This window comes from Rhodanobacter sp. Soil_C_14 (genome assembly GCF_057657335.1).
Window position 1 is genome coordinate 112618 of sequence record NZ_JBDGIQ010000006.1, and the last position, 111050, is coordinate 223667.

Consider the following 111050-nt stretch of genomic DNA (forward strand, 5'->3'; position numbering starts at 1 on the left):
CGCGGGCGACTGGCGTGGCCGCGTGGTGGTGGCCGACCTGCGCACGATCGCCGAACGCATCGTCGGCGAGCGCAGCAGCGCGCGCGCGTTCGAGGAGTACGGCCACCGCCTGGACAAGCCGCTGCTGCCCGGCGCCGCCGCGGATCGCGCGCTGATCCAGTTCACCGAACGCCTGCTCGCCTCGGCTGTCGGCGCGGCGAATGCGCGGCGCATCCTGATCAGCGCGCTCTCCGGCAGCGGGCTGGACCTGGCCGAGTCGATGGCGCTGCTGGACGAAGCCTCGCAGGAACTGCGCTTCAACCGCGAACTGCTGTCCACCACGCTGGAAAACGTTTCGCAGGGCATCAGCGTGGTCGACGCCAGCATGCGCCTGGTGGCATGGAACCGGCGCTACCTGGAGCTGTTCGACTATCCCGACGGCATGGTCCACGTCGGCGTGCCGGTGGCCGAGCTGATCCGCTGGAACGCCGAGCTGGGCGAGTGCGGTCCCGGCGAAGTGGACGGCCATGTGGCCAAACGCATCGACTACATGCGCGCCGGCTCCTCGCACCTGTTCCAGCGCATCCGGCCGGACGGCACGGTGATCGAGATGCACGGCCGCGCCCTGCCCGGCGGCGGCTACGTGACCACCTATACCGACGTGACCGCCTACAAGAACGCCGAGCAGGCGCTGATGGAAGCCAACGAGACGCTGGAGCTGCGCGTGGAGCAGCGCACCGCCGAACTGTCCGAAGCGCTGGTGGCCACCGCCCAGGCGCGTCGTGCGGCCGAGGCGGCGAACATTTCCAAGACGCGCTTCCTCGCCGCCGCCAGCCACGACCTGCTGCAGCCGTTGAACGCCGCGCGGTTGTTCACCTCGGCGCTGCGCCAGCATCCGGGGCTGGACAGCGAGGCCGAACAGCTGGCCGAACGCATCGATGCCTCGTTCCGCGCGGCCGAGGACCTGCTGGACGCACTGCTCGACACCTCGCGCCTGGACACCGGCAGCTATCGTCCCGACGTATCGGGCTTTGCGCTGGCCGACCTGTTCGATTCGCTGAAGGCGCAGTTCGCCGTGGTGGCCGAACAGCGTGACCTGCGCCTGCGCGTGGCGCCGACGCGACTGGCCGTGCGCAGCGATCCCCAGCTGTTGCGGCGGATCCTGCAGAACTTCCTGTCCAATGCCTTGCGCTACACGCGCCACGGCGGCGTGCTGCTGGGTGCGCGCCGGCTCGGCGACCAGGTGCGCATCGAGGTGTGGGACACCGGACCGGGGATTCCGCCGGAGCAGCGGGCGCGGATCTTCGACGAGTTCCAGCGCCTGGAGCAGCCGTCGCCGTGGGGCGAGAAGGGGCTGGGCCTGGGCCTGTCGATCTGCGACCGGCTGGCCGGCATTCTCGGCCATCGCCTGGACCTCGACTCACGCGTGCAGCATGGCAGCCGTTTCGCGGTGAGCGTGCCACGCAATGAAAGCGTGCCGATGCGGCGTCGGCGCGTGGCGCGCAGCGGCCCGGACACGCAGCTGCCGCTGACCGTGCTGTGCCTGGACAACGACGAGTCGATCCTCGACGGCATGCGCGCGTTGCTCGGGCGCTGGGGCATCGACTGCCGCACCGCGGTCGACGTGGACCAGGCGCGGGCGGAACTGCGGCGTGGTCCGATCGACCTGATCCTCGCCGACTACCACCTGGCCAACGATGTCGATGGCCTGCAGGCCCTGCAGCAACTGCGCGACGCGGTGGTGCAGATGCCGCCGGCGGCGATCATCACCGCCGACGGCAGCAGCGAGCTGAAGCAGCGGGCACGGGCGCTGGGTTACCCGCTGTTGCACAAGCCGGTGAAGCCGGCGGCCCTGCGCGCGCTGCTGGCTGCGCCGCTGCGCGGCCAGCACTAGCCCAGCCAGCACTAGCTCAGCCAGCACAGTTCAGCCAGCTCAGCGCGGCAGCAGCGAACTGCCCATCAGGTACTCGTCGACCGCACGAGCGCACTGGCGGCCTTCGCGAATCGCCCACACCACCAGCGACTGCCCGCGCCGCATGTCGCCGGCGGCGAACACCTGGTCGACGCTGGTGCGGTAGTCGTCGGTGCCGGCCCTGGCGTTGCCGCGGGCGTCCTTCTCCACGCCGAACGCGTCCAGCACATGCTGCAGCGGCGAGACGAAACCCATCGCCAGCAGCACCAGCCCGGCGGGCACCTCGAACTCGCTGCCGGCGATCTCGGTCATCCGGCCGTCCTTCCACTCCAGCCGCACCGCGGTGAGGCTGCGCACGTTGCCCGCGCCGTCGTCGTTGAAACACTTGGTGGCCACCGCCCAGTCGCGCTGGCAGCCTTCCTCGTGCGAGCTCGAAGTGCGCAGGCGAATCGGCCAGTACGGCCACACCAGCGGCTTGTTCTCCTGCACCGGCGGTTGCGGCAGCAGCTCGAACTGGGTCACCGACGCGGCACCGTGGCGATTGGAGGTACCCACGCAATCCGAGCCGGTGTCGCCGCCGCCGATCACCACCACGTTCTTCGCGGTGGCCAGGATCTGCCGGTCGAGCCGGTCGCCGGCGACCACCTTGTTCTGCTGCGGCAGGAAGTCCATCGCGAAATGCACGCCGTTCAGTTCGCGCCCGGGTACCGGCAGGTCGCGCGGCGTCTCGGCGCCGCCGGCGATCACCACCGCGTCGAAATCCTGCTTCAGCTGATCGGGCGTGATCGTCTCGCCGGCCCTTCCCGCGGCGGCATCGCCCACGAAAACGCCGGTGCGGAACTGTACGCCTTCGCCGCGCAACTGCTCCACGCGGCGATCGATCAGCATCTTGTCCAGCTTGAAATCCGGGATGCCATAGCGCAGCAGGCCGCCGATGCGGTCGTTCTTCTCGAACACCGTCACCGCATGTCCCGCCCGCGCCAGCTGCTGCGCGGCGGCGAGTCCGGCCGGACCGGAGCCGACCACGGCGACGCTCCTGCCGCTGGGCCGCGCCGCCGGTTGCGCGGTGACCCAGCCTTCTTCCCAGCCCTTGTCGATGATCTTGTGCTCGATCGACTTGATGCCCACCGCCTCGCTGTTGATGTTCAGCGTGCACGCCGACTCGCACGGCGCCGGGCAGATCCGCCCGGTGAACTCGGGGAAGTTGTTGGTCGAGTGCAGCACTTCGAGCGCGCGCCGCCAGTCCTGCTGGTGGACCAGCTCGTTGAAGTCGGGGATCAGGTTGTTGACGGGGCAGCCGTTGTGGCAGAACGGAATGCCGCAATCCATGCAGCGCGCGGCCTGGGTCGACGCGTCGGCGTCGCCCAGATGGCGGATGAACTCGCGCCAGTGCTTCTTGCGCTGTGCGGGCGCCTCGCTGGTTTCGCTGAGCCGCGGATAGTCGAGAAAGCCGGTGATCTTGCCCATCTGTCTTCCCCTGGTCTCAGGCCGTGGCCTTCGCGGTGGATGCCGTTGCGGGCGCGGCGTTCGCATCGCCCAGTGCGCGCCGGTATTCGTGTGGCATCACCTTGACGAAGCGCGCGCGGGCGCTTTGCCAGTCGTGCAGGATGTCCTTGGCGCGGAAGCTGCCGGTGTGGCGGAAATGCGCCTCGATCAACTGGCGCAAGATCGCCTCGTCGGTGGCGCGCGGCGCACCGCGCGAAACGGCATGCCATTGATGCGGCGGCACGCGGACCTCCTGCTCCACGCCGGCAAGCACCGGCTCCAGCGCCACCATGGCGAGGTTGCACTTGCGCTCGAACGCGCCGCGCGGGTCGTACACGTAGGCCACGCCGCCGGACATTCCCGCGGCGAAGTTGCGCCCGGTATCGCCCAGCACCACCACGGTGCCGCCGGTCATGTACTCGCAGCCGTGGTCGCCGACGCCTTCGACCACCGCGCTGGCGCCGGAATTGCGCACGGCGAAGCGTTCGCCGGCGACGCCGTTGAAATGCGCCTCGCCCTCGGTGGCGCCGTACAGCACGGTGTTGCCCGCGATGATGTGCTCCGGGCCGAAGCCGTGGAAGTCGTTCGGCGAGCGCACGATGATGCGGCCGCCGGACAGGCCCTTGCCCACGTAGTCGTTGCCTTCGCCGACCAGGTCGAGGGTGATGCCGCGGGCCAGGAACGCGCCGAAACTCTGCCCGGCGACGCCGGACAACTGCACGTGGATGGTGTCGTCGGGCAGGCCGGCGTGGCCGTAGCGCCGCGCCACTTCGCCGGACAGCATGGTGCCCACGGTGCGGTTCACGTTGCGCACGCCGAGCATGAAGCTGGTCTTCTCGCCCTGTTCCAGCGCGGCGCGGGCCTTCTCGATCAGCACGTGGTCGAGAGCCTTGCCGCCCTTCTCCAGGCCGTGGTCCTGCGATTCCACGTGGCGGCGGGCGACCTCGGCGGGCACCTCGGGGCGATGGAACACCCGCGAGAAATCCAGCCCGCGCGCCTTCCAGTGCGCGATGCCCTGGCGCACGTCGAGCAGGTCGGCGCGGCCGACCAGGTCGTCGAAGCGGCGGACGCCCAGCTGGGCCATGATCCGGCGCGCTTCCTCGGCGACGAAGAAGAAGAAATTCACCACGTGTTCCGGCTTGCCGGCAAACTTTCGGCGCAGCACCGGGTCCTGCGTGGCCACGCCGACCGGGCAGGTGTTGAGGTGGCATTTGCGCATCATGATGCAGCCTTCCACCACCAGTGGCGCGGTGGCGAAGCCGAACTCGTCGGCGCCCAGCAACGCACCGATCACCACGTCGCGGCCGGTCTTCATCTGGCCGTCCGCCTGCACCCGGATGCGTCCGCGCAACCGGTTCAGCACCAGGGTCTGCTGGGTCTCGGCCAGGCCCAATTCCCAGGGCGTGCCGGCGTGCCTGATCGACGACCATGGCGAGGCGCCGGTGCCGCCGTCGTGACCGGCGATCACCACGTGGTCGGCCTTGGACTTGGCCACGCCCGCGGCGACCGTGCCCACGCCGATCTCGGACACCAGCTTCACCGAGATCGAGGCCTGCGGATTGCAGTTCTTCAGGTCGTGGATCAGTTGGGCCAGATCCTCGATCGAATAGATGTCGTGGTGCGGCGGCGGCGAGATCAGGCCCACGCCGGGCACCGAAAAGCGCAGCCGCGCGATGTATTCGGACACCTTGTGGCCGGGTAGCTGGCCGCCCTCGCCGGGCTTGGCGCCCTGCGATACCTTGATCTGGATCTGGTCGGCCGAGACCAGGTACGCCGCGGTGACGCCGAAGCGGCCCGAGGCCACCTGCTTGATCCGCGAGCGCAGCGAATCGCCGGCTTCCAGCGCGATGTCGCTTTCGATGTGCTGCGCGCCGATCACGCTGGCCAGGGTGTCGCCGGACTGGATCGCGATGCCGCGCAATTCGTCGCGGTAGCGCGCCTCGTCCTCGCCGCCTTCGCCGGTGTTGGACTTGCCGCCGATCCGGTTCATCGCCACCGCCAGCGTGGCGTGCGCCTCGGTGGAGATCGAGCCCAGCGACATCGCGCCGGTGGCGAAGCGCTTGACGATTTCCTGCGCCGGTTCCACTTCCTCGATCGGAATGGCAGTCGCGGCGTCGAACCGGAATTCGAACAGCCCCCGCAGCGTCATGTGACGGCGCGTCTGGTCGTTGATCAGCTGGGCGTATTCCTTGTACGTGCCCGCGTTGTTGGCGCGCGTCGCGTGCTGCAGCTTGGCGATCGAGTCCGGCGTCCACATGTGTTCGTCGCCGCGCGTGCGCCAGGCGTACTCGCCGCCCACGTCGAGCGCGTCGGCCAGCAGCGGGTCGTCGCCCCAGGCCGCCCGGTGCTGGCGCAAGGCCTCCTCGGCCACCTCGAACAGGCCGATGCCCTCGATGTTCGAGGTGGTGCCGGTGAAGTAGCCATCGACCAGCTCGCGGCTGAGACCCACCGCCTCGAAGATCTGCGCGCCGGTGTAGGACATGTAGGTCGAGATGCCCATCTTGGACATCACCTTCTGCAAGCCCTTGTCGATCGCCTTGATGTAGTTGTGGATCGCCTTGTCGGCGCTGATCCCGCCCGGGCTGGCGGCGAACTGCTGCGCCAGCACCTCCATCGCCAGGTAGGGGTGGATCGCCTCGGCGCCGTAGCCGGCGAGCAGGGCGAAGTGATGCACCTCGCGCGCCGAGCCGGTCTCCACCACCAGGCCGGTGCTGGTGCGCAGGCCGCGGTTGACCAGGTGCAAATGGACGGCCGAGGTGGCCAGGAGGGCCGGGATCGCCACGCGCTCGCGGTCGGCGTGGCGGTCGGACACCACCAGGATGTTGTGGCCCTGGCCGATCGCATCCACCGCCTGCGCGCACAGCGAGGCCAGGCGCGCCTCGATGCCTTGCTTGCCCCACGCGGCGGGGTAGGTGATGTCCAGTTCGAAGCTGCGGAACTTGCCCTTGGAGTAGCGGCCGATCTTGCGGATCTTCGCCATCTCGGCGAAATCCAGCACCGGCTGCTGCACTTCCAGTCGCAGCGGCGGGTTGATGTTGTTGATGTCCAGCAGGTTCGGCTTGGGCCCGATGAAGGACACCAGCGACATCACCAGCTGTTCGCGGATCGGGTCGATCGAGGGGTTGGTGACCTGGGCGAACAACTGGCGGAAATAGCTGTACAGCGACTTGTCGCGATCGGACAGCACCGCCAGCGGTGCGTCGTTGCCCATCGCGCCGATCGCTTCCTGGCCGTCCAGCGCCATCGGCAGCAGCTGGAATTTCAGGTCTTCCTGGGTGTAGCCGAACGCCTGCTGGCGATCGAGCAGGTCGTCGCCCAGGCGCGCCTCGGCGCGGGGCTCGGGCAACGCGTCCAGCTTGATCCGGATGTGCTCGATCCACTGCTTGTACGGCTTGGCGTTGGCGAGCTGGTCCTTCAGTTCCTGGTCGTCGATGATCCGCCCGGCTTCCATGTCGATCAGCAGCATCTTGCCCGGCTGCAGCCGCCACTTCTTCACGATGCGCGACTCGGCCACCGGCAGCACGCCGGCCTCGGAGGCCAGGATCACCAGGTCGTCGTCGGTGATCAGGTAGCGCGCCGGGCGCAGGCCGTTGCGATCCAGCGTGGCGCCGACCTGGCGGCCGTCGGTGAAGGTGATCGCGGCCGGGCCATCCCACGGCTCCATCATCGCGGCGTGGTACTCGTAGAACGCGCGATGGTTGTCGTCCATCAGGGTGTGCCGTTCCCACGCCTCGGGAATCATCATCATCATCGCGTGCGACAGCGGGTAGCCGGCCATCGTCAGCAGTTCGAGGCAGTTGTCGAACGAGGCGGTGTCGGACTGGCCGGGGTAGATCAGCGGCCACAGCTTGGCCAGGTCGTCGCCGAGCACCGCCGAGGAGATCGCGCCGGTGCGCGCGTTGATCCAGTTGACGTTGCCCTTGACCGTGTTGATCTCGCCGTTGTGCGCGATCATCCGGTACGGATGGGCCAGCTCCCACGCCGGGAAGGTGTTGGTGGAGAAGCGCTGGTGCACCATCGCCAGCGCCGACACCGTGCGCGGGTCGGCCAGGTCGAGGTAATACTGGCCGACCTGGTCGGCCAGCAGCAGGCCCTTGTAGACCACGGTGCGGGTGGACATCGACGGCACGAAGTATTCCTTGCCGTACTTCAGGCCCAGCGCGCGGATCGCGTGGCTGGAGGTCTTGCGGATCACGTACAGCTTGCGCTCCAGCGCGTCGGGCACCATCACGTCCGGGCCGCGGCCGATGAAGATCTGCCGGATCACCGGCTCGCGTCCGCGCACGGTGGGCGACATCGGCATCGTGGCGTCCACCCGCACGTCGCGCCAGCCCAGCACCTGCTGGCCCTCGGCTCGCACCGCGCGTTCGAGTTCCTGCTGGCAGGCCAGTCGCGACGCCTGCTCGCGCGGCAGGAACACCATGCCCACGCCGTACTCGCCCGGTGGCGGCAGCACGACGTTATGGACGGCCATTTCCTCGCGATAGAACTGGTCGGGAATCTGGATCAGGATGCCGGCGCCATCGCCCATCAGCGCATCGGCGCCGACCGCGCCGCGATGATCGAGATTGCGCAGGATCAGCAGGCCCTGCTCGATGATTGCGTGGCTTTTGCGGCCCTTGATATGGGCGACAAAGCCCACGCCGCAGGCGTCGTGTTCGTTGCGCGGGTCGTACAGACCCTGGGCCTGCGGCTGATCCATTGACTCCCCTCCACGGGCATGGCTGCCTTTCGACTATAGTGCGATGCAGCAAAAGCGCAAGGGGTTTTTCGCAATTGGACGTCTATAGGGATGGACGGCCATTCACCACGACGTATCGACCAACGGGCGGCGGCTGTCCGCGGCCCGCTCAGTCTTCCTCGGGCGGCAGCACCGGCATCGCTTCCTGGTCCACCGCCAGCTGGCTGGCGGCCAGCGCGACCTGGGTGCGGTTGCTGACCCCGAGCTTGCGCATGATCGCGGTCATGTGGGCCTTCACGGTGGCCTCGGAGACGCCGAGCTCCCAGGCGATCTGCTTGTTCAGCAGGCCCTCGGCGATCATCGTCATCACCCGGAACTGCTGCGGAGTCAGCGTGGCGATCTGGGCTGCGGCGGCGGCTTCGTCGGGTCGCAGTTCGTCGGAACCGCCCAGCAGGGCGTGCGGCAGCCAGACATCGCCATCGAGCACGGCGCGGATCGCCGCCACGATGTCCTCGCCCGCGGTGGACTTGGGCACATAGGCCGACGCACCGTGGGCCAGCGCGCGCCGCGCCACCTGGGCCTCTTCATGGCCGGACACCACCATGATCGGCAGTCCCGGATACTGCCCGCGGATGTGCGCCAGCGCCGAATAGCCCCGCGCGCCGGGCATGTGCAGGTCGAGCAGCAGCAGCTCGGCGTCGGGGAATTGCTCGATCAGCCCGAGCAGCCCATGCACGCTGTCCGCACTGTGCACCCGCGCCTGCGGCACGGCCGCCAGCACCGCGCGCTGCAACGCGTCGCGGAACAGCGGATGGTCGTCGGCGATCAGGATGTCAGTCATAAGGCGAGTAGTGAGAGGTGAGGAGTGAGAAACGAGAGAGAACGTCGAGCTGGCCGGCCTTCTCTCACTTCTCGCTTCTCACCACTCACTCCTGCTTCACTTGATCAACCGCTCGTCGACCAGGTTCTTCACCACGCCCGGGTCGGCCAGCGTGGTGATGTCGCCGAGCTGGTCGGGCAGGTTCTCGCCGATCTTGCGCAGGATGCGACGCATGATCTTGCCCGAGCGGGTCTTCGGCAGGCCGGGCGCCCACTGCAGGTAGTCGGGCGTGGCGATCGGGCCGATCTCCTTGCGTACCCAGGCGATCAGCTCCTTGCGCAGTTCGTCGCTGCCGGTCTCGCCGGCGACCAGGGTGACGTAGGCGTAGATACCCTGGCCCTTGATCTCGTGCGGGCAACCGACCACGGCGGCTTCGGCCACCTTGGGGTGCGAGACCAGCGCGCTCTCCACCTCGGCGGTGCCCAGGCGATGGCCGGAGACGTTGATCACGTCGTCGACGCGGCCGGTGATCCAGTAGTAGCCGTCTTCGTCGCGGCGCGCGCCGTCGCCGGTGAAATAGTTGCCGGGATAGGCGCTGAAATAGGTTTCGATGAAGCGCTGGTGGTCGCCGTAGATGGTGCGCACCTGGCCGGGCCAGGAGTCGGTGATCAACAGGTTGCCTTCGGCCACGCCCTCTTTCACTTCGCCATCGGCGTTGACGATGGCCGGCTTGATGCCGAAGAACGGCAAGGTGGCGGAGCCCGGCTTGGTGGCGATCGCGCCGGGCAGCGGCGAGATCAGGATGCCGCCGGTCTCGGTCTGCCACCAGGTGTCGACGATCGGGCAGCGCTCGTCGCCGACCACGCGGTGGTACCACTCCCACGCTTCGGGATTGATCGGTTCGCCGACCGAGCCGAGCAGGCGCAAGGACGCGCGCGAGGTCTTTTTCACCGGCGCCTCGCCCTCGCGCATCAGCGCGCGGATCGCGGTGGGTGCGGTGTAGAACAGGGTGACCTGGTGCTTGTCGATCACCTGCCAGAAGCGGCTGAAGTCGGGGTAATTCGGCACGCCTTCGAACATCACCGTGGTGGCGCCGTTGCACAGCGGGCCGTACACCACGTAGCTGTGGCCGGTGACCCAGCCGACGTCGGCGGTGCACCAGTAGACGTCGTTCTCGCGCAGGTCGAACACCTGCTCGTGGGTGTAGCTGATGAATACCAGGTAGCCGCCGGTGCTGTGCTGCACGCCCTTCGGCTTGCCGGTGGAGCCGGAGGTGTACAGCACGAACAGCGGATGCTCGGCCTCGACCGGGGTGGCCGGGCAGTCGGCGCTCTGGCCTTCCATCAAGGTGTGCCAATAACGGTCACGCGGCGACTGCATGTGTACCGCGCTGCCGGTGTGGCGCACCACGATCACGGTTTCCACGCTGTTGGTGCCGGGGCGTTCGAGTGCGGCGTCCACGTTGACCTTGAGCGGAATGTGCTTGCCCGCGCGCAGGCCCTCGTCCGCGGTGATCACCACCTTGGCCTGCGAGTCCACGATGCGCCCGGCCAGCGAGTCGGGCGAGAAGCCGCCGAACACCACCGAGTGGATCGCGCCCAGCCGGGCACAGGCCAGCATCGCCACCGCGGCCTCGGGAATCATTGGCAGGTAGATCGCAATGCGGTCGCCCTTGACCACGCCAAGGTTCTTCAGCGTGTTGGCGAACTTGCACACTTCGGCGTGCAGCTCGCGGTAGGTGATCTTGCGCGAGTTGGCCGGATCGTCGCCCTCGAAGATGATTGCCACCTTGTCGCCGCGCTCGGCCAGGTGGCGGTCGAGGCAGTTCGCGCTGACGTTGAGCTCGCCGTCCTCGTACCAGCGGATGTGCAGATCCTTCGGATCGAACGACACATCCTTGATCTTCGTCGGCGGCTTGATCCAGTCCAGCCGCTGGCCGATGCGACCCCAGAAGCCCTCCGGGTCGCCGACCGACTCGGCATACAGCCTGGTGTAGTCGTCGTGGCGCAAACGCGCTGCGGCGGCAAACGACGGGTCGACCGGATAAAGCTTGGACATGGCTGGCTCCTGCTGGCGGCGTCACCAGTGGCGACGGGATTCGCGCGCCTGGCGTCAGCGCCCGGCGCAGCACGGACTTCGAGTGTAGCCCGATCAAGCCGGGGCCTGCGGCGCCGGGCGCGCTCGACTTTGGTCGAACTTCGACCAATGGCGAATAGTCGCGCGCGCTGCAGCATGGCCATGCTCGGCCTGTCATCGACCTGGGGAGACGCACGCATGACTACGCGACACACCAATCGCCGCAACGCGCTTGCCCTGAGCATGGCATGTGCGCTGATGCTTCCGCTCGCCGGCCACGCGCAAAGCGACACGCGCGAACAGCAACTCGAACAACGGGTGGCCCAGCTCGAACAACAGTTGAACGAACTCAAGGCGATGGTGCAGGCGCAGAAGGCCGCGCCTGCTCCCGCGCCCGCCCCGGTGCAGCAGGTCGCTGCCGCGCCGGCGACGCCGGTGTTCAGCAGCGCGCCCGGCGTGTCGGTGGCCCTGCATGGTTTCATCAGCGCCAGCGCCTTCAGCCAGAACAAGAGCTTTTCCTACGGCAACGGCCAGAACGCGCTGTATCCGACGCCGGGGTCGACCGGCTCGCTCAGTGGCGTCGACGTGCGCAACACGCGTTTCTGGCTCGACTTCAAGGGCGCCAAGTTCGCCGGCAACTGGAGCGGCGGCGGTCGCATCGAGATGGACTTCTTCGGCGGCTTCAACGGCACCGGTGCCTACAGCCAGCAGCAGCCGACGCCGCGCCTGCGCCAGGCCTACATGGACCTGACCAACCCCGAGAGTGGCACCACGGTGCGCATCGGCCAGCAATGGGACCTGATGTTCCCGATCGACAACTCGGCCACCTCGCTGGCGCATATCGCATTCCCGCTGGGCTATGGCTCGGGCGTGATCGGCTGGCGCTTCCCCGGGCTGGTGGTGATGCAGGACTTGAACCACGGCAGCACCGGTGCGCAGTGGCGGCTCGACGTGGGCGTGTTCGAGGGCAACTGGAGCGGCCCGGGCAACAACGTCAATTACCTGACCGCGGGCAGCGCCGGCTTCCGGCCGCAGCTCGAGGCGCGCCTGCACGTGCAGGACAAGAACTGGCTGGCCTACTTCGCGGCGCATTACAGCAAGGTCGACCTGCGCGGCGTGGGCGGCACCGCGCCGACGCCGGTGAAGTCCGAGGTCACCAGCGTGGGCTACGAGCTCGGCGGACAGTGGAAGCCCGGCCCGTGGACCTTCAAGGGCGCGGCGTACAGCGGCAAGGGCCTGGGCCAGATCTTCGGCGCGATGTCGCAGTTCGGCGACATCCAGGAAACCGGCGGCTATGCCCAGGCCGGTTACAGCTTCACGCCGAACTGGAGCCTGTACGCGTTCTACGCCTACAACAAGCCGGACCGGAACGACGTGGTCGACTGGATGGGCAACGGCGCCACCGGCCTGCTGCGCAATCGGCAGACCGCGTTGAGCCTGCAGTACGCGGCCGGTTCCTACGAGCTGGGCATGGAGTGGCTGCACGACAAGCTGGATTCGACCAGCAACGGCACCGACCACAAGACCACCAGCGGCAACCAGGTCAGCCTCAACGCGCTGTACCGCTTCTGATTTCACCGGCGATGCCTGGCATCGCCGCACAGCCTCCCGCCTTGCGGGGGGATGACGGGGTGCGGTCCGGGGCTTGCCGGGGGACCGCATCGGTCGACTTCTCTTCCACCCTGGCGGAGAGCGGCATCCCACTATCCTGAGAGGGGAAACATCCATGGCCACCACCGCGATCGACGGGCGCGCCGCGCTCGATGTCAGCCACAAGCGGGTCATCCTGGCGTCCAGCCTGGGTACCGTGTTCGAGTGGTACGACTTCTACCTGTACGGCTCGCTGGCCGTGATCATCGGCAAGCAGTTCTTCTCCGGGCTCAACGAGGCCAGCCAGCTGGTGTTCGCCCTGCTGGCGTTCGCCGCCGGCTTCGCCGTGCGCCCGTTCGGTGCGCTGGTGTTCGGCCGGGTCGGCGACCTGGTCGGGCGCAAATACACCTTCCTGATCACCATCGTGATCATGGGCCTGTCCACGTTCTTCGTGGGCCTGCTGCCCAGCTACGGCTCGATCGGCGTGGCGGCGCCGGTGATCCTGATCCTGCTGCGCATGCTGCAGGGCCTGGCGCTGGGCGGCGAGTACGGCGGCGCGGCCACCTACGTGGCCGAACATGCACCGCCGGGCAAGCGCGGCCTGTACACCAGCTTCATCCAGATCACCGCCACCTTCGGCCTGTTCCTGTCGCTGCTGGTGATCCTGGGCTGCAAATGGATGATGGGCGACAAGTTCGAGGACTGGGGCTGGCGCATCCCGTTCCTGATCTCCTCCCTGCTGCTGGCGGTGTCGGTGTACATCCGCCTGCAGCTGGCCGAGTCGCCGGTGTTCCAGCAGATGAAGGAAGAGGGCAAGACCTCGAAGGCGCCGCTGACCGAATCGTTCGCCCGCTGGGGCAACCTGAAGCTGGTGATCCTGGCCCTGCTGGGCGCCACCGCCGGCCAGGCCGTGGTGTGGTATTGCGGCCAGTTCTACGCGATGTATTTCCTCGGCAGCACGCTGAAGATCGATTCGACCACCACCCAGTTGCTGATCGCGGCCGCGCTGCTGATCGGCACGCCGTTCTTCGTGGTGTTCGGCTGGCTGTCGGACAAGATCGGCCGCAAGCCGGTGGTGCTCGCCGGCTGCCTGCTGGCCGCGCTGACCTACTTCCCGATCTTCAAGGCGATCACCCACTACGGCAATCCCGGCATCGAGGCGGCCCGCACCACGGCGCCGGTCACCGTGCATGCCGACCCGGCCAACTGCCACCTGCAGATCAACCTCACCGGCACCTCCACCTTCACCAGCTCCTGCGACATCGCCAAGAGCACGTTGGCCAAGCGCGGCGTGCCGTACGACAACCAGGCCGCCCCGGCGGGCGCGGTGGCAAAGGTCACGGTGGGCAGCGCCAGCATCGATGCGTTCGAGGGCAGCACGCTGGCCAAGGCCGACTTCGCGGCCCAGGGCAAGGCGTTCGCGGCCAGCCTCGGCGCGGCGCTGGACCAGGCCGGCTACCCGGCCAAGGCCGATCCGGCACGCAGCAATTACCCGATGCTGGTGTTCCTGCTGTTCCTGCTGGTGCTGTACGTGACCATGGTCTACGGCCCGATCGCGGCGTGGCTGGTGGAAATGTTCCCGACCAAGATCCGCTACACCTCGATGAGTCTGCCGTACCACATCGGCAACGGCTGGTTCGGCGGCTTCCTGCCCTCGGTGTCGTTCGGCATCGTGGCGCTCACCGGCAACATCTACGCGGGCCTGTGGTATCCGGTGGTGATCGCGCTGATGACCTTCGTGATCGGCATGCTGTTCGTGCGCGAAACCAAGGATGTCGACATCACCGCCTGAGCCATGCGGGCGCGGCACGAAGAACGCAGCGGCGGGAGCCGCTGCGTTCTTCGTTGCGAAGCGCGTCAGGCGCGCTTGATCAGTCCAATGATCACCAGCAGCACGATCGCACCGATCATCGCGTAGACGATGCTGGTGACGATCGGATTGCCCAGGCTGAAGCCGACACCGAGCGTCGGCAGCAGCCAGCCGGCCAGGAACGCGCCGATGATGCCGACCACGATGTTGCCAAGCAGGCCGAAGCCGAAACCGCGCACGATCAACCCGGCCAGCCAGCCGGCGATGGCACCTATCAACAAGAAGATGAGCAGGGCGGTAAGCGTCATCATGAACTCCTGGTTCGAGCGAAAGAGTCGACGGTGGCCGCATGCCGGGCCACGCCGCCGCAGCGTCTGCGCTCGCGTGTGCAGCGGTCGTGACGGCTGTGGGCCGGGGTATGCTGGCGCTCAGCATTCAGCGGTGACGCCACCGGGAACCAGCCGATGACCACAGCCACACCGAGTTACGTGCATGGCGCCAGCCTGCAGCCGCTGCTGGGCGAAACCGTCGGTGGCCTGCTCGATCGGGTGGCGGCGAAATACCCGCAGCGACCGGCGCTGGTCGCGCGCGCGCAGGACCTGCGCCTGGACTATCGGGCATTCCATGCCGAGGTGGAACGTGTCGCGGCGGGCCTGCTGGCGCTGGGCCTGGAGCGGGGCGAGCGCATCGGCATCTGGGCGCCGAACCGGGCCGAGTGGGTCGTGCTGCAGTTTGCCGCGCCGAAGGCCGGGCTGATCCTGGTCAACATCAATCCGGCGTACCGCGCGCACGAGCTGGAGTACTCGCTGAACAAGGTGGCCTGCCGCGCACTGGTGCTGCCGCGCCGCTTCAAGACCTCGCAATACCTGGCGATGCTCACCGAGCTGGCGCCGGAACTGGCGACGGCGGCACCGGGCCAGTTGCAGGCAGCCAGGTTGCCCGCGTTGCGCGAGGTGATCCTGCTGGACGAGCAGGACCAGCCCGGTACCCGCCGCTGGGCGCAGCTGGCCGCACTCGGCGACGAGGCGGCGCGTGCGCTGTTGCGCGTGCGCGAAGCGGCGCTCAACTTCGACGACGCGGTGAACATCCAGTTCACCTCCGGCACCACCGGCGCGCCCAAGGGCGCCACCCTGACCCACCACAACATCGTCAACAACGGCTGGTTCATCGGCGAGGCAATGCGCCTGACCGAGCAGGACCGGTTGTGCATCCCGGTGCCGTTCTATCACTGCTTCGGCATGGTGCTGGGCAACCTGGCCTGCGTCACCCATGGCGCCTGCATGGTGATCCCCGGCGAGGGCTTCGACGCGCTGACCACCTTGCAATGCGTGGCCGAGGAACGATGCACCGGCCTGCACGGCGTGCCCACCATGTTCATCGCCGAGCTGGAGCATCCGCGCTTTGGCGAATTCGACCTGAGCTCGCTGCGCACCGGCATCATGGCCGGCTCGCCCTGTCCCATCGAGGTGATGCGCCGGGTGGTCGGCGAGATGCACATGGCCGACGTCACCATCGCCTACGGCATGACCGAAACCAGCCCGGTGAGCTTCCAGACCGTGCCCGACGATCCGCTGGAACGCCGCGTCGACAGCGTGGGGCGAATCCATCCGCAGCTGGAAGTGAAACTGGTCGACGAGGCCGGCCAGGTGGTGCCGCGCGGCACCACCGGCGAGCTGTGCACGCGGGGCTATTCGGTGATGCTGGGTTACTGGGACGAGCCCGCGCGCACCGCCGAGGTGATCGACGAGGCGCGCTGGATGCATACCGGCGACCTGGCGGTGATCGACGCGGACGGCTATTGCAGCATCGTCGGCCGGCTCAAGGACATGATCATCCGGGGCGGCGAGAACGTGTACCCGCGCGAGATCGAGGAGTTCCTCTACGGCCATCCGAAGATCCGCGACGTGCAGGTGTTCGGCGTGCCCGACCCGAAATTCGGCGAGCAGGTGTGCGCGTGGATTATCCTGCGCGACGGCGTCAGCGCCAGCGTGGCGGAGATCCAGGACTACTGCCGCCATCACCTCGCCTATTACAAGGTGCCGCACTACGTGCGCTTCGTCGACACCTTCCCGATGACGGTGACCGGCAAGATCCAGAAATACCTGATGCGCGACGCGATGGCGGCCGAGCTGGGGCCCTGACCGGCGTCAAGGACGCTCATGCCGGAGTGGCGGCTTGCCCTCGCGCAGACGCTTGAGGTCGTACTCGGACAAGCTGGCTTCCCGTGTGTTGCCGGCGATGCGGGCGTGGACGAAGGCCAGCGTGCTGGCGAACACCCCGAGCAGTCCGACCAGCATCCAGAAACCCCACGCGCCGGCACTGTGGCGGGTGAAGCAGAGCACGAAGGCGAATACGGTGGAAATAAGCAGCAACCAGCGCATGGGCACGACCCGGCAAGTGGATGGAGCGTCGCTCCCACGGCGACGGACGGGCAGATCATAGCGCCGCCCATGCGCGCCGGGCGCGCGTGGAATCACAGCTTGACGCGGTGTCGCCACGATTGAGATTCCGGCACGCCACACTGCCCGGATGAGCTCGCCATCACCACCCGACTCACCCTGTGCCCCGCGTGCGCACAAGGGGCGCGGCGCCGCGTCGAATCCCGAAGGCCGCTTCGAACACGTCCGCCACCAGGCCGAGGATGACGGCTGGCAGGGTGCGCTGCTGGACGAGGATGCGCCGCGCCCGCGCACGGAAGTCACCGACGAGCGCGCGCGCAGCGTGATCAGCCGCAACGACTCGCCGGACATCGCCTTCAGTCAGGCGATCAATCCGTATCGCGGCTGCGAGCACGGCTGCATCTACTGCTTCGCGCGGCCCTCGCACAGCTATCTCAACCTGTCGCCGGGTCTCGACTTCGAGACGAAGATCCGCGCCAAGGGCAACCTGGCCGAGATGCTGCGGGCGGAACTGGGCAAGCCCGGCTACGCGATCAGCCCGATCAACATCGGCAGCAACACCGACCCCTACCAGCCGATCGAGAAGCGCTGGCGGTTGACCCGCGCCGCGCTGGAGCTGCTGGCCGAATGCCATCACCCGTGCACCATCGTGACCAAGAACGCGCTGGTCGAGCGCGACCTCGACATCCTGGCGCCGATGGCGCGCGAAGGACTGGTGCAGGTCCTCGTCTCGGTCAATTCGCTGGACAACCATCTCGCCGCGAAACTCGAACCGCGCGCCAGCGCGCCGCATCGGCGGATCAAGGCGATCCGCAACCTGGCCGAGGCCGGCGTGCCGGTCGGCGTGCTGGTGGCGCCGATCATCCCCGCGTTGAACGACAAGGACATGGAAGCGGTGCTGGCGCAGGCCTTTGATGCCGGCGCGCGCAGCGCCGGTTACACCACGCTGCGCCTGCCGCACGAACTGAAATCGCTGTTCCGCGAATGGCTGGCGCTGCATGCGCCGCAGCGCGCCGAACACGTGATGAGCCTGGTGCAGCAGATGAACGGCGGCCGCGACTACGACAGCGACTTCGCCACCCGCATGCGCGGGCAGGGCGTGTTCGCCGATCTGCTGCGCCGCCGCTTCGAGCTGGCCTGCCGCCGGCACGGCTTCGGCCGTGCCCGCGAGCTGCAACTCGATACCTCGCGCTTCGTGCCGCCGCGCAAGCCGTCGCCGCAGGGCGAACTGTTCTGACCCGCGCGCGGGGTCGCGGCGAACCTATTTCTGCTTCGGACGCGTGCCTTCCCATGCGGCACCGAGCGCGACGCCGATGGCGATGCCCAGGGCCAGCTTGTCCAGGGCAATGCCGATCGCCACGCCCAGCGCGATGCCGGTCGCCATGCCGACACCACGATGTCGTGGCGGTTTTGACGAATCTTTCTGGTCGCTCATGGAGGTTCTCCGGCAAGTGCTGGAAAGGTCAGGCAGTGCGTCAGCCCGCCAGGAAGGGATGCGGCCGACGCATCAGTCCGTGCCAGCCGCGTCGGCCCAGCCAGGCCATCGCCGCACCGAGCAGCAGCCAGCCCGCCACCAATAGCGGTAACCATGGCGCGATCCCGGCGACGGGATCGCGGCCCCAGGCCAGTGCGGGCAGCACCAGACTCAGCGCGGTCAGCACGAACGAGACGGCCAGCAGCAGCCCTGCGCTCCAGACGGTCAGGGCGCGGCCACCCAACAGGTTGAGCAAGGTGGCCGCGGTGACCGCCGTCGCGCCGAGCTGGGCCAGCAGCAGGAAGGACAGCATCGCGGCATGGCTGCTCCAGCACAGCATGACCACGCCGATCAGCAGCATCAGCAACGCATGCAGGCGCAGCGGCAGGCCCAAACCGGTGCGCACCAGCAGCTGCCTGGCGTGCCCGGCATCGCCCATGCCCGGCAACAGCGCCAGCAGGGAAAGCTCGCCGCTCGCCATTTGCCAGCGCTTGCGCAGCCACAACAGGCTCAACGCACAGATCATCGGCCCGGCGATCATGCAGAGCGAGGCAAGGCTGCCGATCAGGCTGCCTTTCACCAGGCCGGCGACCGCCTCGTCGTGCCGTCCCAGCTGGTTGAGCAGGATGATGGCCAGCAACGGCAGCGCGATGATGCCGAGCAACAGGCCGAGCTGCCTGGCGTAGCTGCGCGCGGTTTGCGGCAAGTACCAGCCGCCCAGCGCCACTCGCAGCGCCTTGCGCGGGGTCGCGGGGCCGGCGCCGTCGAGATCGACGGTCGGCTGCAGCCAGTCCGGCCGCTGGCGCAGCTGGCGCTGGTCGCCGATGTGGTTCCAGTAGCCCCAGCTGCCGCTGCGGAACTGCAGCACCATCGGCGAAGTCCAGCCTTGCGGCTGGCTGCTGCCGGCATGCAGCAGCTGTCGCCAGCGCCAGGCACAGACGAGCAGCAGGAACACGGCGAGCACCAGGGCAGCATCGGTGAAGCGCGGGTCATTCAGGCCGGGCAGGTCGAAGCGGCGCCACAGCGTATTGACCAGTGCGGGCGTCATGCCGATCAGCACCGCCAGGTAACGCGGCATCAGCGCGAACGCCAGTCCGCCGACGCCGAGCAGGGCCAGCAGCACCGTGGGTGCGAACACGGGCAGGCCCGACAAGGCCAGTGCGGCCACTGGCACGGCGATACCCAGCACGCCGTACGTCGCCAGGCTGGCAGCGATCTGCGGTTGCACACCGGGCACGCGCATCTGCCTGGCGTCGATCGCCAGCAACAGGCCGAGCGGCAGGAAAAAGGCCCACAAGTAGAACAGGCCGGCGCCATACAACGCCACCGCGCCGTCCCACTCGCCGGGTTTGCCGGCGAACAGGCCGACGGCAAGCGCGCCAGCGCTGCACAGCACGAACATCGCGACCGCCGACCAGCGCAACGAGCGATGCGCCGAACGCCAGGGGATCTGCAACAACAGCTGGATGTTCATTCGGCGATCTCCACGAACAAGTCCTCCAGACCCAGCGCATCGACGCGCGCGCCGGCCAGGCTGGCAGCTTCCGGCCAGTGGCCGTCGGTGTCGCGCTCGACCACCAGGCTGAGGCTGCCGTCGTCGTGGCGGCGGCGGCTGAGGCAATCGGCCGGTGCCGCCGCGCTCATCCGTGCCGGCAGCCACAAGCGGCCGTAGCGTTCCTTGGTCTCATCGACACTGCAGCGCATCAGCAACTTGCCCCGATGCAGGAACGCCACTTCCGAGGCCACGCGTTCCAGGTCCGACACGATATGGGTGGAGAACAGCACGGTGGTGCCGGACTCGCCGGCGCGCAGCGCCACCTCGCGCAGCAGTTCGCGGCGGGCGACCGGGTCGAGCGCCGCGGCCGGTTCGTCCAGCACCAGCAGTTCCGGTTGCGAAGCCAGCGCGCGGATCAGGTCGACACGCTGGCGTTCGCCCGGCGACAGCTTCGCCAGCAGCCGGTTCGGCTGGATCTGCCAGCGTTCCAGCGTGTTCCTGACGAAGGTCTTGTCCCAGCGCGGGTAGAAACGGCCGACGAAGTCGAGCATCTGTTCCGCGGTGAGCCAGGCCAGCGCCTCGGGCTGCTGCGGCACATAGGCGATGCGCGACTTGGCGTCGTCGCCGAGTGCCAGCGCCGGTTCGCCGAATACCGTCGCGACCCCGGCCATCGGTTCGAGCAGGCCCAGCATGATGCGGATCAGGGTCGACTTGCCGGCGCCGTTGCGGCCGATCAGGCCGAGCACGCTGCCCGGTTCCAGCGCCAGGTCGACGCCGTTCAGCGCATTGCTGCCTTCGTAGCTGTGGACCAGGCCGCACACCGCGAGCAGGGCGATGGTGGATTCCGTTTCACTCGGCATCGCGTTCATTTCATTCTCCCAGCAGTTTGGTCAGGCGCCGCAGCACCGGCGCGGCGGGCAGTTCGAGTTCGTGGGCATGGCGCGCCAATGCCTGCAATTGCGGTTCGAGCAGGGCCAGCCGTTGGCTTTCGCTTTGCGCGGCCTTGCGCGTGGCGATCACCGCCATGCCCTTGCCGCGCAGGCGCTCCACCAGGCCCTCGCTTTCGGCAATGCCGTAGGCGCGCGACACGGTCATCGGGTTGATCGCATGGAAGCCGGCGACGTCGCGCACCGACGGCAGCAGTTCACCATGGGCGAGCTGGCCCCCGGCAATCAGCCGGCGCAGCTGTTCGACGATCTGCCGATAGATCGGCTCGCTGGCGGTCGGTTGAACGGTGAGCAGGGAGGCATCCATGTGTATCAGTACAGCAATACACATGGAGCCTGTCAACAATGACTTCCGACCTGGTCGGCCGGTGGCCTGCCTCTTGCCGGGGAGCGCCTCAAGCCTTCTTCACGCGCCGATGAAGTCCGATCGGCTGCAATGCGGCCATTCGTCGAGGCGTGTACGCCGCGGCGACCTGCACCAGGGAGGCACCGATGTCCTCGTTCGCGCTCTACCTGATCGGCATGATCGTCGTCATCGGCGGTCTGGTCTACATCGCCACGCTGCTGCACGTGCCCAACCAGTGGATCATCGGCGGCGCGGTCGTGCTGGTCGGCGCGGGCATCCTGGGCGCAGTCACCAAGACCCGCAGCAAGGACCCGCCCGAGCATTGACGGCGAGGCGTGACAAAGAAAGAGCGGGCCGATCGGCCCGCTCTTTTCATGTCAGTCGGTTCATGCTGGTCGGCTCATGCCGTTCGGTTCAGCGGCTGGCCGGCAGGTACTTGTCGAACCAGCCCAGTGCCCGCTGCAGCACGTCGCGCTGGTGGGCGGGGTCGACGAAGTGGTGGCCTTCGTTCGGGTACACCACCAGTGAGGTCGGCACGTCCTGCGCGCGCAGCGCATGCCACATCTCGAACGATTGCGGCGCCGGGCATTCGGCGTCGCGGTCGCCGACCACGATCAGCATCGGCGTCTTCACCTGCTTGATGAAGTTGATCGCCGAGCTTTTCGCGTAGACGGCCGGGTCGTCGTAGACGCTGGCGCCGAAGAACGGCGGCATCCACTGGTCGATCAGGTTCTGGCCGTAATAGCTCTGCCAGTTCGAGATGCCGGCGCCGGCCACCACGGCGCGGAAGCGCTGGGTCTGGGTCGGCGCGAACATGCTCATGAAACCGCCGTAGCTCCAGCCGGTGAGGCCGAGCCGCTGGTCGTCCACCGGAAACTTCTTCTCCACTGCATCGACCCCGGCGAGGATGTCGCGCAGGTCGCCGTAACCGAAGTCCTTGCGGTTGGCCTGCACGTATTTTTCGCCCTGGCCGAAGCTGCCGCGCGGATTCGGCTGGAACACGAAATAACCCAGCGCGGACAGCGGGGCGGCACCGTAACCCACGCCGGGCCAGCGCGGGATCACCGCACTGGCCGGGCCGCCGTGCACCACCACCACCATCGGATAGGTCTTCTTAGGATCGTAGTGGGCCGGGTACAGCAGCCAGCCCTGCACGTGGAAGCCCTCGTTGTTCCACTCCACCGATTCGGCCTTGCCCCAGGCCGGTTTCAGCGCGGCGTTGAACGAGGTCACCGCCGGCGGCGCCGCCTTGCCCAGCGCGCCGGCGTGCACCTCGGTGGCGCGGGCGTACGAGCTCTGCAGGAAGGCGACGTGCTTGAGATCGGCGGACAGCGACATCGCCATTGAGGCGCTGCCGTCGCTGATGCTGGCCGGCACGGTGAAGTGCACGCGCTGCTGCTGCGCGCCCGTGGCGGATATCGCGTAGTCGGCCAGCTGGCTCTGGCCGTTGCTGACCTGGCTGACCAGCATCGACTGCGGCGAGGTCCAGAGCAGCCAGTTCGGCGTGACCTTGATGCCGGGCGTGAGGTTGACCAGCGCACCGCCGGCGGCGGGCACCGCGTAGATGTCGCCGCCGGTGGCGCCCTGGTCGCTCATCAGGCCGCCGATGAAGGCGATCCGCGAGGCATCCGGCGACCAGCACGGCAGCGCGATCTGAAGATGCTGCAGCGAGCCGCTGGCGGCGTCGGCCGGATCGACCAGCACGGTTGCGGTGGCGTCCACCTGAGCGGGTTGCACGTAGAGCTTCGCGATCCACCAGTTGTTGTCGCCCGGCGGCAGCGCGGCGGTATAGGCGATGCGCGAGCCGTCCGGTGACCAGTCGAACTCGTACGCGTACATGTTGGCCGGCGTCAGCTCGCGCAGCGTGCCGCTGGCCACGTCGAGGCTGGCCACGCGCTGCACTTCCACCCCGGTCACGCCGATCTCGCCGGCGGCCGGTTTGGCCGCGGCGGTGGCGCTGGCGTGGCGGGTGGCGCCAGCCACGTAGAGGAAGCCGAGCGACTTGCCGTCATCGGTCCACTGCAGCGCGCGCACGTAACCCTTCAGCTCGGCCAGCCGCGCCGGCGCGTCGTGGCCGGTGGTGTCGGCCAGGTAGATGGCGTTCTGCATCACCTTGGTGCTGGTGAGGTCGACGTTGCAGTTGGAGACGAAGGCGAGATGGTGCGAATCGGGCGCCCAGGCGATGCCGGATTCGGCGCAGCTGCCGGACCGCGCGGCGGCGGTCACCCGGCGCGCATGGCTGCCGTCGGCATTCGCCACCTCGATCGCCGGCTTGCCGTCGCGCTGGATCACCCAGGCGAGCTGCTTGCCATCCGGCGAGATCGCGGTGGCCTGGATCGACTGCGCCTTGCCCAGTTCGCTCAACACCTGCTCGATGCGCGGATCGACCTCGGCCGTGGCGGCGAAGGCTTGCGGTGCCAGCGCGAGAGTGAGCAGCGACAGCGGGACGATCAGGCGTGAGCGTTTCGGCATGGGAGGGATTCCGGCGTGGGGAATCCCGAAGCTACAACCCGGTGCCACGCACGCCAAGTGCAGGACGGCATGGCGACCGGATCAGTGCTGCGCAGCGTTGCTGCCGGCGGCCTGGCGCGCCGCGGCCATGGCGGCCAGCTTTGCCCGGATGTCGGGGATCGCCGCCAGCGCGGCCTTCTCGCCGGCCAGGATGGCCTGGTTCTTCTGCTCGAAATCGGTCGGGCCGATGCCGCGCAGGTCGGGCCGGATCACCACCTCGGCGCGCGCGCTTTCCTGCGCCGCCAGTTGCCGCCCCATGATGTCGATCGACTGGCCCACGATGCCCATCATGTCCTGCGGGTTGCTGCCGTCGGGCGCGGCGGAGATGTCCACCGCGATCACGAAATCGGCGCCGAGCTGGCGCGCCGCGTCGACCGGGATCGGGCTGACCACGCCGCCGTCGACGTAGTGCTTGCCGTGGATCTCCACCGGCTCGAACACGCCGGGAATGCTGGACGATGCGCGCACCGCGCGGCCGGTGTTGCCGCGCACGAACACCGTGCGCGTGCCCGTTTCCAGTTCGGTCGAAACAGCGGCGAACGGCATCTTCAACTGTTCGATCGGCTGCTTGTGCACCAGCTGGTTGACGTAATCCTGCAGCGCCTGGCCCTGCACCAGGCCGCCGGAGAACAGCCGCACGTCGCGGATCTTCGCCTCGTCGAGACCGAATGCGGTCTGCTGCAGCGCGAACGCGTCCATGCCGCTGGCGTACAGCGCGCCGACCACGCTGCCCGCACTGGTGCCGGCGACCACGTCCGGATGGATGCCGCTGGCCTCCAGCATCTTGATCACGCCGATGTGGGCGAAGCCCTTGGCCGCGCCACCGCCGAGCGCGAGGCCGATCTTCAGCTTCACCGGCGCCACCGGCGGGGCGACCACCGGCGCGGGTTTGCTGGCGTGCGTGCAGGCACCGAGCAGGAGCGTGGCGAACAGTGGCAGCAAACGGCGGAAGGGCATGGGCATCGGTGTCGGAAGATTCTGATCTGCTCCTCCCCCTGCTGGCGGGGGGAGGTTGGAGGTTGCCCCTCCCCTGCAAGCAGGGGAGGGAGCAAGAAGGTCAGCCTTGGGCGGCGTCGGCTTCCTGGTGGTAGCGCGTGGCCAGTTCGACTTCTTCCTTCGAACCGAGGAACACCGGCACGCGCTGGTGCAGGCCGGTGGGCTGGATCTCCATGATGCGCTGGCGACCAGTGGTCGCCGCGCCGCCGGCCTGCTCGATGATGAACGCCATCGGGTTGGCCTCGTACATGATGCGCAGCTTGCCGCCCTGCTTCTCGATCTTCGCGTCCAGCGGGTAATAGAACACGCCACCGCGGGTCACGATGCGGTGCACGTCGGCCACCATCGAGGCGACCCAGCGCATGTTGAAGTCCTTGCCGCGCGGCCCGGTCTTGCCGGCCAGCAGTTCGCCCACGTAACGCTGCATCGGCGGCTGCCAGTGGCGCTGGTTGGACATGTTGATGGCGAACTCGGTGGCCTGCTCCGGAATGCGGATGGCGCGCCGGCTGAGGACGAAGCTGCCCACCTCGCGATCCAGCGTGAATTCGTGGGTGCCGTGGCCGAAGGTCAGCACCAGCACGGTGGCCGGGCCGTACACCACGTAGCCGGCGGCGAGCTGGGTGGTGCCCGGCTGCAGGAAGTGCTCGGCCTTCGGCTCGGTCACGCCGTCCGGGCAGCGCAGCACCGAGAAGATCGTGCCGACCGAAATGTTCACGTCGATGTTCGACGAGCCATCCAGCGGATCGAACAGCAGCAGGTGCTGGCCCTTGGGATAGCCGTCCGGAATCTGCTGCGGGTCTTCCATCTCTTCCGAAGCGCAGGCGGCGAGATGGCCGCCCCAGGCATTGGCTTCCAGCAGGATCTCGTTGGAGATCACGTCCAGCTTCTTCTGCGCCTCGCCCTGGATGTTGCCCGTGCCGGCCTCGCCCAGCACGCCGCCCAGCGCGCCCTTGCCGGTGGCCACCGCGATGCGCTTGCAGGCGCGCGCGACCACTTCGATCAGCAGCGAAAGTTCGGCATTGATGTGGCCGGCGCGGCGTTCCTCGATCAGGAACTGGATCAGTGAGACAGGCTTCATGTCGGGTCCATGGCGTGGGGGACGGGCATTGTCGCATTTGTTTTGAGCGGGGAACGGGGAAACGGAGAAGAGCAGCGCCCGGGAGCGTGAAGCCTGGCGATCCCGCTTTTGTTCCCCGCCCTGCTGACAACACGTTGGCAGCAGCCCCCCGGCAAGCTGTCCCTCCAAGGCGGAGGACCAAGACATGCGCGATACGGTTTATTTCCTGGTGTTCGAGGGTTTTGCCGACTGGCAGGCGGCGCTGGCCCTGTGCGAAATCCGCCGCCCCGGCGACTGGGAGGTGCAGACGGTGGGCTTCAGCCGCGCCCAGGTCACCTCGATGGGTGGGCTGTGCGTGCAGCCGGAGCTGACGCTGGATCAGCTGGACGACGCGCGCGCCGCGATGCTGATCGTGCCCGGCGGCCATCTGTGGCAGCGTGGCGAGGGCGCGCCGGCGGTGGCGGCGATGCGCCAGTTGCACGCGGCCGGCGCGGTGGTGGCGGGCATCGACAGCGGCATGCTGGCGCTGGCCCGCGCCGGCCTGCTCGACGATTGCCGTCACACCGGCAACTGGTCGGGGCAGATCGCCGCGCAGGTGCCCACCTATGCTGGCGCGGAGCAATACGACGCCGAGGTGCTCGCGGTCAGCGACGGCGGCGTGATCAGTGCCAGCCACCTGGGCAGCGTGGAATTCGCCCGCGAGGTGATCCGCACGCTCGACCTGTACGGCCCCACCGATCGCGATCACTGGTATCGCCTGTTCAAGCACGCGCAGCTGCCGCCCTGGTGCGTCGGCGAAGCCATGGCGGCATGAGGAGGTCGCGATGAACAAGATCCTGCAACGCACCCTGATGGCCTATCGTCCGCTGTACCTCAATGGCCTGCTGCTGGACGGCCAATACCGCTTGCCGAAAGCGAACCCGACCGGAGCCAGTGGCGCGACGCCGCGGCGCCAACGCGCGCTGCTCGCCGCACTGACCCACACATTCCATCACCGGAGCAAATGATGATCAGGACTTATCACGGAAGTTGCCATTGCGGCGCGGTGCGCTATGAAGCCGACATCGATCTCGCCGCCGGCACCGGGCGTTGCAACTGCTCGATCTGCACCAAGACGCGGCAGTGGGGCGTGATCGTCAAGCCCGCGGCCTTCCGGTTGCTGAGCGGCGAGGACGCATTGTCGGACTATCAGTTCAACACCCGCAGCGCCCACCACCTGTTCTGCCGGCATTGCGGCGTGCGCTCGTTCGGCCGCGGCCATATCGCGGAAATCGGCGGCGACTACGTATCGATCAGCCTGGCCTGCCTCGATGACGTCGAACCGCAGGAGTTGATCGAGGCGCCGCTGCGCTTCTCCGACGGTCGCCACAACAACTGGATGTCCGCACCGGCCGAAACGCGGCATCTCTGAAACTTTCCACCCGTTCGCCAGGAAACCACGATGAGCGAGCCACGCGTCAGCTTCTTTCATTCGCCACAAAGCCGCTCCGCCGGTACCCGCGCCCTGCTCGAGGAACTGGCTGCCGACTACGAGTTGCACGTGCTCAGCCTGAAGGCCGGTGAACAGCGGCAGCCGGCGTATCTGGCGATCAACCCGATGGGCAAGGTGCCGGCGATCCATCACGACGGTGCCCTGGTCACCGAGCAGCCGGCGGTGTTCATCTACCTGGCCGACCTGTATGCCGAAGCCGGGCTGGCGCCGCCGATCGGTGATCCGCTGCGCGGCCCGTACCTGCGCTGGCTGGTGTTCTACGGTTCGTGCTTCGAACCGGCGGTGACCGACAGATCGCTGCAGCGCGAGCCGGCGTCGACGTCGACCTGCGGCTACGGCGACTACGACACCATGCTGAAGACCGTGGTCGACCAGCTGGAAAAGGGACCGTACCTGCTGGGCGAGCGCTTCAGTGCGGCGGACGTGTTGTGGGGCACCGCGTTGAACTGGACCACGATGTTCAAGCTGGTGCCCGAGCTGCCGGTGATCCGGGCCTACATCGACCGCTTGCTGGCACGGCCTGGCGTGCAGCGTGCCGCCGCGCTGGATGCCGAACTGGCGGCCGCCCAGGGCGCGTGATGCGATGAGTCGTGACGTTCGACGCTGTTCGCCGTCATCGTTCCCGGGGATGATGTGCGAATGCGTCGAGCGGACCGGCTATTCCTCATCATTCACGCGCTGCGCGGTCGACGTACCGCACTGCAGGCGCGATCGCTGGCGCAGACGCTGGGCGTGTCGCTGCGCACGGTCTATCGCGATGTCGCCGACTTGCAGTTGTCCGGCGTGCCGATCGAGGGCGAGGCCGGGGTCGGCTACGTCCTGCGCAAGGGTTCGGACATCCCGCCGCTGATGTTCAACGCCAGCGAACTCGAGGCTCTGGTGGTCGGCTCGCGCTTCGTGCGTGCATTCGCCGGCACCCGGCTGGCGGAAAACGCGCAGACGGCGCTGCTGAAGATCGAGGCGGTGCTGCCGCCGGAACTGCGCGAGCGCGCCAGTCGCACGCGCATCTTCGCCCCGGTGTGGCGCGACCAGTATCGCGACGATTTCGCCGCCCTGCTCGATCAGCTGCACGCGGCCATCGTCGGCAACCAGGTGCTGCGGATGGCCTATCGCGACGAAGGCGGCAACCCCAGCACCCGCGAGATCGAGCCGCTGTGCCTGTCGTTCTGGGGCGGCAAGTGGACCCTGGGTGCGTGGTGCCGCATGCGCGGCGATTTCCGCAATTTCCGCCCGGACCGGATCGCCGAGAGCGCGGCCAGCGGCGAGGTTTTCATTGAATCCGACCAGCGCAATCTGGCCGCCTATCTGCGCGCGGTCGGTGTCGGTGAGCCGGACCTGGGCTGAGCCATCCCGGGGCCTGATCTGGCGCAAACGATAGAAGACCAGGCGCAGGGCGGGCACTGCCCGCCCTGCGATGCTGATCGCCGCCGCCACCCACCTGCAAATTCCGTTCGCGCTGAGCGTAGCTTGCGACAGGCAAGCGGAGTCGAAGCGCACGCCATACCCGGAATCTGATCCGACGGAACGCCAGAAGTCCGAACGCAATACTGAATCCGGGACCGGATGCAGATGGCGGCGCATTGTGCTGATCTTTGCACTGCCTGTGCACGATTGCTTCAAGACAGCGCCCTGGGGCCAGCCCATGATCGCCACTATCATCGCGCCTTGGCAGTGGGGGGGGCCGCTTCCATCGCGCTGTACAACCAGCCAGAACGGGGAAACTCATGTCAGATCATTTTCGCAAAGTGACCGGAAAGGAGGTTGCCGGCTCGGCCTGGCGGCGCGCGGCGATACGGCCGCTTCGTCGTCACCTGCTGACGGCGGCGGTGATTCTGGCACTGGGTTGCGGCAGCCAGGTGCAGGCGCAGTCGATCACCGGCGGCCTGCATGGCAGCGCCCCCGCAGCAACCGGAGTCACGGTCGAGGTGACGCGCGCAGCGACCGGCTATGCCAACACTGTCACCGTCGATCAGGGCCGCTACAGCCTGGACTACCTCGCGCCCGGCGACTATGGGGTGCGCGTTTTGCAGAACGGTCAGACCTTGGGCGAATACACGGTGCGGGTCCAGCCCAATACGTCGGCCACCGTCCCGTCGGTTGCGGACGATGTCACCAACCTGCAGGGCGTGAGCGTCAATGCCCGGGCGTTGGCTACGGTCATCACGCCGATCGACGTCAGCACGCCACAGCTGTCGCAGATCTACAGTGCGGACCTGATGCATGACCTGCCGGTGTCGCAGACCAGCATCTACGCGATCGCCAACATCAGCTCAAGCGTCAACGCCGGCGTGCGCGGCTCGTCGTATCCGCAGGTCGGCGGCGCCAGCCCCACCGAGAACCGCTACTACTTCAACGAATTCGATACGTCTTACGACATCACCGGTGCCGGTGCCATCGTGTTTCCGCAAGAGGCGGTCGAGAGCACCCAGTTCGTGCCCGGCAGCAGCAGCCTCGAATGGACCAGCACCACCGGCGCGGTAACCTCGGCCACCTTGCGCCAGGGCAGCAACGACTTCCATGCCGGTTACACGCTGAATTTCACGCCGCCAAGCTCCAGTCTGCTGAACCCGGCAAGCAAGGACTCGTTCAATTCGGCAGGACAGCACTATCTGTACCAGTCCGACAACAGCTCGGGCGCGTCGGCGAGCCATTTCCTGTGGGCGTCGGGTGCGCTGGTCAAGGACCGTCTGTTTTACTTCGCCATGTTCGGCGACTCGCCGCCATCCCGGTCGACCACGTACAGCGCCACCGAGCGTTCAAGCAATTCGTCGCGTACCAAAAACCTGCTGTTGAACGTGACCTGGAACATCACCAACGACCAGTCGCTGAACGTGGCCGGTTACAAGACCCAGACCTTGTCCTCGTACAACGCCTACGCCATGGCCACGCCGTACGAGCCGTCGTCCGCGTACGGTGCGCCGGCCTGGTCGGGCCTGGATTCGCGCCAGAAGCTGCTGATCGGCAACTACCACTGGCGCATCAGCGACAACCTCAGCATGCGCCTGATGGCCGGCAGCATGCGCTTCAACTATGTGGGCAGCAGTGAGAACAGCGACAACCCGTACGTGTCGTTCTACGACGGCAGCACCGGCGTCACCACCCAGCTCAGCGGCGGCTCCAACGACCTCTACGCGCAGTACAACTATTACTACGCCAAACGCGGCTTCAAGGGCGACTTCGTGTGGACGCTGGGCGACCACGAATTGACCTTCGGCGGCGAAAAATACAAGAACATCTACCACTACCAGCCGGCGACCAATCCGAACGGCAACTGGTCATACGACTATGAACCCGATTACCCGGGCTACTACTACGGCAACGGCGTCTACGTGCCGGCCGACGGCAAGATGCTCTACACCACCGAATACGCCACCGGCGGTACCTTCGATTCGGTGCAGAAGGGCTATTACGTTTCCGATACCTGGCAGGCGACGAACAACCTGGTGGTGGCCGGCGGTGCGCGACTGGACCAGATGAGCAACATGGCCGCCGATGGCCAGTCCTTCCTGCGCATGAACGTGGTCTCGCCGCGGCTGGGCCTGGCCTGGGACGTACATGGCGACAGCTCGCTGAAAATCGGCGCGAATGCCGGCCGCTACACGCTGCCGATGCCGTCCAACCTGAACTACCTCATCGCCTCGCCGTATACCTACAAATACACCTATTACTCGTATACCGGCATCGACCCGCAAACCCACCAGCCGATCGGCGCGGTGCAATTGGGGCAGCCGTTCGACTACAGCCGCCCGGCGCCCTCGCTGGAAACCCTGGCCAGCCGCAATATCGAAAACACCAAGCAGAACGAGTTCCAGGTCTACGCGCAACAGCAGCTCGGGCCGTCATGGTCGGTGCTGGCGCGGGCGGATGCGCACATCCTGACCAATATCATCGATCAGACCTGCGATACCTCCGGCGTCATCACCGATTACGTGCGCGCGAACGGACATCCGAATTATCCGGGCCTGGCCGGCGGTTGCATCGAGTTCAATCCCGGCCGGTCGATCGTGTTGCGCGACGACCTGGACGGCACCGGCACCTCGTCCAACATCACCATTCCCGACAGCTATCTGCAGATGCCCAAGGCGCGGCGGACTTATTACGGCATGACGCTGGAACTCAACCATGCGAAGTCCGATGCCGAGCCGTACTTCCTCAGCGCCAGCTACAGCTGGGGCCACCTTTACGGCAACAACGACGGCTACACCAACCTCAGCCAGACCACCACGCCGCAACCGGGCACCAGTGGCAACTACATCTTCAAGGAATTCACCGACGGCTTCGGCGGCAACCTGGCGGCCGACATCCGCAACAACCTGGTGCTTTCCGGCGTCTATTACTGGAAAACCGGGCTGAACATGGGTGCGGTGTTCAGCGCCAACACCGGTGCCGCCTTCAGCTGCCTGGGCGTGTACCCGGACCAGAGCAATACGGTCGTGTCGGGCTATGGCGCGGTCACCCATTATTGCGGCGGCAAGCTGTCGCCGGTAGGCAGCACTTGGCGCGCGCCGACCTACATGCGGCTGGACCTGAATCTCGGCTACGACCTGGACCTGGGCCAGGCCGGCGAGCTCAGTCTCGACTTGCGTGTCACCAATGTCACCAATCGTCGCGTCGTCACCAGCCGTTACATGGTGGCGGACCAGGGATCGTTCGACAGCAGCGGCACGCCGGCGCCCAATACGTACTTCAGGGCGATCAACGGCTGGCAGGCACCGCGGGCGACCTTCCTGTACCTGCGTTACAAGTTCTGAAAGCCGACACGATGACGCCACGCGATGCATGGCAGAGCCTGCGGCGCGGTCGCCGGAGTTGCTGGCGGTTGACTCGCGCCGGCGTTTGCCGATACAACAAAACATGCACGTAAAAGCCATGGCGCGCGCGGTGAATTTCCCGTCCGCGCCATCCAGCCAGAAACGCCGCCAGCAGGCACCTCGGGGTGGCGTCATCACGCTCCCGCTCACGTCCGAGCTTCCGTCGAGCGTCGAGCCGGCTTGCCTGGAGGCGCTGTTCGACTCGGTCCCGGACGTCCTGTTTTTCATCAAGGACCGCGGCGGGCGATATACGCACGTCAACCTCACCATGTTGCGGCGGCTCGGCCTGAAGTTGCGCAGCGATGTCATCGGCAAGCGCGTGGGCGAGGTCTACCCCAGTGGCCTCAGTGCCGCCTATGGACGTCAGGACGACCGGGTTCTGGCCGGCGACGTGATCGAGAACCTGCTGGAAGTGCATATCTTTCCCGACCGCACGCCGGGCTGGTGCCTGACCTGCAAGCGACCGTTGATCATCGATGGCGAAATCGTCGGCGTGATCGGCATTTCGCGCGACCTCGGGCAGCCGGAGAGCCGAGGGCCGCGCTACGAGAAGCTGCGGCTGGCGTTGAACCATCTGAACCTGCATTACGCGGAAACCGTGCGCATGCAGACGCTGCTCGATATCACCGGCTATTCGTCATCGCAGCTGCACCGTTATTTTCGCAAGGTGTTCCAGCTGACGCCGCAACAGGTGCTGACCCGTCTGCGCATGCAGATGGCGATGCATCTGCTACGTGGCAACGAAAGCATCGCTCGCATTGGCCAGGCTTGCGGCTTCAGTGACCAGAGCGCCTTTACCCGGCAGTTCAGGGCCACGGCCGGCATGGCTCCGCGCGACTACCGCGTGTTGGCCAATGCCCAGATGCCCGGCCGACGGCACAAGGAAGAACCACTTGCCCTGGCTTGACGGCCACCCACGCCGCACGCCTTACCCGGGAGACGAATCGTGAAACACGTACTGGCCACCCTCTGTGTTGTTGTGTCGTTGCTGGCGCCGCTGGCGCACGCCGGGACCATGGACGACCAGTTTGCAGCCATCTACAAGGCGGAGTGGGCCTGGCGCACCGGGCAGGCCGGCATCAGCGCCTCGGGCGAGGCTCAGCCCAACAATGGACGGCTGGACACCGTGGACGCGGCCAGCCAACAACGACGACTGGATCATTGGCAGAGCGTGCTCAGGCAACTGGACGGCATTGACCCGACCGCACTGTCGCCCGCCGAGCAGGTGAATTTCGCCATCTACCGCCAGCAGATCGGCAACTTCGTCGCCAACCAGCGCTTCAAGAACTGGCAGATGCCATTCAACAGCGATTCGGCATTCTGGTCGGATATCGGTTACCAGCTGGGTGGCGGCCGCTTGCGCACGGCGGACGACTACGGCCGATACCTCGATCGGCTGGGCCAACTGCCGGCGTATTTCGACCAGCAGATCGCGAACATGCGCGCCGGCCTGAAACGAGGCTTCTCGGTGCCGCGCGAGGTGCTCGATGGGCGCGATGTGTCGATCGCCGCGGTGGCCGGGCTGAAGGACCCCACCCAGAGCAGCTTCTACGCGCCGTTCAAGCAGTTGCCGGCCACGTTCCCGGCCGACCAGGCGCAGGCGTTGCGCGGCCAGGCGCTGCAGCGCATTCGCGATGAGGTGATCCCCGCCTACGGCAAATTGCTGCGCTTCTTCCGCGACGAATACGTGCCGCAGGCGCGCACCACGTTGGCGGCCGAAGCGTTGCCCGATGGCAAGGCGTTCTACCGGCAGCAGATCCGCGAATACACCACGCTCGACCTCGATCCCGACCAGATCCACCAGACCGGCCTCGACCAGGTGGCGCAGATCCACGCGCAAATGCTGGAGGTCATCAAGGACACCGGCTTCAAGGGCAGCTTCGCCGACTTTCTGCAGTTCCTGCGCAGCGACCCGCAGTTCTACGCAAAATCGCCCGAAGAGTTGCTGATGCGCAGCGCCTGGGTGGCCAAGGAAGTGGACGGCCAGATGGCCAGATACTTCGGGCACCTGCCGCGCCAGCGCTTCACCATCGTGCCGGTGCCGGCCGACATCGCGCCGTACTACACCTCCGGTCGCGGTGGCCCGGACGAATACATGGTCAACACCTATGACCTGCCGTCGCGGCCGCTGTACAACATGCCCGCACTGACCCTGCATGAGTCCTATCCGGGCCACGCGCTGCAGCTGGAGCTGGCCGACGAGCAGCACGGCCAGCCCGCGTTCCGCCGCAACAGCTACATCTCCGCCTACGGCGAGGGCTGGGGCCTCTATTCGGAATATCTCGGCAACGAGATGGGCATCTACAAGACCCCGTACCAGCGTTTCGGTTACCTCACCTACCAGATGTGGCGGGCCTGCCGGCTGGTGGTCGACACCGGCATCCATCACCTGGGCTGGAGCCGGCAGCAGGCGATCGACTACCTCACCGTCAACACCGCGTTGTCCGCTCGCGAGATCGCCAACGAAGTCGACCGCTACATCAGCTGGCCCGGCCAGGCGCTGTCGTACGAACTGGGCTACCTGAAGATCCGCGAGCTGCGCGCGAAGGCGGAGCAGGCGCTCGGCGCGAAGTTCGACATCCGCCATTTCCACGACACCGTGCTGTCCACCGGCTCGGTGCCATTGCCGGTGCTGGAACAGCGCATCGACCGTTTCATCGCCGCCGGCGGTCCGGAGCCGGATTACGGCTGCGACTGTGCCGCAAAGGCGAAGGAGCAGCCGTCGGGACCGTGAGCCGGCACTGGTCAAACATTGACCAAAGCTTCCCTTGTAGAGTAAATTGCATGTCAACTTTACAAGGAGAGTGACCGTGCTGGCCCAGTCGCTGCCTGAAAACACTCCTGACGCGGACCTCGGTGGTCCGGCGTTGCGCGCGTTCTTCCGTCTCGCCGAACACTGGAAGCTGCGCATCGCCGATCAGCGCAAGCTGCTCGGCGATCCGCCGGAATCGACCTTCTACAAGTGGAAGCGCCAGCAGGATGGTGCCCCGGGACGCGACACCATCGAGCGGATCAGCTACCTGCTCGGGATCTGGAAGTCGCTGCAGATCCTGTTTCCCGAACCGGCCCAGGCCGACGCCTGGCTGCACAAGCCGAATACGGCGTCGCTGTTCGGCGGCCACTCCGCGCTGGAACGCATGCTGTCGGGCAATGTCGCCGACCTGTACGTGGTGCGGCAGTATCTGGACGCGCAGCGCGGCTGAAGCGGTGACGGGCGTCGCGGCGAGCGAGACGGCGATGCCGCACGCTTTGCGCCTCTCCCTGCAGGCAAGGAAGCACTTCCAGGAACCCTGATGCCAAACGAGTTGCCGCCCCTCAAACGCGTCCGCTGGAGCCAGGCGTATCGCATCGTGCCCAGCCGCTTCCCGCCGGTCGGGGTGTACGACCGCATTGCCGACCCGGCCGACATGGACGCGGTGTTCGCGATCGAGGCATTGACCAATCCGCGCCTGCGCGAGGAGATCGACGCGCTGAAGCTGGTGCCGAAGGCGCATCGGGTCAGCGGCCCGGGTTCGACGCCGGTGATGGCGGCGTTCACCCATCTGAATCCGGAAGGCAGCCGCTTCTCCGATGGCACGTGGGGCGTGTTCTACGCGGCGCACAGCGTGGCCACCGCGGTCGAGGAAACGGTGTATCACCGCGAGCAGTTCATGGCCGCGACCAGCGAACCGCCGTGCGAAATGCAGATGCGCTGCTATCGCACCAGCGTGGACAGCAAGCTGCACGACCTGCGCGGTGGCTGGCCGGCGGAACAGGCGGCCGACAGTTACGTGGCCAGCGTGGCGCTGGCACGCAGGCTGCGCGATGCCGGTTCGCCCGGCATCGTTTTCGACAGCGCCCGGCATGCCGGCGGCGAATGCATCGCGGCGTTCTTCCCCGACGTGGTCGCGCCCTGCGTGCAGGCCAGGCACCTGGTCTACCGCTGGGACGGCACCCGCATCGCCCAGGTGCTGGAGGTGAGCGAGCTCAAGCGGTCCGGGCCGAACAAGTCGTAACAGCGCCGATCGTCGCGGAGTGGGCACGATCGGCTTCCGGGGCGGGTGCCGAAGGCGACCTGCCGTTTCCCCCGGTCGCGCCGCGGCCTTGCTCGCGTCTACAGCTTCTCGAATTCCCGTTTGAGGTCGTAGCCCTTGTCGGTCACGATGCGTTCCAGCGTCCTCACGCGCTGCTCCAGCGTGTCCATGCGCGCCTGGTATTGCGGGTCCTCGCGCGGCTGGACCTGCTTGAAGCGCAGGTGGTCGCGGACGATGCGCGCGCCGAAGACGACGATGATGATGCTCAGTATGAAAAATTGACCGTGGTCCATCGTTGATTCCTAGTGTTCCAGATCGCGAAATTGGCGGTCGAGATCGCGTCGAGGCGAAGTGACGTAGCCTTCCATGTGCTGCAAGTTGCTGTCCAGCTCGCGCCGGCGATGGCGTCGCTCGCGGAAGCCGTCGCCCGCCGGGTACCTCACGCTGCCCCAGTACGCCTCGTCGACATCGTGCCGCATGTCCGTCCTGGCGGGCAGCAGGAAGCCGAGAACGAGATACACCGCCAGCGTCACCACGCCGAACCAGAACAGCGCGATGACCGCGACGATCCGGACCAGGGTGACGTTGCAGCCGAGCTCGTCCGCCACGCCCGCGCACACGCCGATGAGCCTGCCGTGGCGGGGATCGCGATGGAAGCGCTGCGCGCGCCCGTAGTCGTCGCGTGCCATGGCTCAGCTCCGGTGACGCGTCGATTGCCAGTAGCTGCGCTCGTCGCCGTCGCCGCAGTAACGCAGCGGTCGCTCCGGCATGACCAGCGCGGCGACGACGTAGGCCACCACGGCGGACACCGGGAAGCACCAGGCCAGCGCCAGCGCGCCGGCGCGGGTCAGCCATACCGGCCAGTCGAAGCTTTCGGCGATGCCGGTGCATACGCCGAGGACCAGGCCGCGTTCCGAATCGCGATGGAGCGGGCGTCGACGATCTCCGTCCCGTGTAGCGTTCATGCCTTGTCTCTCCAGTGGGGTGTTTGGGTATCCGGATGGCTTCCGGCGTTGTCACGCCGCTTCCATCGGGCGGTGCCTCGTTATTCCTTGTTCGCCGGCTTCGCCGAGCTCAGGCGTTCCTTCAGCGCCGCCAGTTCGGCCTCGACGTGGTCGTTGGTTTCCAGCTCCGCGAATTCGCGGTCGAGATCGCGCTGCTTGCCCAGGTCGTAGGCTTCGACCCGGCCTTCCATGTGTTCCAGCTTGCGCTCGTAGTGCTCGAAGCGACCCAGCGCGTTGTTGATCCGCTCGTCGTGGGTGCGGCTGCGCGCCTTCAGGCGGTTGGCCGCCGTGTGGTGGCGCAATTCGAAGGATTTCTGCCGATGCTTGGCATCGGCCAGCTTGACCTGCAGCGCGGCGATGTCGTCGTTGAGCTTGGCCAGGCCCAGTTCGACCTCGTGGCACTGGCGCTGGAGCGATTCACGCGCCGCGTCCATGTGCTTCTTTTCGGCCAGCGCGGCCTTGGCCAGATCGTCGCGCCCCTTGGTGATGGCCAGCTCGGCCCGACGCTGCCACTCGTCGGACTCGCGCTGGGCGTGTTCCACGCGCCGCTCCAGTTCCTTGCGGTCGGCGATCGCGCGCGCCGCGGCGGAGCGCACTTCCACCAGCGTGTCTTCCATCTCCTGGATGATCAGCCGCACCACCTTTTCCGGTTCCTCGGCCTTGTCCAGCATCGCGTTGATGTTGGAGTTGATGATGTCGCTCATTCTCGAAAAAACGCCCATGTCTGCTTGCCTCATGATGGTGAAGGGCCACGAAGTATCCAGAGCACGGGTCGTGCCAAATACCGGCGTGCTCTCAAGTCATTGATTGGTCTACGGTTGCCTCCTTGCGGCCGTGGAGGCGTGTCGCTCGCGGCGGTTGGACAAACCGATTTATGGTTGAATTGACCAATATAGGGTTGGATGAGCCATTCGGCCATTGCCCTTCTGCGAGTTGATTTCCCATGCCAGATCCGCGGCCATCGGATACCGAAATCACCGCCATGCTGGGCGAGTCGACGGCATTCCTCGATTTGCTGGAACACGTCTCGCGGGTGGCGGCGGTGAACAAGCCGGTGCTGGTCATCGGCGAGCGCGGCACCGGCAAGGAGCTGATCGCGGCGCGACTGCATTACCTGTCGCCGCGCTGGGAGGCGCCGCTGGTGAAGCTCAACTGCGCGACCCTGACCGAAGCCCTGCTCGAAACCGAGTTGTTCGGCCATGAGGCGGGCGCGTTCACCGGCGCCAGCCGCCGCCACATCGGCCGTTTCGAGCAGGCCCACGGCGGCACGCTGTTCCTCGACGAGCTGGCCACGGTTTCCCTGCGCGTGCAGGAAAAGATCCTGCGCGCGGTCGAGTACGGCCAGTTCGAACGCGTCGGCGGCAACGAGACGCTGACCGTGGACGCGCGCATCGTGGGCGCGACCAATGGCGACTTGCCCGCCGCCGTGCGCGCCGGAACGTTTCGCGCGGACCTGCTCGACCGCCTGGCCTTCGACGTGCTGACGGTGCCACCGCTGCGCGCACGCACCGGTGACATCCTGCAACTGGCCGAGCACTTCGCGCTCAACATCAGTCGCGAGCTGGGCCGGGACCTGTTCGCCGGTTTCAGCGAATCCGCCCGCGCCGCGTTGATCCGCTACCCGTGGCCGGGCAATGTGCGCGAGCTGAAGAACGTGGTCGAGCGGTCGGTGCATCGCACGCCGGCCGACGATCCGGTCGACGCCATCGTTTTCGATCCCTTCGCTTCCGCGTTCCGGCCAGCGGTCGAGGCCGTGCCGGAAGCCGTCGAGGTGGCGGCGCCGGAAAAGAAATCGATCCGGCTTCACTGCGACATCAAGACCGAGATGGCGCGCCTGGAAGTGGACCTGGTCCAGCGCGCGCTCGTGGAAGCCCGCCACAGCCAGGTCGAGGCAGCGCCACTGCTCGGACTCAGCTATCACCAACTGCGCGCGCTGTTGCGCAAGCACGGCATGGTGAAGTCGCGCCGTCGCGGGGACGCTCCATGAGCGGCAACCGTGAAATCACCCTCGCCGTCGTTGCGCTACGCTCGGGAACGGCGTTTCCCGCTGTCTGCAGGCAGCATCTTAGTCTGCAGCCGGCATGACCACGACGGAGCGAACGATGAAGTGCATGCGTCATCTGCTGTGGATCCTGCTGCTGTGCCCGCTGCTGGCCGCAGCACGCGACAACCGGGAAAACGATCATGCGCAGTGGAACCGGGATATCGCTGCGTTCCAGGCCGCGGATCGGGCGCAGCCACCGGCGGCGGGCGCGGTGTTGTTCATCGGCAGTTCGTCGATCCGCATGTGGCGCTCGCTGGCGACGGATTTCCCGCAGGTGCGCACGCTCAACCGCGGCTTTGGCGGTTCGGAGATCGACGATGCCACCTTCTTCGCGGACCGCATCGTGGCGCCGTACCATCCGCGCGCGATCGTGATGTATGCGGGCGACAACGACCTGGCCGACGGCGACAGCCCGGCCCATGTGCGCGACGACTTCGCCGCCTTCGTGCGCAAGGCGCGCTCGTACGACGCCGATGTCCCGATCGCCTTCATCGCCATCAAGCCCAGCGTGGCGCGCACGGTGTTGCTGCCGAAGATCCGCGAGGCGAATGCGCTGGTACGCGCCTATGCCGCCCGCCAGCCGGGCGTCAGCTACCTGGACGTGTTCACGCCGATGCTGGGCAGCGACGGCCAGCCGCAATCGCGTTGGTTCATCGCCGACGGGCTGCACATGAACCGGCAGGGCTATGCGCTGTGGACCGGCGTGGTGGGACCGTGGCTGGACGCCACGTTGCGCTGATCCGGCGAATCAGGTGTCCGCGTTGGTCGCCCAGCCCACGCGGTCGCCACGGGTGAACACGCGGTCCTCGTCGAGCACGTCGCCGGCGGCGTGCGCGGGCGATTCGCGCAGCTTCGCGTAGATCGGCGTGAAGTCCGGATGGGTGGCTTCGAACAGCTGCTCGAAGCTGTCGATCACGAAGTAGGTCTGCTGGTAGGTGTCGATGCGGTAGCGCGTGCTCATCACGCGTTCCAGGCCGAAGCCGATGCGGTTGGGCGAGGGCGAATCGAGCGAATAGATCGACTCGCCCTTGGAGCTGACGATGCCGGCGCCGTAGATGCGCAGGCCGTCGCCGGTGTTGATCAGGCCGAACTCCACCGTGTACCAGTACAGCCGGGTCAGGTTCATCAGCGCTTCGGGGCCGATCGCGAACGCCTTCATGCCGCCGCGGCCGTAGGCCTGCATGTAGTCGGCGAACACCGGGTTCAGCAGCAGCGGCACGTGGCCGAACATGTCGTGGAACAGGTCCGGCTCGCTGAGGTAGTCGAGCTGGTCGGGTTTCCTGATCCACCAGCTGACCGGGAAACGGCGATGGGCCAGGTGGTCGAAGAACACCTCGTCCGGCAGCAGGCCCTCCACCGCGACCAGCTCCCAGCCGGTGGCGGCGCCGAGCACCTTGTTCAACTCGGCAAATTTCGGGATGCCGCCATCGCCCAGGCCAAAGCGCTCTACGCCGTCGAGGAATTCCCGGCAGGCGCGGCCGGGCAGCAGTTCGCGCTGGCGCTTGAACAGCGTGTCCCAGACTTCATGGTCGGTCGCGCTGTAGCTGTCCCACGGCTGTTCGACCACGCCGGTGGCATAGACCGGCACGTAACCGCGGTCGGTCTGCTGGTGTTCGACTTTGCGAGGAGTGTCCATGGGCGCGGTTCCGGGTGGGTCAGGCGATCTCAAGGATACGGTGGATCGCCCGCAGCAGGCTTGCCTTATTGTCCGATTACGGGTCGAGAATGAACTATTCTTGCGTCAACTGCGTAAAGGAAAGGAGATCATTGCATGATGTCGCTGGATCGCACCGATCTGCGCATGCTCGCCGTGCTGCAGAGCGAAGGCCGCATCACCAATGCCGAACTGGCCGAGCGGGTCAGCCTGTCGCCGTCGGCCTGCCTGCGCCGGCTGCAGCGGCTGGAGGCGGACCAGGTGATCACCGGCTACGCCGCCCAGATCGATCCGCAGGCGGTGGGACTGGGCCTGCAGGCCTTCGTGCGGGTCCAGCTGACTCGCCACGAGAGCGCGGCGATCGAGGGTTTCGTCGAGCGCGTCAGCGGCTGGGACGAAGTGGTCGCCTGCCATGCGCTGACTGGCGACATGGACTACCTGCTGCACGTTTACGTGGCCGACCTCAAGGACTTCTCGCGCTTCCTGCTCGACCATCTGTTGAACGCCAGCGGGGTCGGCGATGTCAATTCGAGCTTCGTGCTGCGCACGGTGAAGCGTTCGCCCTCGCTGCCGCTGGCGCAGCTGGAGCGATCGGGGCCTGCGGCGGCGCGGAACTAACGTTAAACTGGGCAGCTGATGAGCATCGACACCACCTCCGTGCCCGAACGCGACCTGCTGCGCCCGCTGCGCTACCTGTGGCGCGTGCCGCTGGTGGTGTTGCACGTCGTGCTGGGCATCCTGCTCTGCGCGCTGCTGCTCAGCTGGAACCAGCAGGCCGTCATGAAGAACGGGCGCGAGCCGTTCGCGCACCGGATGATCCGGCTGTGGTCGGTGACCCTGCTGCGCATCCTCGGCATGCGCGCCCGGCGCTTCGGCGAGGCGCTGCGCGACCCCGTGCTGTTCGTCGCCAACCACACCTCGTGGCTCGACATCATCATGCTGCACAGCCAGCGCGCGGCCTGCTTCGTGGCCAAGGCGGAGATCGCCGGCTGGCCGCTGATCGGCTGGCTGGCCGCCAACGGCGGCACCATCTTCCACCGCCGCGGCAACAACCATTCGCTGGCGACGGTGATGCAGGCCATGGTCGAGCGCCTGCGCGCCGGGCGTTCGGTGGCGGTGTTCCCGGAAGGGGGTACCGGTTACCACGGCGTGCTGAAAGTGTTCCACGCGCGCATCTTCCAGGCCGCGCTCGACGCCGAAGTGACGGTGCAGCCGGTGGCGCTGCGCTTTGCCCGTGGCGGCCGGCGGGTGGTCGATGCCGGCTTCCGCGAAGACGAGAGCTTCTTCGGCAACATCGTGCGCCTGCTGGGCGAGGCGCCGATGGATGCCGAGATCCACTTCCTGGCGCCGGTGCCCGCCACCCCCGATGCGCGCCGCCGCATGGCCGAGCTGTCACGCGAACGCATCGCCTCCGCACTGGAAGACCGCCAGGAATGAGCCTGCTTTACGGAAAGGATTTCCGTCCACCCTGGCCGCTGCGCAGCGGTCATATCCAGACCATGCTGTCGTCCAGCGGCGTGCGCCGGCTGCTGCTGCCGCGCGCGGCGAAGACCGTGCTGCAGGGCGCCGAGCCGGTGGTGGTCGATGGCGGTGGCGGCGTGCGCCTGACCGGTGCCTACACCGCGCAGAAGACCCGTCCGCAGCCGCGCGGACTCGCCGTGCTGTTTCATGGCTGGGAAGGCAGTGTCGACTCCACCTACGTGCTGCAGACCGGCAGTCGCCTGCTGGCCGATGGCTGGGACATCTTCCGCCTCAACTTCCGCGACCATGGCGACAGCCACGGGCTCAACGAGGCGCTGTTCCACTCCTGCCGGCTCGACGAAGTGGTGCACGCGCTGGGTGACATCGCCCGGCGCTACCCGGCCCGGCCGATGGCGCTGGCCGGCTTCTCGCTGGGCGGCAACTTCGCGCTGCGCGCCGCGATGCAGACCTCGCTGCTGGGCATTCCGCTGAGTTACGTGCTGGCGGTCTGCCCGATCATCGATCCGGGTGCGGGGTTGTTCGCGCTGGAGGAATCGGCGCCGTGGTTCTACCAGGCCTACTTCATGCGCAAGTGGCGCCACTCGCTGCTGGCCAAGCAGCGGGCGTTTCCCGAGCACCAGTTCTTCGAGATGTCCGAGTTGAAGCAGCACCTGCGCGGGCTGACCGAGTCGCTGGTGCTGCGCCACACCGACTTCAAGTCGCTGCAACAGTATCTGGACGGCTATTCGGTGGCCGGCGACGCGATGCAGGCGATGCAGATTCCCGCCACCATCCTGACCTCGCGCGATGATCCGGTGATCCCGGTGGGCAGCTTCGAAAAGCTCGAACTGCCGCCGAACATCGAACTGGACATCGCCGAGTACGGCGGCCACTGCGGCTTCATCCGCGACTGGGGCATGACCAGCTTTTCGGACGACTACATTGCCGGCCGCTTCAACGCGATCGCCGACGCCGGAACGCCGGCCGAAGGCCTGGCGCCGGCTCAGGCATCCGCGCCCACGGCGCGCTGACGCATCCAGCTGGCGATGCTCATGCGGTCGCGCGCGGCCGGCAACACCTCGTGCTCGAACCGGCCGGACAGGAACAGCAGCAGCTCGCCCGCGCGGGGGAGGATGTCGCGATGGCTGCCGTCGTCCAGATACAGGCGCAGCGCGCCACCGTCCGTGTCCAGCCAGCTCTGGTTGAGATAGAACACCGCCGAGATGACCCGGGTGTCGCTGCCGCGCAGGCGATCCAGGTGCCGCGCGTAGCCCGCGCCGGGGCGGTACATCGCGTAGTGCGATTCGCAATCGACCAGGCTCAGCATCAGTTCGCGCCCCAGCCTCTGGCGCAACGCGTCCATGCGGTCGGTGAAAACCCGCTGCGGCCCGGTCAGGGCATCCGTGGCAAACCAGTGGATGCTGTCGCCACGCAGCGACGATGTCGTGCGGCCGATGCCGGTGCGGGCGGGCAGCAGTTGCCGGGCATCGTGCAGCGCGGCGCATTCGAGCCCCAGCGCACGCGTCTGCGCGTCATCCAGCAGGCCGGGCAGCATGCACCAGCCATCGACCGCCAGCGCGCTGGCGGCGGCATCGAAACAGAAGGGGGAAGACATCGAACGCCCGGAGTGCGCGAAGCAGCGAAGTGGCCGTTCCGGTGCATGCCTGGTCGGGCGGCGCTGGGGGGCAGGCTGCCATGACCGGCAGCGGCGCAGCATACGATGATTCGTCAGCGCGTGCGCAGTGGATCGAGCAGGTGGCCCAGGCCGTTGTGATCGAGCTCCAGCATCAGGGCCAGCAACCGGCCCAGCTGACCGGGCGGGAAGCCTTCGCGGGCAAACCAGGCCAGGTAGGCACCGGGCAGGTCCGCGATCAGCCGGCCCTGGTACTTGCCGTACGGCATGCGCACGGTCACCAGTTTCTGCAGGTCGGCGGCGTCCATGTCATGGCCTCGGTGGCAGCGGGAAACGGCGTGGCGGGAACGAAACGACTGCATGCGGCAAGGCCGGTCCCGAAAGCGCCGTGCGCGACCTGCAGGACGGAGGCCGGGCCTCAGTCCGCCGCCACGCAACGCCCCTGCGCCCAGGCCCGCAGCGCGTCCACCTGTTCGCGCATCAGGACCGACAGCGGACGGGTCTGCCTGAGGGCATGGAGCAGGGTCGGCTGGTCCGGCGGCGTGCCGTTGCCGGCCGCGTCGTACAGTGCGCTGACGATGGTCTGTTCGATTTCCGCGCCGGAAAAGCCTTCGCTCGCCGCCGCCAGCGCGGGCAGCTCGAAGCTGGCCGGGTCGAGCTTGCGGCGGGCCAGGTGCATGGCGAAGATCTGTTCGCGCACCGCCGCGACGGGCAGGTCGACGAAGAAGATCTCGTCGAAGCGGCCCTTGCGCAGCAGCTCGGCGGGCAGCTCGTGCACCGCGTTGGCGGTGGCGACGACGAACACCTTGGCCTTGCGTTCGGCCATCCAGGTCAGCAGGTAGCCGAGCACGCGACGCGACACGCCGCCGTCATCGCCGCCGCCGGCCAGGCCTTTCTCGATCTCGTCGATCCACAGCACGCACGGTGACAGCAGCTCGGTGCTGGCCAGCGCCTCGCGCAGGTTCTTTTCGGTCTCGCCCTGGTACTTGTTGTACAGCGTGCCGAAATCCAGCCGCACCAGCGGCACGCCGAAGCCGCCGGCGATCGCCTTCGCCGCCAGGCTCTTGCCGCAACCCTGCACGCCGAGCAGCAGCACGCCCTTGGGCGGGTCGAGCGCGGGATCGGGCGTGGCGGCGAGGAACACCGCGCGCCGGCGCTGCACCCATTCGCGCACGCGGCTGACCCCGGCGATATCGGCGAAGCTGGCGGTGGCGTACTCGTAGTGCAGCAGGCCGGAGCGGTTGAGCAGGTCGAACTTGGACTGCATCAGCACCGGCAGGTCGCTCGCCCCCAGTGCGCCGTCGGCGTAGATCAGCTTGCGCACGATGCGCCGCGCATCCGGCGCGGACAGCCCCAGCAGGTTGCGCACGATGGTGCGCGCGGCGTCGTTGTCCACCTCGATCTTGCGGTTCTGCTCGCGCTGCCAGGCCACCGCCTCGGCGCGCAGGATGCCGGCCAGCTCCTTGATGTCGGGCAACGACAGCGGCACCCGCAAGGCCAGCGCCTCCAGCTCCTCGGGCAGCTCCACCTTGGCGCCGACCAGCACGATGGTGTGCGCGGCCGACCGCTGGCGCTGCACGATCTCGCGCAACTGGCGCAGGCTCATCGCGTAGCGCAGCAGGCTGTGGAAGTCGAACATCAGGTAGATGCCGCGCTCGCCCTGGGCGCGGATCGCGTCGAGCGTGGCGGTGGCATCCGGCGCGATATCGCCATCGTTCTGCGCGAAATCGAGCCGGGTCAGCCCGTCGGTCAGCGTCCAGCGCCACAGCGGATGCAGCGCCTGGGCGATCACGTGGCGAAAGCACTCGATCACCCGCTGCTCGTCCACCGTCTCGATCACCAGCAATGGCGTGGCCGCGCGCACCAGCGTGGTGAGATCCTGCAATTCGCTCATGTGTCCCCCTCGAAGAGGACAAGTTTACAGAGCGTCGACGCTTCTGGCTTCACGCGCGGCGATATACGCTGGCCTTCCGTCCACCGAAGGAGCGCCGCCATGCGCCTGCTGCTGTCGTTGTTGCTGCTCGGCTCGTCGTTGCCCGCGCTGGCGGCGACGAAGCTGGACAAGCTGGTCCTGCCGAAGGGCTTTCACATCGCGCTGTATGCCGACCAGGTGCCGAACGCCCGCGAAATGGCGGTGGGCGCCAACGGCACCGTGTTCGTCGGTTCCACCGGCGCGGGCAAGGTCTATGCGCTCACCGACAAGGACGGCGACGGCGTGGCCGAACAGGTGCGGGTCATCGCCAGCGGCCTGCAGCTGCCGATGGGCGTGGCCTTCCACGACGGCGACCTGTACGTGTCGGCGGTGAGCCGCATCCTCGTGCTGCGTGACATCGAGCAGCACCTGGACGCGCCACCGAAGCCCGAGCTGGTCACCGACAAGCTGCCCACCGAGACCCATCACGGCGGCAAGTTCCTCGCCTTCGGTCCCGACGGCAAGCTGTACGTGCCGATCGGCGCGCCCTGCAACATCTGCGATCCGGCGCCGGACCACGGCAAGCTGATCCGCATGAATCCCGACGGCGGCGGCTGGGAAGACGTGGCCCGCGGCATCCGCAACACGGTCGGTTTCGACTGGCAGCCGGGCAGCGGCCGCCTGTGGTTCACCGACAACGGCCGCGACCTGCTCGGCGACGACATCCCCAGCGACGAGCTGAACGAAATCACGGCGACCGGCCAGCACTTCGGCTACCCGTACTGCCACCAGGGCGACACGCTCGATCCGGACTTCGGCAAGGGCAGGAGCTGCAAGGATTACGTGCCGCCGGTGCTGAAACTCGGTGCGCACGTGGCCTCGCTCGGCATGCGCTTCTACGACGGCAACCAGTTCCCGGCCAGCTACAAGGGCGCGATCATCGTGGCCGAACACGGCTCGTGGAACCGCACGCGGAAATCCGGCTACCGGGTGATGACGGTGCGCCTGAAGGGCAACAAGGTGCTGTCGTACGCACCGCTGATCACCGGCTTCGAACAGGACGAAAGCGCCTGGGGCCGCCCGGCCGACGTGCAGCCGCTGGCCGACGGCAGCGTGCTGGTCAGCGACGACCTGGCGGGCGCGGTGTATCGGGTGACGTACAAGCCCTGAGTTTCGCATCACGCTCGTCATTCGTGCGCCGGCAGGAAGCGCACTCCACACCCAACCAGGTGGACACACACCATGCAACTACGCAGCGACAACTTCGAAAACAACCAGCCGATTCCGGCCACCTTCACCTTTGGCAAGCGCGCCGATCCGTTCGCGCTGTCCGACAACCACAGCCCGCATCTGGCTTGGAAGAACGCGCCGTCGGCCACCCGTTCGTTCGTGCTCACCTGCATCGACCCGGACGTGCCCAGCCGCGGCGACGACGTGAACCAGCCCGGTCGTACCGTGCCCGCGGACCTGCCGCGGGTGGAGTTCGTGCACTGGCTGATGGCCAACATCCCGGCCGAGTGCGGCGAGCTTGCCGCCGGTGCGTGCAGCGACGGGATCACCCCGCGCGGCAAGCGCGAACCGTTCGGCCCGCCCGGCAGCGTGCAGGGCGTGAACGATTTCACCGGCTGGTTCGGCGGCGATGCCGACATGGGCGGCGAATACCTCGGCTACGACGGCCCGTGCCCGCCGTGGAACGACGCGTTGCTGCACCACTACCACTTCACCGTATACGCGCTGGACGTGGCGGCGTTGCCGCTGGTCACCGGCTTTTCGCTGGCCGAGCTGCGCGCGGCGATGGCGGGCCACGTGCTGGAGCAGGCCGAGCTGGTCGGCACCTGCACGCTCAACCCGGACGTGGCTGGCTGAACTGTCGCGGCGCTGAACGTCGGCGCCGCGTGCATGCCCGCCCGTTTTCTCTTCACACCGGCAAGGCACGGGCTATGGGTGAATGGCTGCACGCGGTTGCACCGCGGGCACGTCTTCCCCCATACGAGGATTCCCCCATGCTTCACTACGCCCTGGTCTTCCTGGTCATCGCCATCATCGCCGCCGTGCTCGGTTTCGGCGGCATCGCCGGCGCCGCTGCCGGCATCGCCAAGATCCTGTTCGTGATCTTCCTGATCCTGGCGATCATCGCGTTCTTCCGCCGCGCCAGTTGACCCCTGCCGATCGCCACGTGGGCGCGCCATACTGAGTCTTTCCGGAGCCAAGCAATGAACAATCAAGTCAGCAGCAACGACCAGCCGGCCGGCGATCGCATCGACGAGCGCGCCGAGCGGATCAAGCAGGCCACGTCGGCCGCCGTCGCCAGCACCAAGGACAGCGTCGAGCGTGCCGCCGACCACGTCGAGGAAGGCCTGCACCGCGCCACCGACAAGGCGGCCGGCGCGGCGCACAAGGCCAGCGACAAGGCCGCCGAGGTCAGCGAGCGCAGCCGCGAGGTGTATGACCAGACGATGGACCGCGCCGATGCCTGGCTGGAGCAGGCGCGTGACTACGTGCGCGAGAAGCCGGTGCAGTCGGTGGCCATCGCGCTGGGCGCCGGCTGGCTGCTCGGCCGCATCCTGCGGCGGTGAGCCATCCGGACCAGACCGATCCCGTGAGCGGCGACGGTGCATCGACTCATGCGACAGCGGCGCCGGACCCGGCGCCGCTGTCGTCTGGTCTGCTGGCCGAACTGGGCCAGTTCGGGCGCGCGATCCGGCATCTGTTCGGCGCCCAGCTGGCCTTGCTGGCCGCCGAACTGGGGCTGGCGCGCAGCGCCGTTTCGTGGATGCTGCTGGCCGCGCTGGCGGCCACCGTCGCGGGCGTGGGGCTTGGCCTGACCCTGCTGGGCCTGGTCGGGGTGGCGCTGGCCGCGTGGTGGGGTTCGTGGTTCTGGGCGCTGTTGGGGCTGGCCGTGCTGCAGCTGCTGTTCCTGCTCGGCGCGATCATCCTGTTCCGCCGCTGCATGCACTGGATGAGCCTGCCCGCCACACGCAGCGAATGGGGTGCGATGATGCGCGAAACGCTGCACGAGGACGCGGACAAGCCGACCGCACCTTCCGGGCAGCGTGATGGGGGAACGCCATGAGCCTGTTCGACCGCCTGGCCAAAGTGAAATCTGCCCAGCTGCGCATGCGGCTCGCGCGGCATGAACTCGCCGCGCCGGCCGCGCGGCTGCTCGCCCGCGGCCGCGAAAACCCGTTGACCACGGTGGGCGTGGCCGCCGGCGCCGGCGTGGTGCTGGGGACGCTGGACGTGCATCCGCTGCGCGTGCCGGGATTCGGCTCGCTGTTGAGCGGCGGCCTGGCCGAAGTGGTGGCGCAGGGCACCCGGCTGGTGGCCGACTTCGCCGAGGTCAGCATGGCGAAGCACGCCGCGGCGGACATCGCCGAGCCCGGCGAACAGGCATGAGCATGAGCGAACCCGAACCACTGCCGACGCTGGCGCCCGGCACCGCCGTTGGCGTCGTCGCCGAGGTCGCGGTCGCCGAAGAGCTCGAACCGCCGCCCGGCCCGGACACCCCGCTGCGGCGACGCAACCCGGTGCTGGGCATACGCCGCCACCTGCGTGCGATCCGCCTGGTCTTCAACGCCTTGCTGCTGCTGGCCCTGCTGTACACCATCACGCTGACCAAGGCCTTGCTGATCCCGCTGGTGCTGGCCGCCTTCATCGGCCTGGCGCTGAATCCCATCGTGGCCTTCGGCGCCCGTGTGCGCATCCCCCGTTGGCTTACCGCGATGGTGCTGATGATCGGCCTGATCACCGGCATCGGCAGCGGCGTCGGCCTGCTGGCCCAGCCGGCCATCGGCTGGTTCCACGGCGCGCCCACCGCGATCCGGAGTTTCGTGCCGAAGCTGCGCAGCTTCACCAAGCCGCTGGAGGCAGCCAACCGTGCCACCCAGACCCTGGTCAGCGGTTCCAGTACCCGCGCGGCCGTGCCGCAGTCCGCGCCGATCTCGATCAGCGCCTGGGACGTGGTCTCGACCGCGCCGAAGGTGCTGGCGGCCGTGCTCAGCGTGCTGCTGCTGGTGTTCTTCTTCCTGATCTACGGCGATTCGATGCTGCGTCGGCTGGTGGAGATCACCCCCAGCTTCGCCTACAAGCGACACGCGGTGACGATCGTGCGCGGCATCCAGACCGAGATCTCGCGCTACCTGCTCACCGCATTGCTGATCAACGCCAGCCTCGGCGCGATCACCGCCGGCATGCTGTGGCTGTACAAGGTGCCCGACCCGCTGCTGTGGGGCGCGGTGGCGATGTTCGCCAACTTCATTCCCTATGTGGGCGCGATCGTCACCACCACCTTGCTGGCGGTGGTGTGCATGCTGTACGCCAACGACGCCAGCCTCGAAGTGTTCCTGCCGGTGCTGACCTTCGCCGGCATCACCGCGGTGGAAGGCAACCTGATCACGCCGCTGATCCAGGGCGCCAGCATGCGGCTGAGTCCCATCGCGATCCTGCTGTGGCTGCTCGTCTGGGGCTGGCTGTGGGGCATCCCCGGCGCCCTGCTGGCCGTGCCGATGCTGACCTGCACCAAGCTGATCACCGAACGCGTGCGCGGCTGGGAGTGGTTCGCCCACATCGTGCAACGCTGAGCGCGATCCGCGTCGTGTCCGTCAGAGGTCATCCCGCGACAGGTTGAGCAAGGTGTAGGAGCGCTGCTCGCCTTCGAACCTGTCGCCGCTTGCGGATACCAGCGTCACGTGCCGCTGCACCATGATCACGTCGCTGACGATGATGCCCCGGCGGATCGTCGTATAGCCGCTCCAGCTGGCCTTGCCCGGGATCACCGACACCTCGATCGTCTTGCCGGCGGTGGTGGTGATCTGCATCGGCTTGCCTCTTTTCTCGCGCGACTGGTCGTCGGACGACGGGCCTTCGCCGCTGCCGGTGCGGGTCAGCGTGACGACCCCGTCGTGCGGATCGGCACGCAGCACGCGCACCTGTTCCGTTCCGGCCGGGCCGATTTCCCAGGGCTTGGCGATGGCGACGTCCCAGCTCACGCCGGCGCGGAGCTGCTCCGGCGCCTTGCCCCACAGCAAGAGATTGAAGATCACGCCGCTGGTCTGGTCGTTGACGCGGCACTTGCCCGCATGGCAGTTGGTGATCCCGTCGCGAAGGATCTCGATGTCGTGCACCGGTCCGTTGGCCGGATGGCCGTCGTAACGATCGTCCTCGTCGAAGACGAAGGCCTTCGCCGTGACGCCGGTCACCACGTAGTCGGCGGTGCCGCTGATGCGGTCGACCTTTTCCTCGAACCCCGAGCCCCGGGTCGAGACGGTCTTGGCGAACACGTCGGACAAGTGTTCGCCCACCTTGAGCTCGGGGTGCAGGAAGTTCGTGGCGGGTTCGGCATGGACCCATGAGATACCCAGGCAAGACATCGAAACGCACAAGGCGAGATGGCGGGCGGCGCGGAAGCGGCGGGTCATGACGGACTCCAGGGAGTGGGCGCTGTCGACGGTCGTCCATCGACTCGGGCGCGATGGATGGTCAGTGCGCGATGCCATGCGCGCGCAGCACGTCGGAAATGTCGAAGCGCCAGAGATTGCGCGAGCCGTTCAGCGGCGACTGCAGCCGCCGCTGCAGCGAGGCGTCGTCGTCGCGGGGCTTCGGAAAATGCACCTCGTCGCGGCGCGCGCTCGACACGAACAGTTCGCCGAACGCCGGCCCCAGCGACGGCGCGTTTTCCAGCGTGCGGCTGTTGACGTCGCCGCCCAGATGCTCCGGCTTGCTCCAGCCACCATCCGGCTGGCGGAACACGATGTAGATATCCGCGCTGCCCAGCGCATCGCCTTCGTTGCCCGCGTACAGCAGGAAGCGCCCGGCCGGGTCCACCGCGGGGTCCATGCGGTTGTTCGCGGGATCGCCCAGCGGCACCTGCTCCGGCATGGCATGGCCGTGATCGCGCGCCACGTAGATCTGGTAGGCCTTGCCGGAATCCGCGCGATGCGCCGAGAAATAGACGTCGCCGTTGGCCGCCACCGACGGGTTGTAGATCATCGCCCCGTCGTTGAGCGCGCCGTCGACATGCACCGGCGCGGCCCATCCACCAGCGGCCTGCCGTTCGACGAACCACAGGTTCGTGCCGGGAAAGCTGCGCCCGTTCATCGTCGCCGTCACCGGCGTGCCGCCCGGCCGCAGCGGCCGGTTGGAGACGAAGTACAGGCGCCGGCCATCGGGCGACAGCGTCGGCTCGGAGTCGTGCCACTCGCCGGAGAACCCGGCGACCCGCGGCGTCGACCAGCGATCGCCCGCGCGATGCGAGACCATGATGGTGTCGTCGGCTTCGGCGAAATCCGAGCGCATGAAGTACAGCGTGTTTCCGTCCGGCGTCAGCGCGACCGAGGTTTCCTGCAGGCCGGTGGAGATCACCCCTGCCCCCAGCAGCGCGCCGGCGCAGGCGAGTGGTGATGCGAATGCGAGTGCGAGGCTGGCGAAGAAGGCGAGGTTACGTGGCGTCATGGCTGTTCCCGGTCGAGTGATGGGGGCGTGCCGCGGCTTCGCGCGAGCGCGGCGCGTCGAGCCACGGTGCCAGCGACATTTTCCAGATGTGATCGTTGCCGTTGTCCCACGCGCGCATCCGCGCCAGGTCGTCCCGCGCCTGCGCGCCCGTGCGCGGGTAGCTCACCTTCGCCGTGTAGTTGCTGGTGAAGTACAGCGTGCGGGCGTCCGGGCCGAGGTGCGAACCCCAGGGCTCGTAGCGGTTCACCGCATCGCCCAGGTCGATCGGCGTGCCCCAGCCCGCGCCGTCGCGGAAGGCGATGTACAGCCGGTCGGGTTTGTCCTTGCCCGCGTAGTTCGCGTCGAACACGATGAACGACTGGTCCGGCGCCACCGCCGGATCGAGTTCGTGTGCGGCCGGATCACCCAGCGCGAGGCGCTGCGGTGCCTGGTAGCGGCCATCGCGCCAGGCCGTGCGGTAGAGATGGAACTCGCGGGTGGCCTCGTCGCGCCGCTGGTAGTACACGTCGCCGTTCGCCGCCACGCTGGGGGCGTACACGCTGGTGCCTACGTTCACCGCGTCGGGCAATCGCTGCGGCTCGCCCCAGCCATTGCCGTGGCGGTCCACCCGCCACAGCTGGCCGCCATGCAGCGCCGCCCCACCGGTCATCGCGGCGCGGTTGGAGGTGTACACCAGGAACGAACCGTCCGGCGCCATCGCCGGATCGTGGTCCTGCCATTGCCCGGAGAACGAGGCGATCCGCGGCGTCGACCAGCCATTGCCCACGCGATGCGCTTCCATGATGAAACCGTTCCAGCGCGCCTGCTGGTCGAAGTAGACGGTGTTGCCGTCCGGCGCGAAGGTCAGGCAATCCACGCCGGAAGGGCCGGAGATCGCGCCGGGCGCGAAGATTTCCGGCGAGGGGGAAGTCACGCTGGCGGCGCGGGTTGCAGTCGTGCCGAAAATTCCCAGCGCGACGAGGCTGCTGGCGAGCAGGGTGAGCGAGCGGTGGGCCATGCGTATTCCTCGGCGCGATGATGTGCGGTCGAGTCTGCGCAGCGGCGCCAGCGCATCGCCGCCGCTTTGTGATGAGCGGAGAGCCGCTGTGACCAGCGGTTGTCAGCGCGGGACAATCGGCTCCGCTTCGCCGCGGAATCTTCGCGCTGCACGCCAAGCCCGTTGGTATGCGGGCGCGCGATGCTCTTGCCGCTCCAGCGCTCACTCCCGAACGGCCCGCTCGCATCGTTCATGCCGACAAGCCTCGCACCCTCACTCCGTCATGCCTGCGAAGGCAGGCATCGCACTTCAGTTGGTACGCATGCAGCGAAGCTTGCGCGTAGAGCAAGAGCTTTCGTCCTCCTTCGGAGGCCGAGTTACTTTCTCTTTGCATGGCCAAAGAGAAAGATAACCAAAGAGAAAGGCCACCCCGCTTGGCGCTTGCCGCCCATCCATGGGCGGCAAGTCTGTGAGCCGGGGCCGGGCTTTTCGACAGCACATCCATGTGCTGGCGAAAAGGCATCGGCATCCATGCCGATGCCCGCTGCGCGGCCTGTCGACCCCGCCTCACCGCCGCACAGGGGCCCCGGGTAGAGCAGCGGGCCATCCTGGCCCGCACTCGGTACGCAACCGCTGCGCGGTTGCGAGAGCCAACAGTTTTCGGCTTTGGATGGAAATTTCATCTCAGCTCGAAAGTGCATTCTGAGATCACCCGGTTTTCGCTGGGAGGAGGTCTCCGATGATCTGATATCTTCCCCCTCTAGGCCGAGGACTCGTGGGCAGGGGCAAATGTGTGAACTAGGAACACCGATCGGCATGTGGCAATCAGCCACAGGGCATATGCCGTCAGTAAGGCATACGCGCCTATTGACGGCGGCGGAGGCCACTAACCATAATGGTTAACGAAGACGTCACGGGCCGGCGACTTGTCCCCGCGTACAGTCTGGATGAAGTGCGACGCTATGCGATCGACGAGAAGGTGCGATATGCAGGCGATAGGGTGTGTGACGACACAGACGAGCTTGGTCTCTCTGTGGAAGAAGTGTGTGCATGCCTTGGAAGCTTGGTCGAGGGAGATTTCCATGAGTCGATCCAGTATGGGAGCCGTCTCACTTGGCACGATGTTTACCTCAAACCGTATCGGACGCCAAAAGGGCGCCACGTTGAGCTGTACATCAAGTTCAAGGTCTTGGGTGATCGCCTGAATCTGTTTATTTGCTCCTTCCATCCACAGGGACGGAAAAAAGATGAGCGATAAAAATGTCTGCCCCATATGTGAAGTCGGGCAGCTGAAACTGTCAGCCTTTTCAAGGCTTGTACCGCATCGCGGTCAGGAGATACCAGTTGTAGGCTTGGCGGCGTGGCAATGCGATCAATGTGGCGAGAGGACTTACGATCCCGCACAAATTCGGCGCAACCAAGCGACCGTCGTCGAGGCAAGGAAGAAATTTTCGGATGCCAAGCGCCGTGAACGCGGCTTGCTTTCCGGCGATGAAATTCGCGCCTTCAGAGAGCTGCTGAAATTGAAGCAGTCCGAAGCGGCGACCGTTTTTGGCGGTGGAGTAAATTGCTTCTCAAAGTATGAGCGCGGCGAAGTTATCCAGAGTGAGGCTTTGGATATTTCGTTGCGAGGCGCTGTTCAGTGTCCGTCTTATTTTGCTTGGCTGCTCAGCCGGGTGGGATTCTCCGTACGTGCTACTGGTAGTGATGCTGATATTTATGACCAGTCGTGGACCGAACAGGAGACCGCACCATTTGCAGAATTGTTGGTGCTTCGTCCTGCTCGATTTGAGGAGACGCAGCAACTAGCTTCGCGGGATTGGGCGCCACAACTCGCGGCCGCGGGGTAAGGTCGATGACATTCGACCCGATCAAATGCTTTCGACTATCAACCATTCGTCTTGATAGAGCGACTTTCTCTACGAACGATGACATCGAGGCGTTGCAGATCACAGATGATAGTTCCGTGGTTGAGACGCGTCGATGGGTCACGCACGCGTTCGATATGACCAAGTCGAACGAGGAGCGTTTGAAAGCGATTGTGAACTGCGGACTGCGATTGACGAAACCGCTTGGGTTGCAGGCCGAGTTGCCCGAAATTGCGGCCAATTCAGGAGCAGTTGGAGAACTTGAGCACGCCGAGGATGGTGAGCCTCCGAGCCCGCTCGTGTATTACACGATTGAGGCAGCTTTTGCGGTCGACTTTGTCGTTGTCTGCAAGGATTACACAGACCAAGATCTTGCCCATTTCGTTGCTGCGAACGCAGCACATGTTGCGTGGCCATTTTGGAGAGAGCACGTTTTCTCCACGCTTCGCGCTGCTTCTCTGCCGCCCGCTGAGGTCCCGCTCATGCCGCCGGTTAAGAAGGTTGCTGTGAGTGCTGATGGAGCGAGCATATCGTCGACGTCGAAGCCTCTTGACGTCTAATCTTTCTTGTTAAGAACGTTGATCAATCCTGCTTCCCCATATTTGGCCTGAGTGGATGAACCTCAGGCGCAGAGTGCACTTTCTAGCTTCCGTTCTTCGCCGGTAGCAGGCGCACACCCCCAGGCAAAGTATTTATCCAGCGCCAAGCGCCGCTGGTTCTCGCAACCGCGTAGTGGTTGCGCACCGAGTGCGGGCAGGAAAGCCCGCTGCTCTACCGGGGCCCCTGTGCGGCGGTGAGTCGGGGACGACAGGCCGCGAAGCGGGAGTCGACAGGGATGTCGACTCCTTTTCGTCAGGGCAGGATGCCCTGTCGAAAAGCCCGGCCCCGGCTCGCGGACTTGCCGGGCAGGATGCCCGGCAAGCGCCAAGCGGGGTGGCCTTTCTCTTTGGTTATCTTTCTCTTTGGCCACGCAAAGAGAAAGTAACTCGGCCTCCGAAGGAGGACGAAAACTCTTCGCTCTGGCGGTGCGCGACACACATTCTGGCGCTGCAGATAGCCGCCGGTGCGCCGACCTGGTCGCATGTCGAGGGAGGCGGTACAGCCCGGGCAAATTACTCGGCGTGTCGAGAAAAGGCTTGGCGGCCCGGAACTAACAGGGTCGGAACTAACAGGGTCACGGAACTAACAGGGTCAGGTTCACTTCGAGCTTGGACTAAGTGACCTGACCGCGCTCTCGCAGATCGAGCCTCACCCTCCAGGCCTCGCCGGTAAGACCGCAACCAAGCTGGTTGATTTAAGTAACATGAATGTTACCATAAGCCATGACATGGAAAGTCGAGGAATACATCGCCGAGAACGGCCGCATTCCCTATCGGGACTGGTTCGACAGCTTGCACGTGCAGGCGGCGGCCAAGGTGGCTATCGCGGTGTTGCGGATGGAGATGGGCAATACCGCCAGCGTGAAGTGGTTCGATGGCATCGGCGAATACCGCATCGACTGGGGCCCGGGCTATCGAATTTATCTGACGCGGGATGGAGACAAATTGATCCTGCTGTTTACCGGCGGCACCAAGGCCAGCCAGAAAGGCGACATCAAGCGAGCGAAGCAATTGAACGACGAGTATCGGGCGCGCAAGTCGCGTTCAAGCAAGGCGAGGTGATGGCATGCCATTGACGAGAGACTTCAAGCAGACCGTGGTGGAGCGCGTGCGGCGCGAGCCGGCGTTTGCGCGGGCCTTGCTGGACGAGGCCGGGTCGTTGTTCCTCAATGGCGATCCGGCGATGGCGCGGGTGGTTCTGCGCGACCTGGTCAACGCCACCGTGGGCTTCGAAGGGCTGGCGTCGGCCACCGAGCGCCCGAGCAAGAGCCTGCATCGCATGTTGTCCGCCACCGGCAACCCGAGCATGGACAACCTGGCCGCCATCTTCGATGTGTTGCGCCGAAGCCTGCAGGTGGACATCGAGGTTCGCGCCGCCTGAGAGACAATGTCCCGTCGTCCATGAAAGCCGAAGGGAAAACGGCGAAGAAGGGGGCGAGAGGATGCAGCGGCGCCCGCTCAGGGTTGCAGGTGCCGTTCCGCTCAGAATCTCGGACGAGGCTTCTTGGGCGGTGGGCCGAGTTGGACAAGGGCCATGCCCACGATCGCAGCTTTGGTAATGATGGCTTCCAGCGCAGCCTTGCCCGCTTCGTTGACATAGAGAACAGCCGCCGCGGTCAGCGGGTCCTTGAACACGGCCGCGTCGATCGGGATCTTGTCATCGAAGAATCCTTCTTTCGCGATCGAGCCGCTCGGGCGCTTGGCCGAGCGAGCCTCGTCGATGCAGGGAATGAGGTTGGTCACGTTGTAGAACCAACGCGGCTCGCCCGCGCAGTCCATCTCCAGGAACTGCCCGAAGCGCGACAGGAAGGGTTCGAGCACGAGCTTCGCCTTGTTGTTCATGACCAACGCGCCGGGAGTCAGCGCACTGACGTCCGCCAGCGGCTTGGGCTTCTTCTTTCCAGGCTCGATGAACACTTCGACCTTGGGCTTTCTTGACCAGGAGAGGCTGGCGCCGGAGGTGTCGAACATTCCTGATGCGATGTCCTTGTCGCTGGCAGAGACCAATGGCGCATAGTCATTGACGGAGCCGCTTTGGAGTTTCCATACCATCACTTCCATCACCTCGGTAGTCGAAGTCATCACGGAGGATGTCATATCGGATGTCATGCAGCGCCTCCCGGCGCAGCCAAAAGGCATCGCGAGGGAAGCCTCTCCTGCGAAGTTTGCGTGCCCGTGCCTAAGGGTTCCTCGCTTGATGCACGGCGAATCCACGGCTCAGCGCAACCCCAACACCGACCGCGCCCCGGCCCGGAACCGTCGACTCAGATCCAGCCGCGTCCCGTCATGCAGCACCACTTCCGCCCCACCCTTGAACATCGGATGCACCTCGCGAACCCGCGCCAGGTTGACCAGGGTGCCGCGGTGGATGCGCAGGAATTGCGCGGGGTCGAGTTGCGCCAGCACGTGGCGCAAGGTGTCGCGGTGCAGGTAGCGGACGGGGCCGACGTGGATGTGCAGGTAGTTGCCGTCGGCGCGGATCCAGTCGATGTCGTCGACGGCGAGCACGCGGATGTGTTCGCCGTGGCGCACGCTGAGGCGTTGGGCGTAGCCCCCGGTGGCCGCGCTTTCGAGTGCCGGGCCGGCGGTGGCGTGCAGGCCTTGCCAGTGCTGGTTGACGCGGGCCATGGCCTGGTCGAAGCGGGCTTGTTCGATCGGCTTGAGCACGTAATCGAGCGCCATCGCGTCGAACGCGCGCAGCGCGTGTTCGGCGAAGGCGGTGGCGAACACCACCAGCGGCAGGCGGTCGGGGGCGAGTTCGTCGAGCAGCTCGAAGCCGTCCATGCCGGGCATCTGGATGTCGAGGAACAGCAGGTCCGGGCGCAGCACGCGCACGGCCTGCATCGCTTCGGCGGCGTTGCCGCATTCGCCGACGATTTCCACTTCGTCGTGGCTGGCCAGCGCCTGGCGCAAGGCGAGGCGCGCCAGCACTTCGTCGTCGACCAGCACGGTGCGCAGGCGCGGCGTGCTCATGCGGCGTGCTCGACGTAGGGCAGGCGCACTTCGGCGCGGGTGCCGCCGCCGGGGATCGCGCTGAGCTCGAGCTGCGCCGCGTCGCCGAACAGCATGCGCAGGCGCGAGCGCGTATTGCCCAGGCCGATGCCTTCGGCCGTGCCCGCCGGCGGCAGGCCGAGGCCGTCGTCGTCGACGCGCAGTTGCAGGTGGTCGCCGTCGCGGCGGGTGGAAATGCGCAGGACGCCGGCGCCGGGCTTGTCCTGCAGGCCGTGGCGCAACGCGTTCTCCACCAGCGGTTGCAGGATCAGGTTCGGCACCGCGGCGGCCAGCGTGTCGTCGTCCACGTCGAGCTCGGTGCTGAGCCGGTCCTGGAAACGCACCTGCTGGATGCCGAGGTAGCAGGTGAGGAATTCCAGCTCGCGCGACAGCGGCACCTGCGGCGCGTGGCGCTCCTCCAGGGTGAGCCGCAGGAAGTCGCTCAAGCGGGCGATCATCAGCCGCGCCTGCAGCGGGTCGGCCAGCGCCAGCGCGGAGATCGCATTGAGCGTGTTGAACAGGAAGTGCGGCTGCAGCTGCATGCGCAGCGCCTGCAACTGCGCCTGCGCCAGCTGGGTTTCCAGCTGCGTGCGGCGCAGCCGCTCGTCGCGCAGGTGGCGGCGCGATTCCATCCCGCGCAGCACCACCAGGATCACCCAGTAGGTGAGCACGGCCAGGTGGAAACTGTAGGCGAACTCCATACGGATGTACGCGCCCAGCGTGTGCACCTCCATCCGGCCCGGGCCGCTGAGGTTCCAGAACAGCACCAGGTGGGCGAGCAGTTGCAGCAGCGCCACGCCCAGGCTGGCCGGCACCTGCACGGCGAGGAAGCGGCGCCAGCCGTGCGTGGCGGTATGCCGCCCCAGCCAGGCGACCAGCGGCACCAGCGCCATCCACAACCAGAAGTTGGAAAGGTTCCAGCTGAGCGCGCGCAGCCAGCTCGGCGGATAGCCCTCGCTGATCGAGGACAGCCCGCCGCTCAGCGCATAGGACAGCGCCAGCCCGGTCCAGAAGGCGAACGCCAGCGCGTGTTTCTTCCAATGGGTGGACTCGTGCCTCATGCGATGCTCCCGCGCGTCAGTCGATGGGTGACACGTCAGAACGGCAGTGTGCCGCCGTGGCGCGGGATGGAACAGTGCTGGACGATCGACGCGTGCAGCGCGCCCTATCGCGCGTCGCGATGACAGCGGCATCGCCGCGGTGACCTGCGGGGTGCTGGTGCCGTGGAGTCGGCGGGATTCATCGTCCGCTGTCAGGCGCCGGATCATCAGCGAACCTCACCACCGTGTTGCTGCCGGGCCATTCGTGGTGCCGGACGATGTCGCCGTCGGCGGGCCGCCACGGCTTGCCCAGCCGGGCGATGTCGTCGTAGCGGCCCAGCCGTTCGAACCTGCGAATTTCGAACGGCAGGCCTTCGCCGCCCAGCGGAGAGCTCGCGTCGGCGACGTGAAAGTGCAGGTGCGGGCCGGTGGATTCGCCGGAGAAGCCCAGCGCGGCGATGACCTGGCCCGTACGCACGCGCTCGCCCACCGCGACGCGGATGCTGTCCTTGCGCAGGTGCTCGTAGAACGCGTAGCGGCCGTCGGCAAGCTGCAGGGCCACGTAGTTGCCCGCATCGTCCTCGGGGGCGGGATGAGTGCGCTGCGAGATGCGCGACGGTTCGTCCATGCCGTCTCGCACCGCCGCCACGCGTGCATCCGCTACCGCCAGCACGTCGGCGCCGTGGCCGTACCATGCCTGCGCCAGGTCGGCGTCGCCGGTGGCGAAGCGGCCGTGTTCGTCCAGCTTCACCCAGTCGATGGCGAAGCGGCCGGGTAGGCGGGCGTGGCCGTCGACGCGGTAGAACACGCGCCGGTGGCCGCGCGGCCAGTCCGCGTCGTGGATCGCGACCCACGGCCCGCCGCGCAGCGGTGGCGCCAGCAGCGATGGTCTGGTCCGCGGCAATGCCAGTGGAGCGCCGCTGGCCAGAGATGTGCCGTTTGCCCCGGCAACGCGATAGCTCACGCGGTGACGGAGGGCATCGATGCCCTGGTGTCCCGGCAGGGAAACATCGATGAACAGCACCACCTGCTGGCCGGGCTCGATCAATGTTCCCGCGACTGGCAGCGAAGATTCCGGATCCGACGAGGGCGCTGGCACCGCGCCGAAGCGAGCGATGTGCTGATCCAGCGTCTTGCCCGACAGTTTCGCGATGGGCCGTCCGTCGCGCCCGTCGCGCACGACAAATTCCTCGAGCGTGATGCGCTTGTCGGAGCGATTGGCCAGCAACACCTCATAGTCGAGCTGCCCATGACCTTCCACGCGCACCGGTGTGGGCGGTAGCGGAATCGTCAGGTCCAGCCCATCGCCAACCGGAGCGCCGTGTGCGCGGGAGGCGATGGCGCAGGCCGCGATCAGCACCAGGGCCAGCCAGGCGTTTGTCGCAAGGGGAGGTTTCATGGCTACGCTCGGTTCCTCGTCGTGACGCCACCGCCGGAGTCGTGCAGGGTGACAGTGGCCGATGTCGTTGTCGCCGATACCGTGACGACCGGCGCCTTGGCGATGACAAGCGGTACGGCGGCGGTACGGGCGGCGTTCCGTGCAATGTCATGACCGCCGGGTGCCTCGCTGCATCCGCCTGTCACCGCATGACGCGCCTTCGTCACCGCGACGATGCGGCACGCGCGCACGCGCCACACATTGGCCTGGCGGCATGTCGTCCGCGCAAAGAGGGTCGCAGCAATGCACAAACAACGCAGGTTTTCCGTGGCCGTGGCGTGCACCGCCGTGCTGGCGCTGGCCGTGGACTGGACCATAGCGGCGACCGTCGCCACCGCGACAGGCAGCGCAGAGGCAGAACATTCGAGGGCAGCGGTGATCGCGGTCGACCAGCACTGGCTGGAAGCCGAGCTCGGGGGCGACACCGTCTGGCTCGACGACCTGCTGCTGCCCGAGTACCGCTCGATCAGTGCCGACGGCTCGGTGCATGCGAAAGCCGCGATCATGGCGCACGCCGCCAGGAGCCGCGGCAACGACGAGGAGCGGCGCAAGGTCGAGGCGTGGCTGAAGACGCACCCGTCGGGCCAGGACGTGGTGATCCACGGCGACACCGCGATCCTCACCTTCCACGACCCGAAGCAGGGCGCGGCCAGCGGTGTGCGTTCGTCCGACGTCTTCGTCTACGTGGACGGGCGCTGGCACGCGCTGTATTCCCAGCACAGCGCGCCGGCTGCCGGCTAGCGCAGGGAGTCTGCCCGCTGAAGATGGAAGCTGCTCACCGGTGGAGTGCGTCGCCGCTTCATCGAGCGTGGAGGGTCGATGCCGTTCGACTTCGGTCCTGCGCACCTGCGGACGAACGGCGGGACAGGCATCGAACCTCGGGCCTACTCCGTCCGCGCAAGCAGGCCTACGCGGTAGTGGCCATGGATGGCTGCGGCAGCGGGAGCAGGGAAGTCGACGTGCCCGGCCTCACCAGGCGATGCGCTGGCGGTCGCGATAGAAGCCGCCGGTGAGTGGCGCGGGCAGGCAGGCGGCCCAGACGATGCCCGCTGCGCCGTCGGCGACGGGGCGTCCGCCCGGGCCGCCCATGTCGGTGGCGACCCAGCCGGGGCAGACCGCGTTGACCTGGATGCCGCTGCCGTCGAGTTCGTTCGCCAGCACCCGCGTGTACGCATTCAGCGCCGACTTGGAGACCCGATAGGCCGGGCAGTTGGCGCTGTCGGCGGTGCTGGCGCCGCAGCCGCTGGAGACGTTGACGATGCGGCCGTAACCGTGCCGGCGCATCAGCGGCAGCATCGCGCTGGACAGCCGCCAGCTGCCGAACAGATGGATGTCCATCGCGTCGCGCGCCGCGGCAATGTCGGCGGTGGCCGGTCGCACCGCGGGGTCATAGTGGGCGCCAGCGTTGTTGACCAGCACGTCGAGCCGGCCATAGGTGATCTCGATCCAGCGCGCCAGCGTGTCGATCTGATCCTGCTGGGTGACGTCGAGCTGCACCGCGATCACCTCGCCGGCTGCGCCGGCCAGCTTGCGCGCCGCATGCAGGCCCTTGTCGAGATCGCGCGCGCCCAGCAGCACGGTCATGCCGCGCTCGCTGAGCTGGCGTGCGACCTCGAAACCCAGGCCGCGATTGGCGCCGCTGACCAGCGCCACGCGGTAGACCGGCGTGGTCGCGGGCGCCGTCGGGACGCGTCGGGCGGGCCGGCTCATGGGGCCGCGTCGCCCTTGGCCACGGCGCTACACTGCTCGTCGCCGCAGGCCTGCCAGCCGCCGCCCAGCGACTTGTACAAGGCCACCGCACGGGTGTTGATCGCCGCCTCGGCCTGGGCCAGGTCGTCCTCGGCGGCGAGCTCGGTGCGCTCGGCGTCGAGCAGTTCGAGGAAGCCGGTGGCGCCTTCCTGGTAGCGCACGCGGGCCAGGTCGGCCGCGCGTTTGCTCTGCGTGGCCTGCTCAATCAGGTGGTCGACGCGGATGCGCTGCTGGTTGAAGCCGGTGACCGCGTTGTCGATGTCCTCGATCGCCTCCAGCACGCTGCGCTGGTAGTTCGCCTGCGCCGCGTCGGCGCGTGCTTCGCTGGCGTGCAGGTTGGCGCGCACGCGCTGCACGTTGAGGCCTGACCAGCTGATGCTGGGCGCCAGCGACCAGGCCCGCGTCGACGGGCTGCCGAAGTCGTTGCTGCGCCCGGACAGGAAGCCGAGGAAGCCGCCCAGCGAGATGTGCGGGAAGAAATCCGCCTTGGCCACGCCGATCCGCGCGGTGGCGGCGGCGTATTCGCGTTCGGCCATCTGGACGTCCGGACGGCGCGACAGCACGTCGCCGGCGTCGCCGATCGGCAAGGTCGCGGCGATCGGCGTGAAGCTCTTCGGCGACACGTCGATGTCCAGCTCGCCCGGGCGCTCGCCCAGCAGCACGGCGAGGCGGTATTCGCTGGCGCTGGCCTGGGTCTGCAGCAGCGGCAGTTGCGCCTGCACCGCGCTGAGCCTGGCCTTGGCGCTGGCCACGTCCTGTTCCGCACCGGTGCCGACCTGCTGGCGCACCTCGGTGAGGTGCACGGTCTGGCGCTGGTTGTCGATGTCGCGGCGGGCGATGTCCAGCCGCAGCTGGCTGCCGCGCAGTTCGAAATAATTGCGCGCGACCTCGGCCAGCAGGCTGACCTGGGCATCGTGCAACGCGGCCTCGCTGGCGCCGAGATCGGCGCCGGCCGCTTCCACCGAGCGACGCACGCCGCCGAACAGGTCCAGCTCCCACGACGCGTCGAAGCCGGCCTGGTAGGTCGTGGTGGTGCTGCGCTGGTCGCTGAAGCCCGGTTGCTGGCCGCGGCTGCGGGTGTAGTTCACGCCGGTGTCGATGGTCGGCAGGCGGTCGGACTTGGCGCCGCTGAGCAGCGCCCGCGATTCCTGCAACCGCGCCACCGCGATGCGCAGGTCGAGGTTGTTCTCCGCGGCGTGCTGGATCAGGGCATCCAGCGTCGGATCGTTGAACTGCTTCCACCACGTGGCCTGGAACGCCGCGTTGTTTTCCTGCGCGGCGTCGAGGCCCTGCAGTTGCGGTGCGGCAATCTTCTCGGCGTGGTAGTTGGGACCCACGCTGGCACAGCCAGCGAGGATCAGGGCCGCGCTGAGCGCGGCGATTTTCAGTAGCGGTTTCATCAGTGGTTCTCCAGCGCCGGCAGCGCATGCGCGGCGGCGCGTTCGGCCGCGCGCGCCTCGCGGCGTTCGACCAGGGCGCGAATCAGTACGTAGAACAGCGGCGTGTAGATCAGCCCGAAGATGGTGACGCCCAGCATGCCGGAGAACACCGCCACGCCCATCGCGTGACGCATCTCGGCACCGGCGCCATGCGAGGTCACCAGCGGCACCACGCCCATGATGAAGGCGAACGAGGTCATCAGGATCGGGCGCAGTCGCAGCTTCGCCGCTTCCAGCACCGCCTCGTGGCGGCTCATGCCTTCATGCTGGCGTTCGCGGGCGAACTCCACGATCAGGATCGCGTTCTTGCATGCCAGTCCGACCAGCACGATCAATCCGATCTGGGTGAAAATGTTGTTGTCGCCACCCGACAGCCACACGCCGGCGATCGCGGACAGCAGCACCATCGGCACGATCAGGATCACCGCCAGCGGCAGCGACCAGCTCTCGTACAGCGACGACAGCACCAGGAACACCAGCAGCACGCACAGGGGGAACACCAGGATCGCGGTGTTGCCGGCAAGGATCTGCTGGTAGGTCAGCTCGGTCCACTCGAAGCTGATGCCGTTCGGCAGGTTGTCCTTCGCCAGTTTTTCCATCGCCGCCTGCGCCTGGCCCGAGCTGAAGCCCGGCGCCGGGCCGCCGTTGATCTCGGCGGTCGGGTAGCCGTTGTAATGCTGCACGCGATCCGGGCCGGCACCCTGCTGCACGGTGACGAACGAACCCAGCGGCACCATCTGGCCCTGCGCGTTGCGCGTCTTCAGCTGCAGGATGTCCTGCGGTGTATGGCGGAACGCCGGGTCGGCCGAAACATTGACCTGGTAGGTGCGGCCGAAACGGTTGAAGTCGTTGACGTAGAGCGAGCCCATGTAGGCCTGCATGGTCTGGTACACGTCGCCCAGGTTGACGCCTTCGGCCTTGGCCTTCTCGCGGTTCACGTCGGCGTCCACCTGCGGCACGCTGACCTGGAAGCTGGAGAACAGGCCGGCGAGCGCTGGATCTTTCCGACTAGCGGCGATCAGGTTCTGCGTCTGCTTGTACAGCTCGTCGAAGCCGCGGTCGCTGCGGTCCTCCAACTGCAGGCGGAAGCCGCCGATCGTGCCAAGGCCCATCACCGGCGGCGGCGGGAACACCGCGATGTAGGCGTCCTGGATCGAGGCGAACTTCTGGTTCAGCGCACCGGCGATCGCGCCGGCGGAAAGATCCGCGCTGCGGCGTTCCTCGAACGGTTTCAGCGTGACGAACACGATGCCGGAGTTGGTCGAGTTGGTGAAGCCGTTGATCGACAGGCCGGGGAAGGCCACGGCGTGTTCCACGCCCGGCTGCTTCAGCGCGATCGCACCCATGCGCTGGATCACGTCCTCGGAACGGTCGAGCGAGGCCGCGTCGGGCAGCTGCGCGAACGCCACCAGGTATTGCTTGTCCTGGCCCGGCACGAAACCGGTCGGCACGTGCGAGAAGCCGAACCAGGTCAGCGCGATCAGGCCCGCGTAGATCACCAGCGCCAGCTTGCCCTTGCCGACGATGCGCTTGACGCCACCGACGTAGCGCTCCGAACCGCGATGGAAGACGCGGTTGAACGGACGGAACAGCCAGCCGAATGCGCGGTCGATCCAGACCGTGAGGCGGTCCTTCGGTGCGTCGTGGCCTTTCAGCAGCACGGCGGCCAGCGCCGGGCTCAGGGTCAGCGAGTTGAACGCGGAGATCACCGTGGAGATCGCGATGGTCAGCGCGAACTGGCGGTAGAACTGGCCGGTCAGGCCGCTGACGAAGGCGGTCGGGATGAACACCGCGCACAGCACCAGCGCGGTGGCCACGATCGGGCCAGTGACTTCGTGCATTGCCTTGCGCGTCGCGTTTCGTGGCGACTCGCCCAGTTCGATATGCCGTTCCACATTCTCCACCACCACGATCGCGTCATCGACCACGATGCCGATCGCCAGCACCAGTCCGAACAGACTCAAGGCGTTGAGCGAGAAACCGGCCAGGTACATGATCGCGAACGTGCCGATCAACGACACCGGCACCGCCACCAGCGGGATGATCGAGGCGCGCCAGGTCTGCAGGAACAGGATCACCACCAGTACCACCAGCAGGATCGCTTCCAGCAGCGTGTGCGCCACCGCCTCGATCGAGCCGCGCACGAACACGGTCGGGTCGTAGACGATCGAGTAGTCGACACCCTGCGGGAAATCCTTCTTCAGCTGCGCCATCGTCGCGCGTACTTCATCGGAGATCTGGATCGCGTTGGAGCCGGGCCGCGCGAAGATCGGCAGCGCCACCGCGGGCTTGTTGTCGAGCAGGCTGCGCAGCGCGTAGTTGTTCGAGCCCAGGTCGATCTTGGCGACATCGCTCAGATGCGTGACGCCACCGTTCGCGTCGGTGCGCACGATGATGTTGCGGAAGTCGTCCTCGCTGACCAGCCGGCCGCGGGTGTTGATGTTGAGCTGGAACGCCGAGTTGGACGGACCGGGCGGCGCATTCAACGCACCGGCGGCAACCTGCACGTTCTGCTCGCGGATCGCGTTGATCACGTCGCCGGTGGTGAGCGAGCGCTGCGCCAGCTTCTGCGGGTCCAGCCACACGCGCATCGAGTATTCGCCGGCGCCGAAGATCTGCACGTCGCCGACGCCGTCGAGCCGGCCCAGCACGTCCTTCACGTGCAGGCGCGCGTAGTTCGACAGGTACAGCATGTCGTAACGCTGGTCGGGCGAGGTGAGATGCACCACCATGGTGAGGTCGGGCGAACTCTTCTGCGTGGTCACGCCGAGTCGCTGCACTTCCTCCGGCAGCTTCGGCAGCGCCTGCGCCACGCGGTTCTGCACGTCGACCTGGGCGGTGTTGAGGTCGGTGCCGAGCGCGAACGTCACGGTCAGGGTGAGCGCGCCGTCACTGGTCGCCTGCGAGGAGGTGTACAGCATGCCCTCCACGCCGTTGATCTGTTCCTCCAGTGGCGTGGCGACGGTTTCGGCGATCACTTTGGGGTTCGCACCGGGATAGGCGGCACGCACCACGACGGTGGGCGGCACCACTTCGGGGTACTCGCTGATCGGCAGCTGGAACACCGCGATGGAGCCGGTGATCACGAACAGCAACGACAGCACGGCGGCCATGATCGGCCGGTCGACGAAGAATTGGGCGATGTTTTTCATGCAAAGAGTCCTCGACGAAGCCGGTTCGCGGCTTCGGTCTTTCTTTTGCTCCTCCCCCTGCACAGCAGGGGGAGGTGGGGAGGGGGTAACGCTTTTGCTCTGTGGCGGACTGGAGGGACTTCACCCCTCCCCAACCCTCCCCTGCTGCACGCAGGGGAGGGAGTTCAACCTTGCGGGCGACCCGATGCTGGGGTCGTGTTGGTTTGCGCGGTGCGAGCGTCATTGGTCGAAGGCACGTTGCCACGCTCGACCAGCGCCTTGTCCGCCGCTTCCAGCCGGTAGCTCATCGCCACCTTCTGCGGATTCACCTCGACGCCGGGGCGCACGCGCTGCAGGCCGTTGACCACCACCAGGTCGCTCGGCTGCACGCCGCTGTCGATCACGCGCAGGCCGTGGAACAAGGCACCGGTGTCCACCTTGCGGTATTGCACCTTGTGTTCCTTGTCGACCACGTAGACGAACTGGTTGCCGAGGTCGGTGCCGATGGCACGGTCATCCACCAGCACGCGCGGCTTCGCCTGGCCGCTCTGCAGCTGCACGCGGGCGTACAGGCCGGGCGTGTACAGGCCGTCGGCGTTGTCGAACACCGCGCGCAGGCGCATCGTGCCGGAGCCGGTGTGCAACTGGTTGTCGACGAAGTCGAGGCGACCCTCATGCGGGTAACCGGATTCGTCGGCCAGGCCCATCGCCGCCTCGATCCGCGCGTTGTGGCCGGCCTGCTTCGCGTCGGCGCGCAGGTGGTCGAGCTTCAGCCAGGTCTGCTCGTCGACGTCGAAGTAGACATAGACCGGGTTCACCGAGACCACGCTGGTCAGCACGTCGTTGCTGGTGACCAGGTTGCCGGGAGTGACGCGGGCGTTGCTGACGCGGCCGTCGATCGGCGAACGCACCTTGGTGAAGTCCAGGTTCAGCCGTGCCGCGGCCAGCGCGGCGGTCGCCGCACCGAACTGGGCCCGCGCGCTTTGCGCGGTGGTGTCCTGACGATCGGCTTCCTGCTTCGCGATCGCGTGTTGGGCCAGCAGCATTTCGGCGCGGCGCTGGTTGGTCTGCGCCAGGTTCAGTTCGGCCTTCGCCTGCGCCTGGTTGGCGACCAGCCGGTCGACCTCGGCCTGGTACGGGCGGGCGTCGAGCTGGAACAGCACGTCGCCCTTGCGCACCAGTGCACCTTCCTGGAAGTGCACCGACTCGACGAAGCCGCCGACCCGCGGCTGCACCTGCACCGTGTTGACTGCTTCCAGCCGGCCGGTGAAGTCGGCGCTGTCACTGACCTTGCGGGTCAGCGCCTGGGCCACGGTGACTTCGGGCGGCGGACCGCCGGCGGGGGTTTGTGCCTGGCTGTCGGTGCCGTGGAGCAGCACCCAGCTGCCCAGCACGGTGACCGCGATCAGGGGGACCAGCATCCATTGTTTTTTCATCTTGCGCTCCCAACACCTTGGTTGCCGGGCAGGGGATTCCCGGCGAGGGTCGAGAGAATAGGTGTACTTTCCGGTATAGAAAATCCGTTTCTTGCGCATTACACTCGTGCGCCAGAGTCACGAATCGACGAGGAACTGAAACAATGGAAGACTTTTCCGCCATTTCGACCTTCGTCCGCGTGGTCGAGGCCAAGAGTTTCGCCGCCGCCGCCAGCCAGCTGGGCATGACCCCTTCCGGCGTCAGCCGGGCGGTTTCCCGGCTGGAAACCCAGCTTGGCGCGCGGCTGCTGTTCCGCTCCACCCGGTCCCTGCGCCTGACCGACGATGGGGCCTCGTTCCACGCACGTTGCAAGGAGATCCTCGCTGATCTGGCCGAAGCCACCGAGGCGCTGAACTTTGCCAACAGCAAGCCGACCGGCAAGCTGCGGGTGGGCATCTCGTTGTCGGTAGGCCGCGCCGCGGTGATCCCGCGGCTGACCGAGTTCGAGCAGCGCTACCCGGACATCCGGCTGGAGCTGTTGATGAGCGACTCGCCGGCGGATCTCAATGGCGAGGGCCTGGATTGCGCGATCCGTGTCGGCGAGCTGGAGGATTCCAGCCTGATCGCACGCAAGATCGGCTACCTCAGCAACGTCGTGTGCGCCTCGCCCGAGTATCTGCGCAAACACGGCGCGCCGCGCAGCATCGAGGACCTGAAGGACCACCGCTGCATCAACTACGTCTACCCGAACGGCCGCCCGCGCCAGTGGCAGTTCGACACGCCGGGTGGACAGATGAGCGTGGACATCGACGCGCACATGTTGATCAACGACGGCGAATCGGTGCTGCAGGCGGTGGCGGCCGGCATGGGCATCACCCAGACGCCGCGGATGATGGCGGCCTGCCTGCTCGACAAGGGCATGCTCGAACTGGTGATGACCGACACCACCTCCACCGGCAAGCCGGTGTGGATCGTCTATCCGCAGAAGAAGCACCTGTCCGCCCGGGTGCAGGCCTTCATCGAATGGGTGCGCGAGCTGTTCGACCGCACCAACCAGTGCACGGTCGGAGCGCCGAAGGCCATGCCGAAGCCGCTGCGCAGGGAAGCGCTGGTCGAAGCGGCGTAGGAACGATCGCGCCGGGGCCTCAGGCTCCGGCGGGTACCAGCAACAGCAAGGCCACGCCGAACGCGATGCGGTAGATCGCGAACGGGGTGAAGGTGTGGCTGCGGATGTAGCCGAGCAGCCACTTCACCGCGACGAACGCCACGATCGCCGAGACCGCGAAGCCCACGGCCAGGGCAGTCCAATCTTCGTGCGCGGCGCCGCCGCCCTTCACCACCTTCAGCAACTCGTAGCCGGTGGCCGCGTACATGGTGGGAATGCCGACCAGGAAGGCGAACTCGGTGGCCGCCGCGCGATTGCTGGTGCCGAACAGCATCGCCGCGAAAATCGTCGCCGCCGAACGCGAGGTGCCGGGGAAGATGCCGGCGATCATCTGCGCGATGCCGACCAGGATCGCCACGCGCCAGGTCACCTCGCTGCGGTCGGGCTGGCGCGCGGCCAGCCGTTCGGCGGCGATCATCCACAGGCCGCCGACCACCAGCGCCCACGCGATCGGGGTCACCTTCTCCGGCAGCTTGAAACCCAGCTTCACCGCAATGAAGCCGAGCACGGCGGTGATCGCGAAGGCGACGGCCAGCTTCAGCAGGTAGTCGCGGTTGAGCGGATCGCGCCATTGCGTCAGCAGCTGCCAGATGCGCTTCCAGTAGATCAGCGTCACCGCCAGGATCGCGCCGGCCTGGATGCCGATGTTGAACAGGTCCGAGCGGGCGCCCAGCCCGAACTTCTCCGCGATCAGCAGGTGGCCGGTCGAGGAGATCGGCAGGAATTCGGTGATGCCTTCGATGATGCCGAGCAGGATGACGTGGAGCAGATCGATCACGGGTAAGTCCGTTGCGTGGATGGAGTGTGCCGGCCGGCAGCAGGCGCCATAGCTTACGGGTTTTGCCCCCGCGGTGGCGTGCGACCAGGGGGGGCATCGGCATCGAATGCACCGCGCACTGGAACGGTGCAAAGCCCGCGGGGCCGCGCGTGCGACTGGTGCGAATGCTCCATGGCGGCGGCCCGGCTGCAGCCGGGATCGGGCTGCAGCAAGGCCTGCGCCCGCTGGCACGCGGCTTGCTGAAGCGGCTTGAGGGTCATGCGCAGCGCGACCTGATGAAGATGGATGGACGTCTGGACGTCCATCTGCCGCAAGCCACCAGCGCAAGGGGATGAGTTCATGAAGCGATACGGAATGGCAGTGCGGTTCTTCGCCGCGTCGTGCATGGCGTCGGCCATGGCGCCGGCAGCGGCCGGCGAGGCGCCGGCCAGCCAGTGGGTCGGCAATGCCGGCGTGGTCAGCGACTACCTGTTCCGCGGCGTCTCGCAGACCGACCGCAAGCCTGCGCTGCAGGCGGGCGCGGAGTTCGATCACGCCAGCGGCTGGTACGTCGGTGGCTGGGGCAGCAATGTGAGTTGGCTGTCCGATGGCTCGACCACGGCCGCGCCGGTGTCCAGCAGCGTGGAGCTGGATCTCTACGGCGGCTGGCGCGGCAATCTCGGCGGTGACTGGAGCGTCGACCTCGGTGCGTACCGCTACCAGTACCCGGGCAGCTACCCGGCGGGCTACACCCTGCCGAACACCAGCGAGCTGTACGCCGCGCTCGCCTGGAAAAGCCTGTCGCTGAAGTACTCCCACGCACTCACCAACCTGTTCGGCTATGCCGACAGCGAGCACAGCGGCTACGTGGACCTGTCGTGGAACCAGGAGTTCGCGCCGGGCTGGCAGCTCAACGCGCATGCCGGCCACCAGCAGGTGCAGAACGTGCCCGGCGCCTCGTACAGCGACTGGAAGCTGGGCGTGACGCGCAATTTCGCCGGCCACTGGTCGCTGGCGCTGGCCTACAGCGACACCAATGCACGCCGCTCGGTCTACACCAACGCACGCGGCCACTACCTGGGCCGCGCCACCACGGTGCTGAGCCTGGCCCGGTCGTTCTGAATCCCTCCACCCGGAGCTGTCCATGAAACTGATCACCAGCATCATCCGCCCGTACAAGCTCGACGAGGTCCGCGATGCGCTGGCGCGCGCCGGCGTGTCGGGCATCACGGTGACCGAGGTCCGCGGCTTCGGCCGCCAGAAGGGCCACACCGAGCTGTATCGGGGCGCCGAGTATGTCGTCGATTTCCTGCCCAAGCTCAAGGTCGAGGTGGTGGTGCCCGACGAACTGCTCGACGCCGTGCTGGAAGAAATCCAGCAGGCCGCGCGCACCGGCAACGTCGGCGACGGCAAGGTCTTCGTCACCGGCGTCGACCAGGTGATCCGCATCCGCACCGGCGAGCTCGACGCCGATGCCCTCTGACCCGCACCGCGTGAGGTTTTCCATGAAAGAGATCAAGTTCCCCCGCGCCCTCGCCGCGGGCCTGGTGCTGGCCCTGCTCGCCCCGATGCTGCATGCCGAGGCCGCCGTGCCGGTAGTCGACAAGGGCGACGTGGCGTGGATGCTCACCTCCACCTTGCTGGTCCTGCTGATGACCGTGCCGGGGCTGGCGCTGTTCTACGGCGGCCTGGTGCGTTCGAAGAACGTGCTGTCGGTGCTGATGCAGGTGATGACGGTGTTCTCGCTGCTGCTGCTGTTGTGGGTGGCCTACGGCTACAGCCTCGCGTTCAGCGGCGGCGGCCCGCTGATCGGCAACTTCGACAAGCTGTTCCTGCACGGCGTCACGAAGGACACGCTGGCCGCCACCTTCAGCGCGGGCGTGGCGTTGCCGGAATACGTGTTCGTGGCGTTCCAGGCCACCTTCGCCGGCATCACCGGTGCGCTGATCGTGGGCTCGTTCGCCGAACGCATGCGCTTTCGCGCGGTGCTGCTGTTCGCGGCGCTCTGGTTCACCTTCGCCTACCTGCCGATCGCGCACATGGTCTGGTACGGGCCGGACGGCTATCTGTTTGCGAAGGGCGCGCTGGATTTTGCCGGCGGCACGGTGGTGCACATCAACGCGGGCGTGGCCGGTCTGGTCGGCGCGTACCTGGTCGGCCCGCGGCTGGGTTTCGGCCGCGAGCCGATGAAGCCGCACAACGTGACCTTCACCATGATCGGCGCGGCGCTGCTGTGGGTGGGCTGGTTCGGCTTCAACGCCGGTTCCAACCTGGAGGCGAACGCGGGTGCGGCGCTGGCCTTCATCAACACCTTGCTGGCCGCGGCGGCGGCGGTGCTGGCGTGGCTGGCGGTGGAGGCGATCATGCGCGGCCACGCCTCGATGGTCGGCGGCGCCTCCGGCGCGGTGGCCGGCCTGGTCGGCATCACGCCGGCCTGCGGCACGGTGGGTCCGATGGGTGCGATCGTGATCGGGGCGCTGGCCAGTGTCTGCTGCGTGTGGGGCGTCACCGGCCTGAAGCGCCTGTTGCGGGCGGATGACGCGCTGGACGTGTTCGGCGTGCACGGCATCGGCGGCATCGTGGGCGCGCTGCTGACCGGCGTGTTCACCGCGCCGGCGCTGGGCGGCACCGGCGCGGAGGGCTTCTCGATCGCCCACCAGCTCGGCGTGCAGGCGCTGGGCGTGGTCATCACCGTGGCGTGGAGCGGGCTGGTCTCGGTACTGGCCTGGTTCGCGGTCAAGGCCGTGTTCGGCCTGCGCGTCCCCGGCGATGCCGAGCGCGAGGGGCTGGACATCACCACCCACGGCGAAAGCGCCTACGATGTCTGAGCTGGCCGGCCGGCCCGGATGAGTGTCAGTATTGGTGCAACAGCCCAAAGCCATTGCACCAATACGCTGCATCCGGGTGTGCCCGGAATAACAGGAAAGCCCGCCAGGCCTTGTCCCGCAAGGATTCCGGCCATTGGCACGGGGCTTGCTCAAATCCGTCCATCATCCATCGCCGAGGTTGCTCCATGTCCGCCAACAAAGTGCTCGACCTGATCCAGGAACACGAGGTCGAGTTCGTCGACTTCCGTTTCGCCGACATGCTCGGCGTGCACCACCACGTCACCTTCCCGGCCCACGCGATCGACGAGTCGACGTTCGAGGACGGCAAGATGTTCGATGGTTCCTCGATCACCGGCTGGAAGGGCATCAACGAGTCGGACATGATCCTGCTGCCCGATCCGGACACCGCCCACCTCGATCCGTTCAGCGCGCACGTGCAGCTGATCCTGCATTGCGACGTGCTGGAGCCGTCGACGATGCAGGCCTACGGCCGCGACCCGCGCTCGATCGCCAAGCGCGGCGAGGCGTTCCTGAAATCCACCGGCATCGCCGACACCGCGTTCTTCGGCCCGGAGCCCGAGTTCTTCATCTTCGATTCGGTGCGTTGGCAGAACGACCCGGGCCGCGTGTTCTACGAGATCGGTTCCGAGGAAGCGGCGTGGTCGTCGCGCTACAAGTACGAGGGCAGCAACACCGGCCATCGCCCGGGCGTGAAGGGCGGCTACTTCCCGGTCAGCCCGGTCGACTCGCTGGGCGACCTGCGCGCCGACATGTGCAAGGTGCTCGAATCGCTAGGCCAGACCGTCGAAGTGCATCACCACGAAGTGGCGAACGCGGGCCAATGCGAGATCGGCGTGAAGTTCAACACGCTGGTGAAGAAGGCCGACGAGCTGATGACGATGAAGTACGTCATCAAGAACGTGGCGCACCAGAACGGCAAGACCGTCACCTTCATGCCCAAGCCGCTGGTCGGCGACAACGGCTCGGGTATGCACGTGCACCAGTCGCTGGCGAAGAACGGCGAGAACCTGTTCGCGGGCGATCTCTACGGCGGCCTGTCGCAGACCGCGCTGTGGTACATCGGCGGCATCTTCAAGCACGCCCGCGCGATCAACGCGTTCGCCAACTCCACCACCAACAGCTACAAGCGCCTGGTGCCGGGTTTCGAGGCGCCGGTGATGCTGGCGTACTCGGCGCGCAACCGCTCGGCGAGCTGCCGCATCCCGTACGTGGCCAGCCCCAAGGGCCGCCGCATCGAGGTGCGTTTCCCCGATCCGATGAACTCCGGCTACCTGGTGTTCACCGCGCTGATGATGGCCGGCCTGGACGGCATCATCAACAAGATCGACCCGGGCGCACCGGCCGACAAGGACCTCTACGACCTGCCGCCGGAAGAGGAGAAGAACATCCCTCAGGTCTGCTCCAGCCTCGACGCCGCGCTGGAAGCGCTGGACAAGGATCGCGAGTTCCTGAAAGCCGGCGGCGTGTTCACCGACGACTTCATCGACGCCTACATCGAGGTGAAGATGAAGGAAGTCACCAAGTACCGCGCCAGCACCCATCCGCTGGAATTCCAGATGTACTACTCGCTCTGAGCGAGGCTGACGAGTGTCGAAAAAAGCGGGCGCTGCGGCGCCCGTTTTATTTTTGGAAACGAGTGGCTGCCCGCGACTGGCCGACCGAGCCTCGCGATGGCGGCGTCGAACGGTCAGTAGCCCACCGTGAAGCGTCGCCGCGAGTGCTTCGGGGTTTCCAGTTCATCGACGAGGGCGATCGCATAGTCCTCCATCGAGATCCAGCTCTTGCCGTTCGCATCGCTGAGCAACTGGTCGGTACCGAGGCGGAACTTGCCGGTGCGCTCGCCGGGGACGAACTCGGCCGACGGCGATAGGAAGGTCCAGTCCAGTTCGTGCTCGCTGCGCAAGGCATCGAGGAAGCGGCGGCCGCCTTCGGCCTCCGGCCGATAGGCCGCGGGAAAGCCGGGCGCGTCGAGCAGCATGTGGCCCGGCGCCACCTCCAGCGTGGCGGCGCCGCCGACTACCAGCAGCCGCGTGACCCCAGCCTGTTTTACCGTGGCGAGCAACGCTGCCGCGTCGGTGGTGGCGAACTTCAGCGCACTGATCACCGCGTCGTGGCCGGCCAGCAGCGGCGCCAGTTGCGCGGGCTGGCCGGCGTCGGCGTTCTTCAACACCAGACCCGGCTGGCCGGCCAGCTTGCCGGTGTCGCGGGCGATGCCGGTGACGCGATGGCCACGGCGCAGCAGTTCGGTCAGCAGGCGCGAGCCGACGCGTCCGCTGACGCCAAGCAAGACGATGTTCATGATGGTTTTCCTGTGCCGGCCATGCGCGGTTTGCCGATGGCGCCGCGTCGATGATCACGCGAGACTAACGCCGCCAATGTAAGCAATGCGTGGATGACGGACACAGATGGACGCCGCAATGCCAGACCGGAATAGTTCGCCCCGGATGCCGACCATCTTCTTCGGCCACGGCAATCCGATGAACGCGCTGCACGAGAACGACTGGAGCCGCGGCTGGGCCGCGATCGGCCAGCGCCTGCCGCGCCCGCGCGCGGTGCTGTCGGTGTCGGCGCACTGGTACCTGCCGGCCACCCTGCTCACCGCGATGGCCAGGCCGCGCACGATCCACGATTTCGGCGGCTTCCCGCGCGAGCTGTTCGAGGTGCAATATCCGGCGCCGGGCGACCTCGACCTGGTGCATCGCGTGCGCGAACTGCTGCAGCCGCTGGACGTGGAGGAGGACCGCTCATGGGGGCTGGACCACGGCACCTGGTCGGTGCTGCGCCACGTCTATCCCGATGCCGACGTGCCGGTGGTTCAGCTGTCCATCGACGAGTCGCAGCCGCCGGCGTTCCACTACGGCCTGGGCCGATTGCTGCGACCGCTGCGTGACGAGGGCATCCTGCTGATCGGCAGCGGCGACGTGGTGCACAACCTGCACGCCTATGCCTGGGGCCGGCATCCGGCCGAGCCGTTCGACTGGGCGCTGCGCTTCGAGGCGAAGGCGCGCGAGCTGATGCTGCAGGGTGACCATCACGCGCTGGTGGATTACCCCGCGCTGGGCCGCGATGCCGAACTGTCCATCCCCACGCCGGACCACTACCTGCCGTTGCTGTACGTGCTCGGCGCCAGCGACGAAAGCGACGCGGTGAGCTTCCCGGTCGAAGGCATGGATGGCGGCTCGATCTCGATGCTGAGCGTGCAGTTCGGCTGAGTCGTCCGCCGCAGGGATCAGTCGCCGGCGCCGTTCGCCAACCACGCCCGCGCGGCCACCATCAGCGTCTGCACGCCGGTTTCCAGGGTCGGATGCAGTACCGGCAGGAAGCGGGGGTTGTGGTTGGTGGGGATCTCGTTGAGGCGATTTTCCGCCTTCGCCTTCGCGTAGGTTTCCGGGTCGGTGCCGCCGACGAACCAGAACACCGAGGGCACGCCCCACTCGGCGCCGAACGAACCGAAGTCCTCACTGGCCGAGGTCGGCCCGGTCTGGTGGACGCGTTCGGCGCCAAACTGGCGGCGGAAAGCCTCGGCCACCGTGGTGGTCGCCGCCTCGTCGTTGCTCACCAGCGAGTAGTTGTCCAGCGGGGTGATCTCCGGTGGTCGCGGCGCGCCCGACGCAGCTGCCTCGGCGTTGACGATGCGGGTGATCGCGGCCAGCACGCGCGTGCGCACGCCCTCGTCGAAGGTGCGCACGTTGAGCTTGATCACCGCCTCGTCGGGGATCACGTTTTCCTTGGTGCCGGCCTGCAGCGAGCCGATGGTGAGCACCGCCGCCTCAGTCGGCGCGAGCTCGCGCGCCACGATGGTCTGCAGCCGCAGCACGGTGGCCGCGGCCATCACCACCGGATCGATGCTGGCCTGCGGCATCGAACCGTGCGCGCCGCGGCCGAACAGGCGGATCTGCAGGCTGTCGGCGGCCGAGGTGATCACGCCCTTGCGCCCGCCGATCGCGCCGGCCGGGCCGACCATCACGTGCTGGCCGAGCACCACGGCGGGCTTGGGAAAGCGCTGGAACAGGCCGTCGTCGATCATCGCCTGGGCGCCTTCGGCGGTCTCTTCCGCGGGCTGGAACACCGCCATCAAGGTGCCGCGCCACGTGTCCCGCGTCTGTGCCATCAAGGTGCTGGCGCCGACCAGCCAGGCGACATGCATGTCGTGGCCGCAGGCGTGCATCACCGGCACGGTGTTGCCTTCGTGGTCCGTCGCCGTGAGCTTGCTCGCGTATGCCGCGCCGGTCGCTTCCTCGACGGGCAGCGCATCCATGTCCGCGCGCAGCATCACCACCGGTCCGTCGCCGTTGCGCAACAGGCCGACCACGCCGGTCTTGCCGATGCCGGTGGTCACTTCATAACCGGCCTTGCGCAGCTGTTCGGCGGCCAGGCCCGCGGTGCGGGTCTCCTGCATCGAGAGTTCGGGGTGCGCGTGGATGTCGGTGTACAGCGCTTCCAGTTGCGGCAGCAGGTCCTGCAGGTTGCCCGGCAGGGATTCGGTGGCAGGTGTCGTCGGTTTCTCGTTCATGGCCCGGGTTCCTTGGTCGATCGTTGAAAGCTACTCCACGGTGATCCTTCGCAGGTGAGGGCGGCACGCCCTGATCAATGGCATTGCACCAAATCGGAACATTGTCCATGATGGTGCAATGAACGAACCGGCGTGGCGGACATGGGCGGAGCAGATGGCGACCGGGCTGGTGCTGGTCGATGCGGAGCTGCGCCTGCGCTGGGTCAATCCGGCGCTGACCGAATGGCTGGAACTGGGCTTGCGCAGTCCGCTGGGGCAGCCACTCGACGTGTTGCTGGGCGAGGCGCCGGAAGCCCTGGCGCAGGCAGCCAGGGTGCTGGCCGAGCAGCGGCCGACGCAGTGCCGCGGCGTACCGCTGACCGCGACCAACGGGCGCGAGATCCGGGCGGACATCGCCCTGCAGCCGTTCGACGACGGCCTGCTGCTGGAAGTGCATGCGCTGGCCGAACCCCCGGCGAGCAGTTCGCCGCTGTCGGCGACCCTGCGCGGTTTCGCCCACGAGGTGAAGAATCCGCTGGCCGGCCTGCGCGGTGCGGCGCAGCTGCTGCAGCGGCGGGTCGACAGCGACGATCTGCGTGCGCTGGCCGGCCTGATCATCGACGAGGCCGACCGGCTCGGCGTGCTGGCCAATCGCCTGCTGCATCACGACGGCGCGCCCCAGCTCGGCCCGGTCAACATCCATCGCTTGCTGGAACGCCTGTGCGATCTGTTGCAGGCGGAACCCGCACCGCCCCGGCTGTGTCACGACTACGACCCCAGCGTGCCCGATCTGCTGGGCGACGCCGATCGCCTGCAACAGCTGCTGCTGAACCTGGCCCGCAACGCGATGGAAGCCGGCGCGCAGACGCTGACCCTGCGTACGCGGATCGAACACGGCCTGCGCGTGGGCGAGCGGATGCTGCGCATGGCCTTGCGCGTGGACGTGATCGACGACGGCGCCGGCGTGCCCGCCGCGCTGCGCGACACCCTGTTCCAGCCGCTGGTCTCCGGCCGCGCCGACGGCACCGGCCTGGGCCTGGCGCTGTCGCGCGAGATCGCCCACGAACACGGCGGCGAACTGCGCTGCGCCAGCCGCCCCGGCCACACCGTGTTCTCGTTGTACCTGCCGCTGGAGCGCGCCCATGACTGACCCGCGCGCACGCGCTCCGCTCCCTCCCCTGCGCAGCAGGGGAGGGTTGGGGTGGGGTCGGCCCTTGATCTTCCCCGCCCGCCCGAGCAACCCCCTCCCAACCTCCCCCTGCACGCAGGGGGAGGAGCAAAGCTGCGGCGGAGTAAAGCCATGACAAAAGACATCTGGATCCTCGACGACGACCGCGGCGTGCGCTTCGTGCTGGCCGAGGCCTTGCGCGACGCGGGCCTGGCAGTACGCGAGTTCGGCGAGGTGGCCGCGGTGCGCGCGGCGCTGCAGACGGCGCGTCCCGCGCTGCTGCTCACCGACGTGCGCATGCCGGGCGAGGACGGCCTGAGCCTGCTCGGCGAACTGCAGGCGCAAGGCATCGGTCCGGTGATCGTGATGAGCGCGTACACCGACGTGGCCACCACGGCGGCGGCCTATCGCGCCGGTGCGGTCGACTACCTGGCCAAGCCGTTCGACCTCGATCACGCGGTGGCTTCGGTGCAGCGCGCGCTGGCCAGCGTGGCAGCGCCCACCGCGGCCGCCACCCACACGCTTGCGCCCGGTCATGCGTTGCTGGGCGAGAGCGCGCCGATGCGCGAGGTGTTCCGGCTGATCGGCCGCGTCGCCGCCAGCGACCTCAACGTGCTGGTCACCGGCGAAACCGGCACCGGCAAGGAACTGGTGGCCCGCGCGCTGCATGAGGAAAGCGCGCGCCGCGACCAGGCCTTCGTGGCGTTGAATACCGCGGCGATTCCCAGCGAGCTGCTGGAGAGCGAACTGTTCGGCCACGAGGCCGGCGCGTTCACTGGCGCGACCCGTCGTGTCGCCGGCCGCTTCGAGCAGGCCGAGGGCGGCACGCTGTTCCTCGACGAGATCGGCGACATGCCGCTGGTCCTGCAAACCAGACTCTTGCGCGTGCTTGCCGGTGGCGAGTTCTACCGCGTGGGCGGGCGCGAGCTGATCCGCTGCAACGTGCGCATCGTCGCGGCCACGCATCAGGATCTCGCGGCGCGTGTCGCCGCCGGGGCGTTCCGCGCCGACCTGATGCATCGGCTCGACGTGGTGCGCATCGAACTGCCGCCGCTGCGCACCCGTCGCGGCGACATCGCGCTGCTGGCCCAGCACTTCCTGGCCGCCACCGCGCAGGAGTTGAAGCTGCCGCCGAAGCGCTTCTCGAAGGCGGCCCTGAAACAGGTCGCCCAGCGCGACTACCCGGGCAACGTGCGCGAGCTGGAAAACCTGTGTCGCCGGCTGGCGGTGATCGCGCCTGGCAGCGAAATCCTGCCGGCCGACCTGGGCACGACGGAAGGCGCCAGCCGTGGCGGCGAATGGACCGACGCGCTGCGCGAGTGGGCCACGCAGGCGCTGGCCGACGGCGAGGCGGACATTCACGCCCGCGCCCGCGAGGCGCTCGACCAGATCCTGCTGCAGGCCGCGCTGCAGGCGCACGAAGGCCATCGGCAGAACGCCGCGCAGGCGCTGGGCGTGGGCCGCAATACGCTGACCCGCAAACTGGGGGCTTCGCGTACGCGGCGGCGCTGAGCCGAATCCAGAACGGGCCCGCTCGCCCGGTGCCGGCGCCTACGCGGCCACCCGTCCCAGGGTAACGCACAGCCGATGCGCCGCGCCGTCGGTCGCCAGCGCAATGGGCTCGGCCGCATCCAGCGTTTGGCCGTCCATTTCAATCCGCGACACGCCGCGACAGACATGGTCCGGATTGCGCACTTCGATCTCGTGGATCGTCCCACGATGGCGATAGCTGATCCGGAAGCCGGGCCATGCTTTCGGAATGCATGGCTCGATACGCAACTGATCGCCATGCAGGTGGAAGCCCAGCACTGCTTCCAGCCCCGCCCGATACAGCCACGCGGCCGAGCCGGTGTACCAGGTCCAGCCGCCGCGGCCGATGTGTGGTGTCACCGAATAGACGTCCGCACAAACGACATACGGTTCCACCTTGTAACGCGCAATCGCCGCGGCGCTGTCGCCGTGGCTGAGCGGATTGAGCAATTTGAACTGATCACCGGCGCGATCGCCGTCGCCCAGCCCGGCCCAGGCGAACACCGACCAGGTCGCGCCGTGCGTGTATTGGCCGCCGTTCTCGCGCACGCCGGGTGGATAGCCCTTGATATAGCCGGGGTCTTTCTTGCCGTCCTGATCGAATGGCGGGGTGAACAATCGCGCGAGTTGATGGGGATGATCGACCAGCAGGCGGTCGACCGAGGCCATCGCCTGGGCCGCGTGGTCACGATTGTCGTGGCCGGCGATCACGCTCCATGACTGGGCGATGGTGTCGATCTGGCATTGCGCGTCCTGCGCCGAACCCAGCGGCGCGCCGTCGTCGTAGTAGCCGCGGCGATACCACGCGCCGTCCCACGCCCGTTCCAGCGCGTCACGCAGCGCAGCGGCGTAATCACGCCAGTGTTGCGCGCGTTCGTGCTCGTGACGTTGTTCGGCCACCGGCGCCAGCCGGGCGATCGTGTCGAGCAGGAACCAGCCCAGCCAGCTGCTTTCGCCACGTCCCTTGGCGCCCACCGCGTTCATGCCGTCGTTCCAGTCGCCGGTGCCGATCAGCGGCAGGCCGTGGGCGCCCCGGGTCAGGCTGGTGTCGATCGCCCGCGCGCAGTGCTCGTACACGGTGGCGGTTTCGTCCGAGACGCCGGGCTGGAAGAACGCGTCGGTGGCGTCGTCGGGAATGGCTTGGCCGCTGAGGAAGGGCAGCACCTCGTCGAGCACCGCGGAGTCGCCGCTGACCTCGACGTAGTGCATCGTGACGTAGCCCAGCCAGACGCGGTCGTCGCGGATCTTTGTGCGGATGCCCTGGCCCTTCGGCGGTAGCCACCAGTGCTGCACGTCGCCTTCGGCAAACTGGCGGCCGGCGGCGCGCAGCAGGTGTTCGCGGGCCAGGTCGGGCCGCGTCACGCACAGCGCCATCACGTCCTGCAACTGGTCGCGGAAGCCGTACGCGCCGCTGGCCTGGTAGTAGGCGGTGCGCGCCCACAGCCGGCAGGCGGTGACCTGGTACAGCGCCCAGTCGTTGAGCAGCAGATCCATGCTTCGTTCCGGCGTGCTTACCTGCACGGTGTCGAGCACGCCGTTCCAGCGCGCGGCGACTTCGTCCAGCACCTCATCGATGTCGATGCCGCGATACTTCGCGACCAGCGCCTGCGCCGCCGCGGCATCGCCACCTTCGCCGAGCAGGAAGTGCAGCTCCAGCGACCTGCCCGGCGGCAGTTCGATGCGGGTCTGCAGCGCACCGCAGGGGTCCAGGCCGGCGCCCACGCGTCCGTCCAGCGGCGCCTCGTCCTGCAACGCGGCCGGGTTGGCGAGGCTGCCCAGCGCGCCCAGGAAATGCGCGCGGTCGCCACTGATCGACTGCTGCATACCGCCCATGTCGAAAAACGCCACGCGCTCGCCGAAATCCGCGCGCCAGCGATTGCGGGCGAACAGCGCGCCGGTGTCGTCGTCGCGCGAGGTCACCACGAACGGGGCCGGCGTGCTGCCGTTGGGGCCCAGCGCCCATTCGACGTAGCCGGTGATCGCCAGTCGCCGCTTGCGGGCGGAGCGGTTGCACAGGCGCAGGCGCGACAGCTTGATCGTGTCGTCGACCGGCACGCACTGGACGAGCTCCAGCGCGACGCCATGCGCGTCGTTGCGGAAGCGCGTCCAGCCCTTGCCGTGGGTCGTGGTGCAGCGGGCGCCATCGACGCGGATCGGCAACGCGGTGGCCGTCCACAGCGCGCCGTCGTCCGCGTCGCGCAGGTAGATCGCCTCGTGCGGCATGTCGCTGACCGGATCGTTCGGCCACGGCGTCAGCGGATTCTGCTGGCTGTTGCCTGACCACGCGTAGCCGCCGCCCTCGGCGGTGACCAGGAAGCCGAAGGCCGGGTTCGCGATCACGTTGCTCCACGGCGCCGGCGTGGGGCGTGCCGCATCCAGCTCGATCCGGTAGGCGCGGCCGTTCGCCACGAAGCCGCCGTGGCCGTTGGCGAATTCGGGTGCCGCGGCAGCGTCGTCGAAGTCGATCGCCGTGGCGCTGGCGATGATCGGGGAAGGCCGGGAAGCGGTTTCCGGCGGCGGCGAAGGTGACGCCGCGACCGGGTTGTTCAGCACCAGCCGCGCCACGGTCAGCAGGCCGTTGCGCAAGGTGTCGCCGATCTGGTCGTCGCGCAGGCAGAACAGTTCGGCCTTGGGCGCGTCGTCCGGTTCCTTCAAGTGCTGCCGTTGCCGATCGACGCGCTGGCTGAGTTCGTCGCGCTGCGTGCCGGCGTCGGCGCCCAGCTGATCGAGCACCACCACGTCCGTCGCCAGCTGATGGGCTTGCCACCAGCGCTGGGCCAGCAGCAACTCGTCCAGCTGCGGGACATCCGCGGGAGCGCGCAGGAACAGCAGGGCGATCGGCCGATCGCCCGAGATGCTGGCGCCCCACAGCGTGGGCGGCCCGCCCTGGCCGCGCTCGCGCTGGTCGGCACGGGCGCGCTGGCTGGCGTCGCTGACCAGCAAGGCCTGTCGCCACTGCGCAAACTGGCGGTCACGTGCCGCATCGATGCCGAAGCGCTGGCGTTCCTCCTGCGCGTGCCGGGCCGCGGCGGCGAACAACTGCGTGGCCGCGTCGGCATCGTCGAGGCGCGCGCGCAGCTCCGCGGCGCCGTCGCGGGTATCGGCCAGTTGCGTCCACAGCAACAGGTGGATGCTGCCGCCCGCGGCCAGGGTGAACCCGTGGCGCAGGGCGAACACCGGATCGAGCACGCAGCCGGTGCTGCCGGAAAGTTTCGCCCCGGGCTGCATCGCCATCGCGTTGCGCAACGTGCGGCAGCGGCCCAGGAAGCGGGCGCGATCGGTTTCGTGCGTGGTGGTGATGTGGGCCGCGCCCTCGACCTGCAGCGCCTGCGACGCCCACACCTGGGCCTGGCTGTCGCTGCGCCGGCGGCGTGTCGCCAGCAGCAGCCCGCGTTCGTCGTCCCATTCGGTCTGCACGAACATCTTGGAAAAGGCGGGGTGGGCGTTGTCGTCGCCGATCGGGCCCAGCACCAGTTCGGCGTAGCTGGTCAGCGACAGGTGCCGCGTTCGATCGCCGTGATGGGTGACCGTGAGCCGGCGCAATTCGATGTCGGCATCGGGCGCCACCGCAATTTCCAGCGAGCTCTCGATGTCGCCGTGTCGCTGGCCGAACACGAGGCGTCCGGCGTCGTACCCGGCTGCGTCGTTCGTCGCCGTCTCGCCCAGCGGCTGCGTGGTGGCGCCCCACACCGCGCCGTCCTCCTCGTCGCGCAAGAGCAGGAAGCTGCCCCAGGGATCGGTCACCGCATCCTCGCGCCAGCGCGTCACCGCCAGGCCGCGCCAGCGGACGAAGCCGGCGCCGTGGCGGTCCAGCATGCTGCTCAGCTTGCCGTTGGAGAGCAGCGGCAGCGCCGTGCTGCCGGCATCGGCAGCGGAGGAAGCGGGGAAATCGGAAGACATGGCGGGCGTGGACTCCTGACGCGATCGTCGCGAGCCTTGCGCGCCGCGATCTCCACCCAGCCTACGGCGACGGCGGGGAAACATCGCGTGAAAGCAGCGCTCTTACACGCCATCCATGCAGTCGCCTGCGCAGACTGGCGGATGGATGGCCGCGCCGCGGCACCGGGCACGAATGCCGGGTGCGGCTGTCCCAAGCCTTGCCCGATGGCCGGCCGATGCAGCGCGCGTGGCGCGCCCGTCCTGCCATCAACGAACTACAGGGACCCGCTGGATGCCACCGATGCCGCCGCTGTGCTCGCTTCCCGACGACGCCCTGCTGGAGCGCCTGCAGCGTGCGGCGCTGGGCTATTTCGTGGAGCTGATGAATCCCCGCAACGGACTGGTGCCCGATACCTCGCGCGACAACTCGCCGGTCAGCATCGCCGTGGTCGGCTTTGCCCTGTCGGTGTATCCGCTGGCGGTCGAGCGCGGCTGGATGGATCGCGAGGAGGCGGTGCAGCGCTGCCTGCTGGCGCTGCGCTTCTTCCACGACAGCGACCAGAGTGGCAGCCCCACCGCCACCGGCTACAAGGGCTTCTACTATCACTTCCTCGACATCCACCAGGGCCGGCGCGTGTGGCAGTCGGAGCTGTCGATGATCGACAGCGCCTTGCTGATCGCCGGCATGCTCACCGCGGCCACCTGGTTCCAGGCGGACAACGCCGCCGAAACCGAACTGCGCACGCTGGCCGACACGCTGTATCGCCGCGTCGACTGGCGCTGGGCGCAGGACGACGCGGGCACCATCCGCCAGGGCTGGAAGCCGGAGTGCGGCTACCTGCACTACGGCTGGGAAGGCTACAGCGAGGCGATCGTGCTGTACGCGCTGGCGCTGGGCTCGCCCACCCATCCGGTGTCGCCGGATTGCTACGCGGGCTGGGAGTCCACCTACCAGTGGGAGAACCTGTACGACCAGGATTTCCTGTATGCCGGCCCGCTGTTCGTGCACCAGTTCTCGCACGCCTGGATCGACCTGCGCGGCATCCGCGACGGCTTCATGCGCGAAAAGCAGTCCGACTATTTCGAGAACACCCGGCGCGCGATCAACGTGCAGCGCTGCTACGCCGAACTCAACCCCCACGAATTCGCCGGTTACGACCGCAACTGCTGGGGCCTGTCCGCCTGCGACGGCCCCACCGACGAACGCCCCGATGTCAACAACGAACGCCGTCGCCTGTTCGGCTACGCGGCGCGCGGCGTGCCCTACGGCCCGGACGACGGCACCTTGTCGCCGCCGGCGGTGCTGGCCTCGGTGGCGTTTGCGCCGGAGCTGGCGCTGTCCGCACTGCGCAACATGCTGCTGCGCTGCCCGGAGATCCTCGATGGCGACCGCCTGGCCACCAGCTTCAACGCCAGCCTGGTCGATGCAAACGGACGGCCGTGGGTGTCGCCCGGTCAGTACGGGCTGGACCAGGGCGTCATCTTCATGATGATCGAGAACCACCGCAGCGGCGGCATCTGGCGTACGTTGTGCCGTTGCCAGCCGCTGGTCGACGGCTTGCGCAAGGCCGGCTTCAGCGGCGGCTGGCTGGATGCGCCGACAGCGGAGGCCGCGGCATGAGCACGAAATTCGACGCCAGCGTCAGCACGCCGGTGGACGCGTGGGAACGCAAGCGCCTGGCCGCGGTGCGCCCCGCGTCGTGGAACAACCCCGAGCCCGCCGCGCCGTACCAGCTGGTGATCATCGGCGCCGGGCCCGCCGGCCTGGCCGCGGCCCGCGAGGCGGCGGCGCTGGGCCTCCGCGTGGCGCTGGTCGAGCGCCACGAGATCGGCGGCACCTGCTTCAACACCGGCTGCGTGCCGTCCAAGGCCTTGCTGCGCACCGCCGCGGTGTACGCGGAAATGCGCGACGCCGCCCGCTACGGCGCCGAGGTGCCGGCCGATATCCGGGTCGACTTCAGCGCCGTGATGGAGCGCCTGCGGCGCATCCGCAGCCACCTCACCAACACCACCTCGGTGCGCCTGCTGGCGGCCAGCGGGGTGGACGTGTTCTTCGGCAGCGCGCAGTTCAGCGGACCGGACAGCCTCACCGTCAACGACCAGCCGCTGCGGTTCGACAAGGCGCTGATCGCCACCGGCGCGCGCCCGGACATCCCCGACGTGCCGGGGCTGAAGCAGGCCGGCTTCCTCACCAACACCACCATCTTCGAGCTGGCCGAACTGCCGCCGCGGCTGCTGGTGATCGGCGGCGGTCCGCTCGGCTGCGAACTGGCGCAGGCGTTCCAGCGGCTGGGCTCGCGGGTCACCATCGTGCAGAAGCTGCCGCTGTTCCTCGAACGCGAGGAACGCGACGCGGCGCAGACGCTGTCCGACGCGTTCGCCCGCGACGGCATCGAAGTGCGGCTGAACACCCTGGCGGTCGCCGTCCGCAGCGACGGCGACGAGAAGGTGGTCGACCTGGTCAGCGACGATTACCACAGCACGATCCGCGTCGACGCCATCCTGACCGGCGTGGGGCGCCTGCCCAACGTGCAGGGGCTGGCGCTGGAAAAGGCCGGCGTCGTGTATGACGAAGTCGCCGGTATCCGGGTCGACGACCAGCTGCGCACCGCGAACCCGCGCATCCACGCCGCGGGCGACGTCTGCCTCGACGAAAAGTACACCGACACCGCCGAGGAATCCGCGCGCGTCGCGATCCGCAACGCCGTGCTCGGCGGCTGCGAAAAGTTGAGCGAGCTGGTGGTGCCGTGGTGCACGTACACCGACCCGGAGATCGCCCACGTCGGCATGTACGTGCGCGAGGCAAATGCGCGGGGCATCCCGGTGAAGACCTTCACCGTGCCGATGCATCAGGTCGACCGGGCGATGACCGACAGCGAGCAGGGCGGCTTCGTGAAGATCCACGTGCGCGACGGCAGCGACCGCATCCTCGGCGCCACCATCGTGGCGCGCGACGCCGGCGACATGATCAGCCAGGTCACCCTGGCGATGGTGGCCGGCGTGGGCATGCGCACGCTGGCGAAGGTGATCCACGCCTATCCCACCCGCACCTCGGCGATCCGGCTGGCGGCCAGGGCATACAACCAGACGCGGCTGAGCGCGCACGTGGTGGCGCGCCTCAAGCACTGGCTGGCGCGGCCGCGCTGATGTCGGTCACGCCGGCTTTCCCCGCCAGCGCCTACACTGCTTTCCCTTACTCCACTGACGCAAGGACTCTCCCATGCAACTCGGCATGATCGGCCTCGGCAAGATGGGCGCCAACATGGCCCAGCGACTCATCCAGGGTGGCCACCAGGTGACCGGCTTCGACCCCAACGCCGATGCGCGCAAGGGCCTCGAAGGCCACGGCGGCGGCGCGGCCGAGTCGCTGAAGGCGCTGGTGCAGGCGCTGCCCGCGCCCCGCGTGCTGTGGCTGATGGTGCCCTCGGGCAAGATCACCGACGACACCGTCGACGCCTTGCTGGCCCTGCTGGACAAGGGCGACACGATGATCGACGGCGGCAATTCCAACTACAAGGATTCGCTGGGCCACGCGGCCAAGTGCAAGGACAAGGGCGTCAACTACGTCGACTGCGGCACCAGCGGCGGCGTGTGGGGACTGGCCGAGGGCTACAGCATGATGGTCGGCGGCGACGAGCAGGTCGTCGATGGCCTGAAGCCGATCTTCGAGACACTGGCGCCGGGCAAGGACAAGGGCTGGGGCCGCGTCGGCCCGGTCGGTTCCGGCCACTTCACCAAGATGGTCCACAACGGCATCGAATACGGCCTGATGCAGGCCTACGCCGAAGGCTTCTCGATCCTCAAGCACAAGGAGGAATTCGGCCTGGACCTGGCGCAGATCGGCAACATCTGGCGCGACGGCAGCGTGGTGCGCTCATGGCTGCTGGAGCTGGCCACCGACGCGCTGAGCAAGAACCCGACCATGCAGGGCATCGCGCCCTACGTGGTGGATTCCGGCGAAGGTCGCTGGACGGTGAACGCGGCGCTGGAACTCAACGTGTCCGCCCCGGTGATCACCCTGTCGCTGATGGAGCGCTTCCGCTCCCGCGACGACGACTCGTTCACCGACAAGCTGCTGGCCTCGCTGCGCAATGAATTTGGCGGGCACGCGATCAAGAAGGAGTAACCGGATTTGCTCCCTCCCCCGCCGGCCGCGCTCCCTCCCCGCCGGCCGCGCTCCCTCCCTGCCGGCCGTGCTCCCTCCCCTGCTCGCAGGGGAGGGTTGGGGTGGGGTCAGCTCTTGATCTTTCTTTTGGTTCTTCGCGCCTTGCCGACATTCAGAGCAAGAGCTTTCGTCCTCCTTCGGAGGGCGAGGTACTTCTCTTTTGCTTGTCCAAAAGAGAAGTACCCAAGAGAAAACGACACCCCGCTTCCGCGCCTTGCGAACATCCTGTCCGCAAGGTTCGCGGCCGGGCTCCGGGGTTTGTCGACAGTCCATCCATGGACTGACGCCAAACTGGTCGGCATCCATGCCGACCACCCTGCGGGCTGATCCTCCGCCCGCCCGCCGCTGCAGAGGGGCCCCGGGTAGAGCAGCGGGCCATCGTGGCCCGCACACTTCAGAAGAGCTGGAGCAGAGCAAAAGCCGCAGCGCAAAGCCGGAGCTACGAACAGATGCTTCGTCATTCCTCGAAGATGAGATGATGCAGGATCGGGCCTCGGAAGTCGGCTTTCGACCCATAGCGGACATCTCGACTTGCTGGCACGATCTCCGCGAGTGCGACACTGAACAACGGGTGGAGGCTACTTTGTGAACTGGACGATGTTTTGGGATGCGGCGACAGCGATCGGCACCGTCGCGATGTCTGTTTTCACCTACTGGGTGATCCGCCAGAACAAGAATCAACGTCGAGATGATGCTCGTCCAATTTTGGTGCTGATGCCGTTCGATGGTATTGATCCGCCAAGTCGTTCGCACTTGCTCAGTCCGAGAGCAACTACCACACCGTCAAAGAGCGAATACAGCTTCCTCATTCAATGCGCTCTCAACAACGTCGGGGTTGGTCCCGCGCTCAATGTGCAATTGCAAATGCAATTTATGGGCCGCGAGAATTACGGCGGTAGTCGTGAACTGGCTCCACTTGCTGCTGGAGAGAGCCGAGGGGATGCGCAACATCCGATGACATTGCCATTTACGCTTTCTGACACGTTCAACGAAAGCGATTTCACCTTAGCTGCCGGCACGGGCTGGGTGATCGTGCTCGAATATCGGGACGTGTTCGGCAACTGCTTCCATACTTTGCATGCGAAAGCACCTCAAGAGCCTTGGGTTGTCTACGGCGCTGGCCCGGCACCAAAAGGTCTCTAGGTGACTAAATGCTGACGTCCGTCTTCGATCCGAAGCGGACGTCAGAAAATGATACTGGTCGCCGGAAAATGGCAATTCATTATCATAGGGGAAAGGAGACTCATGAGTCAGTTAATCATTCCTATCCCACAGCCGTGGCACATTCGAACGCCTGCTGTCGTTCGTTACCTGGAAGCTCAGTACGTCAATGAGTTTTTCACTGACGGCAAGCTCCGGCTTACCTCGTTCGCTACATTTCGGACATACGAAGACGAGCAAGCCGGCGATCCGCACGAGGAGCGAACCTATCAGGAAGTTACGGGACCCAATCAGCATGGCGTGGTTGTGGCCACCAACGGTGCAGCAAACTATGTGCTGTGTAGTAGCGCTGTCGAGAGCGATGCAATGGCGGATCTGTGGCGGAGGGATGCGGGTATACGCATCTTGGACACCTTTGGGTTCGCGCGAGCAGTCGCCCAACGTATTCCCGGATTTGTTTTCGGCATGGAGGGCCCGTGCAGTTACGTTCATGACCTCACCATGATAGTCCGCGACGATCGCATCTTTGTCCCGCCGGACGAGAAAGATATCGAGGCTTGGGCTGCACGGATGGATGCTGATGTGGCCGAACGCGGCAAGGAGAGCTTTTTCCGCAAGCGACTCCTGTATTCATCCCAGAGCGAGTATCGCTTCGTGTGGATAGGTACGGGCGCCGAACTGCCGTACCTCAAGGTTGAATGCCCCGAAGCCCGTCAGTATTGTCAGCGATGGTCTCGCTAGGGCCGGGCGGCATGTCCGCTTGCGACCCGAAGCGGACGTCCACGTTGATGCCAAACTGACCTGAGTCAGTAATACCTTGCCTCAGGTGTACAAACGGTTGGCAGCCTCTTGGACACACGTCGGAGCCACGAGCGCTACTCCTTGCCCAATCACATGCTGCTCAACGAGCGCCTTTCGGGTCTCATGGCAGGCATTGGCGAGAACGATTTCCCTGACCACTTGACTTAGCGAGACCTGCCTGGCGGTGGCCAACGCGACCATAGATTCGAATTCGTAGATGCTGACGAATAACATCTGTCCTGGCGTTAGCACGCCTGAACCCCACCGCGCGTGATTCCATTCTTGCGTTCCTGTCGTGAGTTCCCTCAATGCCACACCATCTGTAACTACCAGTTGCTTGAATGTGACACACACGAAATAGGTCTCTGCTCGGCGAAGATCGCAGGGGAGGCGAGCAACAGTTCCCACCGCCTGGCCTACCGCCCTAAGTATCGAAGTCTTCAGCCGCTCAGCGAGGACGGCGGGCATGTTGTGGTAGAGCTCTTCGTAGTGGCCTTCGATTCCCTTAGCGTCAATCAATACCAACGCGTCGTCAAACACTAGGGCGAAGTCGACCACACTTCCTTCGCCATCCAGCCGCGTCCGTAACTCGGCTTCGCGGATTACATGCCCGTTGAGGTCGCCAAGAACTTCCGCCACGTAGTTTTCGAACGCTGGACCGAAGATGTTCATGAACGGACGGGCGCCCAATGACCTAGTGAGATCGAACACGGTGGTCGTCAGGGTTTGAAACAATAGCTTGTGGTGTATGCACACTGGACCCTGACGTGACAGAAGGAAGGGTGTACGGATTAACGGTGATTGCTCGCAGACTTCAACCTCCGCCGGCGTGCCCCGCGCCTCCAGTTCGCTTAGCTCGTGATGAAGGTCCGGCACAGAACGGCTGTAGTGCGCTTGAACGATGAGCCAATGCTCAGGGTTGCGAGGCGAATGGGGTCGTTGCCCCGACATTGCTTCCAAGCTCAGCAGGTCCCCTGTATCAGCCGCCATGTGTGCAAGTTGCACGATGAACTGGGCGGGCGACAAGCCAAAAGTTTGAATGAACTGATCGGCAATGGGCGATTCCGCCATCATCTCTCCGAGGATGCGGTATTCCCGTGCGAGGGCGCTACTATCAAATTTGCGCTGGAACCAGATTTGTTGCAACACCATCCGCCGCATGAAAACCGTTGGAAGCTCGTTGACCACGTGCAAGTGGCCCATGGCATCCCATGTTGTCTCGAAAACGAAGCGGATGTCCTCTTGATCGGGATCCGATCGGTCGTCCCGAGGGCGCCAGCTAGCCAACGCCCACTTGGCAACAAGAAACCAGAGATGAGGTAGGCGTTCGTACCAGTCCAGTCCGTCCCGGGGTTCGCGATTGAGTTCTTGAAAGGCAATATCGAAGAACCCGAGGGCGCGACGCGACCGAAGGCGCTCCTTCGCTTGTGCTAGCAACTCGCGCCCTTGTTCGATTGTCATGCCGTTCCTTCTGACTATCGGAAACGTCGCCAGATATGGTTCGACCAGGCGACGTTACTTCATCGTGCGGCTGCCTGCATGCTTATGAGGCTGATTCTGGTCAGATGGCGCCACATGCCACGCGAGGCTGCCATCGGAGCTGCGGACCACTCATTCAGGCGCTGGATTTGACGCCTTGCATGACTACGAACGGCGAACTGAACCTGTTGTAAAGTCCGTCGAGGTGGTTCGCGTTAGTTGAGATGGTCTGTGCAGATGTTCGGGAGTGCGAGGTGGATGGTTTCGCCCAGCCCGTCTTCCGATCATGTTCGGCGATGCGGAGTACGATCCGGTTGGGATAATGCGGCCGTCTAAGTAAAAGGAATTCGCGAGTAGCAGGGGGAAGGATGTTCATCAGTGACCAGGAAACTGCGACGGACATGTTGCAGTACGAGACGATCGCCAAGACCGTCGTAAAGCTCATCGAGAAATCCCCTGGGGTGCCGGTCACCATCGGCGTACATGGAGACTGGGGTGCGGGAAAATCAAGTGTCCTCAAGATGGCGCAGGTCGCCTTGGAAGAAAATGACGGCGTCTTATGCATCTGGTTCAACGGCTGGGCATTCGAGGGATTCGAGGACGCTAAGACGGTAGTCCTTGAGACGATCATTGAGGAGTTAAAGCGGGCCAGGCCGAATTCACAAAAAGTCCTTGATGCCGCGAAGAAGCTGATGAAGCGGGTCGACTGGCTGAAGGTAGCTAAGAAAGCGGGGGGCCTCGCGTTCACACTTGCGACGGGAATCCCAACGCTTAGCCAAGTCGGAGACCTCATCGGTGCGGCCAAGGCCGCGTTGGGTAAAAGTGCCAGCGAACTCTCGCGCGAGGAGATTGAGGGATTTGTGGAAGATGCATCCAGCTTTCTCAAGAAGGCTAAGGAAGACAGCGTCCCCGCACACATCCATGCTTTTCGCAAGGAATTCTTGGAGCTCCTCGACGCGGCAGAGGTCAGGCAATTGGTGGTGATGGTCGATGATCTCGACCGATGCTTGCCCGCGACCGCGATTGGCACACTTGAGGCAATCCGACTCTTCCTATTCGTCGATCGCACCGCTTTCGTCATTGGTGCGGACGAGATGATGATTGAATATGCCGTCAGGGAGCACTTCCCTGATCTTCCCCCTTCCGCGGGTCCGGTCAGTTATGCGCGAAACTATTTAGAAAAACTGATCCAAGTCCCGTTCCGTATTCCTGCTCTCGGCGTAGCTGAGACGCGAACGTACATCACCCTACTTTTGGTGGAGGCGGAATTCGGAGCGGACAACGACGGATTCAAAAAGCTGCTCGACAAAGCCCGTGAGGACATGCGGAAGCCTTGGCTGAGCAAAGGAATTTCGTTGAGAACATTGACAGATGCTCTTGGAAGCGACGATCCAAGTGTCAGCCAAGCGCTGGTCTTAGCAAATCAAATCACGTCGATGCTGGCCGAGGGAACAAAGGGGAATCCGCGACAGATCAAGCGGTTCCTGAACTCGATGCTGTTGCGCAGGGAGATTAGCGAAGCTCGCGGTTTTGGGGCGCAGGTAACAGCTCCTGTGCTCGCCAAGCTGATGCTCGCAGAGCGATTCAAGCTGGATTTTTTCGACGAGATCGCGCGAGAAGCGAGTTCCGCGCCAGATGGACATTCGCTGCGCATCAAGAGCCTCGAGGAGAATGTCGCCGCGACCATTGCAACCGACGAACCGCCGTCCGAACCTCTAAAAGCAGGCACGCTCCTGCGGTCCAAACCGAAGAAACCCAAGGTTCAGATTGATATTGAGGACTGGCTAAAGATCGACTGGATCAAGACATGGGCGTCTCTCGAACCTCGTTTGTCTGATATCGATCTTCGACCGTACGTATTCGTAACTCGCGACAAACGAATCCTTTTCGGTGGCTCCGGTAGTGCGAGTCGACTCGATCAGATCGCTGACGGCCTAATGGCTGGTGCTATCCAAGCAAAAGCCGCTGCAAAGGAGGCAGGCGAGCTAACAGCTGCTTCTATCGAGGAGCTCTTCGATTCTGTGCGAATGCGCATTCTTCAGGAGGAGTCGTTTGCGAAGGAACCCGCGGGCGCTCGAGGTCTAGTGGAGTTGGTGAAGGTCCGCCCGGAGCTGGAGCGGAGGCTATTCGAATTCGCGAGAGAACTTCCCGCATCCAAGCTGGGTGCTTGGGCACCGGCAACCTTCGGGAATGCGTTCAAGGATCCCGCAGTCTCAGGTGACTACAAGGATCTCTTGAAGGCTTGGGCTGAGCAGACAGATAGTTCGAATCTCAAGGCGGCTGCGGGCGCCATTGCGAAGTTGGAGGAAAAGTAAGCCATGGGGACATCGAAAGGATACGGTGGTGCACCGAGCGGGCTTGTCCCTAGTTGGGTTGACGACGTCGCATCAGGTGCGGCCGCACCCGCAGCTGCATCCGGCGGTGACACAGAGACTGCTGGCGCACCGTCAGCACCAAGCGTGCCCGCTGCCGCCCCGGATGCATCATCGGCGGGCCGACTCAGCACCGCAAAGGGCAACTTCACGCGATTCGTCCGGGGTGGTGGTTCGGATGCCCTACGCAGGTCGATTTCGCAGTATGTCCGCACCGGAACGGGGTCCGCGCGCAAGGCGGCTCAGCGGATGGGCACCTCCCGGGGCGTCGGATCCCGGTTATTGCAGGTCATGCGCGATATTGACCGGCAAGGCGCGACCGCAACTCTGCAGAAGCTCAATTTGCAGCATCTTGCTGGCAGGCCGGCTGCGGATGTATTCGTCGCCATGCTCGAAACCATCTGCCCGCCCGGTGGACGGATCGACGAGGCGATCGCAAGACAGGCAATGCTCGACGCAATTGCTGACCTGGCCGATACGGGAGCGGAGACTTTCGAGGAAATGACACGGGATCAGTTGTCCGAGTTCTTCCAAGACTTCGTCATCCATACCATCGAAGGTCGCGTGATCGCCGATATCGGTTCACACGCGATCGATCTTCCAGAAACTGTCTACGGTGTCGAGCAGATCCAGGAGCAGCTGCGCGATTTCATTTCTGGCTGCGTCCGCGGACACCTCGGTCAGCACTTCGATGGACTTGCGGAGAAGACAGACGAACAGGTGAAGGGCGTCGTCGAGCGGCTCTACGAGGCTGCGTTCGAACTTGTTTCGGCGACAGCAGGAGATGTGGAATGAGCAGGCAATCAATCATTTTCAGGATAGGAGCCGATGACACGCAGGCGGTCGCGATGCGGCTCGAGAATTCGCATGCCACCGAGTTCGCTTTCGAAGGATTCGCGGCGATCGACCATCAGCTGGGTGGCGTTCTGACCAAGCTGGAGCGGCTGGGTCTCCAGCCTTCGGAACGCTCTCTCGACTTGGCTTTGCTGGCGGCCGCAATAAGCGCGGCAGATACGCGGGTCGAAAGGGGTGTTGACGGGCAAGATGGATGGACGAGGGAGTTGGAAGTTTGCCTCCCAGTCAGTGACTTCGTGCTTTGGCGCGATGTAACGTCGCTCCTGGAAAAGACCCTGAATTTCCTTACTGGGGATTTATGGACAATGACCTTTCGGCCGAGATCGCCGAGTGCGGCACAACTCCTCGAACCGCTGACTCAGACTCTCGCAGAGCGCCCCACCGACGTATGCCTTTTCTCTGGCGGGCTGGACAGTTTCATTGGGGCAATCGATCTTCTTGCGGAGGGAAGGAACGTCCTCCTTGTCAGCCACTACTGGGACAGCGTCACTAGCAAGCACCAAGATGTCTGCTTGGAGGCTTTGGAGAAGCGGTTCGACAATGTGCTCTTCTATTCTGTCCGCGCGAGGGTTGGATTTGCTGCTGGATCAGTCGACGGCAGCTGGGCGGAGAACACACTTCGCGCACGTTCCTTCCTGTTCTTCGCTTTGGCGGCGCTTGCCGCGGATTCCATTGGAGACAATGTGACGATCCACGTGCCGGAGAATGGCCTCATCTCACTGAATGTGCCCCTAGATCCGTTGCGCCTAGGGTCGCTCAGCACTAGGACAACTCATCCGTTTTACATGTCCCGTTTCGACGAGCTTCTGCGGAAGCTCGGGCTTGGGGGTAGTCTGCACAACAGCTATCGACACATGACCAAAGGCGAGATGGTCGAGAAGTGCGAGGATCAAGGTTTCCTGCGCGAACATGCCAAGGAGACCATCTCGTGTTCGTCGCCTGCGAAGGCCAGATTCTCCCCAGATGAGGAGCGGCGACAGCCCAAGAACTGTGGCTATTGCGTTCCCTGTTTAATCAGGCGAGCCGCGTTGAAGCGCGGCTTCGGTGAGGACGACACCGAGTACCAACTCGAGGAGCTGGAAGACGCCCAACTCGATAGCCGGACGGCGGAAGGCGAACACGTGAGGTCGTTCCAAGTGGCAATCTCACGACTTCGGAACAAGCCAGGGCGAGCGCGATTTGATATCCACAAGCCCGGGCCGTTAATAGACTTTCCGGGTGATTGGGGGAACTATGAAGGCGTGTATCGGAATGGGCTGGAGGAGGTCGCTGACCTTCTCGAGTACGTCGAGGCAAAGCCTTCGGACTAACTAACATGATTCCTGCATCACCAAGTTGGGTCGACTTCCATTGCCACTTGGATTTGTATCAAGATCATCTCGGAGTCATTCGCGAGTGCGATATGCAGAGGATAGCGACCCTTGGAGTGACGACGACTCCGAAGGCGTTTGCTCGCAATGTCGACCGCGCGCTCGGTTCTCCTTACGTCATGGTTGGGTTAGGACTGCATCCGCAGCTTGTGGCGGAGCGGTCAAACGAGTTGCCGTTGTTCGAGAGACTGCTCAAGTGCACCGACTATGTCGGAGAGGTAGGCTTGGATGCCAGTCCCCGGTTCTATGCAAGCTTTCAGCAGCAGCGGCGTGTATTTGACCGGATCCTCCAAGCCTGTAGCGAACAGGGTGGCAAGATCCTGAGCATCCATAGCGTGCGTTCGATTGCCTGGGTGCTTAGGTCTCTCGAGGAGAACCTGCGGAACCCAACCTGTATTCCGGTACTGCATTGGTTCACGGGGACGAAGTCCCAAGCGCATCGTGCACTCGAGCAGGGGTGCTACTTCTCGGTAAACATGGAAATGATGCGGAATGAGAAAGTGCATCCACTCATTCGCTTCATTCCGGAAGATCGATTGCTGACCGAGTCCGATGGACCTTTCGTCCAATCTGGGGAGCGCGCCATCAGGCCAGCAGATATGCTGGAGACGACGGGGCTGCTTGCGGCGATAAGGAAAACAGCGCCAGCTTTTCAGGCAGAGCGGGTGCTGAAAACACTGCGGGCGATTCAATCTACGAACCCCTCCGCGCGTGACGGAAAGCAGCGATCGCTATTCAACCAGGCCTGAGGCTGGTCGGCGGCGAACAGACGCCTATGGCTTTGTGCTTCTTCCCAGACCGTCTTAATGCTAAATGTGTTTGAACATCGGGCGAACGATCGGCCCTGCTAGTTCATAGACGCCACCTAGATCGGGCCGCCTTCCAAGATGAGCAATCTCCGCTCCTGGCCGAACTGAGACATTCGCGGTATTGAATAGTCCCGCTCGCAGCGGATCTTTTGTCCTTGGCTCTGCGGCTTTCGCAACCGCAACGCGGTTGCGCACCGAGTGTGCGCCATGGCGAGGGCATGGATGCCCGAGTTGAGGCAACGCAGGAGCAGTTGCCCGATGGATGCCCTGTCGACAAACCCCGCAACCCGCACGCGGACTTTTCGGGCAGGCGACGGCATGGATGCCGGAGTTGAGGCAACGCAGGAGCGGTTGCCCGATGCCTGCGAGGCGCGGAAGCGGGGTGGCCTTCTCTTTGGTTCCTTTCTCTTGGCCACTCAAGAGAAAGGGACTCGCCCTCCGTCAGGAGGACGAAAGCTTTTGCTCTGAACGCCGCATCGACAGCAAGTTGCCGCCGTTCTGAAGCGAAGATCAAGAGCGAACCCCTCCCCGGCCCTCCCCTGCATGCAGGGGAGGGAGCAAGGCGTGGATGACTTGTGACGCACGGCGGCAAGACGGCCGGAAACTCCCTGTTAGACTCGCCCGACCGATCCGCGAAGGCGCTGGCGCACGCGGGATCGTCCGGGGTTTTCGACTGTCTTGCTGGGGGTTGGACGTGATGGCCGTGCCGTTGTCTTGGAAGGTGGGAGGTGCGGTGGCGGCGGTCGTCGCTGCTGCGCTGGCGTGGCATGGGGTCTCGCTGTATCTGGCCGCGCGCCACGCCGACGAGCTGACCATGGACGTCGCCCGCAATGCCGAGCTGGAGGCGCAGCAGGCCAGGGCGCAGGCGCAGCAGCGCAGCGCCCAGCTGGCGGCCACCCTGCAGCGCCAGCGCGAGGACCTGGCCAATACCTATCGGCAGGTCAGCGAGGATGCCGCGCAATACCACGCCGAACAGTTGCAGCGCGAGGAACGGCAGCGGCAGGAAGCGCAGCGGATCAAGGCCAGCTACCGGCTGGGGCCGGATCAGCAGTGCGCGGACGGCGTCGTGATCAATCGCAAGGGGTCCAGCTTCACCCAGGCGATCGGCAATACGGGCGCGCCGATCAAGTGCAGCGGCGACACGGCGGAAGAGCCGCTGCGCTGACGCGGGACCGCTACAGCAGTTCGCCCTGCGCGGGCGCGTAGCTGAGCCGGCCGTCGACGATGTGGGCGGGCGACGTGTACGGATGTTCGGTGGCGTGGCTGGCGTCGATGATGTGGATGACCTCGATGCCGCGCAGTTTCAGCACGTCCGACACGATCGAGCGGTGGCAGCGCCACCAGACCACCTCGGCGCACATCATGGCGGTGCGCTTGCCGGCGGCCAGTTGCAGCAGTTCGGCCAGGCCGTCGGCGAATTCCTCGCTGGCGGTGTAGTCGGCGTAGCCCTGGAACGAGGTGTTGCGCCACGCCGTGTTCGGCGAGCCCGGCTGCACCTTGCGGCGGCCGCCGAGTCTGGGAATCCACTGGTAGGCGATGCCGTGCGCGGGCAGCGACCGGGCCAGCGCCTCGCTGGCGAAGTGCGGATGGCGGCGCGAACCGGGGAAGCGGCGCACGTCGGCGATCGCCTCGATCCGGTATTTGTCGAGCAGGCCGAGGAACTCCTCCAGCGTGCGGGTGGAGTGCCCGATGGACCAGATCGTGGCGGGAACGGCGGGCATCGCTCAGTCGATCCTGTGTAGCGCCGCGCCTTTATGCATCGCGATGTGGTCGGTCTTGTCGCTCTTGATCTCGTACTGCGGATCGGCTTCGCTGCAACGGCGCATGTGGCCTTTGTAATCCGTGTCGCGCGTGTGCACCTTGATGATCTTTCCGCTGACGTGGCCGGCTTCGGAATTCCAGCGGACGTGGTCGCCGACCTTGAAGGCATGGCTCATCGCGATGTTCCCCGCAGCGTGGACATGCCGATCATTCCAGCACGAGCGCCGTGCACGAAGCGTGGCGACCCGGGGCCGCGCAGCAGCACGACCGTCACCGCGTACCGACGTCGCGCACGAAGATCAAAAAGAACAACACGTGCATCGCCACGAGCGCGGCAAGCCAGTAGCCGACGACGTCACCGCTCCACACCCGGTACAGCGCCAGCGGATGCACCAGCAGCAGAAACCACCAGCACAGGCGGGCCAGCTGTCCGGCCAGCCCGGGGTGTGCCTCGCGGAAGTGCAGGGTGCCGAAGCCGCCGGGAAAGACCGCCCAGCCGGCGCTGAAGACCAGGAAGAAGGTAAAGGCCAACCGCCCCAACACCCACATGCGCGACTCCTTGCGTTGACGCGTTCCGGCGGGAACGCGTTGTCGTGTGCCTACAGCGGCCGCAGCAGCTTGCGTACCGCGGGCAGGTTGCGCCGGCTGATTTCCGGCGCCAGTTCGGTGCCATCCAGCCGGGCCAGCACGCGGCCGTCGGCGAGGGTCTTCAGGCCCAGCAGCCGCGCCGGCGGCACCAGGCAGTTGCGATGCAGGCGCACCAGTTGTTCGGGGTAGGCCTCTTCCAGCTGGCGCAGCGATTCCTCGATCAGCAGTTCGCCGCGGCGATGATGGACCACCACGTATTTCTCGTCGGCCAGCAGGCAGGTCACTTCGTCCAGCGCGATGCGCACCTGTTCGCTGCCGTGGCGACCGTGCAGCCAGGCGACGGCTTCGCGGGGCGCATCGGCCAAGCGCCGTTGCGCGCGCTGCAGTGCTTCGCGCAGGCGCTCCAGCCGCACCGGTTTCAGCAGGTAATCCGCGGCGCCCAGGTCGAAGGCCTTCAGCGCGTGCGCTTCGTAGGCGGTGCAGAAGATCACCTGGGGCCGGCTGCGGCCGGCCAGGCGCTGCGCCACGCCTACGCCGTCGATGCCGGGCATGTTGATGTCCAGCAACAGCACATCCGGCTGCAGTTCGCCGATGGCGGTCAGCGCCGCCTCGCCATCGGCCACGTTGCCGACGATCTCGACGCCGCCCCATTCGCCCAGCAGGGCGGCCAGGCGCGCCCGCGCCAGCGGTTCGTCGTCGACGATCAGGACGCGGGTCATGCCGGGCCTCCGGGAAGCTGCAGCAGCACCACGAAGCGATCGCCACGGGGCTCCGCCACCACGCGGGCCTGCGGCCCGTAGCGCCAGCCCACGCGGCGCCGCACATTGTCCAGGCCGTGGCCGTTGCCGCCGACCGCGGGCGTGGCCGGCAACGGATTGATGATCTCGATGCGCACGCCGCGGCCTTCGCGCTGTCCACGCAGGATCACCTCGCCACCTTCGCGCAGCGGCTGGATGCCGTGGCGCACGGCGTTCTCCACCAGCGGCTGCAGCAGCAGCCGCGGCAGCGGGAAGTCGGCCGGCAGGTCATCGAGTTCGCGGGTCACCCGCAGCCGCGGGCCGAGCCGCAGCTGTTCGATCGCCAGATAGCGCTCGACCAGGGCCAGCTCCTCGCCCAGCGTGCCGTCGGCGCTGTCGTGCTGGCCCAGCGCGGCGCGGAACAGTTCGGACAGGTCTTCCACCGTGCGTTCGGCGGCGGCCGGATCGACCCGGATCAGGGCGGCCACGGTATTCATGCTGTTGAACAGGAAGTGCGGGCGGATGCGCGCCTGCAACGCCTCCACCTGGGCCCGCGTCACCGCGGCCAGCCGCACCTGCCACTGCGCCAGCACGTAGAAGTAGCGCAGCATCGCGGCGCCGAGCAGGGCCGCGATCACCAGGTTGTCGCGGGTATAGGCCAGCGTGCTGCTCTTGATCAGCCGCATCTGCAGGGCGCCGTCGAACCAGTGCGCGACCAGGCTGGCCAGCAGCACGATCAGCATGATCAGCAACCACACGCCGACATACGGCAGGTGGCCGGGCAGGAGTTGCAGCGCCGGTCGCAACTTGCACAGCAGCACGCCGACCACCAGCACCAGCCAGGTCACGAACAGCATGCTGACGCTGTACGCCGACCAGACGCGCGGGTCGTCGCCGGCCAGCCACATCACGGTCACCGTCAGCGCGCCGACCACGAACATCGCGAACAGCGCCGGCAGCCGGCAGAAGTCCGGCAGCGGGCTTTGTTCGGCGGGGCCGCGAGGCTTGCGGCTGGGCGTGGATTCGCGCATGCGGCAAGTATGCCGCAGCCAACGCCGGCTTAGGCCAGCCGCTGGCCGAGCCAGTGACGCAGGTCGCCGATCTCCTCGGCGCAGACCGCGTGGGCCATCGGATAGGTGTGCCAGTCCACCGGGTAGCCCAGCGCCTGCAGCGCGTTGCGCGAGTCGCTGCCCCGCTGCAGCACGACCACCGGATCGGCGGTGCCGTGGCCCCAGAAGATCGGCGTGGCGGCGTTCGCCGCATGGCGCTCGCTGGCCACCGTGGCGGAGATCGGCAGGTAGGTGGACAGCGCCACGATGCCGGCCAGTTTCTGCGCATGGCGGACGCCCGCCGAAAGCGCGATCGCACCGCCCTGCGAAAAGCCGGCCAGGATGATCCGCTCGGCAGGCACGCCGCGCTCGTGCTCGCGGGCGATCAGCGCCTCGGTGGCGGCGACCGAGGCGCGGATGCCGGCCTCGTCCTGGCGCGAGGTGAGGTCGAAGCCGGTGATGTCGTACCAGGCCCGCATCGACATGCCGTTGTTGATCGTCACCGGCCGCACCGGCGCATGGGGAAACACGAAGCGCAGCGCCGGCCATGCCGGATCGACCAGCTCCGGCACGATCGGCGCGAAGTCATGGCCGTCCGCGCCCAGCCCGTGCAGCCAGATGATGCTGTGGGTGGGATGGGCGGCGGTTTCGTGTTCGACGGCGGGCAGGGTCATGCGGTGCTCGGTAGGTCAGGGGGCGCTGATGATAGTGGCGACGGCATGCGGTTGCAGCGGGCTGTCCAGCGCAATCTCCTGCTCCGATGGCAGCGGGATGCCGAGTTGATCAGCCTCGGCATTCGCCACCGCGGCTTCCTTGCTTGCGGCTTCGCGCAGGATCCTGATTTGTTCCGGAGTGAGTATCTGGTCGCGGAAAGTGAAGTTCATCGGTACGCGCACTTGCGTCGCAACCGGCTGGCCGTCGACCTGTTCCGGAGTGAAATGCCAGCTCCTGGCGGCCTTCAGTGCGGCATCCTTGAATGACCGGGCCACCGGCCATTCGGCAAACTGGCTGTCTACCGTGATGTCGGCCAGGCGACCGTCAGGTTGCACGGTAGCGTCGATGAAAACGAATGCAGCCTGGCGCCTTTGCACCGCGTCCCGGGGATATCGCGCTTTCCACCCGGCCCGGTCGAACTTCGGGCCGTTGCCCGCGTAGATGACGTGCAAGCTGTACTGGCCACTTGCGTTTGGCGACGCCAGCAGCCTTGCGGAGATGAACGTGTGTGCAGGCACCGGTTGACCATTGCGCTTGGCCGATACGAATTGCCATTGCCTGAGCGCGGAAGTCAGCACACCGGCGATTGATGGCGGCACGTCCGGCTCGATCTGGGTGGCGATGACGTGCCCCGTGGCATCCACGTCGGCGCCAACCTGGTAAGTCTGTTCGCGCCGTTCGGCGGCGTGCACCGTTTGGGCGCAGGCCAGCAGCAAGGCTGCACCGATCAAGAAATGTTTCATGCCACGTCCCCCTGTGAGCGCCGCGACCGCGCGTCGGCAGCGGCACATCATCGGCTGGCGGCGAGCTTTGTACCAGTACCGCGTTCCCCGGCAGGCATGTGCAATGGGCGCCAGGCCGGCGATCCCTGACCTTTGGCACGGTGCTCCGGCTTCGGCGTGTCGGCTCGGCTATGCTGGCTTTTTGTCCGGGAGGAATCCATGCGTCGACTGCTGCTTGCCGCTCTCGTTGCCTTGACCGTCGCGCCGCTGGCAGTGGCCGCCGCACCGGCGTCGACGCCGCTCGACCTCGAAACCATCATGGCCAACCCCGACTGGATCGGCCAGGCGGTGGAGTCGCCGTACTGGAGCGTGGATGGTCGGCATGTCTACTACTCGCTGAAGCGCGACGGCAGCCAGCTGCGCGATCTGTACCGCGTCGATCCGGCGGGTGGCCCGGGCGTGAAGCTGGACCCGGCGGCACTGGCGCAGGCGGACGGCCCGGCGGTGTTCGATCGCGAGCACCGGCACGCGGCGTTCGTCCTGCATGGCGACGTCTTCATGGTCGACCTGGCCAGTGGCCGGCGCAGCCAGGTCACCCGCACGCCGCAGGATGAATCCGCGCCGCGCTTCTCGGCCGATGGCCGCGCGCTGCAGTTCCGCGACGGCAACGACTGGTACAGCCACGACCTGGCCAGCGGCGTCACCGCGCCCGCGGCGGTGCTGAAGTTCGTCGACGATCCGCAGGTAAAGCAGCCCGATGCGCTGGGCGCGCGCCAGCTGGAATTGTTCAAGACCTTGCGCGACATCAGGAACGAACGGCAGGCCCGCCATGAACAGGAGAAGACGCTGGCCGCCGCCGATCCGGGCCGGGTGCCGGCGCCGTTCTTCCTCGGCGACCAGGTCAGCCTGGTCGACAGCGAGCTGTCGCCGGATGGCCGCTGGCTGCTGCTGGTCACCATGCCGAAAGACCACGAGGCGGGCAAGGCGCCCGAACTCACCCACTACGTCACCGACTCCGGCTATGCCGAGCAGCAGGAGACCCGCGTCTACGTGGGTCGCAACGATCCGGCGCCGCAGTCGCTGCTGCTGCTCGACCTGGCCAGTCACCGCTCGTGGCCGCTGGCCAGCGACACGTTGCCGGGCATCAAGGACGATCCCCTGAAAGACTTGCGCGCAAAGGCCATCGCCGCGTTGCAGAAGGCCGGCAAGGACGACCAGGCCAGGGCGCTGAAGGCGCCCGCCGTGCGCGCCGTGCGCATCATCTCCAGCGCCGACGACGGCGGTGGCGGCGGCGTCGTGTGGAGCGACGATGGCCGCAACCTCGCCATCCAGTTGCGCGCGATCGACAACAAGGACCGCTGGATCGCCAGCGTCGATTTTGCGAAACACGCGCTGGTGAACCAGCAGCGGCTCACCGACCCCGCCTGGATCAACTGGAACTTCAACGATTTCGGCTGGCTGAAGGACGGCCGCACGCTGTGGTACCTGAGCGAGCAGGACGGCTACTCGCATCTCTACACCAAGGCGCTGGACGGCAAGCCCAGGGCGCTGACCAGCGGCTCGTTCGAAACCAGTCATCCGCAGCTGAGCGAGGACGGCCGCTGGTTCTACGTGCGCGCCAACCAGGTCGCGCCGTACAGCTACGACGTCTACCGCGTGCCCTCCGCGGGCGGGCAACTGGAGCGCGTCACGAATTACCAGGGCATGGACGACTTCGCGCTGTCGCCCGACGGCACCCGGCTGGCCGTGCTGCATTCCTCGCCCTACGTGCTGTCGCAATTGGCCGTCCAGCCGTCCGCGGGCGGCGCGCCGCGCGAGCTGACCGACACCATGAAGCCGGCGTTCACCGCCCGCGCCTGGATCGCGCCGAAGATCGTCGAGGTGAAGTCCAGCCACGGCGCCGGCAGCATCTACGCGAAGTATTACGGTCCGGCCGACGAGAGCGCCGCCTCGAAGCCCGCGGTGATCTTCGTGCATGGCGCGGGCTACCTGCAGAACGTCACGCTGTCGTGGTCGAACTACTTCCGCGAGCAGATGTTCCACAACCTGCTGGTGCAGCAGGGCTACGTGGTGCTGGACATGGACTACCGCGCCTCCGAGGGCTACGGCCGCGCGTGGCGCACCGCGATCTATCGCCAGATGGGCCATCCCGAACTGGAAGACCTGCTGGACGGCAAGGCCTGGCTGGTGCAGAACCACCACGTCGATCCCGAACGCGTGGGCATCTACGGTGGCAGCTACGGCGGCTTCATGACCGAGATGGCCCTGCTGCGCGCGCCTGGCGAATTCGCGGCGGGTGCGGCGCTGCGCCCGGTCAGCGACTGGACGCTGTACAACCACGAGTACACCTCGGACATCCTCAACGACCCGCAGCTCGATCCGGAGGCGTTCAAGACCAGCTCGCCGATCGAGTATGCCGACAACCTGCGCGATCCGCTGCTGATCCAGCACGGCCTGATCGACGACAACGTGCTGGCCGAGGACTCGATCCGCCTGTACCAGCGCCTGATCGAACTGCACAAGAAGAACTTCTGGATCTCGCTGTACCCGATGGAGCGCCACGGCTTCGTCCACGCCGATTCGTGGCATGACGAGTACCGCCGCATCGACGAATTGTTCGAGACGTATGTGAAGCCGGTGAAGGGTGGTGCGCAAACGCATTGATCGTGCGTCGCCGTACGCCGGTGCGTGGCTGGCTTGGGCCGCGCGCGCCCGCGCGGCGTCCCACTTTCGATGGCGAGCAAGCGCCTGGTCCGCAAGACACACTACAGGGAAATCAAAGTGCATAACCCGTATCAGGCTCCAGCAACTCCGTTGGGAGAGATCGAGCAATCGACGGAAATCTTCTTCTTCCCCGTTTCCGTGACCAAGCTTCTCGTACTTTCAATATGCACGTTCGGACTCTATGAGATTTACTGGTTCTATAAAAACTGGCAGCTGATCAAGCGTCGCGAGAGCTCGGATATCATCCCGGTGATGCGGTCATTGTTTGGCGTGTTTTTTTGCTATTCACTGTTTGAGAAGGTCCGCGACCAGGCCGAGAAGACCGGTACCGGTTCGATCGCAGCCGGTGCACTGGCTGCGGGATGGATCGTTCTGACGATACTTTGGAGACTGCCGGACCCGTATTGGCTAGTGACGTTCTTCGCCGTCTTGTTCATGCTCCCCGTGCAACAAGCAATAAACGCGATCAACAGCCAAGCCGCACCAGGCCACGACCCGAATCGAAACTTCAGTGGTTGGAACATTGTTGCGGTGATCATTGGCGTCCTGTTTTTCGTTCTTGCGTTGATAGGTACTTTTCTTCCACCTGAGCAGGTCTGACGATTCAGCAAGGACGCCTCGTCAACGTCGCGCATGCTGTTCTGGCCGAAAGGATGCATCGACGCATGAATCTTGCCCTGTTCGATTTCGACGGAACGATCACCCGCCGCGAAATGTTTTCCGACTTCATGCACTTCGCGGTGACCCCGCGGCGGCTGGCTGCCGGCAGGGTGCTGCTGGCGCCGGTGGTGATCGGCTACAAGCTGGGGCTGGTCTCCAGCAACGTCATCCGCTCGCAGGTGGTGCGCTTCGGCTTTCGCGACGAACCGCTGGCGCGGCTGGACCAGGCCGGGGAACGGTTTGCGCGCGAAGTGCTGCCGGGCGTGCTGCGCGCACAGGCGATGGAGCGCATCGCCTGGCACAAGGCCCAGGGCGACGTGGTCGTGGTGGTGTCCGGCGCGCTCGACGTCTACCTGCGGCACTGGTGCGAGCAGCACGGACTGGCGCTGATCTGTTCGGAGCTGGAGCGGGTCGACGGCCGCTACAGCGGCCATTATCGTGGCCGCCAGTGCGTGGGTGCGGAGAAGCCGCGCCGGGTGCTGGAGCGGTACAACCGCGGCGATTTCGACTGCGTCTACGCCTATGGCGATACCAGCGAAGACCTTGACCTGCTGCGCATCGCTGACCGAAAGTATTTCAACTGGCGGGAAGTGGCCTGATCACGCAGCGCGGGGCGAATGCCCTGCATGGGGGAAACATGCGCAACAAGGGGATGGGTGTGCTCGTGTCGTGTTGTCTGCTGCTGGCCGCCTGCGCCAAGCCGCTGCCGCCGGAGAAGGCGGCCTACGCCGGCTACTGGCGGGCGCAGAAGATGGCCTTGCTGATCACCGCGGGCGGCAACGTCCAGTACAAGCGCATGCAGGACGGCAGCAGCACCTCGGTCAATGGTCCGCTGCAGAGGTTCGAAGGCGACAACTTCGTGGTCGGCGTCGGCCCGATCAAGACCACCTTCGTGGTGTCGGTGCCGCCGCATCAGGACCAGGGCGCCTGGAAGATGGTGGTCGATGGCGTGGAGCTGACCCGCACTCCGCCGGGCGGCTGAGTCGCGAAAAGAATCCGGCCACGACAGGCCGGGGTGGGGCGCGTGTCATGGCCGGGAAACCGGCGACGCCGCAGGCGGCCAGTGCGGGCCTGCAGCCTCGGGGGGAGCGAGTTTGCCGCCGGATTACCTGACCGCCATTACCTGACCAGCAGGGTGGCGGTCATGGTGGGGTGGAACTTGCAGAAGTATGTGTGGCTGCCGGCGGTGACGGTGAAGCGTCCGCTGGCGCCCGCCTTCAGGTCGAGATCGACGCTGCCGTCGCGCGCGGTGACGCTGTGTTCGAGGATGTCATGATTGGTCCATTCGATGATGTCGCCGGCGCGTACGTCGGTCGGCACCGGGCCGTACTGCATCTTGTCGATCATGATCACGTGCACCCGCGGGGCATGCGCCGCGGACGCCGGCGCACCGGCGGCCGTGGCGACAGGTAGCGAGGCGACGGCCAGCAGCCACAGGCCGCACAGCAGTGTCGTCATGCGCAGCATCGCGCTCTCCCTACTTCAGGCTCTGCGCGAGATGCTCGGCATGCATCTGGTGCGACTGGAAAAGCTTCAGCCCGGTTTCCAGCAGCGACTTCAGCTCCGCGTTCTGCGCCGATGGGATCAGGGTGTCCTGCAGGGCCGCGTTGACCGCCTTGTGGTAAGCCACTTCGTTGGCGGCATAGGCCTTGTCGTAGGCGCTGCCACTGAGCGCGGCCAGCTTCTTCTGCTCGGCCGCGGCGTTGCCGGCCAGCGACTGGCTGGTCGGGTTGTCCTGCGGGGTCACGCCCAGCTTCTTCACCAGCGCCAGCGCCTGGTCGTTGACCGCGGCATGGTCGCGGGCCATTTCCTCGGCGAACGCGCGCACCGCCTTGTTGTGCGACTTCTGCAGCGCCTGCTTCGCCGCGGTGACATCGATCACGCCGGCGGTATAGGCGATGTGGGCGATCTGCGCGTCGTTGATCGCGGGCGCTGCGGCCGGTGCCTGCGCGGCGTATGCGCTGGCGAAACTGCCCAGGCCGAGGGTGAGGACGAGGGCGAACAAGGACTTGGTCATGACGAATGCTCCGTGAAGAAGGGGCCGGCATTGCTGCCGGTGCCCATGAGATGCAGCAGCGGGGCACAGGTTCCGGCCGGCGAGGCGGACGCCGCGGGAACCTCGCGCGGGGCGCCTGCATCGGATCAGCTGTCATCCCACCGATACCGCCTGCATGCTCGAACTGGATCAGAACCCCACGCCCGCCGCCGCTGCGCCGTTGCCGATCGCGGATTGCCCGCGCCCCACCCGCGCCGAGGCCGAGGCCGCCGTCCGCACGCTGATCCGCTGGGCCGGCGACGACCCCGCCCGCGAAGGCCTGCTGGCCACGCCCGCCCGCGTGGTGCGGGCGTACGAGGAATGGTTCGCCGGCTACCGGCAGGATCCGGCCGAACTGCTCAGCCGCACCTTCGGCGAGGTCGGTGGTTATGACGAGGTGGTGATCCTGCGTGACATTCCGCTGCAGTCGACCTGCGAGCATCACATGGCGGCGATCACCGGCGTGGTGCACATCGCCTACCTGCCGAGCCGGCGCGTGGTGGGTATTTCCAAGCTGGCGCGGCTGGTCGAGGCGCTGGGTCGCCGTCTGCAGATCCAGGAGCGGCTGACCGCGGAGATCGCCGATACCCTGGCCCGGGTGCTGCAGCCGCGGGGCGTGGCGGTGATCGTCGAGGCCAGCCACGCCTGCCTGTCATCGCGCGGGGTGCGCGCGCACGGGGTGTCGATGCAGACCCGGCGCCTGCTCGGCGAATTCGCCCGGGAGCCGCGGCGGCGGGAAATCCTGGCGGCGCTGGCCGGCTGAACGGGAACCCCGGAGCGCCCTGCCGCATCGGATCGGTGTAAAAGGAGAAAACCATGTCAGCCCATGCCCATCTCGCATCCATCGATTACGCCGCGCTGGACGACCACGCGCTGGTGGCGCAGGTTCGCGCCGGCCATCGCGAGGCGTTCCGCCACATCATGCAGCGCTGCAACCAGCGGCTGTTCCGCGTGGCGCGCGCCGTGCTCGGCGAAGACTCGGAAGCGGAAGACGTGCTGCAGGAATCGTATATGCGTGCCTATCACAAGCTGGATTCGTTCCGCGGCGACTCGACCCTGCTGACCTGGCTGACCAGCATCGTGCTGAACGAGGCGCGCGGCCGGCTGCGCAAGCGCCACACCATGGTGGGCCTGGAGCAGGTCGACGCGGCGCCCGACGACAGCCACCAGATCATCCAGTTTCCGTCGAAGTTCGGCAGCGAGGATCCGGCCGTGTCCGCCGCCCGCGCGCAGATCCGCCGCCTGCTCGAACACGCCATCGACGCACTGCCGCCGGCGTTCCGCACCGTGTACATGATGCGCGACGTGGAAGAGTGTTCGGTGGAGGAAACCGCGACCCTGCTGGCGATCAAGCCGGAGACCGTGAAGACCCGGCTGCATCGCGCCCGGCGCCTGCTGCGCGCCGCGTTGCACGATCAGCTGGCCACCACCATGGGCGAAGCCTTCCCGTTCATGGGCCAGCGCTGCGCCCGCGTCACCGACGCGGTGATGGCGCGACTGGAAAGCGAGTTGGCCGGCTGAGGGTTACAGCGGGAATTCGCGGGCGGCTGCCGTCCGACCACGGCACAGCCAGCCGGCGGCCAGCAGCAGCCACGCCAGGATCAGCGCGATCACCAGCCGCTGCTCCAGCCCGCGCGGCATGCCATGCCACAGCGCATCCACCCAGATCGCGGCGAAGCCCGCCAGCGCCAGCCCGAAGGCCGGCGCGAACCGCCGGCGCCAGCGTGGATCGACGCGCAGCCGCCACGACTGCAGCAGCGCCGCCACGGTGACGCACAGGAAGGCCGCCTGCGCCGCCACGCCGTGCACGAAGCCTTCCAGCGTGGGCGCACGGCCGGGCAGGTTGCTGTGCGCCAGCGCCGTCACGCACAGGCCGAGGCCGGCAGCGGTGAACAGCAGCCACGGCGCCGCGCTGCGCTGGCGCGCGTCGAGCGCCCGGTAATAGCCCGCGCCCAGCGCGTACAGCGCGATGGCCAGCACGACGTAGGCGGCCTGCAGCCAGTGGCCGTACGCATCCAGCAGGTAGAAGCTGAGCGGCGCATCCCGCCAGTCCAGGTCGCCGCGCAGCAGTTGCACCGCCACGGCAACCAGGATGAAGAACAACAGCCCGGCCAGCGCAATGCGGCCGAGCGTGGCGGGCGCCGGTGCGTGCGACCGTTCCATCAGCGTCCCGCGGGGGACGGCGGCATATCCGCCTCGATGCGTTGCAGGCGATCGGCCAGGGTCGCCGGCGACAGTTCGCCCATGTGCGTGTCGCGCAGCCGGCCGCGGGCATCGATGAACAAGGTGGTCGGATAGCCGCGCACGTTGTAGTAGTTCGACAGCTGCAGGTTCTCGTCGGTCAGCACGTGTTGCAGCGTCAGTTGCTGCGCCTGCAGGAACTGCCTCACCGTGGCCGCGGACTCGCCCTGGTCGGCAAACACGAAACGCACCTGCGGCATCGTGCGTTGCGCCTCGGCCAGCACCGGCATCTCGCGCCGGCAGGGGCCGCACCAGGTGGCCCACAGGT

107 protein-coding genes (2 of these 107 only partly in view) are annotated in these 111050 nt (G+C 66.6%); 59 read left to right on the forward strand and 48 right to left on the reverse strand.

All coding sequences use genetic code 11. The features are described from left to right. Positions 1-1873, forward strand: the 3' portion of a protein-coding gene (locus tag AC3A56_RS14695; protein WP_056762893.1) for a hybrid sensor histidine kinase/response regulator. It extends 1592 nt beyond the left edge of the window; the window shows 1873 of its 3465 coding nt (coding positions 1593-3465); the start codon falls outside the window, past its left edge; it ends in the stop codon at positions 1871-1873. Between the two features lie 39 nt (positions 1874-1912). Here AC3A56_RS14695 and AC3A56_RS14700 read toward each other — a convergent pair whose 3' ends face one another. The 4 genes from AC3A56_RS14700 to acs all read right to left on the reverse strand — a co-directional run bounded on the left by AC3A56_RS14700 (position 1913) and on the right by acs (position 10935). Then, positions 1913-3358, reverse strand: a complete 1446-nt coding sequence (locus AC3A56_RS14700; RefSeq protein WP_487770823.1) for a glutamate synthase subunit beta — start codon at positions 3356-3358, stop codon at positions 1913-1915. Between the two features lie 16 nt (positions 3359-3374). Next, positions 3375-8078 carry a glutamate synthase-related protein gene (locus tag AC3A56_RS14705; RefSeq protein WP_487770824.1) on the reverse strand — a complete coding sequence of 1568 codons (4704 nt, stop codon included), beginning with the start codon at positions 8076-8078 and terminating at the stop codon, positions 3375-3377. Between the two features lie 148 nt (positions 8079-8226). Next, entirely contained in the window at positions 8227-8898 is a 672-nt protein-coding gene (locus AC3A56_RS14710; protein WP_487770825.1) for a response regulator, read from the reverse strand. Between the two features lie 96 nt (positions 8899-8994). Further along, positions 8995-10935 carry an acetate--CoA ligase gene (gene acs / locus AC3A56_RS14715; protein ID WP_487770826.1) on the reverse strand — a complete coding sequence of 647 codons (1941 nt, stop codon included), beginning with the start codon at positions 10933-10935 and terminating at the stop codon, positions 8995-8997. 216 nt (positions 10936-11151) lie between these two features. Here acs and AC3A56_RS14720 point away from each other — a divergent pair, with 216 nt between their 5' ends. Next, complete coding sequence (locus AC3A56_RS14720) at positions 11152-12525, forward strand: porin family protein (protein WP_487770827.1); 1374 nt, start codon at positions 11152-11154, stop codon at positions 12523-12525. 154 nt (positions 12526-12679) lie between these two features. Next, positions 12680-14335 carry an MFS transporter gene (locus AC3A56_RS14725; RefSeq protein WP_487770828.1) on the forward strand — a complete coding sequence of 552 codons (1656 nt, stop codon included), beginning with the start codon at positions 12680-12682 and terminating at the stop codon, positions 14333-14335. Positions 14336-14400: 65 nt separating this feature from the next. On the opposite strand, the gene AC3A56_RS14730 is transcribed toward AC3A56_RS14725, so the two are convergent. Further along, positions 14401-14661: a GlsB/YeaQ/YmgE family stress response membrane protein gene (locus AC3A56_RS14730; protein ID WP_007809790.1), complete on the reverse strand. Its 261-nt coding sequence runs from the start codon at positions 14659-14661 to the stop codon at positions 14401-14403. 156 nt (positions 14662-14817) lie between these two features. On the opposite strand from AC3A56_RS14730, the gene AC3A56_RS14735 reads away from it, so the two are divergent. Then, positions 14818-16494, forward strand: coding sequence for an AMP-binding protein (locus tag AC3A56_RS14735; protein WP_487770829.1), 1677 nt, complete (start codon positions 14818-14820; stop codon positions 16492-16494). A gap of 6 nt (positions 16495-16500) precedes the next feature. Here the strand turns inward: AC3A56_RS14735 and AC3A56_RS14740 are convergent, their stop codons facing one another. Next, on the reverse strand, positions 16501-16734 hold the full coding sequence (locus AC3A56_RS14740; protein WP_056714559.1) for a hypothetical protein: 234 nt from the start codon (positions 16732-16734) through the stop codon (positions 16501-16503). Positions 16735-16882: 148 nt separating this feature from the next. On the opposite strand from AC3A56_RS14740, the gene AC3A56_RS14745 reads away from it, so the two are divergent. Next, on the forward strand, positions 16883-17989 hold the full coding sequence (locus tag AC3A56_RS14745; RefSeq protein WP_487770830.1) for a PA0069 family radical SAM protein: 1107 nt from the start codon (positions 16883-16885) through the stop codon (positions 17987-17989). A gap of 24 nt (positions 17990-18013) precedes the next feature. Here AC3A56_RS14745 and AC3A56_RS14750 read toward each other — a convergent pair whose 3' ends face one another. From AC3A56_RS14750 to AC3A56_RS14765, 4 genes are read right to left on the reverse strand one after another with little or no spacing between them, the layout of a single operon-like run. Continuing rightward, positions 18014-18187 (reverse strand): glycine zipper domain-containing protein, encoded by a 174-nt coding sequence (locus tag AC3A56_RS14750; RefSeq protein ID WP_487770831.1) that lies wholly within the window; start codon positions 18185-18187, stop codon positions 18014-18016. Positions 18188-18227: 40 nt separating this feature from the next. Further along, positions 18228-19700: a hypothetical protein gene (locus tag AC3A56_RS14755; protein WP_487770832.1), complete on the reverse strand. Its 1473-nt coding sequence runs from the start codon at positions 19698-19700 to the stop codon at positions 18228-18230. Then, a complete protein-coding gene (locus AC3A56_RS14760; protein ID WP_487770833.1) occupies positions 19697-20590 on the reverse strand; it encodes an ABC transporter ATP-binding protein in 894 nt (297 codons plus the stop codon). The genes AC3A56_RS14755 and AC3A56_RS14760 overlap by 4 nt, the downstream gene beginning before the upstream one ends. 1 nt (position 20591) lies before the next feature. Continuing rightward, positions 20592-20975, reverse strand: coding sequence for a GntR family transcriptional regulator (locus AC3A56_RS14765; protein WP_056714545.1), 384 nt, complete (start codon positions 20973-20975; stop codon positions 20592-20594). Positions 20976-21160: 185 nt separating this feature from the next. Between AC3A56_RS14765 and AC3A56_RS14770 the strand changes: the two genes are divergently transcribed. Then, positions 21161-21340: a hypothetical protein gene (locus AC3A56_RS14770; protein ID WP_007809783.1), complete on the forward strand. Its 180-nt coding sequence runs from the start codon at positions 21161-21163 to the stop codon at positions 21338-21340. Between the two features lie 88 nt (positions 21341-21428). On the opposite strand, the gene AC3A56_RS14775 is transcribed toward AC3A56_RS14770, so the two are convergent. From AC3A56_RS14775 to AC3A56_RS14785, 3 genes are all read right to left on the reverse strand, one after another. Continuing rightward, positions 21429-23486, reverse strand: a complete 2058-nt coding sequence (locus AC3A56_RS14775; RefSeq protein WP_487770834.1) for a S9 family peptidase — start codon at positions 23484-23486, stop codon at positions 21429-21431. An 81-nt stretch (positions 23487-23567) separates the two neighbouring features. Next, a complete protein-coding gene (locus tag AC3A56_RS14780; RefSeq protein WP_487770835.1) occupies positions 23568-24482 on the reverse strand; it encodes a patatin-like phospholipase family protein in 915 nt (304 codons plus the stop codon). Positions 24483-24582: 100 nt separating this feature from the next. Continuing rightward, positions 24583-25599, reverse strand: a complete 1017-nt coding sequence (locus AC3A56_RS14785) for a class 1 fructose-bisphosphatase (RefSeq protein WP_487770836.1) — start codon at positions 25597-25599, stop codon at positions 24583-24585. A 184-nt stretch (positions 25600-25783) separates the two neighbouring features. Here AC3A56_RS14785 and AC3A56_RS14790 point away from each other — a divergent pair, with 184 nt between their 5' ends. From AC3A56_RS14790 to AC3A56_RS14835, 10 genes are all read left to right on the forward strand, one after another. Beyond that, on the forward strand, positions 25784-26392 hold the full coding sequence (locus AC3A56_RS14790) for a DJ-1/PfpI family protein (RefSeq protein WP_056762932.1): 609 nt from the start codon (positions 25784-25786) through the stop codon (positions 26390-26392). Positions 26393-26402: 10 nt separating this feature from the next. Continuing rightward, positions 26403-26585, forward strand: a complete 183-nt coding sequence (locus tag AC3A56_RS14795) for a hypothetical protein (RefSeq protein ID WP_056762935.1) — start codon at positions 26403-26405, stop codon at positions 26583-26585. Beyond that, a complete protein-coding gene (locus tag AC3A56_RS14800; RefSeq protein ID WP_487770837.1) occupies positions 26585-26989 on the forward strand; it encodes a GFA family protein in 405 nt (134 codons plus the stop codon). The genes AC3A56_RS14795 and AC3A56_RS14800 overlap by 1 nt, the downstream gene beginning before the upstream one ends. A gap of 30 nt (positions 26990-27019) precedes the next feature. After that, a complete protein-coding gene (locus AC3A56_RS14805; protein WP_487770838.1) occupies positions 27020-27649 on the forward strand; it encodes a glutathione S-transferase family protein in 630 nt (209 codons plus the stop codon). A gap of 60 nt (positions 27650-27709) precedes the next feature. Then, complete coding sequence (locus AC3A56_RS14810; RefSeq protein ID WP_487770839.1) at positions 27710-28414, forward strand: helix-turn-helix transcriptional regulator; 705 nt, start codon at positions 27710-27712, stop codon at positions 28412-28414. A gap of 380 nt (positions 28415-28794) precedes the next feature. Next, positions 28795-31821, forward strand: a complete 3027-nt coding sequence (locus AC3A56_RS14815) for a TonB-dependent receptor (protein WP_487770840.1) — start codon at positions 28795-28797, stop codon at positions 31819-31821. Between the two features lie 193 nt (positions 31822-32014). Continuing rightward, positions 32015-32788, forward strand: coding sequence for a helix-turn-helix domain-containing protein (locus tag AC3A56_RS14820; RefSeq protein WP_487770913.1), 774 nt, complete (start codon positions 32015-32017; stop codon positions 32786-32788). Between the two features lie 39 nt (positions 32789-32827). Beyond that, complete coding sequence (locus AC3A56_RS14825) at positions 32828-34615, forward strand: DUF885 domain-containing protein (RefSeq protein ID WP_487770841.1); 1788 nt, start codon at positions 32828-32830, stop codon at positions 34613-34615. Positions 34616-34691: 76 nt separating this feature from the next. Continuing rightward, positions 34692-35084 carry an MbcA/ParS/Xre antitoxin family protein gene (locus AC3A56_RS14830; RefSeq protein ID WP_200946045.1) on the forward strand — a complete coding sequence of 131 codons (393 nt, stop codon included), beginning with the start codon at positions 34692-34694 and terminating at the stop codon, positions 35082-35084. 90 nt (positions 35085-35174) lie between these two features. After that, positions 35175-35876, forward strand: a complete 702-nt coding sequence (locus AC3A56_RS14835) for an RES family NAD+ phosphorylase (RefSeq protein ID WP_487770842.1) — start codon at positions 35175-35177, stop codon at positions 35874-35876. A 98-nt stretch (positions 35877-35974) separates the two neighbouring features. Here the strand turns inward: AC3A56_RS14835 and AC3A56_RS14840 are convergent, their stop codons facing one another. From AC3A56_RS14840 to pspA, 4 genes are all read right to left on the reverse strand, one after another. Beyond that, complete coding sequence (locus AC3A56_RS14840) at positions 35975-36187, reverse strand: hypothetical protein (protein ID WP_487770843.1); 213 nt, start codon at positions 36185-36187, stop codon at positions 35975-35977. Positions 36188-36196: 9 nt separating this feature from the next. Beyond that, positions 36197-36583, reverse strand: a complete 387-nt coding sequence (locus tag AC3A56_RS14845) for a PspC domain-containing protein (RefSeq protein WP_487770844.1) — start codon at positions 36581-36583, stop codon at positions 36197-36199. A 3-nt stretch (positions 36584-36586) separates the two neighbouring features. Further along, positions 36587-36859 carry a PspC domain-containing protein gene (locus AC3A56_RS14850; RefSeq protein ID WP_487770845.1) on the reverse strand — a complete coding sequence of 91 codons (273 nt, stop codon included), beginning with the start codon at positions 36857-36859 and terminating at the stop codon, positions 36587-36589. A gap of 80 nt (positions 36860-36939) precedes the next feature. Next, positions 36940-37635 carry a phage shock protein PspA gene (gene pspA, locus AC3A56_RS14855; RefSeq protein WP_487770846.1) on the reverse strand — a complete coding sequence of 232 codons (696 nt, stop codon included), beginning with the start codon at positions 37633-37635 and terminating at the stop codon, positions 36940-36942. 206 nt (positions 37636-37841) lie between these two features. Between pspA and pspF the strand changes: the two genes are divergently transcribed. Then, positions 37842-38885, forward strand: a complete 1044-nt coding sequence (gene pspF, locus AC3A56_RS14860; protein WP_487770847.1) for a phage shock protein operon transcriptional activator — start codon at positions 37842-37844, stop codon at positions 38883-38885. 124 nt (positions 38886-39009) lie between these two features. Then, complete coding sequence (locus tag AC3A56_RS14865) at positions 39010-39681, forward strand: SGNH/GDSL hydrolase family protein (RefSeq protein WP_487770848.1); 672 nt, start codon at positions 39010-39012, stop codon at positions 39679-39681. Positions 39682-39690: 9 nt separating this feature from the next. On the opposite strand, the gene phhA is transcribed toward AC3A56_RS14865, so the two are convergent. After that, entirely contained in the window at positions 39691-40578 is an 888-nt protein-coding gene (gene phhA, locus AC3A56_RS14870; RefSeq protein WP_487770849.1) for a phenylalanine 4-monooxygenase, read from the reverse strand. 135 nt (positions 40579-40713) lie between these two features. Here phhA and AC3A56_RS14875 point away from each other — a divergent pair, with 135 nt between their 5' ends. The 3 genes from AC3A56_RS14875 to AC3A56_RS14885 are packed head-to-tail and all read left to right on the forward strand — an operon-like array spanning position 40714 to position 43088. Then, complete coding sequence (locus AC3A56_RS14875; protein WP_487770850.1) at positions 40714-41214, forward strand: Lrp/AsnC family transcriptional regulator; 501 nt, start codon at positions 40714-40716, stop codon at positions 41212-41214. Positions 41215-41232: 18 nt separating this feature from the next. Beyond that, positions 41233-42033, forward strand: a complete 801-nt coding sequence (locus AC3A56_RS14880) for a lysophospholipid acyltransferase family protein (RefSeq protein ID WP_056714493.1) — start codon at positions 41233-41235, stop codon at positions 42031-42033. Then, positions 42030-43088, forward strand: coding sequence for a YheT family hydrolase (locus tag AC3A56_RS14885; RefSeq protein WP_487770851.1), 1059 nt, complete (start codon positions 42030-42032; stop codon positions 43086-43088). Before AC3A56_RS14880 ends, AC3A56_RS14885 begins: the two co-directional genes overlap by 4 nt. Here the strand turns inward: AC3A56_RS14885 and AC3A56_RS14890 are convergent. From AC3A56_RS14890 to AC3A56_RS14900, 3 genes are all read right to left on the reverse strand, one after another. Then, positions 43061-43672 (reverse strand): 2OG-Fe(II) oxygenase, encoded by a 612-nt coding sequence (locus AC3A56_RS14890; RefSeq protein ID WP_487770852.1) that lies wholly within the window; start codon positions 43670-43672, stop codon positions 43061-43063. The two genes, AC3A56_RS14885 and AC3A56_RS14890, sit on opposite strands and share 28 nt — an antisense overlap. Before the next feature lie 113 nt (positions 43673-43785). Beyond that, a complete protein-coding gene (locus AC3A56_RS14895) occupies positions 43786-43998 on the reverse strand; it encodes a DUF3820 family protein (RefSeq protein ID WP_487770853.1) in 213 nt (70 codons plus the stop codon). Positions 43999-44108: 110 nt separating this feature from the next. Next, positions 44109-45584, reverse strand: a complete 1476-nt coding sequence (locus tag AC3A56_RS14900) for an AAA family ATPase (RefSeq protein ID WP_487770854.1) — start codon at positions 45582-45584, stop codon at positions 44109-44111. A gap of 99 nt (positions 45585-45683) precedes the next feature. Between AC3A56_RS14900 and AC3A56_RS14905 the strand changes: the two genes are divergently transcribed. From AC3A56_RS14905 to AC3A56_RS14935, 7 genes are all read left to right on the forward strand, one after another. Then, positions 45684-46772: a PQQ-dependent sugar dehydrogenase gene (locus AC3A56_RS14905; RefSeq protein ID WP_487770855.1), complete on the forward strand. Its 1089-nt coding sequence runs from the start codon at positions 45684-45686 to the stop codon at positions 46770-46772. A 72-nt stretch (positions 46773-46844) separates the two neighbouring features. After that, positions 46845-47468 (forward strand): YbhB/YbcL family Raf kinase inhibitor-like protein, encoded by a 624-nt coding sequence (locus AC3A56_RS14910; RefSeq protein WP_056762970.1) that lies wholly within the window; start codon positions 46845-46847, stop codon positions 47466-47468. Positions 47469-47605: 137 nt separating this feature from the next. Beyond that, positions 47606-47761, forward strand: coding sequence for a DUF1328 domain-containing protein (locus AC3A56_RS14915; protein WP_007809737.1), 156 nt, complete (start codon positions 47606-47608; stop codon positions 47759-47761). Positions 47762-47815: 54 nt separating this feature from the next. After that, entirely contained in the window at positions 47816-48178 is a 363-nt protein-coding gene (locus AC3A56_RS14920; protein WP_056713833.1) for an ElaB/YgaM/YqjD family protein, read from the forward strand. Beyond that, entirely contained in the window at positions 48175-48675 is a 501-nt protein-coding gene (locus AC3A56_RS14925) for an ABC transporter ATP-binding protein (protein ID WP_487770856.1), read from the forward strand. Before AC3A56_RS14920 ends, AC3A56_RS14925 begins: the two co-directional genes overlap by 4 nt. After that, entirely contained in the window at positions 48672-48998 is a 327-nt protein-coding gene (locus tag AC3A56_RS14930) for a glycine zipper domain-containing protein (protein ID WP_056762973.1), read from the forward strand. The genes AC3A56_RS14925 and AC3A56_RS14930 overlap by 4 nt, the downstream gene beginning before the upstream one ends. A gap of 2 nt (positions 48999-49000) precedes the next feature. Then, positions 49001-50182 carry an AI-2E family transporter gene (locus tag AC3A56_RS14935; RefSeq protein ID WP_056713825.1) on the forward strand — a complete coding sequence of 394 codons (1182 nt, stop codon included), beginning with the start codon at positions 49001-49003 and terminating at the stop codon, positions 50180-50182. Between the two features lie 21 nt (positions 50183-50203). On the opposite strand, the gene AC3A56_RS14940 is transcribed toward AC3A56_RS14935, so the two are convergent. The 3 genes from AC3A56_RS14940 to AC3A56_RS14950 form a co-directional block, all read right to left on the reverse strand. Continuing rightward, on the reverse strand, positions 50204-51019 hold the full coding sequence (locus AC3A56_RS14940) for a hypothetical protein (protein ID WP_487770857.1): 816 nt from the start codon (positions 51017-51019) through the stop codon (positions 50204-50206). A gap of 61 nt (positions 51020-51080) precedes the next feature. After that, on the reverse strand, positions 51081-52052 hold the full coding sequence (locus AC3A56_RS14945; protein WP_487770858.1) for a hypothetical protein: 972 nt from the start codon (positions 52050-52052) through the stop codon (positions 51081-51083). Next, positions 52039-53049 carry a TolB family protein gene (locus AC3A56_RS14950; RefSeq protein ID WP_487770859.1) on the reverse strand — a complete coding sequence of 337 codons (1011 nt, stop codon included), beginning with the start codon at positions 53047-53049 and terminating at the stop codon, positions 52039-52041. Before AC3A56_RS14950 ends, AC3A56_RS14945 begins: the two co-directional genes overlap by 14 nt. Positions 53050-53923: 874 nt before the next feature. Between AC3A56_RS14950 and AC3A56_RS14955 the strand changes: the two genes are divergently transcribed. The 5 genes from AC3A56_RS14955 to AC3A56_RS14975 all read left to right on the forward strand — a co-directional run bounded on the left by AC3A56_RS14955 (position 53924) and on the right by AC3A56_RS14975 (position 56876). Further along, the gene (locus AC3A56_RS14955; protein ID WP_487770860.1) at positions 53924-54286 is read left to right on the forward strand and encodes a type II toxin-antitoxin system MqsR family toxin; all 363 of its coding nucleotides are present in this window, start codon (positions 53924-53926) and stop codon (positions 54284-54286) included. Next, positions 54276-54878 carry a type II toxin-antitoxin system MqsA family antitoxin gene (locus tag AC3A56_RS14960; RefSeq protein ID WP_487770861.1) on the forward strand — a complete coding sequence of 201 codons (603 nt, stop codon included), beginning with the start codon at positions 54276-54278 and terminating at the stop codon, positions 54876-54878. Before AC3A56_RS14955 ends, AC3A56_RS14960 begins: the two co-directional genes overlap by 11 nt. A gap of 5 nt (positions 54879-54883) precedes the next feature. Beyond that, positions 54884-55456 carry a hypothetical protein gene (locus tag AC3A56_RS14965; protein ID WP_487770862.1) on the forward strand — a complete coding sequence of 191 codons (573 nt, stop codon included), beginning with the start codon at positions 54884-54886 and terminating at the stop codon, positions 55454-55456. Positions 55457-56218: 762 nt separating this feature from the next. Continuing rightward, on the forward strand, positions 56219-56557 hold the full coding sequence (locus tag AC3A56_RS14970) for a type II toxin-antitoxin system RelE/ParE family toxin (protein ID WP_204110117.1): 339 nt from the start codon (positions 56219-56221) through the stop codon (positions 56555-56557). Positions 56558-56561: 4 nt separating this feature from the next. Then, the gene (locus tag AC3A56_RS14975; RefSeq protein ID WP_204110118.1) at positions 56562-56876 is read left to right on the forward strand and encodes a helix-turn-helix domain-containing transcriptional regulator; all 315 of its coding nucleotides are present in this window, start codon (positions 56562-56564) and stop codon (positions 56874-56876) included. Positions 56877-56977: 101 nt separating this feature from the next. Here the strand turns inward: AC3A56_RS14975 and AC3A56_RS14980 are convergent, their stop codons facing one another. The 4 genes from AC3A56_RS14980 to AC3A56_RS14995 form a co-directional block, all read right to left on the reverse strand. Beyond that, on the reverse strand, positions 56978-57604 hold the full coding sequence (locus tag AC3A56_RS14980) for a hypothetical protein (protein WP_487770863.1): 627 nt from the start codon (positions 57602-57604) through the stop codon (positions 56978-56980). Between the two features lie 108 nt (positions 57605-57712). Continuing rightward, entirely contained in the window at positions 57713-58468 is a 756-nt protein-coding gene (locus AC3A56_RS14985; RefSeq protein ID WP_487770864.1) for a LytR/AlgR family response regulator transcription factor, read from the reverse strand. Then, complete coding sequence (locus AC3A56_RS14990; protein WP_487770865.1) at positions 58465-59547, reverse strand: sensor histidine kinase; 1083 nt, start codon at positions 59545-59547, stop codon at positions 58465-58467. Before AC3A56_RS14990 ends, AC3A56_RS14985 begins: the two co-directional genes overlap by 4 nt. 178 nt (positions 59548-59725) lie before the next feature. Then, the gene (locus AC3A56_RS14995) at positions 59726-60925 is read right to left on the reverse strand and encodes a M23 family metallopeptidase (RefSeq protein ID WP_487770866.1); all 1200 of its coding nucleotides are present in this window, start codon (positions 60923-60925) and stop codon (positions 59726-59728) included. Between the two features lie 282 nt (positions 60926-61207). Between AC3A56_RS14995 and AC3A56_RS15000 the strand changes: the two genes are divergently transcribed. Continuing rightward, entirely contained in the window at positions 61208-61705 is a 498-nt protein-coding gene (locus tag AC3A56_RS15000; protein ID WP_487770867.1) for a DUF4440 domain-containing protein, read from the forward strand. 228 nt (positions 61706-61933) lie between these two features. Here the strand turns inward: AC3A56_RS15000 and AC3A56_RS15005 are convergent, their stop codons facing one another. The 4 genes from AC3A56_RS15005 to AC3A56_RS15020 all read right to left on the reverse strand — a co-directional run bounded on the left by AC3A56_RS15005 (position 61934) and on the right by AC3A56_RS15020 (position 68719). After that, positions 61934-62674 carry an SDR family oxidoreductase gene (locus tag AC3A56_RS15005; protein ID WP_487770868.1) on the reverse strand — a complete coding sequence of 247 codons (741 nt, stop codon included), beginning with the start codon at positions 62672-62674 and terminating at the stop codon, positions 61934-61936. Next, positions 62671-64113 (reverse strand): efflux transporter outer membrane subunit, encoded by a 1443-nt coding sequence (locus AC3A56_RS15010; RefSeq protein ID WP_487770869.1) that lies wholly within the window; start codon positions 64111-64113, stop codon positions 62671-62673. The genes AC3A56_RS15005 and AC3A56_RS15010 overlap by 4 nt, the downstream gene beginning before the upstream one ends. Then, complete coding sequence (locus AC3A56_RS15015) at positions 64113-67304, reverse strand: efflux RND transporter permease subunit (protein ID WP_487770870.1); 3192 nt, start codon at positions 67302-67304, stop codon at positions 64113-64115. Before AC3A56_RS15015 ends, AC3A56_RS15010 begins: the two co-directional genes overlap by 1 nt. A gap of 164 nt (positions 67305-67468) precedes the next feature. Further along, positions 67469-68719, reverse strand: coding sequence for an efflux RND transporter periplasmic adaptor subunit (locus AC3A56_RS15020; RefSeq protein ID WP_487770871.1), 1251 nt, complete (start codon positions 68717-68719; stop codon positions 67469-67471). 143 nt (positions 68720-68862) lie between these two features. Here AC3A56_RS15020 and AC3A56_RS15025 point away from each other — a divergent pair, with 143 nt between their 5' ends. Next, positions 68863-69825: a LysR family transcriptional regulator gene (locus AC3A56_RS15025; protein WP_487770872.1), complete on the forward strand. Its 963-nt coding sequence runs from the start codon at positions 68863-68865 to the stop codon at positions 69823-69825. Between the two features lie 19 nt (positions 69826-69844). On the opposite strand, the gene AC3A56_RS15030 is transcribed toward AC3A56_RS15025, so the two are convergent. Continuing rightward, positions 69845-70642 (reverse strand): undecaprenyl-diphosphate phosphatase, encoded by a 798-nt coding sequence (locus AC3A56_RS15030; RefSeq protein WP_487770873.1) that lies wholly within the window; start codon positions 70640-70642, stop codon positions 69845-69847. A 149-nt stretch (positions 70643-70791) separates the two neighbouring features. Here AC3A56_RS15030 and AC3A56_RS15035 point away from each other — a divergent pair, with 149 nt between their 5' ends. From AC3A56_RS15035 to glnA, 5 genes are all read left to right on the forward strand, one after another. Then, positions 70792-70977 (forward strand): hypothetical protein, encoded by a 186-nt coding sequence (locus AC3A56_RS15035; protein ID WP_487770874.1) that lies wholly within the window; start codon positions 70792-70794, stop codon positions 70975-70977. Between the two features lie 4 nt (positions 70978-70981). Continuing rightward, positions 70982-71743 (forward strand): TorF family putative porin, encoded by a 762-nt coding sequence (locus AC3A56_RS15040; RefSeq protein ID WP_487770875.1) that lies wholly within the window; start codon positions 70982-70984, stop codon positions 71741-71743. A gap of 22 nt (positions 71744-71765) precedes the next feature. Continuing rightward, on the forward strand, positions 71766-72104 hold the full coding sequence (locus AC3A56_RS15045; protein WP_056763009.1) for a P-II family nitrogen regulator: 339 nt from the start codon (positions 71766-71768) through the stop codon (positions 72102-72104). After that, positions 72094-73449, forward strand: coding sequence for an ammonium transporter (locus AC3A56_RS15050; RefSeq protein ID WP_487770876.1), 1356 nt, complete (start codon positions 72094-72096; stop codon positions 73447-73449). Before AC3A56_RS15045 ends, AC3A56_RS15050 begins: the two co-directional genes overlap by 11 nt. A gap of 185 nt (positions 73450-73634) precedes the next feature. Then, the gene (gene glnA, locus AC3A56_RS15055) at positions 73635-75044 is read left to right on the forward strand and encodes a type I glutamate--ammonia ligase (protein WP_487770877.1); all 1410 of its coding nucleotides are present in this window, start codon (positions 73635-73637) and stop codon (positions 75042-75044) included. 113 nt (positions 75045-75157) lie between these two features. Here glnA and AC3A56_RS15060 read toward each other — a convergent pair whose 3' ends face one another. After that, complete coding sequence (locus AC3A56_RS15060; RefSeq protein WP_487770878.1) at positions 75158-75769, reverse strand: NAD(P)-dependent oxidoreductase; 612 nt, start codon at positions 75767-75769, stop codon at positions 75158-75160. Between the two features lie 145 nt (positions 75770-75914). Here AC3A56_RS15060 and ygiD point away from each other — a divergent pair, with 145 nt between their 5' ends. Next, on the forward strand, positions 75915-76682 hold the full coding sequence (gene ygiD / locus AC3A56_RS15065; protein WP_157598717.1) for a 4,5-DOPA-extradiol-dioxygenase: 768 nt from the start codon (positions 75915-75917) through the stop codon (positions 76680-76682). Positions 76683-76699: 17 nt separating this feature from the next. Here ygiD and AC3A56_RS15070 read toward each other — a convergent pair whose 3' ends face one another. Further along, complete coding sequence (locus tag AC3A56_RS15070) at positions 76700-77983, reverse strand: M20 family metallopeptidase (RefSeq protein WP_487770879.1); 1284 nt, start codon at positions 77981-77983, stop codon at positions 76700-76702. A 118-nt stretch (positions 77984-78101) separates the two neighbouring features. On the opposite strand from AC3A56_RS15070, the gene AC3A56_RS15075 reads away from it, so the two are divergent. Continuing rightward, on the forward strand, positions 78102-79112 hold the full coding sequence (locus AC3A56_RS15075) for a two-component system sensor histidine kinase NtrB (RefSeq protein ID WP_487770880.1): 1011 nt from the start codon (positions 78102-78104) through the stop codon (positions 79110-79112). Positions 79113-79262: 150 nt separating this feature from the next. Next, positions 79263-80642: a nitrogen regulation protein NR(I) gene (ntrC, locus tag AC3A56_RS15080; protein WP_487770881.1), complete on the forward strand. Its 1380-nt coding sequence runs from the start codon at positions 79263-79265 to the stop codon at positions 80640-80642. 39 nt (positions 80643-80681) lie between these two features. On the opposite strand, the gene AC3A56_RS15085 is transcribed toward ntrC, so the two are convergent. Continuing rightward, positions 80682-84560 (reverse strand): GH36-type glycosyl hydrolase domain-containing protein, encoded by a 3879-nt coding sequence (locus AC3A56_RS15085; RefSeq protein ID WP_487770882.1) that lies wholly within the window; start codon positions 84558-84560, stop codon positions 80682-80684. A 271-nt stretch (positions 84561-84831) separates the two neighbouring features. On the opposite strand from AC3A56_RS15085, the gene AC3A56_RS15090 reads away from it, so the two are divergent. From AC3A56_RS15090 to AC3A56_RS15110, 5 genes are all read left to right on the forward strand, one after another. Next, positions 84832-86160, forward strand: a complete 1329-nt coding sequence (locus AC3A56_RS15090; protein ID WP_487770883.1) for a glucoamylase family protein — start codon at positions 84832-84834, stop codon at positions 86158-86160. Continuing rightward, entirely contained in the window at positions 86157-87686 is a 1530-nt protein-coding gene (locus AC3A56_RS15095; protein ID WP_487770884.1) for a mercuric reductase, read from the forward strand. The genes AC3A56_RS15090 and AC3A56_RS15095 overlap by 4 nt, the downstream gene beginning before the upstream one ends. Before the next feature lie 73 nt (positions 87687-87759). Further along, positions 87760-88665 (forward strand): phosphogluconate dehydrogenase (NAD(+)-dependent, decarboxylating), encoded by a 906-nt coding sequence (gnd, locus tag AC3A56_RS15100; RefSeq protein WP_487770885.1) that lies wholly within the window; start codon positions 87760-87762, stop codon positions 88663-88665. A gap of 624 nt (positions 88666-89289) precedes the next feature. Continuing rightward, positions 89290-89847, forward strand: coding sequence for a hypothetical protein (locus AC3A56_RS15105; protein WP_487770886.1), 558 nt, complete (start codon positions 89290-89292; stop codon positions 89845-89847). Between the two features lie 102 nt (positions 89848-89949). After that, positions 89950-90606 carry a hypothetical protein gene (locus AC3A56_RS15110; RefSeq protein WP_487770887.1) on the forward strand — a complete coding sequence of 219 codons (657 nt, stop codon included), beginning with the start codon at positions 89950-89952 and terminating at the stop codon, positions 90604-90606. Between the two features lie 81 nt (positions 90607-90687). Here the strand turns inward: AC3A56_RS15110 and AC3A56_RS15115 are convergent, their stop codons facing one another. After that, on the reverse strand, positions 90688-92127 hold the full coding sequence (locus AC3A56_RS15115; RefSeq protein WP_487770888.1) for a hypothetical protein: 1440 nt from the start codon (positions 92125-92127) through the stop codon (positions 90688-90690). Positions 92128-92513: 386 nt separating this feature from the next. Between AC3A56_RS15115 and qatA the strand changes: the two genes are divergently transcribed. From qatA to AC3A56_RS15140, 5 genes are all read left to right on the forward strand, one after another. Continuing rightward, on the forward strand, positions 92514-94460 hold the full coding sequence (qatA, locus tag AC3A56_RS15120; protein ID WP_487770889.1) for a Qat anti-phage system ATPase QatA: 1947 nt from the start codon (positions 92514-92516) through the stop codon (positions 94458-94460). Positions 94461-94712: 252 nt separating this feature from the next. Beyond that, positions 94713-95312, forward strand: a complete 600-nt coding sequence (gene qatB, locus AC3A56_RS15125) for a Qat anti-phage system associated protein QatB (RefSeq protein ID WP_487770914.1) — start codon at positions 94713-94715, stop codon at positions 95310-95312. Further along, positions 95309-96682: a Qat anti-phage system QueC-like protein QatC gene (qatC, locus tag AC3A56_RS15130; protein WP_487770890.1), complete on the forward strand. Its 1374-nt coding sequence runs from the start codon at positions 95309-95311 to the stop codon at positions 96680-96682. The genes qatB and qatC overlap by 4 nt, the downstream gene beginning before the upstream one ends. A 5-nt stretch (positions 96683-96687) precedes the next feature. Continuing rightward, positions 96688-97491 carry a Qat anti-phage system TatD family nuclease QatD gene (gene qatD / locus AC3A56_RS15135; RefSeq protein ID WP_487770891.1) on the forward strand — a complete coding sequence of 268 codons (804 nt, stop codon included), beginning with the start codon at positions 96688-96690 and terminating at the stop codon, positions 97489-97491. A gap of 757 nt (positions 97492-98248) precedes the next feature. Then, positions 98249-98716 carry a hypothetical protein gene (locus AC3A56_RS15140; protein ID WP_056714136.1) on the forward strand — a complete coding sequence of 156 codons (468 nt, stop codon included), beginning with the start codon at positions 98249-98251 and terminating at the stop codon, positions 98714-98716. 10 nt (positions 98717-98726) lie between these two features. Here AC3A56_RS15140 and AC3A56_RS15145 read toward each other — a convergent pair whose 3' ends face one another. The 7 genes from AC3A56_RS15145 to AC3A56_RS15175 form a co-directional block, all read right to left on the reverse strand. Then, on the reverse strand, positions 98727-99272 hold the full coding sequence (locus AC3A56_RS15145) for a DUF488 domain-containing protein (protein WP_487770892.1): 546 nt from the start codon (positions 99270-99272) through the stop codon (positions 98727-98729). A 3-nt stretch (positions 99273-99275) separates the two neighbouring features. After that, positions 99276-99488: a hypervirulence associated TUDOR domain-containing protein gene (locus AC3A56_RS15150; RefSeq protein WP_487770893.1), complete on the reverse strand. Its 213-nt coding sequence runs from the start codon at positions 99486-99488 to the stop codon at positions 99276-99278. A 94-nt stretch (positions 99489-99582) separates the two neighbouring features. Further along, complete coding sequence (locus AC3A56_RS15155) at positions 99583-99861, reverse strand: hypothetical protein (protein ID WP_487770894.1); 279 nt, start codon at positions 99859-99861, stop codon at positions 99583-99585. Positions 99862-99911: 50 nt separating this feature from the next. Continuing rightward, positions 99912-100619: a LytR/AlgR family response regulator transcription factor gene (locus AC3A56_RS15160; protein WP_487770895.1), complete on the reverse strand. Its 708-nt coding sequence runs from the start codon at positions 100617-100619 to the stop codon at positions 99912-99914. Beyond that, positions 100616-101668 carry a sensor histidine kinase gene (locus tag AC3A56_RS15165; protein ID WP_487770896.1) on the reverse strand — a complete coding sequence of 351 codons (1053 nt, stop codon included), beginning with the start codon at positions 101666-101668 and terminating at the stop codon, positions 100616-100618. The genes AC3A56_RS15160 and AC3A56_RS15165 overlap by 4 nt, the downstream gene beginning before the upstream one ends. Before the next feature lie 29 nt (positions 101669-101697). Beyond that, on the reverse strand, positions 101698-102360 hold the full coding sequence (locus AC3A56_RS15170; RefSeq protein WP_487770897.1) for an alpha/beta hydrolase: 663 nt from the start codon (positions 102358-102360) through the stop codon (positions 101698-101700). 15 nt (positions 102361-102375) lie between these two features. Next, positions 102376-103143, reverse strand: a complete 768-nt coding sequence (locus AC3A56_RS15175) for an energy transducer TonB (protein WP_487770898.1) — start codon at positions 103141-103143, stop codon at positions 102376-102378. A 198-nt stretch (positions 103144-103341) separates the two neighbouring features. Here AC3A56_RS15175 and AC3A56_RS15180 point away from each other — a divergent pair, with 198 nt between their 5' ends. The 4 genes from AC3A56_RS15180 (at position 103342) to AC3A56_RS15195 (ending at position 107488) form a co-directional block, all read left to right on the forward strand. Beyond that, on the forward strand, positions 103342-105786 hold the full coding sequence (locus tag AC3A56_RS15180; RefSeq protein ID WP_487770899.1) for a S9 family peptidase: 2445 nt from the start codon (positions 103342-103344) through the stop codon (positions 105784-105786). A 69-nt stretch (positions 105787-105855) separates the two neighbouring features. Continuing rightward, entirely contained in the window at positions 105856-106446 is a 591-nt protein-coding gene (locus tag AC3A56_RS15185; protein WP_487770900.1) for a hypothetical protein, read from the forward strand. A gap of 65 nt (positions 106447-106511) precedes the next feature. Next, positions 106512-107105 carry an HAD family hydrolase gene (locus AC3A56_RS15190; RefSeq protein ID WP_487770901.1) on the forward strand — a complete coding sequence of 198 codons (594 nt, stop codon included), beginning with the start codon at positions 106512-106514 and terminating at the stop codon, positions 107103-107105. Positions 107106-107143: 38 nt separating this feature from the next. Then, positions 107144-107488 (forward strand): hypothetical protein, encoded by a 345-nt coding sequence (locus AC3A56_RS15195; protein ID WP_056714113.1) that lies wholly within the window; start codon positions 107144-107146, stop codon positions 107486-107488. Positions 107489-107625: 137 nt separating this feature from the next. Here AC3A56_RS15195 and AC3A56_RS15200 read toward each other — a convergent pair whose 3' ends face one another. Continuing rightward, entirely contained in the window at positions 107626-107964 is a 339-nt protein-coding gene (locus tag AC3A56_RS15200) for a cupredoxin domain-containing protein (protein ID WP_235580598.1), read from the reverse strand. Positions 107965-107983: 19 nt separating this feature from the next. Beyond that, the gene (locus AC3A56_RS15205; protein WP_056763061.1) at positions 107984-108523 is read right to left on the reverse strand and encodes a DUF4142 domain-containing protein; all 540 of its coding nucleotides are present in this window, start codon (positions 108521-108523) and stop codon (positions 107984-107986) included. A 154-nt stretch (positions 108524-108677) separates the two neighbouring features. Between AC3A56_RS15205 and folE the strand changes: the two genes are divergently transcribed. After that, on the forward strand, positions 108678-109304 hold the full coding sequence (gene folE, locus AC3A56_RS15210) for a GTP cyclohydrolase I FolE (protein WP_056714124.1): 627 nt from the start codon (positions 108678-108680) through the stop codon (positions 109302-109304). A 53-nt stretch (positions 109305-109357) separates the two neighbouring features. After that, on the forward strand, positions 109358-110062 hold the full coding sequence (locus AC3A56_RS15215) for an RNA polymerase sigma factor (protein ID WP_487770902.1): 705 nt from the start codon (positions 109358-109360) through the stop codon (positions 110060-110062). A 3-nt stretch (positions 110063-110065) separates the two neighbouring features. Here the strand turns inward: AC3A56_RS15215 and AC3A56_RS15220 are convergent, their stop codons facing one another. Both AC3A56_RS15220 and AC3A56_RS15225 read right to left on the reverse strand, forming a co-directional pair. Further along, entirely contained in the window at positions 110066-110704 is a 639-nt protein-coding gene (locus AC3A56_RS15220) for a DUF998 domain-containing protein (protein WP_487770903.1), read from the reverse strand. Beyond that, a protein-coding gene (locus tag AC3A56_RS15225) for a TlpA family protein disulfide reductase (protein WP_487770904.1) crosses the window boundary here: on the reverse strand, positions 110704-111050 show its final stretch. Its footprint extends 481 nt past the window's final position; 347 of the gene's 828 nt are visible here — the last part of the coding sequence; its start codon lies beyond the right edge, outside the window; it ends in the stop codon at positions 110704-110706. Before AC3A56_RS15225 ends, AC3A56_RS15220 begins: the two co-directional genes overlap by 1 nt.

What these genes read in the sequence shown, in the direction of transcription:
- AC3A56_RS14700 (WP_487770823.1), bottom strand. Translation starts at nt 3,358, where the DNA reads ATGGGCAAGATCACCGGCTTTCTCGACTATCCGCGGCTCAGCGAAACC.
- AC3A56_RS14705 (WP_487770824.1), bottom strand. Translation starts at nt 8,078, where the DNA reads ATGGATCAGCCGCAGGCCCAGGGTCTGTACGACCCGCGCAACGAACAC.
- AC3A56_RS14710 (WP_487770825.1), bottom strand. Translation starts at nt 8,898, where the DNA reads ATGACTGACATCCTGATCGCCGACGACCATCCGCTGTTCCGCGACGCG.
- acs (WP_487770826.1), bottom strand. Translation starts at nt 10,935, where the DNA reads ATGTCCAAGCTTTATCCGGTCGACCCGTCGTTTGCCGCCGCAGCGCGT.
- AC3A56_RS14720 (WP_487770827.1), top strand. Translation starts at nt 11,152, where the DNA reads ATGACTACGCGACACACCAATCGCCGCAACGCGCTTGCCCTGAGCATG.
- AC3A56_RS14725 (WP_487770828.1), top strand. Translation starts at nt 12,680, where the DNA reads ATGGCCACCACCGCGATCGACGGGCGCGCCGCGCTCGATGTCAGCCAC.
- AC3A56_RS14730 (WP_007809790.1), bottom strand. Translation starts at nt 14,661, where the DNA reads ATGACGCTTACCGCCCTGCTCATCTTCTTGTTGATAGGTGCCATCGCC.
- AC3A56_RS14735 (WP_487770829.1), top strand. Translation starts at nt 14,818, where the DNA reads ATGACCACAGCCACACCGAGTTACGTGCATGGCGCCAGCCTGCAGCCG.
- AC3A56_RS14740 (WP_056714559.1), bottom strand. Translation starts at nt 16,734, where the DNA reads ATGCGCTGGTTGCTGCTTATTTCCACCGTATTCGCCTTCGTGCTCTGC.
- AC3A56_RS14745 (WP_487770830.1), top strand. Translation starts at nt 16,883, where the DNA reads ATGAGCTCGCCATCACCACCCGACTCACCCTGTGCCCCGCGTGCGCAC.
- AC3A56_RS14750 (WP_487770831.1), bottom strand. Translation starts at nt 18,187, where the DNA reads ATGAGCGACCAGAAAGATTCGTCAAAACCGCCACGACATCGTGGTGTC.
- AC3A56_RS14755 (WP_487770832.1), bottom strand. Translation starts at nt 19,700, where the DNA reads ATGAACATCCAGCTGTTGTTGCAGATCCCCTGGCGTTCGGCGCATCGC.
- AC3A56_RS14760 (WP_487770833.1), bottom strand. Translation starts at nt 20,590, where the DNA reads ATGAACGCGATGCCGAGTGAAACGGAATCCACCATCGCCCTGCTCGCG.
- AC3A56_RS14765 (WP_056714545.1), bottom strand. Translation starts at nt 20,975, where the DNA reads ATGGATGCCTCCCTGCTCACCGTTCAACCGACCGCCAGCGAGCCGATC.
- AC3A56_RS14770 (WP_007809783.1), top strand. Translation starts at nt 21,161, where the DNA reads ATGTCCTCGTTCGCGCTCTACCTGATCGGCATGATCGTCGTCATCGGC.
- AC3A56_RS14775 (WP_487770834.1), bottom strand. Translation starts at nt 23,486, where the DNA reads ATGCCGAAACGCTCACGCCTGATCGTCCCGCTGTCGCTGCTCACTCTC.
- AC3A56_RS14780 (WP_487770835.1), bottom strand. Translation starts at nt 24,482, where the DNA reads ATGCCCTTCCGCCGTTTGCTGCCACTGTTCGCCACGCTCCTGCTCGGT.
- AC3A56_RS14785 (WP_487770836.1), bottom strand. Translation starts at nt 25,599, where the DNA reads ATGAAGCCTGTCTCACTGATCCAGTTCCTGATCGAGGAACGCCGCGCC.
- AC3A56_RS14790 (WP_056762932.1), top strand. Translation starts at nt 25,784, where the DNA reads ATGCGCGATACGGTTTATTTCCTGGTGTTCGAGGGTTTTGCCGACTGG.
- AC3A56_RS14795 (WP_056762935.1), top strand. Translation starts at nt 26,403, where the DNA reads ATGAACAAGATCCTGCAACGCACCCTGATGGCCTATCGTCCGCTGTAC.
- AC3A56_RS14800 (WP_487770837.1), top strand. Translation starts at nt 26,585, where the DNA reads ATGATCAGGACTTATCACGGAAGTTGCCATTGCGGCGCGGTGCGCTAT.
- AC3A56_RS14805 (WP_487770838.1), top strand. Translation starts at nt 27,020, where the DNA reads ATGAGCGAGCCACGCGTCAGCTTCTTTCATTCGCCACAAAGCCGCTCC.
- AC3A56_RS14810 (WP_487770839.1), top strand. Translation starts at nt 27,710, where the DNA reads ATGCGTCGAGCGGACCGGCTATTCCTCATCATTCACGCGCTGCGCGGT.
- AC3A56_RS14815 (WP_487770840.1), top strand. Translation starts at nt 28,795, where the DNA reads ATGTCAGATCATTTTCGCAAAGTGACCGGAAAGGAGGTTGCCGGCTCG.
- AC3A56_RS14835 (WP_487770842.1), top strand. Translation starts at nt 35,175, where the DNA reads ATGCCAAACGAGTTGCCGCCCCTCAAACGCGTCCGCTGGAGCCAGGCG.
- AC3A56_RS14840 (WP_487770843.1), bottom strand. Translation starts at nt 36,187, where the DNA reads ATGGACCACGGTCAATTTTTCATACTGAGCATCATCATCGTCGTCTTC.
- AC3A56_RS14845 (WP_487770844.1), bottom strand. Translation starts at nt 36,583, where the DNA reads ATGGCACGCGACGACTACGGGCGCGCGCAGCGCTTCCATCGCGATCCC.
- AC3A56_RS14850 (WP_487770845.1), bottom strand. Translation starts at nt 36,859, where the DNA reads ATGAACGCTACACGGGACGGAGATCGTCGACGCCCGCTCCATCGCGAT.
- pspA (WP_487770846.1), bottom strand. Translation starts at nt 37,635, where the DNA reads ATGAGGCAAGCAGACATGGGCGTTTTTTCGAGAATGAGCGACATCATC.
- pspF (WP_487770847.1), top strand. Translation starts at nt 37,842, where the DNA reads ATGCCAGATCCGCGGCCATCGGATACCGAAATCACCGCCATGCTGGGC.
- AC3A56_RS14865 (WP_487770848.1), top strand. Translation starts at nt 39,010, where the DNA reads ATGCGTCATCTGCTGTGGATCCTGCTGCTGTGCCCGCTGCTGGCCGCA.
- phhA (WP_487770849.1), bottom strand. Translation starts at nt 40,578, where the DNA reads ATGGACACTCCTCGCAAAGTCGAACACCAGCAGACCGACCGCGGTTAC.
- AC3A56_RS14875 (WP_487770850.1), top strand. Translation starts at nt 40,714, where the DNA reads ATGATGTCGCTGGATCGCACCGATCTGCGCATGCTCGCCGTGCTGCAG.
- AC3A56_RS14880 (WP_056714493.1), top strand. Translation starts at nt 41,233, where the DNA reads ATGAGCATCGACACCACCTCCGTGCCCGAACGCGACCTGCTGCGCCCG.
- AC3A56_RS14885 (WP_487770851.1), top strand. Translation starts at nt 42,030, where the DNA reads ATGAGCCTGCTTTACGGAAAGGATTTCCGTCCACCCTGGCCGCTGCGC.
- AC3A56_RS14890 (WP_487770852.1), bottom strand. Translation starts at nt 43,672, where the DNA reads ATGTCTTCCCCCTTCTGTTTCGATGCCGCCGCCAGCGCGCTGGCGGTC.
- AC3A56_RS14895 (WP_487770853.1), bottom strand. Translation starts at nt 43,998, where the DNA reads ATGGACGCCGCCGACCTGCAGAAACTGGTGACCGTGCGCATGCCGTAC.
- AC3A56_RS14900 (WP_487770854.1), bottom strand. Translation starts at nt 45,584, where the DNA reads ATGAGCGAATTGCAGGATCTCACCACGCTGGTGCGCGCGGCCACGCCA.
- AC3A56_RS14905 (WP_487770855.1), top strand. Translation starts at nt 45,684, where the DNA reads ATGCGCCTGCTGCTGTCGTTGTTGCTGCTCGGCTCGTCGTTGCCCGCG.
- AC3A56_RS14910 (WP_056762970.1), top strand. Translation starts at nt 46,845, where the DNA reads ATGCAACTACGCAGCGACAACTTCGAAAACAACCAGCCGATTCCGGCC.
- AC3A56_RS14915 (WP_007809737.1), top strand. Translation starts at nt 47,606, where the DNA reads ATGCTTCACTACGCCCTGGTCTTCCTGGTCATCGCCATCATCGCCGCC.
- AC3A56_RS14920 (WP_056713833.1), top strand. Translation starts at nt 47,816, where the DNA reads ATGAACAATCAAGTCAGCAGCAACGACCAGCCGGCCGGCGATCGCATC.
- AC3A56_RS14930 (WP_056762973.1), top strand. Translation starts at nt 48,672, where the DNA reads ATGAGCCTGTTCGACCGCCTGGCCAAAGTGAAATCTGCCCAGCTGCGC.
- AC3A56_RS14935 (WP_056713825.1), top strand. Translation starts at nt 49,001, where the DNA reads ATGAGCGAACCCGAACCACTGCCGACGCTGGCGCCCGGCACCGCCGTT.
- AC3A56_RS14940 (WP_487770857.1), bottom strand. Translation starts at nt 51,019, where the DNA reads ATGACCCGCCGCTTCCGCGCCGCCCGCCATCTCGCCTTGTGCGTTTCG.
- AC3A56_RS14945 (WP_487770858.1), bottom strand. Translation starts at nt 52,052, where the DNA reads ATGACGCCACGTAACCTCGCCTTCTTCGCCAGCCTCGCACTCGCATTC.
- AC3A56_RS14950 (WP_487770859.1), bottom strand. Translation starts at nt 53,049, where the DNA reads ATGGCCCACCGCTCGCTCACCCTGCTCGCCAGCAGCCTCGTCGCGCTG.
- AC3A56_RS14955 (WP_487770860.1), top strand. Translation starts at nt 53,924, where the DNA reads ATGGTTAACGAAGACGTCACGGGCCGGCGACTTGTCCCCGCGTACAGT.
- AC3A56_RS14960 (WP_487770861.1), top strand. Translation starts at nt 54,276, where the DNA reads ATGAGCGATAAAAATGTCTGCCCCATATGTGAAGTCGGGCAGCTGAAA.
- AC3A56_RS14965 (WP_487770862.1), top strand. Translation starts at nt 54,884, where the DNA reads ATGACATTCGACCCGATCAAATGCTTTCGACTATCAACCATTCGTCTT.
- AC3A56_RS14970 (WP_204110117.1), top strand. Translation starts at nt 56,219, where the DNA reads ATGACATGGAAAGTCGAGGAATACATCGCCGAGAACGGCCGCATTCCC.
- AC3A56_RS14975 (WP_204110118.1), top strand. Translation starts at nt 56,562, where the DNA reads ATGCCATTGACGAGAGACTTCAAGCAGACCGTGGTGGAGCGCGTGCGG.
- AC3A56_RS14980 (WP_487770863.1), bottom strand. Translation starts at nt 57,604, where the DNA reads ATGACATCCGATATGACATCCTCCGTGATGACTTCGACTACCGAGGTG.
- AC3A56_RS14985 (WP_487770864.1), bottom strand. Translation starts at nt 58,468, where the DNA reads ATGAGCACGCCGCGCCTGCGCACCGTGCTGGTCGACGACGAAGTGCTG.
- AC3A56_RS14990 (WP_487770865.1), bottom strand. Translation starts at nt 59,547, where the DNA reads ATGAGGCACGAGTCCACCCATTGGAAGAAACACGCGCTGGCGTTCGCC.
- AC3A56_RS14995 (WP_487770866.1), bottom strand. Translation starts at nt 60,925, where the DNA reads ATGAAACCTCCCCTTGCGACAAACGCCTGGCTGGCCCTGGTGCTGATC.
- AC3A56_RS15000 (WP_487770867.1), top strand. Translation starts at nt 61,208, where the DNA reads ATGCACAAACAACGCAGGTTTTCCGTGGCCGTGGCGTGCACCGCCGTG.
- AC3A56_RS15005 (WP_487770868.1), bottom strand. Translation starts at nt 62,674, where the DNA reads ATGAGCCGGCCCGCCCGACGCGTCCCGACGGCGCCCGCGACCACGCCG.
- AC3A56_RS15010 (WP_487770869.1), bottom strand. Translation starts at nt 64,113, where the DNA reads ATGAAACCGCTACTGAAAATCGCCGCGCTCAGCGCGGCCCTGATCCTC.
- AC3A56_RS15015 (WP_487770870.1), bottom strand. Translation starts at nt 67,304, where the DNA reads ATGAAAAACATCGCCCAATTCTTCGTCGACCGGCCGATCATGGCCGCC.
- AC3A56_RS15020 (WP_487770871.1), bottom strand. Translation starts at nt 68,719, where the DNA reads ATGAAAAAACAATGGATGCTGGTCCCCCTGATCGCGGTCACCGTGCTG.
- AC3A56_RS15025 (WP_487770872.1), top strand. Translation starts at nt 68,863, where the DNA reads ATGGAAGACTTTTCCGCCATTTCGACCTTCGTCCGCGTGGTCGAGGCC.
- AC3A56_RS15040 (WP_487770875.1), top strand. Translation starts at nt 70,982, where the DNA reads ATGAAGCGATACGGAATGGCAGTGCGGTTCTTCGCCGCGTCGTGCATG.
- AC3A56_RS15045 (WP_056763009.1), top strand. Translation starts at nt 71,766, where the DNA reads ATGAAACTGATCACCAGCATCATCCGCCCGTACAAGCTCGACGAGGTC.
- AC3A56_RS15050 (WP_487770876.1), top strand. Translation starts at nt 72,094, where the DNA reads ATGCCCTCTGACCCGCACCGCGTGAGGTTTTCCATGAAAGAGATCAAG.
- glnA (WP_487770877.1), top strand. Translation starts at nt 73,635, where the DNA reads ATGTCCGCCAACAAAGTGCTCGACCTGATCCAGGAACACGAGGTCGAG.
- AC3A56_RS15060 (WP_487770878.1), bottom strand. Translation starts at nt 75,769, where the DNA reads ATGAACATCGTCTTGCTTGGCGTCAGCGGACGCGTCGGCTCGCGCCTG.
- ygiD (WP_157598717.1), top strand. Translation starts at nt 75,915, where the DNA reads ATGCCGACCATCTTCTTCGGCCACGGCAATCCGATGAACGCGCTGCAC.
- AC3A56_RS15070 (WP_487770879.1), bottom strand. Translation starts at nt 77,983, where the DNA reads ATGAACGAGAAACCGACGACACCTGCCACCGAATCCCTGCCGGGCAAC.
- AC3A56_RS15075 (WP_487770880.1), top strand. Translation starts at nt 78,102, where the DNA reads ATGAACGAACCGGCGTGGCGGACATGGGCGGAGCAGATGGCGACCGGG.
- ntrC (WP_487770881.1), top strand. Translation starts at nt 79,263, where the DNA reads ATGACAAAAGACATCTGGATCCTCGACGACGACCGCGGCGTGCGCTTC.
- AC3A56_RS15085 (WP_487770882.1), bottom strand. Translation starts at nt 84,560, where the DNA reads ATGTCTTCCGATTTCCCCGCTTCCTCCGCTGCCGATGCCGGCAGCACG.
- AC3A56_RS15090 (WP_487770883.1), top strand. Translation starts at nt 84,832, where the DNA reads ATGCCACCGATGCCGCCGCTGTGCTCGCTTCCCGACGACGCCCTGCTG.
- AC3A56_RS15095 (WP_487770884.1), top strand. Translation starts at nt 86,157, where the DNA reads ATGAGCACGAAATTCGACGCCAGCGTCAGCACGCCGGTGGACGCGTGG.
- gnd (WP_487770885.1), top strand. Translation starts at nt 87,760, where the DNA reads ATGCAACTCGGCATGATCGGCCTCGGCAAGATGGGCGCCAACATGGCC.
- AC3A56_RS15110 (WP_487770887.1), top strand. Translation starts at nt 89,950, where the DNA reads ATGAGTCAGTTAATCATTCCTATCCCACAGCCGTGGCACATTCGAACG.
- AC3A56_RS15115 (WP_487770888.1), bottom strand. Translation starts at nt 92,127, where the DNA reads ATGACAATCGAACAAGGGCGCGAGTTGCTAGCACAAGCGAAGGAGCGC.
- qatA (WP_487770889.1), top strand. Translation starts at nt 92,514, where the DNA reads ATGTTCATCAGTGACCAGGAAACTGCGACGGACATGTTGCAGTACGAG.
- qatC (WP_487770890.1), top strand. Translation starts at nt 95,309, where the DNA reads ATGAGCAGGCAATCAATCATTTTCAGGATAGGAGCCGATGACACGCAG.
- qatD (WP_487770891.1), top strand. Translation starts at nt 96,688, where the DNA reads ATGATTCCTGCATCACCAAGTTGGGTCGACTTCCATTGCCACTTGGAT.
- AC3A56_RS15140 (WP_056714136.1), top strand. Translation starts at nt 98,249, where the DNA reads ATGGCCGTGCCGTTGTCTTGGAAGGTGGGAGGTGCGGTGGCGGCGGTC.
- AC3A56_RS15145 (WP_487770892.1), bottom strand. Translation starts at nt 99,272, where the DNA reads ATGCCCGCCGTTCCCGCCACGATCTGGTCCATCGGGCACTCCACCCGC.
- AC3A56_RS15150 (WP_487770893.1), bottom strand. Translation starts at nt 99,488, where the DNA reads ATGAGCCATGCCTTCAAGGTCGGCGACCACGTCCGCTGGAATTCCGAA.
- AC3A56_RS15155 (WP_487770894.1), bottom strand. Translation starts at nt 99,861, where the DNA reads ATGTGGGTGTTGGGGCGGTTGGCCTTTACCTTCTTCCTGGTCTTCAGC.
- AC3A56_RS15160 (WP_487770895.1), bottom strand. Translation starts at nt 100,619, where the DNA reads ATGACCCGCGTCCTGATCGTCGACGACGAACCGCTGGCGCGGGCGCGC.
- AC3A56_RS15165 (WP_487770896.1), bottom strand. Translation starts at nt 101,668, where the DNA reads ATGCGCGAATCCACGCCCAGCCGCAAGCCTCGCGGCCCCGCCGAACAA.
- AC3A56_RS15170 (WP_487770897.1), bottom strand. Translation starts at nt 102,360, where the DNA reads ATGACCCTGCCCGCCGTCGAACACGAAACCGCCGCCCATCCCACCCAC.
- AC3A56_RS15175 (WP_487770898.1), bottom strand. Translation starts at nt 103,143, where the DNA reads ATGAAACATTTCTTGATCGGTGCAGCCTTGCTGCTGGCCTGCGCCCAA.
- AC3A56_RS15180 (WP_487770899.1), top strand. Translation starts at nt 103,342, where the DNA reads ATGCGTCGACTGCTGCTTGCCGCTCTCGTTGCCTTGACCGTCGCGCCG.
- AC3A56_RS15185 (WP_487770900.1), top strand. Translation starts at nt 105,856, where the DNA reads ATGGCGAGCAAGCGCCTGGTCCGCAAGACACACTACAGGGAAATCAAA.
- AC3A56_RS15190 (WP_487770901.1), top strand. Translation starts at nt 106,512, where the DNA reads ATGAATCTTGCCCTGTTCGATTTCGACGGAACGATCACCCGCCGCGAA.
- AC3A56_RS15195 (WP_056714113.1), top strand. Translation starts at nt 107,144, where the DNA reads ATGCGCAACAAGGGGATGGGTGTGCTCGTGTCGTGTTGTCTGCTGCTG.
- AC3A56_RS15200 (WP_235580598.1), bottom strand. Translation starts at nt 107,964, where the DNA reads ATGACGACACTGCTGTGCGGCCTGTGGCTGCTGGCCGTCGCCTCGCTA.
- AC3A56_RS15205 (WP_056763061.1), bottom strand. Translation starts at nt 108,523, where the DNA reads ATGACCAAGTCCTTGTTCGCCCTCGTCCTCACCCTCGGCCTGGGCAGT.
- folE (WP_056714124.1), top strand. Translation starts at nt 108,678, where the DNA reads ATGCTCGAACTGGATCAGAACCCCACGCCCGCCGCCGCTGCGCCGTTG.
- AC3A56_RS15215 (WP_487770902.1), top strand. Translation starts at nt 109,358, where the DNA reads ATGTCAGCCCATGCCCATCTCGCATCCATCGATTACGCCGCGCTGGAC.
- AC3A56_RS15220 (WP_487770903.1), bottom strand. Translation starts at nt 110,704, where the DNA reads ATGGAACGGTCGCACGCACCGGCGCCCGCCACGCTCGGCCGCATTGCG.